The 111,952-nt window shown below is 70.9% G+C and carries 104 protein-coding genes, 2 tRNA genes, 1 pseudogene and 1 riboswitch (2 of these 108 cut by a window edge); of the genes and pseudogenes, 55 read left to right on the forward strand and 52 right to left on the reverse strand.

The genetic code is table 11. The features are described from left to right. From MQN93_RS25235 to MQN93_RS25250, 4 genes are all read left to right on the forward strand, one after another. Positions 1-2,636, forward strand: partial view of a UPF0182 family membrane protein gene (locus MQN93_RS25235; RefSeq protein WP_037783616.1) — the 3' portion only. It extends 307 nt beyond the left edge of the window; the window shows 2,636 of its 2,943 coding nt (coding positions 308-2,943); its start codon lies beyond the left edge, outside the window; the stop codon is at positions 2,634-2,636. A 55-nt stretch (positions 2,637-2,691) separates the two neighbouring features. Next, positions 2,692-2,765 (forward strand) — tRNA-Met (locus MQN93_RS25240). A 204-nt stretch (positions 2,766-2,969) separates the two neighbouring features. Beyond that, a complete protein-coding gene (locus MQN93_RS25245) occupies positions 2,970-4,790 on the forward strand; it encodes a tetratricopeptide repeat protein (protein ID WP_242711377.1) in 1,821 nt (606 codons plus the stop codon). Positions 4,791-4,860: 70 nt separating this feature from the next. Next, a tRNA-Met gene (locus MQN93_RS25250) sits at positions 4,861-4,934 on the forward strand. A 50-nt stretch (positions 4,935-4,984) separates the two neighbouring features. Here MQN93_RS25250 and MQN93_RS25255 read toward each other — a convergent pair. The 6 genes from MQN93_RS25255 to hisN form a co-directional block, all read right to left on the reverse strand. Continuing rightward, complete coding sequence (locus MQN93_RS25255; RefSeq protein WP_242711378.1) at positions 4,985-6,127, reverse strand: ABC transporter substrate-binding protein; 1,143 nt, start codon at positions 6,125-6,127, stop codon at positions 4,985-4,987. After that, entirely contained in the window at positions 6,124-6,984 is an 861-nt protein-coding gene (locus tag MQN93_RS25260) for an ABC transporter permease (protein ID WP_016437891.1), read from the reverse strand. The genes MQN93_RS25255 and MQN93_RS25260 overlap by 4 nt, the downstream gene beginning before the upstream one ends. Then, positions 6,981-7,775 (reverse strand): ABC transporter ATP-binding protein, encoded by a 795-nt coding sequence (locus MQN93_RS25265; RefSeq protein WP_016437892.1) that lies wholly within the window; start codon positions 7,773-7,775, stop codon positions 6,981-6,983. Before MQN93_RS25265 ends, MQN93_RS25260 begins: the two co-directional genes overlap by 4 nt. Before the next feature lie 158 nt (positions 7,776-7,933). Next, on the reverse strand, positions 7,934-8,353 hold the full coding sequence (locus MQN93_RS25270; protein ID WP_037783619.1) for a Fur family transcriptional regulator: 420 nt from the start codon (positions 8,351-8,353) through the stop codon (positions 7,934-7,936). A gap of 127 nt (positions 8,354-8,480) precedes the next feature. Continuing rightward, positions 8,481-8,873 carry a CBS domain-containing protein gene (locus MQN93_RS25275; RefSeq protein WP_242711379.1) on the reverse strand — a complete coding sequence of 131 codons (393 nt, stop codon included), beginning with the start codon at positions 8,871-8,873 and terminating at the stop codon, positions 8,481-8,483. A 188-nt stretch (positions 8,874-9,061) separates the two neighbouring features. Then, positions 9,062-9,862, reverse strand: a complete 801-nt coding sequence (gene hisN / locus MQN93_RS25280; protein ID WP_242711380.1) for a histidinol-phosphatase — start codon at positions 9,860-9,862, stop codon at positions 9,062-9,064. A 186-nt stretch (positions 9,863-10,048) separates the two neighbouring features. Here hisN and MQN93_RS25285 point away from each other — a divergent pair, with 186 nt between their 5' ends. Further along, entirely contained in the window at positions 10,049-10,657 is a 609-nt protein-coding gene (locus MQN93_RS25285; RefSeq protein WP_199786618.1) for a TetR/AcrR family transcriptional regulator, read from the forward strand. Positions 10,658-10,924: 267 nt separating this feature from the next. Here the strand turns inward: MQN93_RS25285 and MQN93_RS25290 are convergent, their stop codons facing one another. The 4 genes from MQN93_RS25290 to MQN93_RS25305 all read right to left on the reverse strand — a co-directional run bounded on the left by MQN93_RS25290 (position 10,925) and on the right by MQN93_RS25305 (position 14,523). Then, entirely contained in the window at positions 10,925-11,248 is a 324-nt protein-coding gene (locus MQN93_RS25290) for a DMT family transporter (RefSeq protein ID WP_242711381.1), read from the reverse strand. Between the two features lie 93 nt (positions 11,249-11,341). Continuing rightward, a complete protein-coding gene (rsgA, locus tag MQN93_RS25295; protein WP_242711382.1) occupies positions 11,342-12,352 on the reverse strand; it encodes a ribosome small subunit-dependent GTPase A in 1,011 nt (336 codons plus the stop codon). A gap of 12 nt (positions 12,353-12,364) precedes the next feature. Then, positions 12,365-13,681 (reverse strand): 3-phosphoshikimate 1-carboxyvinyltransferase, encoded by a 1,317-nt coding sequence (aroA, locus tag MQN93_RS25300; RefSeq protein WP_242711383.1) that lies wholly within the window; start codon positions 13,679-13,681, stop codon positions 12,365-12,367. Between the two features lie 122 nt (positions 13,682-13,803). Then, positions 13,804-14,523 (reverse strand): M50 family metallopeptidase, encoded by a 720-nt coding sequence (locus tag MQN93_RS25305; protein ID WP_242711384.1) that lies wholly within the window; start codon positions 14,521-14,523, stop codon positions 13,804-13,806. A 50-nt stretch (positions 14,524-14,573) separates the two neighbouring features. Between MQN93_RS25305 and MQN93_RS25310 the strand changes: the two genes are divergently transcribed. From MQN93_RS25310 to def, 8 genes are all read left to right on the forward strand, one after another. Next, on the forward strand, positions 14,574-15,389 hold the full coding sequence (locus tag MQN93_RS25310; protein WP_016437901.1) for an SOS response-associated peptidase: 816 nt from the start codon (positions 14,574-14,576) through the stop codon (positions 15,387-15,389). 1 nt (position 15,390) lies between these two features. Next, positions 15,391-16,059: an alpha/beta hydrolase family protein gene (locus MQN93_RS25315; protein WP_242711385.1), complete on the forward strand. Its 669-nt coding sequence runs from the start codon at positions 15,391-15,393 to the stop codon at positions 16,057-16,059. 256 nt (positions 16,060-16,315) lie between these two features. Further along, a complete protein-coding gene (sigR, locus tag MQN93_RS25320) occupies positions 16,316-16,999 on the forward strand; it encodes an RNA polymerase sigma factor SigR (protein WP_037783621.1) in 684 nt (227 codons plus the stop codon). Further along, complete coding sequence (gene rsrA, locus MQN93_RS25325) at positions 16,996-17,307, forward strand: mycothiol system anti-sigma-R factor (protein WP_016437904.1); 312 nt, start codon at positions 16,996-16,998, stop codon at positions 17,305-17,307. The genes sigR and rsrA overlap by 4 nt, the downstream gene beginning before the upstream one ends. Before the next feature lie 131 nt (positions 17,308-17,438). Continuing rightward, complete coding sequence (locus tag MQN93_RS25330; protein ID WP_242711386.1) at positions 17,439-18,749, forward strand: HD-GYP domain-containing protein; 1,311 nt, start codon at positions 17,439-17,441, stop codon at positions 18,747-18,749. Beyond that, positions 18,746-19,984 (forward strand): HD-GYP domain-containing protein, encoded by a 1,239-nt coding sequence (locus tag MQN93_RS25335; protein ID WP_242711387.1) that lies wholly within the window; start codon positions 18,746-18,748, stop codon positions 19,982-19,984. Before MQN93_RS25330 ends, MQN93_RS25335 begins: the two co-directional genes overlap by 4 nt. Before the next feature lie 108 nt (positions 19,985-20,092). Beyond that, positions 20,093-21,073: a tetratricopeptide repeat protein gene (locus MQN93_RS25340; RefSeq protein ID WP_016437907.1), complete on the forward strand. Its 981-nt coding sequence runs from the start codon at positions 20,093-20,095 to the stop codon at positions 21,071-21,073. 122 nt (positions 21,074-21,195) lie between these two features. After that, positions 21,196-21,846, forward strand: a complete 651-nt coding sequence (def, locus tag MQN93_RS25345) for a peptide deformylase (RefSeq protein ID WP_016437908.1) — start codon at positions 21,196-21,198, stop codon at positions 21,844-21,846. Positions 21,847-21,867: 21 nt separating this feature from the next. Here def and MQN93_RS25350 read toward each other — a convergent pair whose 3' ends face one another. Continuing rightward, complete coding sequence (locus MQN93_RS25350) at positions 21,868-22,830, reverse strand: GlxA family transcriptional regulator (protein WP_242711388.1); 963 nt, start codon at positions 22,828-22,830, stop codon at positions 21,868-21,870. A gap of 93 nt (positions 22,831-22,923) precedes the next feature. Between MQN93_RS25350 and MQN93_RS25355 the strand changes: the two genes are divergently transcribed. Continuing rightward, entirely contained in the window at positions 22,924-23,148 is a 225-nt protein-coding gene (locus tag MQN93_RS25355; protein ID WP_242711389.1) for an ATP synthase subunit B family protein, read from the forward strand. On the opposite strand, the gene MQN93_RS25360 is transcribed toward MQN93_RS25355, so the two are convergent. The 8 genes from MQN93_RS25360 to MQN93_RS25395 all read right to left on the reverse strand — a co-directional run bounded on the left by MQN93_RS25360 (position 23,115) and on the right by MQN93_RS25395 (position 33,144). Beyond that, the gene (locus tag MQN93_RS25360; protein WP_242711390.1) at positions 23,115-23,585 is read right to left on the reverse strand and encodes a hypothetical protein; all 471 of its coding nucleotides are present in this window, start codon (positions 23,583-23,585) and stop codon (positions 23,115-23,117) included. The genes MQN93_RS25355 and MQN93_RS25360 overlap by 34 nt on opposite strands. A gap of 100 nt (positions 23,586-23,685) precedes the next feature. Beyond that, entirely contained in the window at positions 23,686-25,728 is a 2,043-nt protein-coding gene (locus MQN93_RS25365) for a putative Ig domain-containing protein (RefSeq protein ID WP_242711391.1), read from the reverse strand. 269 nt (positions 25,729-25,997) lie between these two features. Then, positions 25,998-27,011 (reverse strand): ribonucleotide-diphosphate reductase subunit beta, encoded by a 1,014-nt coding sequence (locus tag MQN93_RS25370; protein WP_242711392.1) that lies wholly within the window; start codon positions 27,009-27,011, stop codon positions 25,998-26,000. Further along, a complete protein-coding gene (locus MQN93_RS25375; RefSeq protein WP_016437914.1) occupies positions 27,011-29,377 on the reverse strand; it encodes a ribonucleoside-diphosphate reductase subunit alpha in 2,367 nt (788 codons plus the stop codon). The genes MQN93_RS25370 and MQN93_RS25375 overlap by 1 nt, the downstream gene beginning before the upstream one ends. Before the next feature lie 124 nt (positions 29,378-29,501). Next, positions 29,502-29,630, reverse strand: a riboswitch (cobalamin riboswitch). Between the two features lie 52 nt (positions 29,631-29,682). After that, entirely contained in the window at positions 29,683-30,186 is a 504-nt protein-coding gene (locus MQN93_RS25380) for a GNAT family N-acetyltransferase (RefSeq protein WP_242711393.1), read from the reverse strand. A gap of 88 nt (positions 30,187-30,274) precedes the next feature. Beyond that, the gene (mctP, locus tag MQN93_RS25385; RefSeq protein ID WP_016437916.1) at positions 30,275-31,900 is read right to left on the reverse strand and encodes a monocarboxylate uptake permease MctP; all 1,626 of its coding nucleotides are present in this window, start codon (positions 31,898-31,900) and stop codon (positions 30,275-30,277) included. Beyond that, on the reverse strand, positions 31,897-32,160 hold the full coding sequence (locus MQN93_RS25390) for a DUF3311 domain-containing protein (protein WP_016437917.1): 264 nt from the start codon (positions 32,158-32,160) through the stop codon (positions 31,897-31,899). The genes mctP and MQN93_RS25390 overlap by 4 nt, the downstream gene beginning before the upstream one ends. A gap of 219 nt (positions 32,161-32,379) precedes the next feature. Continuing rightward, positions 32,380-33,144, reverse strand: coding sequence for a GntR family transcriptional regulator (locus MQN93_RS25395; protein WP_016437918.1), 765 nt, complete (start codon positions 33,142-33,144; stop codon positions 32,380-32,382). Positions 33,145-33,449: 305 nt separating this feature from the next. Between MQN93_RS25395 and MQN93_RS25400 the strand changes: the two genes are divergently transcribed. From MQN93_RS25400 to MQN93_RS25415, 4 genes are all read left to right on the forward strand, one after another. Then, complete coding sequence (locus tag MQN93_RS25400; protein WP_242711394.1) at positions 33,450-34,733, forward strand: extracellular solute-binding protein; 1,284 nt, start codon at positions 33,450-33,452, stop codon at positions 34,731-34,733. A 109-nt stretch (positions 34,734-34,842) separates the two neighbouring features. Next, a complete protein-coding gene (locus tag MQN93_RS25405) occupies positions 34,843-35,832 on the forward strand; it encodes a carbohydrate ABC transporter permease (RefSeq protein ID WP_016437920.1) in 990 nt (329 codons plus the stop codon). Further along, complete coding sequence (locus tag MQN93_RS25410; RefSeq protein WP_016437921.1) at positions 35,829-36,689, forward strand: carbohydrate ABC transporter permease; 861 nt, start codon at positions 35,829-35,831, stop codon at positions 36,687-36,689. The genes MQN93_RS25405 and MQN93_RS25410 overlap by 4 nt, the downstream gene beginning before the upstream one ends. Before the next feature lie 9 nt (positions 36,690-36,698). Beyond that, complete coding sequence (locus MQN93_RS25415) at positions 36,699-38,195, forward strand: glycoside hydrolase family 3 protein (protein ID WP_242711395.1); 1,497 nt, start codon at positions 36,699-36,701, stop codon at positions 38,193-38,195. Positions 38,196-38,753: 558 nt separating this feature from the next. Here the strand turns inward: MQN93_RS25415 and nagB are convergent. Then, a complete protein-coding gene (nagB, locus tag MQN93_RS25420; protein ID WP_242711396.1) occupies positions 38,754-39,539 on the reverse strand; it encodes a glucosamine-6-phosphate deaminase in 786 nt (261 codons plus the stop codon). 51 nt (positions 39,540-39,590) lie between these two features. Here nagB and MQN93_RS25425 point away from each other — a divergent pair. After that, positions 39,591-39,925: pseudogene (locus MQN93_RS25425) on the forward strand (helix-turn-helix domain-containing protein). A gap of 382 nt (positions 39,926-40,307) precedes the next feature. Continuing rightward, positions 40,308-41,774, forward strand: a complete 1,467-nt coding sequence (locus tag MQN93_RS25430; RefSeq protein ID WP_016437924.1) for a sensor histidine kinase — start codon at positions 40,308-40,310, stop codon at positions 41,772-41,774. A 176-nt stretch (positions 41,775-41,950) separates the two neighbouring features. Here MQN93_RS25430 and MQN93_RS25435 read toward each other — a convergent pair whose 3' ends face one another. Further along, on the reverse strand, positions 41,951-42,208 hold the full coding sequence (locus tag MQN93_RS25435) for a WhiB family transcriptional regulator (protein WP_006142322.1): 258 nt from the start codon (positions 42,206-42,208) through the stop codon (positions 41,951-41,953). A gap of 319 nt (positions 42,209-42,527) precedes the next feature. Then, positions 42,528-43,496 (reverse strand): diacylglycerol/lipid kinase family protein, encoded by a 969-nt coding sequence (locus tag MQN93_RS25440; RefSeq protein ID WP_016437925.1) that lies wholly within the window; start codon positions 43,494-43,496, stop codon positions 42,528-42,530. A 140-nt stretch (positions 43,497-43,636) separates the two neighbouring features. On the opposite strand from MQN93_RS25440, the gene MQN93_RS25445 reads away from it, so the two are divergent. Then, positions 43,637-44,089, forward strand: coding sequence for a hypothetical protein (locus tag MQN93_RS25445; RefSeq protein ID WP_016437926.1), 453 nt, complete (start codon positions 43,637-43,639; stop codon positions 44,087-44,089). 84 nt (positions 44,090-44,173) lie between these two features. Here MQN93_RS25445 and MQN93_RS25450 read toward each other — a convergent pair whose 3' ends face one another. The 3 genes from MQN93_RS25450 to MQN93_RS25460 all read right to left on the reverse strand — a co-directional run bounded on the left by MQN93_RS25450 (position 44,174) and on the right by MQN93_RS25460 (position 46,237). Next, on the reverse strand, positions 44,174-45,280 hold the full coding sequence (locus MQN93_RS25450; RefSeq protein WP_078516775.1) for an RNA polymerase sigma factor SigF: 1,107 nt from the start codon (positions 45,278-45,280) through the stop codon (positions 44,174-44,176). A 17-nt stretch (positions 45,281-45,297) separates the two neighbouring features. Continuing rightward, positions 45,298-45,711: an ATP-binding protein gene (locus tag MQN93_RS25455; protein WP_004925829.1), complete on the reverse strand. Its 414-nt coding sequence runs from the start codon at positions 45,709-45,711 to the stop codon at positions 45,298-45,300. A 265-nt stretch (positions 45,712-45,976) separates the two neighbouring features. After that, positions 45,977-46,237: a UBP-type zinc finger domain-containing protein gene (locus MQN93_RS25460; RefSeq protein ID WP_278191165.1), complete on the reverse strand. Its 261-nt coding sequence runs from the start codon at positions 46,235-46,237 to the stop codon at positions 45,977-45,979. Positions 46,238-46,299: 62 nt separating this feature from the next. Here MQN93_RS25460 and MQN93_RS25465 point away from each other — a divergent pair, with 62 nt between their 5' ends. Next, positions 46,300-47,895: a Na+/H+ antiporter gene (locus MQN93_RS25465; RefSeq protein ID WP_242711397.1), complete on the forward strand. Its 1,596-nt coding sequence runs from the start codon at positions 46,300-46,302 to the stop codon at positions 47,893-47,895. A gap of 18 nt (positions 47,896-47,913) precedes the next feature. Here the strand turns inward: MQN93_RS25465 and MQN93_RS25470 are convergent, their stop codons facing one another. Continuing rightward, complete coding sequence (locus MQN93_RS25470) at positions 47,914-48,822, reverse strand: 1-aminocyclopropane-1-carboxylate deaminase/D-cysteine desulfhydrase (RefSeq protein ID WP_242711398.1); 909 nt, start codon at positions 48,820-48,822, stop codon at positions 47,914-47,916. Positions 48,823-48,870: 48 nt separating this feature from the next. Beyond that, on the reverse strand, positions 48,871-49,461 hold the full coding sequence (locus MQN93_RS25475) for an N-acetylmuramoyl-L-alanine amidase (RefSeq protein ID WP_016437931.1): 591 nt from the start codon (positions 49,459-49,461) through the stop codon (positions 48,871-48,873). Positions 49,462-49,757: 296 nt separating this feature from the next. Between MQN93_RS25475 and MQN93_RS25480 the strand changes: the two genes are divergently transcribed. From MQN93_RS25480 to MQN93_RS25510, 7 genes are all read left to right on the forward strand, one after another. Further along, positions 49,758-51,164: a family 2B encapsulin nanocompartment shell protein gene (locus MQN93_RS25480; RefSeq protein WP_242711399.1), complete on the forward strand. Its 1,407-nt coding sequence runs from the start codon at positions 49,758-49,760 to the stop codon at positions 51,162-51,164. A gap of 113 nt (positions 51,165-51,277) precedes the next feature. Continuing rightward, the gene (locus MQN93_RS25485) at positions 51,278-52,372 is read left to right on the forward strand and encodes a family 2 encapsulin nanocompartment cargo protein polyprenyl transferase (RefSeq protein WP_016437933.1); all 1,095 of its coding nucleotides are present in this window, start codon (positions 51,278-51,280) and stop codon (positions 52,370-52,372) included. Between the two features lie 173 nt (positions 52,373-52,545). Further along, the gene (locus tag MQN93_RS25490; protein WP_016437934.1) at positions 52,546-53,163 is read left to right on the forward strand and encodes a GNAT family N-acetyltransferase; all 618 of its coding nucleotides are present in this window, start codon (positions 52,546-52,548) and stop codon (positions 53,161-53,163) included. A 28-nt stretch (positions 53,164-53,191) separates the two neighbouring features. Continuing rightward, on the forward strand, positions 53,192-53,776 hold the full coding sequence (locus MQN93_RS25495; protein ID WP_016437935.1) for a dihydrofolate reductase family protein: 585 nt from the start codon (positions 53,192-53,194) through the stop codon (positions 53,774-53,776). An 18-nt stretch (positions 53,777-53,794) separates the two neighbouring features. Further along, positions 53,795-54,046: a hypothetical protein gene (locus MQN93_RS25500; RefSeq protein WP_242711400.1), complete on the forward strand. Its 252-nt coding sequence runs from the start codon at positions 53,795-53,797 to the stop codon at positions 54,044-54,046. A gap of 141 nt (positions 54,047-54,187) precedes the next feature. Then, positions 54,188-54,601, forward strand: coding sequence for a YciI family protein (locus MQN93_RS25505; RefSeq protein ID WP_016437937.1), 414 nt, complete (start codon positions 54,188-54,190; stop codon positions 54,599-54,601). Between the two features lie 26 nt (positions 54,602-54,627). Then, entirely contained in the window at positions 54,628-55,881 is a 1,254-nt protein-coding gene (locus tag MQN93_RS25510; protein ID WP_242711401.1) for an RNA polymerase sigma factor, read from the forward strand. A gap of 11 nt (positions 55,882-55,892) precedes the next feature. Here the strand turns inward: MQN93_RS25510 and MQN93_RS25515 are convergent, their stop codons facing one another. From MQN93_RS25515 to MQN93_RS25525, 3 genes are read right to left on the reverse strand one after another with little or no spacing between them, the layout of a single operon-like run. Then, positions 55,893-56,630, reverse strand: coding sequence for a VOC family protein (locus MQN93_RS25515; RefSeq protein WP_242711402.1), 738 nt, complete (start codon positions 56,628-56,630; stop codon positions 55,893-55,895). Then, positions 56,627-57,040: a VOC family protein gene (locus MQN93_RS25520; protein ID WP_016437940.1), complete on the reverse strand. Its 414-nt coding sequence runs from the start codon at positions 57,038-57,040 to the stop codon at positions 56,627-56,629. Before MQN93_RS25520 ends, MQN93_RS25515 begins: the two co-directional genes overlap by 4 nt. Positions 57,041-57,067: 27 nt before the next feature. Further along, on the reverse strand, positions 57,068-57,460 hold the full coding sequence (locus MQN93_RS25525) for a helix-turn-helix transcriptional regulator (RefSeq protein ID WP_037783697.1): 393 nt from the start codon (positions 57,458-57,460) through the stop codon (positions 57,068-57,070). 102 nt (positions 57,461-57,562) lie between these two features. Here MQN93_RS25525 and MQN93_RS25530 point away from each other — a divergent pair, with 102 nt between their 5' ends. Genes MQN93_RS25530 through ppk2 form a run of 3 tightly spaced genes read left to right on the forward strand, consistent with a single transcriptional unit; the run spans position 57,563 to position 59,910 of the window. Further along, positions 57,563-58,717 carry an inorganic phosphate transporter gene (locus MQN93_RS25530; RefSeq protein WP_242711403.1) on the forward strand — a complete coding sequence of 385 codons (1,155 nt, stop codon included), beginning with the start codon at positions 57,563-57,565 and terminating at the stop codon, positions 58,715-58,717. Between the two features lie 16 nt (positions 58,718-58,733). Further along, positions 58,734-58,982, forward strand: a complete 249-nt coding sequence (locus MQN93_RS25535; protein ID WP_016437943.1) for a hypothetical protein — start codon at positions 58,734-58,736, stop codon at positions 58,980-58,982. A 25-nt stretch (positions 58,983-59,007) separates the two neighbouring features. Next, complete coding sequence (gene ppk2 / locus MQN93_RS25540; protein WP_242711404.1) at positions 59,008-59,910, forward strand: polyphosphate kinase 2; 903 nt, start codon at positions 59,008-59,010, stop codon at positions 59,908-59,910. Between the two features lie 115 nt (positions 59,911-60,025). Here the strand turns inward: ppk2 and sodN are convergent, their stop codons facing one another. After that, positions 60,026-60,421, reverse strand: a complete 396-nt coding sequence (gene sodN, locus MQN93_RS25545; RefSeq protein ID WP_003992892.1) for a superoxide dismutase, Ni — start codon at positions 60,419-60,421, stop codon at positions 60,026-60,028. Positions 60,422-60,566: 145 nt separating this feature from the next. Here sodN and sodX point away from each other — a divergent pair, with 145 nt between their 5' ends. Further along, the gene (sodX, locus tag MQN93_RS25550; protein ID WP_037783633.1) at positions 60,567-61,001 is read left to right on the forward strand and encodes a nickel-type superoxide dismutase maturation protease; all 435 of its coding nucleotides are present in this window, start codon (positions 60,567-60,569) and stop codon (positions 60,999-61,001) included. Here sodX and MQN93_RS25555 read toward each other — a convergent pair. Continuing rightward, positions 60,905-61,534 carry a CGNR zinc finger domain-containing protein gene (locus MQN93_RS25555; RefSeq protein WP_016437946.1) on the reverse strand — a complete coding sequence of 210 codons (630 nt, stop codon included), beginning with the start codon at positions 61,532-61,534 and terminating at the stop codon, positions 60,905-60,907. The two genes, sodX and MQN93_RS25555, sit on opposite strands and share 97 nt — an antisense overlap. A gap of 100 nt (positions 61,535-61,634) precedes the next feature. Here MQN93_RS25555 and MQN93_RS25560 point away from each other — a divergent pair, with 100 nt between their 5' ends. Further along, the gene (locus MQN93_RS25560; protein ID WP_242711405.1) at positions 61,635-62,408 is read left to right on the forward strand and encodes a class I SAM-dependent methyltransferase; all 774 of its coding nucleotides are present in this window, start codon (positions 61,635-61,637) and stop codon (positions 62,406-62,408) included. An 85-nt stretch (positions 62,409-62,493) separates the two neighbouring features. Here MQN93_RS25560 and MQN93_RS25565 read toward each other — a convergent pair whose 3' ends face one another. From MQN93_RS25565 to MQN93_RS25575, 3 genes are read right to left on the reverse strand one after another with little or no spacing between them, the layout of a single operon-like run. Then, entirely contained in the window at positions 62,494-63,246 is a 753-nt protein-coding gene (locus MQN93_RS25565; protein ID WP_051183709.1) for an amino acid ABC transporter ATP-binding protein, read from the reverse strand. A 44-nt stretch (positions 63,247-63,290) separates the two neighbouring features. Continuing rightward, entirely contained in the window at positions 63,291-64,220 is a 930-nt protein-coding gene (locus tag MQN93_RS25570) for an amino acid ABC transporter permease (protein WP_037783634.1), read from the reverse strand. 32 nt (positions 64,221-64,252) lie between these two features. Then, positions 64,253-65,215, reverse strand: coding sequence for an ABC transporter substrate-binding protein (locus tag MQN93_RS25575; protein ID WP_016437950.1), 963 nt, complete (start codon positions 65,213-65,215; stop codon positions 64,253-64,255). Positions 65,216-65,788: 573 nt separating this feature from the next. Here MQN93_RS25575 and MQN93_RS25580 point away from each other — a divergent pair. The 4 genes from MQN93_RS25580 (at position 65,789) to MQN93_RS25595 (ending at position 69,118) form a co-directional block, all read left to right on the forward strand. Next, the gene (locus tag MQN93_RS25580) at positions 65,789-67,009 is read left to right on the forward strand and encodes an NAD(P)-dependent malic enzyme (protein ID WP_242711406.1); all 1,221 of its coding nucleotides are present in this window, start codon (positions 65,789-65,791) and stop codon (positions 67,007-67,009) included. A 242-nt stretch (positions 67,010-67,251) separates the two neighbouring features. Beyond that, entirely contained in the window at positions 67,252-68,217 is a 966-nt protein-coding gene (locus tag MQN93_RS25585) for a zinc-binding dehydrogenase (RefSeq protein WP_242711407.1), read from the forward strand. Between the two features lie 125 nt (positions 68,218-68,342). Then, positions 68,343-68,552, forward strand: coding sequence for a helix-turn-helix domain-containing protein (locus MQN93_RS25590; protein ID WP_016437953.1), 210 nt, complete (start codon positions 68,343-68,345; stop codon positions 68,550-68,552). Continuing rightward, positions 68,552-69,118, forward strand: coding sequence for a Clp protease N-terminal domain-containing protein (locus MQN93_RS25595; protein WP_242711408.1), 567 nt, complete (start codon positions 68,552-68,554; stop codon positions 69,116-69,118). Before MQN93_RS25590 ends, MQN93_RS25595 begins: the two co-directional genes overlap by 1 nt. Positions 69,119-69,157: 39 nt before the next feature. On the opposite strand, the gene MQN93_RS25600 is transcribed toward MQN93_RS25595, so the two are convergent. Both MQN93_RS25600 and MQN93_RS25605 read right to left on the reverse strand, forming a co-directional pair. Continuing rightward, positions 69,158-70,204 carry a PadR family transcriptional regulator gene (locus MQN93_RS25600; protein WP_242711409.1) on the reverse strand — a complete coding sequence of 349 codons (1,047 nt, stop codon included), beginning with the start codon at positions 70,202-70,204 and terminating at the stop codon, positions 69,158-69,160. A 1-nt stretch (position 70,205) separates the two neighbouring features. After that, positions 70,206-71,231, reverse strand: a complete 1,026-nt coding sequence (locus MQN93_RS25605; RefSeq protein ID WP_242711410.1) for a DUF4097 family beta strand repeat-containing protein — start codon at positions 71,229-71,231, stop codon at positions 70,206-70,208. 145 nt (positions 71,232-71,376) lie between these two features. On the opposite strand from MQN93_RS25605, the gene MQN93_RS25610 reads away from it, so the two are divergent. After that, positions 71,377-72,228, forward strand: a complete 852-nt coding sequence (locus MQN93_RS25610; protein ID WP_242711411.1) for a hypothetical protein — start codon at positions 71,377-71,379, stop codon at positions 72,226-72,228. A 65-nt stretch (positions 72,229-72,293) separates the two neighbouring features. On the opposite strand, the gene MQN93_RS25615 is transcribed toward MQN93_RS25610, so the two are convergent. Then, entirely contained in the window at positions 72,294-72,473 is a 180-nt protein-coding gene (locus MQN93_RS25615) for a DUF6104 family protein (RefSeq protein WP_014674941.1), read from the reverse strand. Between the two features lie 147 nt (positions 72,474-72,620). Between MQN93_RS25615 and MQN93_RS25620 the strand changes: the two genes are divergently transcribed. The 8 genes from MQN93_RS25620 (at position 72,621) to fxsT (ending at position 85,981) form a co-directional block, all read left to right on the forward strand. Further along, the gene (locus MQN93_RS25620; RefSeq protein ID WP_016437958.1) at positions 72,621-73,121 is read left to right on the forward strand and encodes a CU044_2847 family protein; all 501 of its coding nucleotides are present in this window, start codon (positions 72,621-72,623) and stop codon (positions 73,119-73,121) included. Continuing rightward, on the forward strand, positions 73,118-75,322 hold the full coding sequence (locus tag MQN93_RS25625) for a VMAP-C domain-containing protein (RefSeq protein ID WP_242711412.1): 2,205 nt from the start codon (positions 73,118-73,120) through the stop codon (positions 75,320-75,322). Before MQN93_RS25620 ends, MQN93_RS25625 begins: the two co-directional genes overlap by 4 nt. Before the next feature lie 106 nt (positions 75,323-75,428). Next, positions 75,429-76,451 carry an AAA family ATPase gene (locus tag MQN93_RS25630; protein ID WP_242711413.1) on the forward strand — a complete coding sequence of 341 codons (1,023 nt, stop codon included), beginning with the start codon at positions 75,429-75,431 and terminating at the stop codon, positions 76,449-76,451. Positions 76,452-76,458: 7 nt separating this feature from the next. Continuing rightward, positions 76,459-79,914, forward strand: coding sequence for an SAV_2336 N-terminal domain-related protein (locus MQN93_RS25635; RefSeq protein ID WP_242711414.1), 3,456 nt, complete (start codon positions 76,459-76,461; stop codon positions 79,912-79,914). Positions 79,915-79,927: 13 nt separating this feature from the next. Further along, complete coding sequence (gene fxsA / locus MQN93_RS25640; protein ID WP_016437962.1) at positions 79,928-80,107, forward strand: FxSxx-COOH cyclophane-containing RiPP peptide; 180 nt, start codon at positions 79,928-79,930, stop codon at positions 80,105-80,107. A 145-nt stretch (positions 80,108-80,252) separates the two neighbouring features. Beyond that, entirely contained in the window at positions 80,253-81,368 is a 1,116-nt protein-coding gene (locus tag MQN93_RS25645) for an FxsB family cyclophane-forming radical SAM/SPASM peptide maturase (protein ID WP_242711514.1), read from the forward strand. Continuing rightward, on the forward strand, positions 81,368-82,816 hold the full coding sequence (locus tag MQN93_RS25650) for an aKG-HExxH-type peptide beta-hydroxylase (RefSeq protein WP_372504461.1): 1,449 nt from the start codon (positions 81,368-81,370) through the stop codon (positions 82,814-82,816). Before MQN93_RS25645 ends, MQN93_RS25650 begins: the two co-directional genes overlap by 1 nt. Before the next feature lie 156 nt (positions 82,817-82,972). Next, positions 82,973-85,981 carry an FxSxx-COOH system tetratricopeptide repeat protein gene (fxsT, locus tag MQN93_RS25655; RefSeq protein WP_242711416.1) on the forward strand — a complete coding sequence of 1,003 codons (3,009 nt, stop codon included), beginning with the start codon at positions 82,973-82,975 and terminating at the stop codon, positions 85,979-85,981. Between the two features lie 82 nt (positions 85,982-86,063). Here the strand turns inward: fxsT and MQN93_RS25660 are convergent, their stop codons facing one another. The 4 genes from MQN93_RS25660 to MQN93_RS25675 all read right to left on the reverse strand — a co-directional run bounded on the left by MQN93_RS25660 (position 86,064) and on the right by MQN93_RS25675 (position 92,813). Continuing rightward, complete coding sequence (locus MQN93_RS25660; protein WP_242711417.1) at positions 86,064-89,870, reverse strand: multifunctional oxoglutarate decarboxylase/oxoglutarate dehydrogenase thiamine pyrophosphate-binding subunit/dihydrolipoyllysine-residue succinyltransferase subunit; 3,807 nt, start codon at positions 89,868-89,870, stop codon at positions 86,064-86,066. A 291-nt stretch (positions 89,871-90,161) separates the two neighbouring features. Next, a complete protein-coding gene (locus tag MQN93_RS25665; protein ID WP_016437967.1) occupies positions 90,162-91,268 on the reverse strand; it encodes a HAMP domain-containing sensor histidine kinase in 1,107 nt (368 codons plus the stop codon). After that, a complete protein-coding gene (locus MQN93_RS25670) occupies positions 91,265-92,002 on the reverse strand; it encodes a response regulator transcription factor (protein ID WP_016437968.1) in 738 nt (245 codons plus the stop codon). The genes MQN93_RS25665 and MQN93_RS25670 overlap by 4 nt, the downstream gene beginning before the upstream one ends. Positions 92,003-92,135: 133 nt before the next feature. After that, complete coding sequence (locus MQN93_RS25675) at positions 92,136-92,813, reverse strand: spermine/spermidine synthase domain-containing protein (protein WP_242711418.1); 678 nt, start codon at positions 92,811-92,813, stop codon at positions 92,136-92,138. A 181-nt stretch (positions 92,814-92,994) separates the two neighbouring features. Here MQN93_RS25675 and lon point away from each other — a divergent pair, with 181 nt between their 5' ends. Continuing rightward, positions 92,995-95,409: an endopeptidase La gene (lon, locus tag MQN93_RS25680; protein ID WP_242711419.1), complete on the forward strand. Its 2,415-nt coding sequence runs from the start codon at positions 92,995-92,997 to the stop codon at positions 95,407-95,409. A gap of 120 nt (positions 95,410-95,529) precedes the next feature. Here lon and MQN93_RS25685 read toward each other — a convergent pair whose 3' ends face one another. Beyond that, a complete protein-coding gene (locus tag MQN93_RS25685; RefSeq protein WP_016437971.1) occupies positions 95,530-96,348 on the reverse strand; it encodes a lysozyme in 819 nt (272 codons plus the stop codon). Between the two features lie 259 nt (positions 96,349-96,607). On the opposite strand from MQN93_RS25685, the gene MQN93_RS25690 reads away from it, so the two are divergent. Next, entirely contained in the window at positions 96,608-97,099 is a 492-nt protein-coding gene (locus MQN93_RS25690; RefSeq protein ID WP_016437972.1) for a MarR family winged helix-turn-helix transcriptional regulator, read from the forward strand. 38 nt (positions 97,100-97,137) lie between these two features. Here MQN93_RS25690 and MQN93_RS25695 read toward each other — a convergent pair whose 3' ends face one another. After that, positions 97,138-97,923 carry a protein phosphatase 2C domain-containing protein gene (locus MQN93_RS25695; protein ID WP_242711420.1) on the reverse strand — a complete coding sequence of 262 codons (786 nt, stop codon included), beginning with the start codon at positions 97,921-97,923 and terminating at the stop codon, positions 97,138-97,140. Between the two features lie 378 nt (positions 97,924-98,301). Between MQN93_RS25695 and MQN93_RS25700 the strand changes: the two genes are divergently transcribed. The 5 genes from MQN93_RS25700 to MQN93_RS25720 are packed head-to-tail and all read left to right on the forward strand — an operon-like array spanning position 98,302 to position 103,977. Continuing rightward, on the forward strand, positions 98,302-101,166 hold the full coding sequence (locus MQN93_RS25700; RefSeq protein WP_242711421.1) for a sensor histidine kinase: 2,865 nt from the start codon (positions 98,302-98,304) through the stop codon (positions 101,164-101,166). Then, entirely contained in the window at positions 101,163-101,669 is a 507-nt protein-coding gene (locus tag MQN93_RS25705; protein ID WP_016437975.1) for a roadblock/LC7 domain-containing protein, read from the forward strand. Before MQN93_RS25700 ends, MQN93_RS25705 begins: the two co-directional genes overlap by 4 nt. Continuing rightward, on the forward strand, positions 101,666-102,073 hold the full coding sequence (locus MQN93_RS25710) for a DUF742 domain-containing protein (RefSeq protein ID WP_016437976.1): 408 nt from the start codon (positions 101,666-101,668) through the stop codon (positions 102,071-102,073). Before MQN93_RS25705 ends, MQN93_RS25710 begins: the two co-directional genes overlap by 4 nt. Continuing rightward, positions 102,054-102,698: a GTP-binding protein gene (locus tag MQN93_RS25715; RefSeq protein ID WP_242711422.1), complete on the forward strand. Its 645-nt coding sequence runs from the start codon at positions 102,054-102,056 to the stop codon at positions 102,696-102,698. The genes MQN93_RS25710 and MQN93_RS25715 overlap by 20 nt, the downstream gene beginning before the upstream one ends. Positions 102,699-102,723: 25 nt before the next feature. Further along, positions 102,724-103,977, forward strand: coding sequence for a styrene monooxygenase/indole monooxygenase family protein (locus tag MQN93_RS25720; protein ID WP_016437978.1), 1,254 nt, complete (start codon positions 102,724-102,726; stop codon positions 103,975-103,977). Here the strand turns inward: MQN93_RS25720 and MQN93_RS25725 are convergent. From MQN93_RS25725 to MQN93_RS25740, 4 genes are all read right to left on the reverse strand, one after another. Beyond that, a complete protein-coding gene (locus MQN93_RS25725) occupies positions 103,974-105,020 on the reverse strand; it encodes a C40 family peptidase (protein ID WP_242711423.1) in 1,047 nt (348 codons plus the stop codon). The two genes, MQN93_RS25720 and MQN93_RS25725, sit on opposite strands and share 4 nt — an antisense overlap. 103 nt (positions 105,021-105,123) lie before the next feature. Then, entirely contained in the window at positions 105,124-105,435 is a 312-nt protein-coding gene (locus MQN93_RS25730; RefSeq protein WP_242711424.1) for a DUF8847 domain-containing protein, read from the reverse strand. A 30-nt stretch (positions 105,436-105,465) separates the two neighbouring features. Beyond that, positions 105,466-106,119, reverse strand: coding sequence for a TetR/AcrR family transcriptional regulator (locus MQN93_RS25735; RefSeq protein WP_242711425.1), 654 nt, complete (start codon positions 106,117-106,119; stop codon positions 105,466-105,468). A 33-nt stretch (positions 106,120-106,152) separates the two neighbouring features. After that, complete coding sequence (locus MQN93_RS25740; RefSeq protein ID WP_016437982.1) at positions 106,153-107,091, reverse strand: AurF N-oxygenase family protein; 939 nt, start codon at positions 107,089-107,091, stop codon at positions 106,153-106,155. 125 nt (positions 107,092-107,216) lie between these two features. Between MQN93_RS25740 and MQN93_RS25745 the strand changes: the two genes are divergently transcribed. Beyond that, positions 107,217-108,332 (forward strand): ferritin-like domain-containing protein, encoded by a 1,116-nt coding sequence (locus tag MQN93_RS25745; RefSeq protein WP_242711426.1) that lies wholly within the window; start codon positions 107,217-107,219, stop codon positions 108,330-108,332. A gap of 16 nt (positions 108,333-108,348) precedes the next feature. On the opposite strand, the gene MQN93_RS25750 is transcribed toward MQN93_RS25745, so the two are convergent. The 4 genes in view from MQN93_RS25750 to MQN93_RS25765 are tightly spaced (at most 45 nt apart) and all read right to left on the reverse strand, a layout consistent with a single transcriptional unit that may run on beyond the window. Continuing rightward, positions 108,349-108,855 carry a DUF3291 domain-containing protein gene (locus MQN93_RS25750; RefSeq protein ID WP_242711427.1) on the reverse strand — a complete coding sequence of 169 codons (507 nt, stop codon included), beginning with the start codon at positions 108,853-108,855 and terminating at the stop codon, positions 108,349-108,351. Positions 108,856-108,900: 45 nt separating this feature from the next. Then, positions 108,901-110,364, reverse strand: coding sequence for a peptidoglycan D,D-transpeptidase FtsI family protein (locus MQN93_RS25755; protein WP_242711428.1), 1,464 nt, complete (start codon positions 110,362-110,364; stop codon positions 108,901-108,903). Then, a complete protein-coding gene (locus tag MQN93_RS25760) occupies positions 110,361-111,764 on the reverse strand; it encodes an FtsW/RodA/SpoVE family cell cycle protein (RefSeq protein WP_016437986.1) in 1,404 nt (467 codons plus the stop codon). The genes MQN93_RS25755 and MQN93_RS25760 overlap by 4 nt, the downstream gene beginning before the upstream one ends. Continuing rightward, on the reverse strand, positions 111,710-111,952 hold the 3' portion of the coding sequence (locus tag MQN93_RS25765) for an SH3 domain-containing protein (protein WP_242711429.1). It continues 204 nt past the right edge of the window; 243 of the gene's 447 nt are visible here — the last part of the coding sequence; its start codon lies beyond the right edge, outside the window; the stop codon is at positions 111,710-111,712. The genes MQN93_RS25760 and MQN93_RS25765 overlap by 55 nt, the downstream gene beginning before the upstream one ends.

Raw genomic sequence — 111,952 nt, forward strand, 5'->3', positions numbered from 1 at the left:
AGCAGCAGAGCCTCGACCGGTATCGGATGGGCATCGCGCCGTACAAGACCTGGCTGCTGCTCGGGATCACCGCCCTGGTGGGCCTGATCGCCGGCGCCTCCGCGTCGAGCCAGTGGCGCACGTGGCTGATGTGGGTCAATGGCGTGCCCTTCCACCAGAAGGACCCCCAGTTCCACCTCGACGTCTCGTTCTACGCCTTCGACCTGCCCTGGTACCGCTTCCTGCTCGGCTTCGGCTTCGCCGCCGCGATCCTCTCCCTGATCGCCGCCGCGCTCACGCACTACCTGTACGGCGGGCTCAGGATCACCTCCCCGGGCGCGCGTGCCACCGCGTCCGCGACGGGGCATCTGTCGGTGCTGATCGGCATCTTCGTCGCCCTGAAGGCGGTCGCCTACTGGCTCGACCGGTACGGCCTCGCGGTCAAGTCGAGCGACTTCAAGGCGACGGACAACTGGACCGGCCTCAGGTACGTCGACGCGAACGCCTATCTGCCGGCGAAGACGATCCTGTTCTGCATCGCCGTCATCTGCGCACTGCTGTTCTTCGCCACTCTGTGGCGGCGCACCTGGCAGCTGCCCGTCATCGGCTTCGGCCTGATGGTGCTCTCGGCGATCCTGATCGGCGGGCTCTACCCGGCGATCGTGCAGAAGTTCCAGGTCCAGCCCAACGAGCAGGCCAAGGAAGCGCCGTACGTCCAGAAGAACCTCAAGGCGACACGTGAGGCGTACGGCATCGACGGCGCCAAGGTCACCGACTACTCGGGGACGAGCAAGACGAAGGACAAGTCCACGCTGCGCGACGACGTCGACCCGACGGCGAGCATCCGCATCCTGGACCCGAACATCGTCTCGCCCACGTTCCAGCAGCTCCAGCAGATCAGGAACTACTACGCGTTCCCGACCAACCTGGACGTCGACCGCTACAGCAAGGACGGCAAGGACCAGGACACGGTCATCGGCCTGCGCGAGCTGAACCTCAACGGCATTCCGAAGAACAACTGGATCAACGACCACTTCCGCTACACCCACGGCTACGGCGTGGTCGCCGCCAAGGGCACCGCGGCCGACGCCAACGGCCAGCCGGTCTTCACCGAGTACGACCTGCCGTCGACGGGCACCCTGGGGTCGTACGAACAGCAGGTCTACTACGGCGAGAAGACCACCACGTACTCCATCGTCGGCGGTCCCCAGAAGGAGATCGACTACTCCGACGACAGCGGTGAGAAGACCACCAGCTACAAGGGCAAGAGCGGGGTCAACCTCGCCAACCCGATCAACCGGGCCGCGTACGCGGTGGCGTTCAACGAGCCGCAGATCCTGTACTCGGGTGCGATCGGCGAAGGTTCGCGCATCCTGTACAACCGCACTCCGAAGGAGCGCGTCGAGGCGGTGGCGCCCTGGCTGACCATCGACGGGGACGCCTATCCGGCGGTGGTCAACCACCGCATTCAGTGGATCGTCGACGCGTACACGACGACGAACGGATACCCGTACGCCTCCCGTACGACCCTCGGCGACACCACGGCCGACTCACTGACCGCGACCAACAACTCGCGGGCGGTGGTGGCCCAGCAGAACCAGGTCAACTACATCCGCAACTCGGTGAAGGCGACCGTCGACGCGTACACCGGCGAGGTCAAGCTCTACCAGTGGGACACCAAGGACCCGGTGCTGAAGACCTGGATGAAGGCCTTCCCCGACACGGTGAAGCCGCGGTCCGCGATCTCCTCCGACCTGATGGCCCATCTGCGGTATCCGCAGGACCTGTTCAAGGTCCAGCGCGAGCTGCTCACGCGTTACCACGTCACCAACCCGACGACCTTCCTCAGCGGCAGTGAGGTGTGGCAGGTCCCGGACGATCCGACCAACAAGTCGGGCAACGCGGTGCCGCCGTACTACCTGAGCATGAAGATGCCCGACCAGTCGTCCCAGGCGTTCTCGCTGACGACGACGTTCACGCCCAACGGCAGGGACAACCTCAGTGCGTTCATGACGATCGACGCCGAGGCGGGCAGCAGTGACTACGGCAAGATCAGAATCCTGAAACTGCCGACGAGCACGACCGTCGACGGACCCAAACAGGTGCAGAGTCAGTTCAACTCCGAACAGGACATCGCCGAGTCCATCAAGCTGCTCAAGGGCGGCGACTCCGACATCGAGTACGGCAACCTGCTGACCGTGCCGCTCGACGGAGGACTGCTCTACGTGGAGCCGGTCTACGTACGAGGTGGTGGACTGAAATACCCACTGCTGCGCAAGGTGTTGGTCAGCTACGGCGACAAGACCGCCTTCGAGGACACCCTCGACGAGGCCCTCAACAAGGTCTTCGGAGCGGAGACTTCGACCAAGCCACCATCCGACGAGGGGACGACGAAGCCACCGGCGTCCAACAACCCGACGGTCCAGGAGGCGCTGAACGACGCCCAGAAGGCCTTCGACGCCGGCCAGGAGGCTCTGAAGAAGAACGACTGGCAGGCCTACGGTGAGGCGCAGAAGGACCTCGAGGACGCGCTCAAGCGGGCCGAGGAGGCGCAGTCCAAGGCCGATAAGGCGGCGGGCAGCGGCGGCAGCGGCAAGCCGGGCGCCAAGCCGAGCAGCAGTCCCAGTACGAAGCCGAGCGGCAGTCCGAGCGGCTAGCGCATCACTGCTGATCAACGCCTCCCCGCGTCGTGGTACGGTTGCTGCACAACGACGCGGGGTGGAGCAGCTCGGTAGCTCGCTGGGCTCATAACCCAGAGGTCGCAGGTTCAAATCCTGTCCCCGCTACGGAAATCGAAGGCCCGGATCCAGACGGATCCGGGCCTTCGTGATGTGCGAACGCATGTGCCGGTAGAAGCGACGGCCGTGCCGCCTCGGGGAGTTGGGGGAACCGTGTTTGACTTGTCTCTCTGTGGGCATGTCGACAAAACGCTGAAGTGACCTCACTGGCTGCGGTATACCAGGTGTACCCGGGTTGCAGGTGGTGCGACGATGGACGTTATGGGGGACAAGGCAACTCTGTTCGAGACAGGGCGATTTGTGCAGCCTTCCGAACCGGGAGACGCCGGGGAGGTGGCTGAGGAGGCCGTCGAGGAAGTTCGTCAGCGGCTCGCCGCCGAGGCCGGCGACGCCGAGGCGATGAGCGTCCTCGGGGCCATGCTGCTGCGCCGCGGTGATCTCGACGGAGCCGAGCCCCACCTGCGTGCTGCCACCGCCGCGGGCGACCGCGCCGCCGCCAACAACCTGGGAGTCCTGCTGCACCAGCGCGGATACGCCGACGAGGCCGCCGGATGGTGGCGGATCGCCGCCGTCGCCGGGTCCGCGGCGGCCGCGCACGCGCTGGGCCGCCACCACCGTGAGCGCGGGGACGAGCCCGCCGCCGAGTACTGGCTGCGCCAGTCCGCCGAGCAGGGGCACGCCCTGGGGGCGTACGCCCTCGCCGATCTGCTGGAGCACCGCGGGGACGCCGGGGCCGAGGCATGGATGCGCACCGCCGCCGAGCACGGGCACCGGGAGGCGGCGTACCGGCTGGCGCGTGCGATCGACCGCCGTGCGGCGCTCGAGGGCGAGGACGGGTCCGACAACGGTGTCGAACTGCTGGCCGAGGCCGAGCAGTTCTACCGGCAGGCCGCCGCGCGCGGGCATCGGCGCGCGGCGCTGCACCTCGGCGCGATCCTGGAGAAGCGCGGCGAGCTCAAGGAGGCCGGACGCTGGTATCTGACGTCCGCCAAGGACGGGGAGGCGCGGGCCGCCTGTGCGCTCGGCTTCCTGCTGCGGGACGCCGGGGACACCGAGAGCGCCGCCGTGTGGTGGCTCAGAGCCGCCCAGGACGGCGACGGCAACGCCGCCAACGCGCTCGGCGCGCTGCACGCCGAGCGCGGCGAGACGCAGACCGCGGAGCGCTGGTACCGCGCGGCGATGGACGCCGGGGACGACAACGGCGCGTACAACCTCGGGCTGCTCTGCGCCGAGCAGGGACGGACCGCGCAGGCCGAGCGGTGGTACCGGCGGGCCGCGTACGCCGGACACCGCGAGGCGGCGAACGCGCTGGCGATCCTGCTGCTGCAGGGCGGGGACACCACGGGCGCCGAGCCCTGGTTCTCCAAGGCCGCCGAGGCCGGCAGCGTGGACGCCGCGTTCAACCTCGGGATCCTGTACGCCGGCCGCGGCACGGAGGAGGACGCGCGCGCCGCACTGCGGTGCTACGAGCGCGCCGCTGCCGCCGGGCACACGGAGGCCGCGCTGCAGGTCGGCATCGCCCGGCTGCGGGACGGCGACGAGCAGGCGGCGGAGCGGCATCTGCGGTGCGCGGCAGGAGGCGGTAGCGCCGAGGCCGCGTACCGGCTGGCGACGGTGCTGGACGCCCGGCGGCCGCCCGAGCCCGCGCACGAGCTCGGGGAGCCCGCGCACGAGCGGACCGAGTGCGAGGAGTGGTACGAGCGGGCGGCCTCGCAGGGGCACCGCCGTGCCCAGGTGCGCGTCGGCATGCTGGCCGCGGCCCGCGGTGACGTCGTCGAGGCGGCCCGGTGGTACCGCGAGGCGGCCGAGGCGGGGTCCCGCAACGGCGCCTTCAACCTGGGGCTGCTGCTGGCCCGGGAGGGAAGCGAGCCCGAGGCCGCGGTGTGGTGGACCCGGGCCGCCGACGCCGGTCACGGACGGGCGGCGCTGCGGCTGGCCCTCGTCTACGCGCGTCGGGGCGAGCTGGCCGAGGGGCAGCGCTGGGCGGACCGCGCGGTGACGCTGGGCCCGGCCGAGGTGTCGCGGCGTGCCGAGCGGCTGCGGGACGCGCTGCGCCAGGAGCTGTCGGCGTGAGGCCGCGCCGAGCTGGGACAAAACCGATTTGCCTTTGCCGTCACCGCTGACGTAACGTTGCGTTCACCGACGCGGGGTGGAGCAGCTCGGTAGCTCGCTGGGCTCATAACCCAGAGGTCGCAGGTTCAAATCCTGTCCCCGCTACTGAAGGCTCAGGGCCGGAATCCGGAAACGGGTTCCGGCCCTGAGTGCGTTCACGGGACGTGTCCCACCGCCTCCTCGTACAGCGTGCGGTCCACCGTTCTCGACACCGGGACCGCGGAGCCCTGGGTGGCGCCCTGGGCGCGGTAGGCGGCCTGCAGACGGGTCGTGGTGCCCTTGCGGATCTCCCAGTCCATGCGCAGGGACGGGGTGGCCTCCAGGACGGCCTTGTCGATCTTCAGGAGCTTGGAGAGATAGGCGACGAAGGCCGCGTCCTTCTTGTAGTCCGAGACGAAGAACGTGTTCACCGTCCGGATGTACGCCCTGAGCAGGGCGACGCCCGCGTCCACGTCGTCGTGCAGCAGCGTGGGGCCGTAGAGCAGTCCGCCGAGGGGCTCCCCGGCCGGCTGGCCGCCGAGGAAGGCGTATCCGGGCTTGCCGTCGACCTTGCGCCAGACCGGGTCCAGCAGCCACGCGGAGTCGACGCCGCCGTTCTGCAGGGCCGTGAGGACGTCCGCCGAGCCCAGCTGGCGGTACTGGATCTCGTCCAGGCCGCCGTGGTGCCGCGCGAGGGCCTTCTGCATGGGGTAGGCGATCACCGAGCCCTTGCCGATCATCGTGCCCAGCGTGCGGCCGGCCATCTCGACCCGCGCCGCCGTCTCGCCCTCCTTCGTGCGCACCCACAGGCCGCTCTTCGAGCCGGGGCCCGGCGAGAAGTTCCCCGCGACCCACTTGATGTCGAAGCCGCCCTTGATGCCGTTCATGACGGCCGCCTCCGGTGCCGCCCAGAGCGCGTCGATGTCCCCTTTGGCCAGCAGCGGGAGCGCGTCCGGGGTGGGCAGCACCTTGAGGGTGACGTCCAGGCCCTCGGCCTTGAACTCGCCCTTGTCCACAGCGGCTTCGAGCGGCGCCACGTACTCCGCGCTGAGCGTCCCCGTGGCGATCGTGATCTTCCGCTTCCTGGCGAGCGGCTGCGCGGACGGCGCGAGCGGTTCGCAGCGGGCCGGGGCGCGGTCCGGCGCGAGGTCGGCAGGGTCCGTCCAGGACGACTTTCCGCAGCCCTCGACCGGGCCGATCGTGCGGGTTCCCGTCCCCGCCTTCGCCCCGGATGTGTCGGAGTACGGCGACGAACAGGCCGCCGAGGCGAGCAGCGCGGCGACGGCGACGACCGCGACGCCGCAGGTGCGCCTTGTCATGACTGTCCCCTTCCTCGGTCCTTCGGTGCCCAGGGGGTGAGCAACCGGCCTGCCAGGCGCACCAGTTCGGAGAAGAGCACGCCGAGGACGGCCACGCAGACGATGCCGACGAACATCACGTCGTTCTGGAACAGCGCGCGCGAGTCGAAGATCAGATGCCCGAGGCCGTTCGTCGCGGCGATCTGCTCCGAGGCGACGATCACCAGCACCGCCACGCCCGCCGCGATGCGGGCGCCCACCAGGACGGAGGGCAGGGAGGCGGGCAGCAGGACGTGCCGGAACATCTGCCAGGGGGAGGCGCCGAAGACCCGGCCCGCGTCGCGGTGGCCGGACGGGACGGCGATCACCGCCGACATCGTGGAGATCCACACGAAGAAGAAGACGGTGGCCGCCACCAGCGCCACCTGCGGGCCCTCGCCCAGGCCGAACATGTTCAGGAAGACGGGGAGCAGGGCCAGTTTCGGGACGACGTAGAGAGCGTCGAGGAGGGGCTCGAAGGCCGCGCGGACCAGGGGGAGCGAGCCCATCAGAAGGCCCAGCGCATAGCCCGCCGCGGTGCCGAGGGCGTAGCCGGCCAGGACACGTTTCAGCGTCGCCCACACGTCCGGCCACAGGTCGCCCGCCGCGGCCCGGTCCCAGCCGTCGGCGAGGATCGTGGACGGGGCCGGGTAGACGCGGTCGTCGATCCAGCCCTGAGTGGCGGCGAGTTGCCACAGCAGGAGCAGGGCGAGGGGCACGGCCGCCGCCAGCGACAGCTCCAGGGCTCTTCTGCGGCGGTGGGTGCGCACGGGGTCGAGTTCCTCCGGGCCCGGGCGGCGGACCAGGACCGCATCCCTGCGCGGGGTGATCGTCGTCATGCCGGTGCCGCCTCCTTCCGCAGCAAGTCCCACAACTCGCTCCTGAGGGACGTGAATTCGGGGGTGGTGCGGATGTCGCCGGTGCGTGGACGCGGGAACGGCGGGACGCGTTCGGCGATGATCCGGCCCGGCCGTGCGGACATCACCAGCACGCGGTCGCCAAGGACGATCGCCTCCTCCAGGCTGTGGGTGATGAACAGCGTGGTGGTGCGGGTGGACTGGGTGAGCTCCAGCAGCTCGTCCTGGAGGATCGTGCGCAGTTGCGCGTCGAGGGCCGCGAACGGCTCGTCCATCAGCAGCAGTTCGGGTTCCACGGCGAGCGCGCGGGCGATCGCGACCCGCTGGCGCATGCCGCCGGAGAGGGTCGCAGGATAGGCGTCGGCGAAGTCGGCGAGGCCCATGCGGGCCAGCCAGGTGTCGGCGCGCGCGTTCGCCTCGCGACGCGGGACGCGCTGGATGTCCAGCCCGAAGCGGACGTTGGCGCGCACCGACTTCCAGTCGTAGATGCCGTAGTCCTGGAAGATCATGGCGGCCGGGCGGGCCGTGCGGCGGCGTCGCGCGTCGGGTCGCGGCTCGGAGCGGATCTCCAGCAGGCCGGTGCTGGGGCGGAGCAGGCCCGCGGCGATGCGCAGGAGCGTCGACTTGCCGCAGCCCGAGGGGCCGACGAGGCAGACGAACTCGCCGGGGGCGACGGTGAGATCGAGCGGGCCGAGGGCGTCGACGGCGCGGGGCGGACGGCCGAAGGTGCGGGTCAGATCGGTGGCGTGGAGTTTGGGGTGCGGGTCTCCCACGGTTGCTCCTTGCGGAGTTCGGTACGGAGCGGGGGGTGCCGCACGACGATATGACGGCCCGTCAGATTCAGGAAGCCTGTAGGCAGCACAAAGCCGAAGCCCTGAGGCAGCGCAAAGCCCCGGCGCCTCGAGAGGGGCCGGGGCTTCGGTGAAGGCTGCTAGGCGGCGGCCGCGCAGTCCGGGCAGAGGCCGCGGTAGGTCACCTCGACGTCCGAGACCGTGAAGCCGAAGCGCTCCGAGTCGGGGAGGTCGGCGAGCGGGTTGCCGCTCGGGTGGACGTCGCGGATCGCGCCGCAGCGGGCGCAGACCAGGTGGTGGTGCGGCCGGTGCGCGTTCGGGTCGTACCGCTTGGCGCGCTTGTCGGTGGCGACCTCGAGCACCTCGCCGAGGGAGACCAGCTCGCCCAGCGTGTTGTAGACGGTCGCCCGGGAGATCTCGGGCAGCTTGGCGACGGCCCGGGTGTGGACCTCGTCGGCCGTCAGATGGACGTGATCGCCGTCGAGAACCTCGGCCACGACGCGCCGCTGCGCGGTCATCCGCCATCCGCGTCCGCGCAGCCGTTCCAGTAGGTCGCTCATGCGGTCCAGCGTAACAGTCGGTGGACCACTTTCCGAATGGGTGTGACTTTGGATCTCAGCTTGACTTGGACTCGATCTAAGTGAGGGTGGGCCGGGCCTCGGGCCCTCCGGTCCGGCCCACCGGTGGTCAGGCGGGCACGTGCAGTCGCTGCGGCGCCCAGCAGCGGATGATGTCGCGGACGGAGACGATTCCGGCGGGCTCGCCGCGGTCGAGGACGATGAGATGGCGGAATCCGCCGTGGGTCATCGCATTGGCGGCCTCCTCCAGCGTCCAGGTCGGTGCGGCGAAGACGACGTCGGTGGTGGTGTGTGCGTGGGCGCGTTCGGAATTCGGGTCCTGGCCGAGGCCGATGGCGTTGAGGACGTCGCGTTCGGTGAGGATGCCGATGCCGCCGGCGTCGGGATCGAGGACCACGGCCGCGCCCACCCGTCGGGCGGACATCAGGGCGGCGGCCTGGCGGAGTGTGTGGTCGGGGCCGATGGTGAGGACCACCGTGCTCATGGCGTCGCGAACGAGCATGGACTGGAGCCACCTCCTAGGGAACTCCCGGTGACTGACGGACCCCGGTCTTGTTGGTCCCGGAGTCCGTTAGTTCAGGAATTCACAAGTTCACAAGTGGGGGGACTCTCAGAGTCGCAGGTAAAGCGCGGGTCAACAAGAGGGCGCGTGCGGCCATTTCGGGGCGTGCGGGGGACGCCCCGTGCTGCTCAGTACCGCTCGTTGAGGTACCCCAGGAACTCGTCGTGCAGCACGCCGTTCGACGCGGCCGCGTTGCCGCTGTGCGGGCCCGGGCGGCCGTCGAGGCCGGTGAAGGTGCCGCCCGCCTCGGTGACGACGATCGCGTTGGCGGCCATGTCCCACAGGGAGAGTTCCGGTTCGGCGCAGATGTCGACCGAGCCCTCGGCGACCATCATGTAGGGCCAGAAGTCGCCGTACGCGCGCGTGCGCCACACCTCGCGGGACAGGTCCAGGAAGCCGTTCAGCCGGCCCTGCTCCTCCCAGCCGGTCAGGGAGGAGTACGCGAACGAGGCGTCCGACAGCTTCGAGACGCGTGAGACATGCAGCCGGGAGGCCGAGGAGAGGCTGCGGCCGGAGAACGCGCCGTGCCCCTTCGCGGCCCACCAGCGGCGGCCCAGCGCCGGGGCGGAGACGACACCGACGACGGGCTGGTAGCCGCCCTCCGACGCCTCCATCAGGGAGATCAGCGTGGCCCACACCGGGACGCCGCGCACATAGTTCTTGGTGCCGTCGATCGGGTCGACCACCCAGCGGCGCGGACCGGTGCCCTCGAGGCCGAACTCCTCCCCGAGCACCGCATCGCGTGGTCGGGCCCGCTGGAGCTGGCCGCGGATGAGTTCTTCCGCCGCCTTGTCCGCCTCGCTCACCGGGGTCATGTCCGGCTTGGTCTCGACCTTGAGGTCGAGTGCCTTGAAGCGGTCCATGGTGGTCGCGTCGGCGGCGTCCGCGAGGACGTGGGCAAAGCGAAGGTCGTCCAGGTAGTCCGGCATGGAACGAACGCTATCCACCGAGATCGGGACGGGGCCAGCGGGCCCCGCTTACGGTTTGGCGGCACATCCGCCGCGCAGCCGCGGCACACGACGGCGCAAGGGCGCCCCGCAGTGCGCTCGCGAACCCTTGACAGTGCCCCCATGCGCGTCAAATCTGGGCGCAGAGCCGCTCGCCCCAGGGAGGCGATGATGCCTGCAGCGCGGGAATCCCTACTGGACGCCGCGTACACGGCGCTCGCGCGCCGACCGTGGTCGGCCGTGCGGATGGTCGATGTGGCCGCGGTGGCCGGAGTGTCCCGGCAGACCCTCTACAACGAGTTCGGCAGCAAGGAGGGCCTGGCCCGGGCCCTGGTGAGAAGGGAGGCGGACGCGTATCTCGCCGGGGTCGAGCGGGCGCTGACCACCCACAGCGACGCCCGGGAACGGCTGACCGCGACCGCCGAGTGGACCGCGTCCACCGCCCGCGACAACGCACTGGTACGGGCCATGCTGACCGGCTGCTGGAGCGAGCGCCTGCCCTCGCCGACGCTGTCCGCCGTGCCGTCCTCCTCGGCGGTGCCAGCGCAGCGGCGGGCGGACGGCCCGCTGCCCTCGCCGGGCGACTTCGTGGCGATGGTCCGCGACCGGGCCGTGGCCGTGCTGTCGGGCCCCGGGGCGCTCAAGTCGGACACCGCGGACCTGGCCCGCTCCTGCGAACTGGTGGTGCGGATCGCACTGTCCTGCGTGGCGGCCCCGCCGGGGGAGGGCGGCGTGGCGGACCTGGTACGCACGGCATTACCGCGACAGGCGGTGTGACGGGCGTCGGGCCTGCGGCCAGGGTCTGTCTTTCGGATCGGGTCGGCTGAAGGGAACGGCGCGTCCTGGCCGACCCGAGCGGGGTCTGGTGCGTGCGGCTGCAAGGCGGAGGGGGGCGTCGACGCGATGGGGTCCCCCCGGGTCGAGCGGAGTCGTGGGGGAGTCGGCAATCGACGACAACGCCGCTGGGGGCACCCCCACGCCCTTCAGGCAGTGGGGGAGCGCGTGCCAGGGCCCGCGACGCCGAGATGATCCGAAAGACAGGCCCTAGTGGGCCGAGCCCGACAGTTGCAGGCCGATCACGCCCACGATCACCAGGCTGATCGAGACGAGCTTGAGGGCGGAGACCAGGTCGCCGAGGAAGACCATGCCGTAGACCGCGGTGCCCGCGGCGCCGATGCCGGTCCACACCGCGTACGCGGGGCCGACGTCGAGCTTGCGCAGGGACAGGGTCAGCAGGCCGAAGCTGCCGAGCGCGAATATGCAGAACGCGATCGTGGGCCAGAGCCGTGTGAAGCCGTGCGAGAGCTTCAGACACACGGCGAAACCGGTCTCGAGCAACCCGGCCACCACCACCAGCAGCCACGCCATGTGCTGTCCTCCCGTAGGTCCGGCTGGGTGCGATTATGCACTTACCGGACCCGCGTGCACACAAACAACGCGGTGGTCACACGGGTCCTGGGGTCAGTCGCCCTCCGTGCGCTCCCGGGTCGCCAGCAGCCGCCGCAGCGAATACAGCCGGGCCGGGTCGGCATGGCCCTCGGCCACCCACTCGTCCAGCGCGCAGTCCGGCTCGTCGTGGCTGCAGGCGCGCGGGCAGTTCGCCGTGCCCGGTTCGAGGTCCGGGAAGGCGTGGATGACCCGGGACGGGTCGATGTGGGCGAGGCCGAAGGAGCGGATGCCCGGGGTGTCGATCACCCATCCCTCGTCGTCGGACAGGGGCAGGGCGAGCGCCGAGGTCGTGGTGTGCCGGCCGCGGCCCGTCACCGCGTTCACATGCCCCGTCACACGGCGGCGCTCCTGAGGCACCAGCGCGTTGACCAGCGTCGTCTTGCCGACACCGGAGTGGCCGACGAACGCGGTGACCCGGCCGCGCAACTGCTCGCGCACCCGGACCGAGGCGTCGCCGTTCTGCAACTCCTCGCGGCTGGTGACGACATGGGGGATGTCGAGGTCGCCGTAGAGCTCCAAAAGCTTGTCCGGCGGGGCGAGATCCGACTTGGTCATGACCAGCAGGGGGGTCAGGCCGCCGTCGTAGGCCGCGACCAGGGCGCGGTCGATCAGCCGCGGGCGCGGCTCCGGGTCGGCGAGGGCGGTGACGATGGCGAGCTGGTCGGCGTTGGCGACGACCACGCGCTCGTAGGGATCGTCGTCGTCGGCCGTGCGGCGCAGCACCGAGGTGCGCGGCTCGATGCGGACGATGCGCGCGAGGGTGTCCTTCTTGCCGGACAGGTCGCCGACGAGGGCCACCCGGTCGCCGACCACCGCCGCCTTGCGGCCGAGCTCCCGGGCCTTCATCGCCATCACGATCCGGCCGTCGACCAGACAGGTCAGCCGGCCCCGGTCGACGGTGAGGACCATGCCCTCGGCAGCGTCCTCGTGGGCGGGACGGATGTGCGTACGGGGCCGGGTGCCCTTGCGGTTGGGACGGCTGCGGATGTCGTCCTCGTCGGTGTGCTTGCCGTAGCGGCGCATGTCCCTACGTCCCTACGCCCCGAGCATCCCGGTCCACATGTCGGGGAAGTCCGGCAGGGTCTTCGCCGTCGTCGCCACGTTCTCGATCTGCACGCCCTCGACCGCGAGGCCGATGATCGCGCCGGCCGTCGCCATGCGGTGGTCCTCGTAGGTGTGGAAGATCCCGCCGTGCAGCCGGCGCGGGCGGATGTGCAGGCCGTCGGCGGTCTCGGTGACATCGCCGCCGAGTTCGTTGATCTCCTTGGTGAGCGCGGCCAGCCGGTCCGTCTCGTGCAGCCGCAGATGGGCCACGCCCCGCAGGGTGGAGGGGGAGTCCGCGAGGGCCGCGACCGCCGCGATGCCCGGGGTCAGCTCGCCCACCTCGCCCAGGTCCACGTCGATCCCGTGCACGGCACCCGAACCGGTGAACTCCAGCCCGTACTCGGTGAGTTCGCAGGAACCGCCCATTTCGGTGAAGATCTCCCGCAGTTTGTCGCCGGGCTGCGTGGTGCGGGCCGGCCAGTCGGGGATCACGACCTTGCCGCCGGTCACCAGTGCGGCGGCCAGGAAGGGCTGGGCGTTGGACAGGTCGGGCTCGATGACCAGGTCCCGGCCGAGCAGCGCGCCCGGCGTCACCCGCCACACGTTCGGCTCGCCGCCCGCCTCCGGGGTGTCCACCTGGGCGCCGACCGCGCGCAGCATGTCGACGGTCATGCGGATGTGCGGGAGGGAGGGCAGCGAGGAGCCGGTGTGCCGGACCTCCACACCCTGGTTGAAGCGCGGGCCGGAGAGGAGGAGAGCGGACACGAACTGCGACGAGGACGAGGCGTCGATCTCCACCGGACCACCGTCCAGGGCGCCCCCGCCGTGCACGGTGAGCGGCAGCGCGTCACGGCCGTCGTCGTCGATCCGGGCGCCGAGCACGCGCAGGGCGTCGATGACTCCGTGCAAGGGGCGCTCGTACGACCTCGGATCGCCGTCGAAGCGGACCGGGCCGTCGGCGAGCGCGGCGACCGGCGGCAGGAAGCGCATCACCGTGCCGGCGTTGCCGACGTCGACCGTGGCCGGGCCGTGCAGGCCGGTGGGCAGCACACGCCAGGTCTCTCCCGTGCCGTCCGGGCCCACGCCCTCGACGATGTCGACGCCCATCGCGCGCAGGGCGCCGGCCATCAGCAGGGTGTCGCGGGAGCGCAGCGGGCGGCGCAGCCAGCCGGGTTCGCTGGCCAGGGCGGCGAGGACGAGGGCGCGGTTGGTGACGGACTTGGACCCCGGTACGTGGACCGTCGCGTCGACGGCTCCGCTCGCTACGGGGGCGGGCCAGAGGGCGGTGGGTGCGTCTTGTGGGGCCATGGGCCCCACTTTATAAGGAGGGGGTCGTTTGGCTGCGGCGCCGTCGTGGCTGGTCGCGCCCCGCGGCGGAGCCGCTGATGTCACAGCCCCGCGCCCCTGTGATGCGCCCCTTCGGGGCTGCATCACACCTCCAGCAGCCAGCGTCCCCCACCGATCAGCGAGCACAGACTCACCGCGTGAAACAGGAACAACCACAAGCCCGCCGGTACATGCGTCAGACGTGACAGTTGGTCCGCGTCCGAATCACCCGCGCCCCCGCGGCGGCGCTTCCCCTGGAGTTCGAAGGCCGGGCGTACGCCCCCCACCAGCAGGAACCACACCACCGCGTACGCGAACGCCGCCTGTACCTGCGGTCCCGCCAGCCAGGACACGAGAAGGAACGTGCCGCCGGTCAGGACCACCGTCACGGCGCCGTACGCGTTGCGGATCATCACGAGCATCGCTATGAGCAGGGCCGTCGCCACCCACAGCAGGAGGGTGATGTGGCCGGCGGCGAGCAGGGCGGCGCCGCCGAGGCCGAGCAGTGGGGGAGCGGTGTAGCCGGCAGCCGCGGTGAGGATCATGCCGAGGCCGTGCGGCTTGCCGCGGCTGACGGTGAGGCCGCTGGTGTCCGAGTGCAGGCGTATGCCCGTGAGCTGGCGGCCGGTGAGCAGCGCCGTCAGACCGTGGCCGCCCTCGTGCGCGATGGTGATGGCGTTGCGCGAGAGGCGCCACACGCCGTGCGGGACGGTCACGGCGACCGCGGCGACCAGGGTCGCGATCACCACCCACAGGTCGGGGTCGGGCTGGGTGCCGAAGACCCGGTCCCAGAGGGAGGTGAGTGAGGAGGCGGTGCTGTCCATCGGTGGCTTTGGCTCCCGTAAGGCTCGGCGGATCTGGCAGTGTGGCACGTATGTGCGGACGGTATGCAGCGAGTCGTGGGCCAGAGGATCTCGCAGGAATCTTTGAGATCGAGAAGTGGGAGCCGGAGGAGACTCTGGCGCCCGACTACAACGTGGCCCCCACCAAGGAGGTCTACGCCGTTCTCGACCGCCCTCTTAAGGACGTGGAGGACCCGCGGCCGGTTCGCCAGCTCCGCACGCTCAAGTGGGGACTCGTGCCGAGCTGGTCGAAGACGCCCGAGGGCGCCGCCCGGATGATCAACGCCCGTGCGGAGACGCTCCACGAGAAGCCGTCGTACAAGCGGGCCTTCTCCTCCCGCCGCTGCATCATCCCGGCCGACGGCTACTACGAGTGGGTCACCGGCAAGCAGGAGCGCGAACTGGAGGTCGACGGCAAGAAGAAGCGGCCGCGCAAGCAGCCCTACTTCGTGCTGCCCGCCGACGGCTCGGTCTTCGCGATGGCCGGTCTGTACGAGTTCTGGCGGGACAAGACGCTGCCCGACGACCACCCGCAGGCCTGGTGGGTGACCTGCTCCGTGATCACCACGGAGGCCGAGACCGGCCCGCTGGCCGTGTCCCCCGCCGAGGGACCGCACTCCCTGTCCGAGATCCATCCGCGGATGCCGCTGATGCTCACCCCGGACCGCTGGGACGCCTGGCTCGACCCCTCCCGCACCGACCTCGACGACCTGCGCGCACTGCTCGCGCCGCCGCCCGAGGGCCTGATGCGCGCCTACCCGGTCTCCACCGCCGTCAGCAACGTCCGCAACAACGGCCCGGAGCTGCTCAAGGAGCTGGAAGGGCCCGAAGAGGGCACACTTTTCTGACGTGACGACTTCTGACGCAGCCACTTCTGACGCGACGACCGGGACCGTCGAAACGATCGCGACGGACGCCGGCGAGGCGCGCATCACCTGGCACCCGGCCGAGCGGGCACGGCTCGTGCTGGCCCTGAGCCACGGCGCGGGCGGCGGCATCGAGGCCCGGGACCTGCAGGCGCTGGCCGCCGTCCTGCCCGGGCATGGTGTGACCGTCGCCCTGGTGGAGCAGCCCTGGCGGGTGGCCGGCAAGAAGGTGGCCTCGCCGCCCAGGACCCTGGACACCGGCTGGCGCGGCATCTGGCCCGCGCTGACCGGGCCGGGACTGCCGGTGGTCTCCGGCGGCCGCAGCGCCGGCGCCCGCGTCGCCTGCCGTACGGCGTCCGAACTCGGCGCACACGCCGTCCTCGCCCTGAGCTTCCCGCTCCACCCGCCGGGCCGGCCGGAGAAGTCCCGGGCCGGGGAACTGCTCGGATCGGGGGTGCCCACCCTGGTCGTACAGGGCGGCAACGACCCCTTCGGCAGGCCGGAGGAGTTTCCCGACGGAACGTACGAGCTGGTCGAGGTGGCGTACGGCGATCACGGCTTCGCCGTGCCGAAGAAGGCGGACATCTCCCAGGAGCAGGCCGTGGCGATCATCACGGACGCGGTGGTGAAGTGGACCGGGTCGCTGGGGTGAGGCCCGGGAATGTTGCGGCGGCGCCCTCTGTTGAAGGAGCCAGAAGTGCTGGTCGACCAGCACCGATGTCGTAGGAGAGGAAGTCCGCCGCATGGGTTCGACCATCTGCCCGAGCCGTGAGCGCAGCGCTGACCTGGACTGGACGGTGCTGACTGCGGCCAAGACCACCCCAATTCGAGGGGCGGCGGGGACGGGTCGTCGTCTATCCTCCGATTCTGGTGGGACCGGTTTCGGCTCCGCCCGGAATCTTGAGGAGGTGGGTCCGGTCACTGGGACCGACGCAGGGACCGACAACGGCCAGGCGGAGCAGCCCGAGGGCCAGGGCATCAGCGCGGAGTCGACCACGGAGCGCAGCGCGCGCTTCGAGCGGGACGCGCTCGAATTCCTCGACCAGATGTACTCGGCCGCGCTGCGTATGACGCGCAACCCGGCCGACGCGGAGGACCTGGTGCAGGAGACGTACGCGAAGGCGTACGCGTCCTTCCACCAGTTCCGTGAAGGCACCAACCTCAAGGCGTGGCTGTACCGCATCCTGACCAACACCTTCATCAACTCGTACCGCAAGAAGCAGCGCGAACCCCAGCGCTCGGCGGCCGAGGAGATCGAGGACTGGCAGCTCGCGCGCGCCGAGTCGCACATGTCGACCGGTCTGCGCTCCGCCGAGTCGCAGGCGCTCGACCACCTTCCGGACTCGGACGTGAAGGCCGCGCTCCAGGCGATCCCCGAGGAATTCCGCATCGCCGTCTACCTCGCTGACGTAGAGGGCTTTGCCTACAAGGAGATCGCGGACATCATGGGGACACCCATCGGTACGGTGATGTCCCGGCTGCACCGGGGCCGCCGTCAACTGCGCGGCATGCTCGAGGACTACGCCCGTGAGCGCGGGCTGGTCCCGGCCGGCGCCGGAGAGTCGAACGAAGCGAAAGGCTCGGGCTCATGAGCTGCGGAGAGCCGCACGAGACGGACTGCAGCGAGGTTCTCGATCATCTCTACGAGTTCCTCGACAGCGAGATGCCGGAAGTCGATCGCGACAAGTTCAAGCAGCACTTCCAGGAGTGCTCGCCGTGTCTGGAGAAGTACGGCCTGGAGCAGGCCGTGAAGAAGCTCGTCAAGCGGTGCTGCGGACATGACGACGTGCCGACGGACCTGCGGTCCAAGGTCATGGGGCGGATCGAGCTGATCCGCTCCGGCCAGAGCGTCCCCGAGCACGACGTCACCGCCTCCCCGGCGAGCCCGCAGGAGTCCTGACCCCTTCAGGCCCTCGCTCGGGACGGGCCGGCGTCACTCGAACGTGCTAATCCACGGCTCATACGCCGACGCGGCCCCCTCGAGCCCCCCTACGCTCCTCAGCCTGAGCAGCATCGGCCGGGAGGGGCGTGATGGAGGCGGTTCCGCGACGGGCACGTGCGTACGTCGCCTGTACGGTCCTCGGCGCTCTGTTCTGTCTGCTTCCGCTGCCGGCCACGCGTGTCTCCTGGTCGGCCGTCGCCCTGCTGGCCCTGGTGTACGCCGCCTGTGAGCAGGCGGCCGCCCGATGGCGCGTTGCCGGAACGTTCTACCCGGTCCTGCTCGCCGGTGCCTTTCTCCTTCCGCCGTCCGCCGCCGCCCTGGTCGCACTGCCGGGCGCGCTGCTCTCCCGCGCCGACCAGCGGCCGCGGCTGCCGCGCCGGGGCCGGCGGGCCGCCCAGCTGGTCCTCGGCGTGTGGGCCGCGAGCGCGGTGCACGGGGCGCTCGGCGGGCGGGACGCGGTGGTGGCCTCCGACTTCCCGTACGCGCTGGCGCCCGCGGGCGCCGCCGTACTGGCCTTCTGCCTGGTGCTGACCGCCCTGGACGGCGGACTGCGAGTGCTGACCGAGCATGTGCCGCTGCGCCGCGCCTGGCGCGGCCTGTTCGTACGCTCCCTGGCGCCGGTGGCCGTGCACGGTCTCGCCGGGCTGATGATGGCCGTCCTGTGGCGCAGCCCCTACGGCCCCGTCGCCGCGCTGCTCGTGCTGCTGCCGATGTGCGTGTCCTGGTGGGCCTTCGCGCAGTACCACCGCGAGCGCGCCGCCCACCAGGCGACGATCCGCGCACTGGTGCAGGCCGTCGACATCAAGGACGGCTACACCCGCGGCCACAGCGAACGGGTCGGCCAGGCCTCGATGATGATCGCGCGTGAACTCGGCATGGACGACGAGCGCGTCGAGGTGCTGCGGTTCGCCGGCATCCTGCACGACGTGGGCAAACTCGGCGTCCCCACACGGCTGTTGCGCAAGGACGGCCCGCTCACCCCCGAGGAGCGGCGGGTCATCGAGCTGCATCCCGAGTACGGCCACGAGATGGTGCGGGGCATCGGTTTCCTGGGCGAGGCCCGGGCCGCCGTACTGCACCATCACGAGCGGCTGGACGGCAGCGGCTATCCGTACGGGCTGGTGGGGACCCAGATCCCGGAGTCGGCGCGGGTGGTGGCCGTGGCCGACGCCTTCGACGCGATGACGTCCACGCGCTCCTACCGCCGGGCCCGGCCCGTCCCCGTCGCCCTGCAGGAGCTGGAGCGGTGCGCGGGCTCGCAGTTCGACCCGCGGATGGTCACGGCACTGGTGCGGGCGCTCGTCCGCGACGGCTGGCATCCGGCGGTCACCGCCCAGGAGGAGCCCCGCGTCCCGGCACCGCCCGCGCCCGTCGCCGCCCCCGCGCGAGCCCACCCATGAGCGCCCGTCCGCTCACGGTCCTCATCCACACCTGTGCCGCCCTCCTGGCCGCGAGCTGCCTCGCCGCCACCTGCCGTACCGGCCTGGAGGAGCGCTCCACCGCGCTCGCCTTCGGCGTGCTCGTCACCGTCGGCGAGCTCTCCCGGTGGACCGGCGCCCGGGTCCGCGAGGCCGCACCCCTCGCGGCCGCCGGGGCGCTGTCGTACGCGCTGCTCGGGGAGGACGCCGGACAGGCCACGCACCACGGCGCCCCCCAGGCCGTCGCCGTCGTCCTCGCCGCGGCCCTGCTCGGCAGCGTGCCGCACCTCGCGCGCGGACATGGACCCGAACTCGACCACCTCGCACGGCGCGTGCTCACCGTCGGATTCGCCGCCGTCTGCTTCCAACCGCTGTACAGCCGGGGGGTGTTCGACGCCTGGCACGGGGCCGCCTACGCGCTCCTGCTGCTGGCGCTGCTCGCCCTCACCGCACTGTGCGACGCCGTGCTCGCCGCGGCCCTCGCGCACTCCCGGACCCGCTGGCCCTTCGGCCCGCTGCTGCGGGACGAGTTGCACGCCCTGCTCGGCATCGGCTCGGCCGTGTGCGCCACCGGCGCCGTGATGGCGCTCGCGGTCGCCGTCGTGGGGTTGTGGGCGCTGCCCGTCTTCTCGCTGCCGCTGCTGCTCACCCAGCTGTCCTTCCGCCGCTACGCCGCCGTGCGCACCACCTACCGGCAGACCATCGCCTCCCTCGCCCGCGCCACCGAGATCGCCGGGTACACCCCCGCCGGACACGCCCTGCGCGTGGCCTCCCTGTGCCGGGCCGTGGGGCGCGACCTCGGGCTGACCCGGCCCGAGCTGAGCGTGCTGGAGCACGCGGCCCTGATGCACGACATCGGCCAGCTCAGCCTGGTCGACCCGGTGCCCGCCGGTGCCACCGCGGTGCTGCCCACGGCCGAGCAGCGCCGGATCGCCCTGCTCGGCGGGGCCGTCGTGCGGCAGACCGGCGTCGACTCCGCGGTCGCCGTGGTCGTCGAGCGGCAGGCCGACCCCTACCGGGAGCAGCCGGTCGCCGCGCGGATCGTACGGGCCGTCAACGCCTACGTGGAGAAGGCCCGCGACGCCGGTCCGGGCGGCCCCCTCACGGCACTGGAGGAGCTGCGGCTGGCGACGGCCGAGCAGTACGCGCCCGACGTGGTGGAATCGCTGGCCCGGGTCCTGGCACGAGACAGTCTGACCTTGCCCGCGGCTGGGTAACCCATGGGTAATGAGCGGCCTTCCAGCCGTACGTGGTTGGATGCGAATGAGAGGGTGTCCGGGGGCAGCACTAGCCAGCCCACTCCAAGGAACTGGCAGGCGGGAATCGTGAGGATCTTCGGCAAGGGACGGCACCGGCCCTCCGCCTCCTGGCGGCAGGCCACAGACCGCGCGTTCACCCTGATCGGCGATGGCCGGTACGAGGACGCGGGCGCGCTGCTGACACGTGCCGCCGACCTGGAGCCCTGGCTGTCCGAGTCCTGGTTCAACCTCGCCCTGCTGCACAAGTTCCGGCACGACTGGGAACAGGCGCGGGCGGCCGGCCTCAGGGCCGTGGCGCTGCTGGACCGGGCGGCCGGGGCGCCCGACTGGTGGAACGTCGGCATCGCGGCCACCGCGCTGCAGGACTGGCCGCTGGCCCGGCGGGCCTGGCAGGCCTACGGGCTGCAGCTGCCGAGCGGGGGCACCACCTCCGGTGAGCCCGTGGGCATGGACCTGGGCAGCGCGGCCGTACGGCTGTCCCCCGAGGGGGAGGCCGAGGTGGTGTGGGGCCGGCGCCTCGACCCGGCCCGGATCGAGGTGCTGTCGATCCCGCTGCCGTCCTCCGGGCGGCGCTGGGGCGAGGTCGTGCTGCACGACGGGGTGCCGCACGGCGAGCGGACCACGGCGGCCGGGCACTCGTATCCCGTCTTCGACGAGATCGAGCTGTGGGCGCCGTCGCCCGTGCCGACCTGGGTGGTGCTGCTGGAGGCCGCCACCGAGGCGGACCGGGACGCCCTGGAGCAACTGGCCGCGGATGCCGGGTTCGCCGCCGAGGACTGGTCGTCCTCGGTGCGGCTGCTGTGCCGGATGTGCTCGGAGTCGCAGATGCCTTCCGACGAGGGGGACGGGGAGCATCTCGATCCTCATGATCACAGTGAGCCCGGGCATCCGGGGCCGCTGGGGCATCGGACGGACGGGCAGTTGTGGGTGCCTGAGCGGGAGTGCGGGGTGGCTGCGCCGGCTTCGTTGGTGCGGGGGTTGCTGGACGGGTGGGTTGCCGATAGCCCGGATTCTCGGGATTGGCGGGATCTGGAAGAGGTTTGTTAGCGCCGTTGCCGGGTGCTGGTTCGTTGTGGCTGGTCGCGCAGTTCCCCGCGCCCCTTACAGGGGCGCTGCCCCTTACCCTGTATCAGCAGTGAACCCGGTTTTTTGAGGAAGGCATCGTCGGCATGGCGCAGCAGGACACCGATCAGCAGCACGTGGGCGTGCTTCCCGTGGATGACGAGGGTTTCGTCGACGACACGCAGGAGACCGAGGAGCGGGAGGCGGCCTGGCGGGAGCGGGGGACGTCGCGGCCGATCACGGTGGTCGGGAATCCGGTGCTGCACAAGGAGTGCAAGGACGTCACGGAGTTCGGGCCCGAGCTGGAGCAGCTGGTCGCGGACATGTTCGCCTCGCAGCGCACCGCCGAGGGCGTGGGCCTGGCCGCCAACCAGATCGGCGTCGACCTGAAGGTCTTCGTCTACGACTGCGGCGACGACGAGGGTGTGCGGCACGTGGGCGTGGTCTGCAACCCCAAGCTGGTGGACCTGCCCGCGGACCGGCGCCGGCTGGACGACAGCAACGAGGGCTGCCTGTCCGTGCCCACCGCGTACGCGCCGCTGGCCCGCCCGGACTACGCCGAGGTCACCGGGCAGGACGAGAAGGGCAACCCGATCAAGGTCCGCGGCACCGGCTACTTCGCCCGGTGCCTGCAGCACGAGACCGACCACCTCTACGGCTACCTCTACATCGACCGCCTCTCCAAGCGTGAACGCAAGGAAGCGCTGCGGCAGATGGCCGAGAACGAGCCCCGCTACCCCGTGGTCGCGAACGACTGAGGCGCCGCGGGTCGCCGCGGCTCAGGCCGCCTGCGGCCCCCTGAACGTGCGCCGGTAGGCGTGCGGCGTCGTCCCGATCGTCTGGACGAACTGGTGGCGCAGCGCGGCCGCGTTGCCGAACCCCGTCCGCCCGGCGATGGCGTCCACCGTCTCGTCCGTCCCCTCCAGCAACCGCTGGGCCAGCAGCACCCGTTGCCGCAGGATCCAGCGGTAGGGAGTGGTGCCCGTCTCCTGCTGGAAGCGGCGGGCGAAGGTGCGCGGCGACATATGGGCACGCTCGGCGAGCTGCTCGACCGTGACCTCCTCGTCGAGGTGGCGCTCCATCCACACCAGCACCTCGGCGACCGTGTCGCCGTGCGAGCGGGGCAGCGGGCGCTCGATGAACTGGGCCTGTCCGCCGTCCCGGTGCGGCGGCACCACCATGCGCCGGGCGATCTTGTTGGCGACCTCCGGGCCCTGCTCCTTGCGCACGATGTGCAGACAGGCGTCGATGCCGGCGGCGGTGCCCGCCGAGGTGATCACCGGGTCCTCGTCGACGTACAGGACGTCGGGCTCGACGGTCAGCCGCGGGTAGCTCCGGGCCAGTTGGTCCGCGTCGTGCCAGTGCACGGCGCAGCGGCGGTCGTCCAGCAGTCCCGCCTCGGCGAGCACGAAGACGCCGGAGCAGACGCTGAGCACCCGGGCGCCGCGCTCGATCCCGCGGCGCAGTGCCTTGAGCAGCTCGGGCGGGTACTCCCGGCTGCCGTAGCGCGCGCCGGCCGGCACGGCGATCAGGTCGGCCTCCTCCAGCCGCTCCAGACCGTGCTCGACGTTCATGGAGAAGCCCGCACGCGTGCTCACCACCGGCCCCTCGGCCGAGGCGACCGCGAAGTCGTAGACGGGCAGGCCGTCGTCGCTGCGGTCGATGCCGAACACCTCGCAGACGACGGCCAGTTCGAAGGGGTTCACGCCGTCGAGGACGACGGCGGCGACGTTCTTCAGCATGCCTCCAGTGTGCCTCGCGATTGGCAGTAAATCGAGGGTCTACGGCAGTCCTGCCACTGTTTGTAAGGAGTCAACGGCGCGACAGTGGTGTCCATGGATACGGCACACATCGAAGGACTGATCGCAATGCTGACCGTTCTCGGAATCCTCGTCCTGATGGTTCTCCCATCGGTGATCGGCATCGTGCACGACCGTCGCATCGACCGGCAGATCCGTGAGGCCGAGCGAGGGCGCCGCGAGCCGGAGGTGCTCGGGCCGACCGGGCACTCCGAGCGGGTGCACCGCTACCTCACCACCACCGTGACCCACCACTCCTGAAGACCCAGGCAGGAGACCCGGCCGGTCTGCGCGGCACACAGGGGCCGCGTGGACTGCAGCCGGGTCTTTCCTTTTTCTACGGCCTTGTAGGCGGCGCTCGCGTCGCCGGGCTGCAGGACGATGCCGCTGTTGGCGGCCTCCAGGACGGAGCCCTTCGGGCTGAGGGGCTTCCAGGGGCGCTTGGCCGTGCCGTCCAGGCTGATGCGGATCGTGTCGCCCACCGCCATGCACACCGTGCGTCCGCTGTCGCGAACGCCGAGCGTGGACGCCGGCGCACAGCCCGTGGGGGTGGTGGACGGACGTGTCGTGGGGGTGGGGGAGGACGACACGCTGTCGCTGTCGCCGCCCTTTCCGCTGTCGGCCTGGCCGCCGCAGCCGGCGAGGGCGAGAGCGAGTGCGGTGAGGGCGACGGCCGTGTGGGGGATCGTTCGACGCATGGGAGCCTCCTTACCCCTGTGACGTGTCACCGCCCCGTACGGATCCACGCGCGGGCCCCGGCCGCGATGAGGCGGCCGGGGCCCAGTGGTGCGGGGATGGTCAGCTCGTCGTGACGGCGGTGTCGTCGACGACGAAGCTGGTCTGCAGCGAGGAGTCCTCCGTTCCGCTGAACTTCAGGGTGACGGTGGAGCCGGCGTACGAGGACAGGTCGAAGGACTTCTGGGCGTAGCCCGAGGCGGCGTTGACGTTCGAGTACGTCGCCAGGGTCCTGGATCCGGCGGTGACCGTCAGCTTGTCGTAGGCGGTGCTGCCGGTCTCGGCCGAGTCGATGTGCAGGTAGAAGGTGAAGGTGGCCTTGCAGCCGGCCGGGACGGTCACCGACTGGGAGAGCGTGTCGGTGTGGGTGGTGCCGTAGCCGTCCAGCCAGGCGTAGTACGAACCGCCGTGCGGCGCCTGACCGTTGTCGTCGGTGATGACGCCGCTGGTCGCGGTCCAGGCGGTGTTGCCGGACTCGAAGCCCTGGTTGCCCAGGAGCTGGGACGAGGTGCAGCCGCCGCCCGAGGTGCCGACGGTCCAGGTGAAGGAGGCCGAGCCTGAGGCGCCCGTGCCGTCCTTCGCGGTGACGGTGACCTGGTAGGTGCCCGCGGTGGACGCCGTACCGGAGATCACGCCGGTCGAGGCGTTGATGGACAGCCCGGTCGGCAGGCCCGAGGCGCTGTAGGTGAGCGCGGCGCCCGCGCTGTCCGTGGCGTGGATCTGCAGGCTGACCGAGCCGCCCGTCGTGGTGGACTGGCTGCCCGGGTCGGTGACGCTCACCGTGTTGGCGGAGTCGCTGCCGGCGGTGAAGGCGGTCGTGCCGTTCGGGGTGCCCCAGCCCGTCGGGCCGTCGTAGCCGGTGCGGGCGGTGCAGAAGTACGAGGTGGAGCAGGAGCCGTTGTTGCCGCTGGTGACGTCGTACAGGTTGCTCGTGTGGCTGTAGGGGTACTTCGCCGGGTAGTCGCCGGAGCCCGGGGTGCCGGCCAGCGCGTACACGCCGGCGATGATCGGCGCCGAGGCGCTGGTGCCGCCGTAGACCGCCCAGCCGGAGCCGCCGTAGGTGTCGTAGACCGCCACACCGGTGGCCGGGTCGGCGACCGCGGAGACGTCGGACTCCATGCGCCTGCTGCAGCCGGTGTCCGTCTGCCAGCTGGGCTTCGGGTCGTAGGCGGAGCAGCCCGAACCGGTGCCCTCGCTTCCGCTGGTCTTCCACACGGACTCGGTCCAGCCGCGGGAGTTGGAGGACGTCGACAGCGCCGTGCCGCCCACCGCGGTCACGTACTGCGAGGTCGCCGGGTACTCGGCGCCGTAGTCCTCGTCACCCGCGGAGACCGTGATGGCGACGCCCGGGTGCTTGAAGTAGGCGGTGTCCTCGCTGGTCTGGGAGGAGGCCTCGTCGCCGCCCCAGCTGTTGGAGACGACCTTGGCGCCGAGCGCGACGGCCTCGTTCTCGGCGGTGCCGAGGTCGGAGTCGTTGGCGGACTTCGCCTCGACGAGGATGATGCTGCAGTTCGGGCAGACCGCGCTGACCATGTCGATGTCCAGCGCCTCCTCGCCCGCCCAGCCGGTGTCGTTCGACGGCAGCGAGGTGGTGGAGCCGGTCTGGCTGACCTGCTTGAAGCAGCCGTTGGCCTTGGTGCAGGCGGACAGGCCGAACTGCGAGCGGTACGTGGCCAGGTCCGCCTCGGCGTTCGGGTCGTTGTAGGCGTCGACCACGGCAACGGTCAGACCGGAGCCGCCCGTTGACGGCAGGTTGTAGGCGCTGTGCAGATTGGCCGGGCTGAGCCCGGAGGGGGCGGCCGCGGCGAGTGCGGAGGCCAGCCGCTGCTTGATGTCGGTGCGGCGCTGGGCGAAGCAGGACGCCTGCCCGGGGGCGGCGGTGGCGCACAGGTGCTTCGTGGGCACCTTCTGGCCTGCCGTGCCGGTCGAGTGGAAGATCTGCCGGTCGGGAGAGGTCAGGGCCTTGGCGTTCTGGGTGACGCGGGAGTCGGGGTGGACCTGCGCCTGTGCCGTGGGTGCGGCGGCGAGTCCGGCGAGGCCGAGGGCGAGGGCGGGTATGACGGCGGTCAGGAGTCTTCGCAGACTCCGTCGTGGCTTTTCACGCATGGGGGTGCTGCCTCCGTCGGGGGAGTGGGGTTCTCGACGCTGGTGGCAGGCCTGTGACGCGCGTAGCGGCGGCGGTGTCGTCGCGGGCATGACACGTTGACGGCGAGAACGTAGCCCCGTCCCGGGAGGGTGATCCAGAGCGGTTCCGATAACTTTGCCGCTCCATAGAGGGCCCATAGATCCCCGATGGGCGACCCATGGGCGGTCCATGGCAGCTCCGTGGATCTAGGTCACTGAACCACCGGCCATGGACCGCCCCGGCCGTGGGACTAGAAGTCCTCGTCGAGGTCGACCGTGCCCTCGACGGCCACCTGGTACGCCGACGGGCGGCGCTCGAAGAAGTTGGTCAGCTCCTGCACACCCTGCAACTCCATGAAGGAGAACGGGTTTTCGGAGCCGTAGACCGGGGTGAAGCCGAGGCGGGTCAGGCGCTGGTCGGCGACGCACTCCAGGTACTGGCGCATGGAGTCGGTGTTCATGCCGGGCAGGCCGTCGCCGCACAGGTCACGGGCGAACTGCAGCTCGGCCTCGACCGCCTCGCGCAGCATGTCCGTCACCTCCTGCCGGAGCCGGTCGTCGAAGAGCTCCGGCTCCTCCTTGCGGACGGTGTCGACCACGTCGAAGGCGAACGACATGTGCATCGTCTCGTCGCGGAACACCCAGTTGGTGCCGGTGGCGAGGCCGTGCAGCAGGCCCCGGCTGCGGAACCAGTAGACGTAGGCGAAGGCGCCGTAGAAGAACAGGCCCTCGATGCACGCTGCGAAGCAGATCAGGTTGAGCAGGAAGCGGCGGCGGTCGGCCTGGGACTCCAGGCGGTCCAAATTGTCGACCGAGTCCATCCACTTGAAGCAGAACCCGGCCTTCTCGCGGATGGAGGGGATGTTCTCCACGGCGGCGAAGGCGGCCGCGCGGTCCTCCGGATCGGGGAGGTAGGTGTCCAGCAGCGTCAGATAGAACTGGACGTGCACGGCCTCCTCGAAGAGCTGCCGGCTCAAGTAGAGCCGCGCCTCGGGGGAGTTGATGTGCTTGTAGAGCGTCAGCACCAGGTTGTTCGCGACGATCGAGTCACCCGTCGCGAAGAAGGCCACCAGCCGGCCGATGAGGTGCTGCTCCTCGGGGGTCAGCTTCGCGAGGTCGGCGACGTCCGAGTGGAGGTCGACCTCCTCCACGGTCCAGGTGTTCTTGATGGCGTCGCGGTAGCGCTCGTAGAAGTCCGGGTAGCGCATGGGGCGCAGGGTCAGTTCGAAGCCCGGGTCGAGCAGGTTCTGGGTACGGGTGGTCATCACTGGCAGGCCTCGCAGGACTCGGGGTTTTCCAGGGAGCAGGCGACGGCGTCCTCGGGAGCCGGCTGCTGGACGGGGACAGTGGCCCGGGCGGCGCGGGCGATGCGGGTCGCCGGGCGCGAGCGCAGGTAGTACGTCGTCTTCAGGCCCGACTTCCAGGCGTACGCGTACATCGAGGAGAGCTTGCCGATGGTCGGCGTCTCCAGGAACAGGTTCAGGGACTGGGACTGGTCCAGGTACGGCGTGCGGGCCGCGGCCATGTCGATCAGGCCGCGCTGCGGGATCTCCCACGCCGTGCGGTACAGGCGGCGTACGTCCTCGGGGATCCAGGCGAAGTCCTGCACCGAGCCGTTCGCCTCGCGCAGCGCCTCGCGGGTACGGGCGTCCCAGACGCCGAGGTCCTTCAGCTCCCGCACCAGATACGAGTTCACCTGCAGGAACTCGCCCGAGAGCGTCTCGCGCTTGAAGAGGTTCGACACCTGCGGCTCGATGCACTCGTAGACGCCGGCGATCGAGGCGATGGTGGCGGTCGGCGCGATCGCGAGGAGGAGCGAGTTGCGCAGGCCGACGGCCGCGACACGGTCCCGCAGCGCGGCCCAGCGCTCGGGCCAGGTGTGCTCGACGCCGTAGTGGTCGGGGTGCAGGACGCCTCTCGCCGTACGGGTCTTCTCCCAGGCCGGCAGCGGGCCGTTGCGCTCGGCGAGGTCGGCGGAGGCCTCGTACGCGGCGAGCATGATGCGCTCGGCGATCCGGGTGGACAGCGCCATCGCCTCGGGGGAGTCGAACGGCAGACGGAGCTGGAAGAAGACGTCCTGCAGGCCCATGGCGCCGAGGCCGACGGGGCGCCAGCGCGCGTTGGAGCGGCCCGCCTGCTCGGTCGGGTAGAAGTTGATGTCGACGACGCGGTCGAGGAAGGTGACGGCCGTGCGGACCGTCTCGTCCAGCCGCTCCCAGTCGATGTCGCGGGTCTCCATGTCGACAAAGGCACCCAGGTTGACCGAGCCCAGATTGCAGACCGCGGTCTCGCCGTCGTCGGTGACCTCCAGGATCTCCGTGCAGAGGTTGGAGGAGTGGACGACATGGCCCGGCTCGGCCGTCTGGTTGGCCGTGCGGTTCGCGGCGTCCTTGAAGGTCATCCAGCCGTTGCCGGTCTGCGCGAGGGTGCGCATCATGCGGCCGTAGAGCTCACGGGCCGGGACGGTCCTGCGGGCGAGCCCCGCGGCCTCCGCCCTGCGGTAGGCGGCGTCGAACTCCTCGCCCCACAGGTCGACCAGCTCCGGCACGTCCGCCGGGGAGAACAGCGACCACTCGGCGTCGGCGTTCACCCGGCGCATGAACTCGTCCGGGATCCAGTGCGCGAGGTTGAGGTTGTGTGTACGGCGGGCGTCCTCGCCGGTGTTGTCGCGCAGCTCCAGGAACTCCTCGATGTCGGAGTGCCAGGTCTCCAGGTAGACCGCGGCCGCGCCCTTGCGCCGGCCGCCCTGGTTCACGGCGGCGACCGAGGCGTCGAGGGTCTTCAGGAACGGGACGATGCCGTTGGAGTGGCCGTTCGTGCCGCGGATCAGTGAACCCCGGGCGCGGATGCGGGAGTACGCGATGCCGATGCCCCCGGCGTGCTTGGAGAGGCGGGCGACCTGGTGGTAGCGGTCGTAGATGGAGTCCAGCTCGTCCTTGGGGGAGTCCAGGAGGTAGCAGGAGGACATCTGCGGGTGGCGCGTACCGGAGTTGAAGAGCGTCGGGGAGGAGGGCAGGTAGTCCAGGCGGCTCATCAGGCCGTAGAGCGCGGCGACTTCGTCGACGGAACGCGCGGTGTCGTCCTCGGCGAGACCGGCCGCCACCCGCAGCATGAAGTGCTGCGGCGTCTCGATCACCTTGCGGGTGAGGGGGTGCCGCAGGAGGTAGCGGCTGTGCAGGGTGCGCAGGCCGAAGTAGCCGAAGCGGTCGTCCCCTTGGGGATCCACCAGCGCGTCCAGGCGGGCGCCGTGGATGCGGACGAACTCCGCGGTGCGGTCGGCGATGAGCCCTTCGCGGTGCCCGACGGCGACCGACTCGGTGAAGGACGTGACGCCCTGCGAGGCGGCCTCCGCGGCGATGGAGATCGTCAGCAGACGCGCGGCGAGGCGCGAGTAGGCGGGGTCCTCCGAGATGAGGCCGGCGGCCGCCTCCGTGGCCAGCTCGCGCAGTTCCGTCTCGTCCGCCCGCGCCGACCGCCCGCGCAACGCGGCGGCGGCGACCCGGCCGGGGTCGGCGTCGGGAAGGTCGGAGGTCAGCTCGGTCAGGGTCCGCAGCAACGCGGCACCGGGACCGTCGTCCGCAGTCGTGGCGGACGGTGTCGCTGAAGCCGGTTCGGCTGGCGCGATGGTCACGTGGGGCTCTCCCTCGCTCGGCACGGGGGCCTTGCGGAGGGCAGGGGCAGCCACGAGCGCACGACGGCGCCGCGTCCACCGGCCCATTCCACGAGGCCCGGACGTCGAAGCACCCGGGCCACGGTGGCCGGGCGCACTGTCGGCAGGTCCTCGGACTGACGCCCATACGTGTGCGAACACGCATGAGTACACCGTTGCGGGACAGTTCCGGATTCGCACCGGATTCCCCTGCGGCGACAGCGAGCATGAGCATACATCTTGTGCCGGGCTGTCGAGACACCCCTAGATGTTGTGTCGCGGTGACTTCAGAGCGTCAACTCATAGGCGAGAAGCGTGAAGTCGTGACCGGGGAGCGGCTGCCAGTCGCGGTCGGGGCGGCGGATGAAGCCCTGGCGCTCGTAGAGGCGGTGGGCCGCCGTCATCGTGGGCTGTGTGCACAGGACGACGCCGGTGCGGCCCGCCTGTCTCGCCCGGTCCATACAGGCCCGCACGAGGGCCTCACCCGCACCCTGGCCGCGGGCGGCGTGGTCCACCGCGAGCATCCGGATCTCGGCCTCCCCCGGGCCCGCCAGGTCGGACATGGGGCCGGGCGCGGGGACGTACGTGACGCCGCCGAGGATCCGGTCCTCGTGCACGGCCACGAGCACCTCGCCGTCGGCCGCCCGCTTGGCCACGTCCTTCAACTCGCGGAAATACCAGTCGTCCTCGCCCCCGAAGGCCAGGAAGCCGCCCTGGAGGTAGGCCCGCGCCGTGATCTCACCGATCACCTCGTACTCACCGGGCTCCGCCCGCCTGATCACGATGTCCATGCCCCCGAGTGTGCCGGACGGGTACGACAACGGGCCGCCGGGTTTCCCCGGCGGCCCGTTCAGGTGGCGCTGTTGTTCCGGTGCCCCCCTAGTGGGACCCGGCCGTCGCCGGTGGCAGGTCCACCTGGACGCCCTTGTCGCCGGCGTCCGCGGTGTAGTCGTCCGCCGTGGTCTCGTCGACGCCGTCGGGGGCCTTGAGGGCCTTGAGGACGAAGGTGAGGACCACCGTGACCACCACGTTCATGACGAACGCCGTCAGGCCGATGTAGCCGATCTCGCCGATCCCGGGGATCTCCTTCGCCGAGCCGCCGAAGTGCTTCTGCGTCGGCGAGGCGACACCGTATGCGGCGATGGTGCCGTAGACCATGCCGACCGCCCAGCCGGCGAGCAGTGCCCAGCGGTGGAACCAGCGGGTGAACAGGCCGCCGACCAGGGCCGGGAAGGTCTGCAGGATCCAGATGCCGCCCAGCAGCTGGAAGTTGATGGCGACCGTCTTGTCCATGCTGAGGACGAAGACCAGCGCGCCCACCTTCACCAGCAGCGACACGAACTTGGAGACCTGGGCCTCCTGCTTCGGCGTGGCGTCCGGCTTGATGAAGTCCCGGTAGATGTTGCGGGTGAAGAGATTCGCGGCCGCGATCGACATGATCGCCGCCGGCACCAGCGCGCCGATGCCGATCGCCGCGAAGGCCACGCCCGCGAACCAGTCCGGGAACATGTTCTCGAACAGCTGCGGGATCGCCAGCTGTCCGTTGCTGACCTTGACCCCGGCCGCGATCGCCATGAAGCCCAGCAGCGCCAGCAGGCCGAGCATCAGGGAGTACAGCGGCAGGATCGTGGTGTTGCGGCGGATCACCTCACGGCTGCGGGACGAGAGGGTCGCAGTGATCGAGTGCGGGTACATGAACAGCGCGAGCGCGGAGCCGAGCGCCAGTGTGGCGTACGTCCACTGGCCCGCCTCCGGCGTGACGACGGCACCGCGTGGCTTGCCGGTGGCCGGGTTGGTCTGCGCGAAGGCGTCGCCCGCCTTGGCGAAGATGTCGTCGAAGCCGCCGAGCTTGATCGGGATGTAGATGATCGCCACCGCGATGACGATGTAGATCAGCGTGTCCTTCACGAACGCGATCAGCGCGGGGGCCCTGAGGCCCGAGGAGTAGGTGTAGGCGGCCAGCACGGCGAACGCGATCAGCAGCGGCAGGTCCTTGACGAACCAGTTGGTGTTCTCGCCGCCGCCCACGCCCATCACGTCGAGCACGGCCTGGATGCCGACCAGCTGGAGCGCGATGTACGGCATCGTGGCGAGGATGCCGGTGATCGCGACGGCCAGCGACAGGCTCTTGGAGCCGAAGCGGCCGCGCACGAAGTCCGAGGTCGTCACGTATCCGTGCCGGTGGGAGACCGACCACAGGCGGGGCAGGAACGTGAAGATCAGCGGGTAGACCAGGATCGTGTACGGCACCGCGAAGAAGCCGGCCGCGCCCGCCGCGTAGATCGCCGCGGGTACGGCGACGAAGGTGTACGCCGTGTAGAGGTCGCCGCCGAGCAGGAACCAGGTGATCCAGGTGCCGAACGACCGGCCGCCCAGACCCCACTCGTCGAGCGAGTGCTCGTTCTCGGCCCTGCGCCAGCGTGCCGCAAGGAAGCCCATGGCCGTCACGGCCACGAAGAAGAAGATGAAGACGCCGAGTGCGACGCCGTTCACGCCGTCGTTCACTTCGACGCACCGTCCTTCCGCGCCGCACGGGCGCGCTGGTCACGCTGCCACAGCTGGTACGCGGTCATCGTCAGTGCCGTGGAGATCAGCACCCAGGCCATCTGGTACCAGTAGAAGAACGGGATGCCGATGAACTCCGGGCCGGTCCTGGCGTAGGAGCCGACCCAGAGCATCGCGACGAACGGCGCGATCAGGCAGAGGGCGATGACCACGCGGACGGGTGTCACCGTCGGCGGTCTCACTTCGGGTACTTCGGACATACGGCGGCTCCGTCCCCTCACGATCACCTGTGATCACGCGTGTAATGCGCAGGCAATCTAGGTCACCCTGTGACGAAAACGGAAGACCTCGTCCGCATATCGGTATGTCGATTGAGTGAAGGCCGCATCTCGGCGGGACAACGGTGTCGGCGGCGACGTAAGACGGGTGCGCCGGATGCGTGGGAGAGGGCCGGTGATGGGGCGTACCGGCCGCCGGTCTCAGTCCTGCGGGCGCTTGAGCCGTGCCACGAACTTGTAGCGGTCCCCGCGGTACACCGATCGCACCCACTCCACCGGCTGACCGTCCCGGTCCAGCGAGTGGCGGGAGAGCATCAGCATCGGCAGGCCCACGTCGGTGCTGAGCAGTCCGGCCTCGCGCGGGGTGGCCAGCGAGGTCTCGATGGTCTCCTCGGCCTCGGCGAGATGGACGTCGTAGACCTCGGCGAGCGCGGTGTACAGCGAGGTGTACTTGGCCAGGGAGCGGCGCAGGGCGGGGAAGCGCTTGGCGCTGAGGTGCGTCGTCTCGATGGCCATCGGCTCGGCGTTGGCCATGCGCAGCCGCTCGATGCGCAGCACCCGGCCGCCGGCCGTGATGTCGAGGAGCTCGGCGAGGCGGTCGTCCGCGGTGATGTAGCCGATGTCCAGCAGCTGCGAGGTCGGCTCCAGGCCCTGGGCGCGCATGTCCTCCGTATACGAAGTGAGTTGGAGGGCCTGCGAGACCTTGGGCTTGGCGACGAAGGTGCCCTTGCCCTGGATCCGCTCCAGCCGGCCCTCGACGACCAGTTCCTGCAGGGCCTGGCGCACCGTCGTGCGGGAGGTGTCGAACTCGGCGGCGAGGGTGCGCTCGGGCGGTACCGGAGTGCCGGGGGACTGGGTCTCCGTCATGTCGAGCAGATGCTTCTTCAGGCGGTAGTACTTGGGCACGCGCGCGGTACGGACACTCGCCCCACCCTCGTTCTCCGCACTGCTGACCTCGGTGCTCATGCTCTGCCTTCCCGGCTCCGGATGCGGGTCACATCGTGATCCCTTCTATATACCGGCGCTGTCTCTTTTGGTCTAGTCCACAGGCCAAATGGTCTAGCGGAAGAGAGTACTCCGGCGTCGCGGTTTTCGCTGGCTTGTTACTTAAAGGTCCTTGCATATGTAGGTCGCATAACGGCTGGTCAGGGCCGTTTCGAGCACCCTTGACAGGCCCTCTGGTCTGGTCCAAGCTCCCCCTACTGGTCTACACCATTGGTTCAGGTCCCGGCCTGGGGGCGGGAGGTGTGGGCATCCCTGAGGAGGGTGGCGTGAAGCGCAAGCTCATAGCCGCGATCGGTATCGCGGGCATGATGGTCTCCATCGCGGCGTGCGGGGACAACGACGACAAGGGCTCTTCCAACAGCGGCGCGGACGCCAAGGAACTGACCGTCTGGCTCACCGTGGACGCCCAGAACAACTGGCCGGACCTGGTGAAGGCCGCGGACGCCGCGGTGAAGAAGAAGCACCCCGGCATCAAGATCAACCACGAGTACTACGGCTGGCCGGACAAGAACGCCAAGCTCGACGCGGTCCTCGCCACCGACAAGGCCCCCGACGTGGTCGAGATGGGCAACACCGAGATGCTGAGCTACATGGTCAAGGGCGCTTTCGCCCCCGTCGACCCGGCGAAGTTCAGCAACTCCTCCGCCTGGCTGGACGGCCTCAAGGCCTCGGTCACCTACGACGGCAAGACCTACGGCGTCCCCTACTACGCCGGCGGCCGCGTCGCCAACTGGCGCAAGGACGTCTTCGCCTCGGTCGGCGTGAAGACCCCGCCGAAGACGTACGCCGAGCTGACCTCCGCCCTCGACAAGGTGCAGAAGAAGGAGGGCGACAAGTTCTCCGCCTGGTACCAGCCCACCCGTGACTGGTACGCGGCCATGTCCTTCGTCTACGACGCCGGCGGCTCCATCGCCAAGGAGGACGGCGGCCAGTGGAAGGCCAACCTCTCCTCGCCGGAGTCCATCAAGGGTCTGACCGCGTTCAAGAGCGTCGTCGACAAGTACATGCACGGCGACAAGACCAAGGACGAGTCCGACCGTTACATCGTCTACGGCCAGGGCAAGTCCGGCATGATCTTCGGCGCCGCATGGGAGGGCGCGACCTCCGCGGACCCGAAGAACGACAAGACCGGCAAGCTCAAGAACAACCTCGAGAACTTCGTCATGCCGGGTCCGTCCGGCAAGAACATGCCCGTCTTCCTGGGCGGTTCGGACCTCGCGGTGCCGGTGAAGTCCAAGGCGCAGGCCGTGGCCACCGAGTGGATCAACGCCTTCACCGGTCCCTCCGGCCAGAAGGGCCTGATGGCCAAGGGCAACCTGCCCAACAACAAGACGGACCTCGAGACCCTGAAGAACGACCCGGCCACCGCGGTCCCGGCCACCGCCGCCGAGTCCAACTGGTTCGTCCCGATGGCCCCCGGCTGGGGTCAGGTCGAAAAGGCCCAGGTCCTGCAGACGATGCTGCAGAACATCGGCACCGGAAAGAAGTCGGTGGAGGCAGCCGCCAAGGAGGCGGACGCCGCGATCGACAAGGTCATCAACACCAAGTGACCTCGCAGCAGGGCCCGTTCGGCCGCACCTGGCCGGGGGGCCCTGCTTCCCGTACGGACCGTACGGGCTTCGCTTTCGTACGACCTGAGGTACCGCTGAGGAGCGCGCGATGAGTGCCGCAGACACGACCACCCCTGCCAAGGTGCCGCCACCGCGGCAGGCGCCGCCGACCCCACCGGTGGCCAAGGGCCCACGCAGAGGCGGGACTTCCGGCGGTGCGGCCACCCCGTGGCTGCTGCTCGCCCCCTGCCTGCTGGTCCTCGCCCTGGTGATGGCCTATCCGCTGTACCGGCTGGTCACGCTGTCCTTCCAGTCCTTCGGCCAGTCCCAGCTGTGGGGCTTCAAGCCCGCCGAGTGGGTGGGCTTCGACAACTTCTCCAAGGTCCTCGGCGACAGCGAGTTCTGGACCGTGGTCCTGCGGACCATCGTCTTCGCGGCCGGCTGCGTGATCCTCACCATGGTCCTCGGCATGCTCGTGGCCCTGCTGCTGCAGCGGGTCTCCGGCTGGGTGAAGACGATGATCAACATCGTCCTCGTGGCCAGCTGGGGCATGCCGGTCATCGTGGCCACGACCGTCTTCAAGTGGCTCTTCGACTCGGACTACGGCGTCCTCAACGCGCTGATGAGCAAGCTCCCCGGCGTCGACATGGTCGGCCACAACTGGTTCGCTAGCGGGCCCCAGGGCCTGGCCGTGATCATGCTGCTCGTGGTGTGGGGCGCCGTGCCCTTCGTCGTCATCACACTCAGCGCGGGTCTCACCCAGGTCCCCAAGGAACTGGAGGAGGCGGCCCGGCTCGACGGCGCGGGCGCGCTCGGCGTCTTCCGCTATGTCACCCTGCCGATCCTCAAGCCGATCATCGTGATGCTCACGACCCTGTCGGTGATCTGGGACATGGGTGTCTTCCCGCAGGTCTTCGTGATGCGCGGCGGCCACCCCGAGGCCGAGTTCCAGATCCTCAACACCTATTCCTACGACCGCGCGTTCGTGGTCAACGACTATGCACAGGGCTCGGCGATCGCCCTGCTGACCGTACTGCTGCTGCTCGGTGTCGTCGCCGTCTACATGCGTCAGATGCTGAAGATCGGAGAGGTCGAATGACCAGCACGAGCGTCGCCCCCACGGGCGGCCGGGCCCGTCGCGGGAAGTCGAAGCTCGGCTGGAACCTGCTCGGTCTCCTCGTCTTCCTCGTCGCGGGCTTCCCGCTCTACTGGATGCTCAACACGGCCTTCAAGCCGGCCAAGGACGCCATCGACCCGGACCCGAGCCTGTTCCCCACCGGATTCACGCTCGACAACTTCCGCCGGGCACTGGACATCGCGGACTTCTGGGGCCCGGTCGGCCGCAGCCTCATCGTGTCGCTGGCGGTCGTCGTGATCGGCATGGTCGTCGGTGTGCTGGCCGCCCTCGCCATCTCCCGGTTCGCCTTCCGCGGCCGCAAGGTGGTCATCGTCGGCATCCTGGCGGTCCAGATGATCCCGCTGGTCGCCATGATCATCCCGATCTTCCTGCTGCTGAACGACCTTGAGCAGTACGACAAGCTCACCGGCCTGATCATCACGTATCTGACCTTCATCCTCCCCTTCACGGTGTGGACACTGCGCGGCTTCATCGTCAACATCCCCCGGGAGCTGGAGGAGGCGGCGATGGTCGACGGCTGCAGCCGCACGGGCGCCTTCGTCCGCGTGGTCTTCCCACTGCTCGCCCCGGGCATGGTCGCCACCTCGGTCTACGGCTTCATCCAGGCCTGGAACGAGTACATCTACGCCCTGATGCTGCTGAGCCAGAAGAACCAGACCGCGACGGTCTGGCTCGGCAACTTCACCACCAAGCACGGCACCGAATACGCGCCGATGATGGCGGGAGCCACGATGATGGCCGTGCCCATCGTCGTGCTCTTCCTCCTCGTCCAGCGCAAGATGGCCGCGGGCCTGACCGCCGGCGCAGTGAAGGGATGACGCGACCTGATGACACGGCCGACATTCGCCAGCAGCACCGACACCCTCACACGGGACGCGCTGACCATCCTCCAGCCCGGGTTCACCGGGACCACCGCCCCCGACTGGGTGCTGCGCCGGCTCGGCGAGGGGCTCGCCTCCGTCGGCCTGTTCGGCCGCAACATCCACACCCCTGAGCAGGTCGCCGCCCTGACCGCGCAGCTGCGGGCCGAGCGCGACGACGTCCTGGTCGCCATCGACGAGGAGGGCGGGGACGTGACCCGCCTGGAGGTGCGCACCGGGTCCTCCTTCCCCGGCAACCACGCCCTCGGCGCCGTGGACGACGTGGAGCTGACCCGGGACGTGGCCGCGGAGCTCGGCCGCCGCCTGGCCGCCTGCGGAGTGAACCTCAACTGGGCCCCCTCCGCCGACGTGAACTCCAACCCGGAGAACCCTGTGATCGGCGTGCGCTCCTTCGGCGCCGACACCGACCTGGTCGCCCGGCACACGGCCGCCTACGTCACCGGCCTGCAGTCCGCCGGCGTGGCCGCCTGCACCAAGCACTTCCCGGGCCACGGCGACACGGCCGTCGACTCCCACGACGCCATGCCGCGCATCGACGTGGACACCTCGGTGCTCGCCTCCCGCGACCTCGCGCCGTTCCGCGCGGCCATCGCCGCGGGCAGCCGCGCCGTGATGAGCGCGCACATCCTGGTCCCGGCCCTCGACCCGGACCGCCCTGCGACCCTCTCGCCCCGCGCGCTCACCGAACTGCTGCGCGGCGAACTCGGCTACGACGGCCTCATCGTCACCGACGGCATCGAGATGAAGGCCATCGCGAGCGCCTACGGCATCGAGCGGGGCAGCGTCCTCGCCGTGGCCGCCGGCGCCGACGCGATCTGCGTGGGCGGCGGACTGTCCGACGAGGGGACCGTCGAGCGCCTGCGTGACGCCCTGGTCTCGGCGGTGCGCACCGGCGAACTGGCCGAGGAACGCCTCGCGGACGCCGCCGCACGGGTACGGGCCCTGGCCCGCTGGACCGCCGAGGCGGCGAAGACCGACCCGGACCGCGCCCCCGACGACGAGGTGGGCCTGCGCGCGGCCCGCCGTGCCGTGCGGCTGACCCCGGCGGAGCCCTTCACCCCGCTCACCGAGCCGCCCTACGTCGCGGCCCTCACCCCCGTCGCCAACTTCGCCGTCGGCGACAAGACCCCCTGGGGCGTCGCGGCGGAGCTCTTCCGCCTCCTTCCGGGCACGGAGACGGGCAGCTTCAGCGGCGAGGACGCGGGGCGCGAGGCGCTGGCCGCGGCCGGCTCCCGCCGCATCGTGGCCGTGGTCCGCGACGAACACCGCCACCCCTGGATGGCGACCGCCCTCGACACCCTGCTCGCAGCCCGCCCCGACACCGTCGTAGTCGAAATGGGCCTCCCACAGGCCGCCCCCCGCGGCGCCCTCCACATCGCCACCCACGGCGCCGCCCGCGTCTGCGGCCGGGCGGCGGCGGAGGCCATCGCGGGCACCGGCTGACCCGCAACGCCGCCGCGCGAGGCTTTGGCGGGCGCAGACGGAAGGCGCCGGGCCCCACGAGGACCCGGCGCCTTCTCGCGTGCGGAGAGCGGCCACCCCTGGATGGCTGCGGAGGGCGGCCGGCCCTGGATGCCGACCGCCCTCGACACCCTGCTCGCGGCCCGCCCGGGCACCGTCGTGGTCGAGATAGGCCTCCCGCAGGCGGGAACAGGCTGACCCGCAACGCCGCCGCGCGAAACCCCTGCGGGCGCAGACCGAAGGCGCCGGGCCCCACGAGGACCCGGCGCCTTCTCGCGTGCGGAGGGCGGCCGGCCCTGGATGGCTGCGGAGGGCGGCCGGCCCTGGATGGCGACCGCCCTCGACACCCTGTTCGCGGCCCGCCCGGGCACCGTCGTGGTCGAGATGGGCCTCCCGCGGGCGGGAACCGGCTGAGCCGCCCGGCTTACGGGCGGAGCCCTCGCGAGAAACCTTTGCGGGCGCAGACGGAAGGCGCCGGGCCCCACGAGGACCCGGCGCCTTCTCGTTCTCGGGGAGTGGCTCGGACTGTTGAGGGGCGGCTCAGATCCCCTGCCACTCGGGCTTGTTGGCGTAGGTGTGCCGGAAGTAGTCCGCCAGCTTCAGCTTGGACGCGGCGGCGTCGTCGACCACGACCGTCGCATGCGGGTGGAGCTGCAGCGCGGATGCGGGGCAGACCGCGGCGACCGGCCCCTCCACGGTCGCGGCGACCGCGTCCGCCTTGCCCTCGCCTGTCGCGAGCAGCACCAGGTGCCGGGCCTCCAGGATCGTCCCGATGCCCTGGGTGATGACGTGATGCGGCACCTGTTCGATGTCGCCGTCGAAGAAGCGCGCGTTGTCGATCCGGGTCTGCTCGGTCAGCGTCTTGATCCGGGTGCGCGAGGCCAGCGACGAGCAGGGCTCGTTGAACCCGATGTGCCCGTCGGTCCCGATCCCGAGCAGCTGCAGATCCACCCCGCCGGCCTCCGCCAGCGCCCGGTCGTACGCCTCGCACGCCCCCTGTACGTCCTCGGCCGTCCCGTCCGGCCCCATGAACGCGTCCATCCCGATGCCGAGCGGCTCCAGCACCTCGCGCCTGAGCACCGAGCGGTAGGACTCCGGATGCTCGGCCGGCAGCCCCACGTACTCGTCGAGCTGCGCGATCCGCGCCTGCGAGGTGTCCACGGCACCCGAGCGCACCTTCGCCGCCAGCGCCTCGTAGATGGGCAGCGGGGTCGAGCCGGTGGCCACGCCGAGCAGGGCGGCGGGCCTGCGCCTCAGCAGCTGCGCCATGGCCTCGGCGATGAGCTCGCCGCCCGACCTGGCATCCGGAACGATGACAACTTCCACGCTGGGCCTGCCGATCTGAAGGGCTCTGTGGTTTAGACCAATCTAGCAGAATTGGGTGCCGCGCCCCAGAGGGCGGATTTTCTGGCATCCGCTATACAGGCCTTCTGGGAACACGGCTACGAGGCGACCACCGTCTCCGACCTCACCCGCGTCATGGGCATCGGAGCGCCGAGTCTGTACGCGGCCTTCGGCGACAAGCGCGCCCTGTTCGAGGAGGTCGTGGCCCCAGCCCCGATGTCGAGGCCCTGCTGCGCGACCGGCGCACGGCCGACATCGCCGCGTACGAACGTCGTACCGAGGAGGGCGTCGCGGCGGGCGAGCTGCCGGAGGGCACCGACACCGCCGCGCTCGCGCACCTCGCCATGGCCGTCTGGCCCCGCACATGAACCCCCGCGGGCTAGGCTGCGTGCTGGATACCAGGGCATGTGATCCGTTGGGGACCGCCGGAAGAAAAGACAACAACGAACAGGCTCCAACGCATGGACACACCTAGTGGTCTAGTCCACAATTGAAGTAGCGTTCAGCAGAACGACGCAGTACGAAGAGACTTCCGTCTTCCCCGCACAGGAGGACGGACGGAGGAACCGGAGCTCTCTGCCCTGACTGCCCCGGCTCCTCACCCTTCGGCCGACCGGGACCGCACACCCCACGGCCGATGCTGCTCCGGGCTGCGGTGCCGGGAGGGTTGAGGGTCCCTCCCAGGCGCCGCGGCCCGCGGGTGTTTCTGGGGCGCACATACCGCCAGGTACGCTCACGGATGTGCCCTCCATGAACGAACTGGTCCGCCAGCACACCGCACTCGACGACTCCGACCTCGAGTGGCTCCATCTGCTGGTGTCGGAGTGGCAGCTGCTGTCCGACCTCTCCTTCGCCGACCTCGTCCTGTGGGTCCCGACCCGCGACGGCACCCGCTATGTGTCCGTCGCCCAGATGCGGCCCAACACCGGCCCCACCTCGTACCAGGACGACATGGTCGGCCACCTCGTCCCGCGCGGCCGCCGCCCCATGCTGGACGCGGCACTCGACGAGGGCCGGATCGTGCGCGAGGGCGATCCCGAATGGCGCGAGGAGGTCCCCGTCCGGGTCGAGTCGATTCCGGTACGACGGGAGGGACGCGTCCTCGGCGTCATCGCGCGCAACACCAACCTGCTGACCGTGCGCACCCCGAGCCGGCTGGAACTGACGTACCTCCAGAGCGCCTCGGACCTGGCGCAGATGATCGCGGCCGGCTCCTTCCCGTTCGCGAACCAGCAGATGGACATGGACGCCGCCCCGCGCGTCGGCGACGGCCTGATCCGCCTCGACGCGGACGGCACCGTCCAGTACGCCTCCCCGAACGCCCTCTCCGCGTACCACCGCATGGGCCTCGCCTCCGACCTCGTCGGCCAGAACCTCGGCCTGACCACCGCCGAACTCGCCCCGACCCGCGGGCCGGTGGACGAGGCGCTGGCCAAGGTGGCCAGCGGATGGGCGCCGCGCGAGTTCGAGATCGAGGCGCACGACGGGGTCATCCAGTTCCGCGCGATCCCGCTCAAACCCAAGGGCACCCGCATCGGTTCGCTCGTACTGCTCCGCGACGTCACCGAACTGCGGCGCCGCGAGCGCGAGTTGATCACCAAGGACGCGACCATCCGGGAGATCCACCACCGGGTGAAGAACAACCTGCAGACGGTCGCCGCCCTGCTGCGGCTGCAGGCCCGGCGCATCGAGTCCGAGCGCGGCCGCGACGCCCTCGAAGAGGCGGTCCGCCGGGTCGGATCGATCGCGATCGTGCACGAGACGCTCTCTCAGAACCTGGACGAGCGCGTGGAGTTCGACGAGATCGCCGACCGGGTGCTGGCGATGGTCGCCGAGATCTCCCCGGGCAAGGTCACCGGCCGGCGCAGCGGCCGCTTCGGCATCCTGGACGCCGAGGTGGCCACCCCGCTGTCGATGGTCCTGACGGAGGTTCTGCAGAACGCCCTCGAACACGGCTTCCGCGAGGGCGAGACCGGCACGGTCGAGGTCTCCGCGGTCCGCGGCGGCACCGCGAAGGAGTCCCGCCTGCTGGTGACCGTCCAGGACGACGGCGTCGGACTGCCCGAGGGCTTCGACCCGCACACCTCCGGCAATCTGGGACTGCAGATCGTACGGACGCTGGTGGTGGGGGAGTTGGGCGGCACCTTCGACATGGTCCCGGCGCCGGAGCGGGGCACGCGGGTGATCCTGGACGTGCCGGTGCCGGCGCACAAGTAGCGCAGCAAGGCGCACAAGTAGCGCAGCAAGAAGCCCCGGACCCTCAAGGTCCGGGGCTGAAATGCTCGTTGCCAGCTTGTGCTGCGCATCGGGGGTACTGCGCGCTGCGGCTCGGGGGCGGGAGATGCGTACTCGCTGTACGCGCCGCCAAGCTCAGGCTGTGCGGGGCGGGTGTGTCAGGCGGAGGCCTGACGGGCCCGGTTGCGAGCGGCGCGGCGCTTCATCGCGCGGCGCTCGTCCTCGCTGAGACCACCCCAGACGCCGGAGTCCTGACCGGACTCGAGCGCCCACTGCAGACACTGATCCATAACGGGGCAGCGGCGGCAGACGGCCTTGGCTTCCTCGATCTGCAGCAGCGCAGGACCGGTGTTGCCGATGGGGAAGAAGAGCTCGGGGTCTTCCTCGCGGCAAACGGCGTTGTGACGCCAGTCCATGGCTGCTACCTCTCCTTGGTATTACATGCAGGTGCTTGTGAATGTGAACGCTTTCACGAATCCCTCAACAAGTGAAGGGCCGCCCGACAGGTAGCCCTGTCGTGGTCCTTGGGGTTGAAGAGGGGTTCCGGTGGTCTGTGGACGCCGGTCTTGCGGGCTGTCCCGACCGCCACGTAGAGACTCGCAAACCTCAGCGGCGGATACAACCCCTTCCGGAAAGTTTTTTTTGATTCCTCGGTGTCGACTAGGTCACAGCCGTACTTCCATGGGGTGGATCCTGGCCTAAACGTTCGAGTGAAAGGACTTCCGCCCTTTCTGCTCACACAATCACACGCAGTGCACGGCGTACGCCTGTGAACGTCACGCTCGTACGCAGCCCCAGGTGGTCGCCGTCCATCTGAAGGGGCAGAGGGACCTTCGAATGCAAGGTGAACCGGTCCAGGTCGTGCATCGTCACCGCGTGCTTGCCATGGGGTCCGCGCTCGGGGGACGAAGTGAGCAACTGGGTCGCATACCGGGCAACCGCGACCGTCGACATACGGCTGAGACCCAGCACATCGAGCCCGGTGTCGAACGAGGCCTTAGGCGCCGCGTACACCGGACGATTGCCCAGATACGTCCACGGCGAGGTGTTGCAGACTATGGACAGCACCAGATCGGTCACCGGGTCCTGGCCCGGCCGCTCCAGCGTGATGGTGCCGTGCCGGCGGTTCGGTTCCTGGAGGAACTGGCGTGCGACCTGGCGCAGATAGAGGGCGTGCGTGGACTTCTTGCCCCGCTCGCGCTGCTGCTCGACCCGCCCGACCACGCCCGCGTCGAAACCGAGCCCCGCGCAGAAGGTGAACCAGCGGTCCGGCACCGCCTCGTCCTCGGTGCCCGGGGTGCCCCCGGCGATGCCCATGCCGACGGTGCGTTCGCTGCCCTCGCGCAGGGCGTCCAGCAGGGCGCCGGTCGCGTCCACGGCGTCGTTGGGCAGACCCAGGGCACGGGCGAAGACATTGGTGGAGCCGCCGGGGACCACGGCGAGACGGGGGAGGTTGTCCGGGTCGGGACCGGCGTGCAGCAGGCCGTTGACCACCTCGTTGACCGTGCCGTCGCCGCCGAGGGCCACGACCAGGTCGATGTCCCGGCTCTCCGCCGCCTGCCGGCCCAGGTCGCGCGCATGGCCGCGGTACTCGGTGGTGACCGCCTCGAGTTTCATCTCGCTCGCGAGCGCGTGGATCAGGACGTCGCGCCTACGTGCGCTTGTGGTGGTGGCTGCCGGGTTGACCACGAGAAGTGCACGCATGAATGGCAGCGTACCTACTGGGAAGTACCGGGCACAGGGCGAGGTAGGGATCAGGTAAGAGGTGAGGGCGTGAGCCTCACCACGGGCGCCCGCCTCAACCTCGCCGCGGTGGCTCGCGTCCCCGGGGCTACCCTTCAGAGGTGACCAGTGAGAAGACCCCCGCCACCGCCGAGGAAGAGGCCGGCCCCCGCCCGCGCCGCCTGACGTATGCCGCGGCCCTCGCCGCTCTGGAGGGGCTCGCGCTGGTCGTCGGGGGCGTGTGGATGCTCGTCGAAGGGCTCACCGGCAATCCGGACGACCGCCGCTCCGCCGTCACCGGCGGCATCACGCTCGTCGTCCTCGCGCTGCTGCCGCTGCTGGCCGCCCGCGGACTGCTCGCCCGGCGCAGCTGGAGCCGTGGTCCCGCCGTCATCACCCAGATCATGGCGCTGCCGGTGGCCTACAACCTGCTCCAGGCCGACAGCGTGGCCATCCCGGCGGGCATCGTGATCGCGGTCGTCGCCGTGGCGGCGCTGGTTCTGCTGATCAATCCGGCGACGACCCAGGCCCTCGGGATCCGGGGCCCGGGTCGCGCACAGGACGGCGAACGGTAGGAGCGCCTCCGCAGGCCGCTCTCGCTTTCTGCGTGCTTCTTCGTTCGTCTTTGCGCCTTCTTCGTGCCTTCTTCGTGCGGCGTTCTACTCCTCCACCAGGAGCTTCTCGCGCAGCTGCGCCAACGTGCGGGCCAGCAGTCGGGAGACGTGCATCTGGGAGATGCCGACCTCCTGCGCGATCTGCGACTGGGTCATGTTGCCGAAGAAGCGCAGCAGCAGGATGCGCTTCTCCCGCGGCGGCAGGTCCTCCAGCAGCGGCTTGAGCGACTCGCGGTACTCGACACCCTCCAGGGCCTCGTCCTCCGCGCCCAGGGTGTCCGCCACCGCCGGGGACTCGTCGTCGGTGTCGGGGACGTCCAGGGACAGCGTGGAATAGGCGTTCGCCGACTCCAGGCCCTCCAGGACCTCCTCCTCCGAGATCGCCAGCTTCTCGGCGAGCTCGTGGACCGTGGGGGAGCGGCCGTGCTGCTGGGAGAGCTCGGCGGTCGCCGTGGTGAGCGCGAGGCGCAGCTCCTGCAGCCGCCGCGGCACCCGCACCGCCCAGCCCTTGTCACGGAAGTGCCGCTTGATCTCGCCGACGACCGTCGGGGTCGCGTACGTCGAGAACTCGACGCCGCGCTCCGGGTCGAAGCGGTCGACGGACTTGATCAGGCCGATGGTGGCGACCTGGGTGAGGTCGTCCAGCGGCTCGCCGCGGTTGCGGAAGCGGCGTGCGAGGTGCTCGACGAGCGGCAGGTGCATACGGACCAGCTTGTTGCGCAGCTCCGCGTACTCCGGGCTGCCGTCCTTCAGCGTGCGCAGCTCGACGAACATGGCGCGGGCTCCGCTGCGGTCCTGCGCGTCGTGCTGTGTGGCCTGCTGCACGCCCTGCTGTTCCTGGCCGTCGCCCTCGGCGTTTCGCTCGTGCTCGCTCATCGTTCCGCCCGTCGCCCTTCTCCGAGCCCTCGCCTCCGCTCGGACCGGGGTGACCCCGTACGGCCCGTCCAGGGGCGTGCTCTGCACGGCACCTTCCCGATCCCGCTGCCCGTCGTCCGGGGCGGCGAACTCCGTGGAGTCGTCCTCCGGATGCGGCCGGGCCTGCTCGGGGATGCCGTCCATCCCGTCGGTGCCGCCGGCGGCGTCCCGCATGCGTCGGGACCCGCCTGTGCCCTCGGCCGGCAGCTCACGTGTGCCGCGCTCTTCGTCACGCACCGGCCCGTCCCCTGTCCTCACGCCGGCCCGGGTCCCGCGCCGCGCTGTTTGTAGAGGCTGATCGAAACGGTTTTGTCCTCGTCGACCGCGGAGGAGACCTTGCCCGCGAGAGCGGACAGGACGGTCCAGGCGAAGGTGTCCCGCGAGGGGGCATGGCCGTCCGTGGTCGGGGCCGAGACAGTGACCTCGAGCGAGTCGTCGACGAGTCGGAAGACACAGCTGAGGACCGAGCCGGGCACGGCCTGCTGCAGCAGGATCGCGCAGGCCTCGTCGACCGCGATGCGCAGGTCCTCGATCTCGTCCAGGGTGAAGTCCAAGCGGGCGGCGAGGCCGGCAGTCGCCGTACGCAGCACCGACAGGTAGGCACCCGCAGCCGGCAGCCGGACTTCCACGAAGTCCTGGGTCGCGGGCTCGCCTGCGATCTGGGACACCCTCACCTCCAAGTGGTACAAGCTAATCGGGGCCGAGGGTCGCCCCCCGGGATAACGCGATGTGTGGTTCAGCGGTGACGCTATCGCGCTCTCAAGTTTCTGTCCCCGGGACCCAACCCCTTGCCGTCACTCACAGTAAAACTGTGGATACGCTCCGTGTCTAGGGGTCTGCGGCTCCAATTGGGAAGAACGCGCGCCGGGTTGACGTACCCAGACGTCAGACGGTCGAACCGTCGGCCCGTGGGTCGTCTCCGGTCGTCCAGGGTCACACGAGAACGTGGTCCAGGAAGCACCAACGCCATTCCTCGCCGGGCTCGAAGGTCCGCATGATCGGATGCCCGGAGTCCTTGTGGTGCTCCGTCGCGTGCCGGTTCGGCGAGGAGTCGCAGCAGCCGATGTGGCCGCAGGTGAGGCACTGCCGCAGCTGAACGGGGTGGGTGCCGTCCTTCAGACACTCCAGGCACGTCTCGCTCAGTGGACCGGGTGTCGGTTCTGGCAGCGCGTCGGCGTGCGTGCACTCTTTCATGATTGCCAGATTACGACGGCTGTGCGGATGACCGCGCGGAAAAACGAGGGCGGGCGAGGACGATGGACGTGATGCCGCTGCTGTTGCTGGTGGCGGGGAGCGCGGCGGTCGCCGCTGCCGCCCGGCGCACCCCTGTCCCGGCCCCGCTGCTGCTCGTCGCGGTGGGTCTGGCCGTCTCGTATCTGCCCGGGGTGCCGGACTACACGCTCGATCCCGAGATCGTGCTGCCCCTGGTGCTGCCGCCGTTGCTGCACAAGGAGGCGGTCGAGAGCTCGTACCTCGATCTGCGGGCCACGGTGCGGCCGGTGGCGCTGCTGTCGGTGGGGTACGTGCTCTTCGCGACCTTCGTCGTGGGCTGGATCGTCTATCTCGTCGTGCCGGAACTGCCGTTGCCCGCCGCGCTGGTGCTCGGTGCGGTCGTGGCGCCGACGGACGCGGTCGCGGCGGCGGCGGTCGCCCGCCGGGTGGGGCTGCCGTCCCGGATCACCACGATCCTGCAGGGCGAGTCGCTGCTGAACGACGCCACCGCGATCACCGCGTACCGGGTGGCCGTCGCGGCGGCCGTCGGCGAGGGCGCCTCCTGGATCGGCGGCATCGGCGAGTTCCTGCTGGCGGCCGTCGGCGGCGTGGTGGTGGGGCTGGTGCTGATGGCGCCGATCCACTGGCTGCGCACGCACGTGAAGGAGGCGCTGCTGCAGAACACGATGTCCCTGCTGATCCCCTTCGTGGCGTACGCCGTTGCCGAGCAGGTGCACGCCTCCGGTGTCCTCGCGGTCGTGGTCGTCGCGCTCTACATCGGACACCGCAACTGGGAGGTCGACTTCGCCACCCGCCTCCAGGAGGAGGCCGTGTGGAAGATGGTCGCATTCGTCCTGGAATCGGCCGTGTTCGCGCTCATCGGTCTGCAACTGCCCGTCGTCCTGCGGGGTCTTGGCGAGTACGAGGGCGTCGACGCGGCCTGGTACGCGGTGGTCGTCTTCCTGGTGGTCGTGGTGAGCCGCTTCGTGTGGGTCTATCCGGGCACGTTCGTGCCCCGGATGCTCTCGCGGCGGATCAGGGAACGCGAGGACAACCCCACCTGGAGAGGGCCGATCGTCACCTCCTGGGCCGCGATGCGGGGCGTGGTCTCGTTGGCCATCGCCTTCTCGATCCCGCTCACCGTGCACGGCGGCGACCCCTTCCCGCAGCGCAACCTGATCCTCTTCCTGACCTTCACGACGGTCATCGGAACCCTGGTGGTGCAGGGCCTCACCCTGGCCCCGGTGATCCGCTGGCTGAGGTTCCCCGGCCGGGACGCCCAGGCCGAGACCCTCGCGGAGGCCAACGCGCAGGCGCAGGCCTCCCGGGTCGCCGAACAGCGCCTGGACGAGCTGCTCGACGACGAGCGCAACGCCCTGCCGCCGCCGCTCGCCGAGCGCCTCCGCCAGGTCCTGGAGCGCCGCCGCAACGCCGTCTGGGAGCGCCTCGGGCAGGTCAACCCGGTCACCGGTGAGTCCGTCGACGACACCTACCGCCGGCTCTCCCGGGAGATGATCGGCGCCGAACGCGCGATGTTCGTACGGCTGCGGGACGGCCGCTACATCGACGACGAGATGCTGCGGACCCTGCTGCGCAGGCTGGACCTGGAGGAGGCGGCGGCCTACCGGGAGACGGAGTAGATCCGCGGTGTCCAGGGCCTACGGGAAGGGCCGTCCGGTGATCACGGCGGCGACCGTCGTGCCGCGCGCGAAGGCGCCCTCGTCGGCGAGGGCGACAAGTCCGTAGAGCAACTTGGCGACATAGAGACGTTCCACCGGGACTCCGTGACGCTCCTCGAAGTCCTCGGCGAAGGCGTCGAGTTCGGCGGGCACGCGCGCGTAGCCGCCGAAATGGAAGCGGTCGTCGAGAGACCAGTCGCCGCACCGGCCGCCGAAGGCACGCTTCTGGAGTGCCTCCGTGTCGGCGGTCAGGAAGCCGCCCTTGAGGACGGGCACGCCGAGCGCCCGCTGACCGGGGGCCAGGCCCGCCGCCAGTCCGGCGAGCGTGCCGCCGGTGCCGCAGGCGAGGGCGACGACATCGGCATGGCCGCGCAGCTCCTGGCCCAGGGCCCGGCAGCCGCGCACGGCCTCGGAGTTGCTGCCGCCCTCCGGGACGACGTACGCCTCCTCGGCGCCCGCCGCGCGCAGCACGCGCGCGAGGGTGGCCGGTTCGGTCTTGCGGCGGTACGTCGCCCTGTCCACGAAGTGCAGCCGCATGCCGTTCGCCGCGCACCGGGCCAGGGAGGGGTTGAAGGGGCGGTCGGCCAGCTCGTGGCCGCGGACCACACCCACCGTGGGCAGCCCCAGCAGGCGGCCCGCGGCGGCCGTGGCGCGCAGGTGGTTGGAGTGGGCGCCGCCGAAGGTGAGGACCGTACGGCCGTGCGCGGCGGCCAGATTGGGCGCGAGCTTGCGCCACTTGTTGCCGATCAGCTCCGGGTGGATCAGGTCGTCGCGCTTGAGGACGAGACGCAGACCGCGCCGGGCGAAGCGGTCGTCCTCGACGTGCTGCAGGGGTGAGGGCAGCCGGGGGCGCAGGGCGGCGAGGTCGAAGGGGTCCGGGCTGCTCATGCCGGCATTGTCACGCGCGCACCGGCGCCGTCGCATGCCGGGCGGCGGCTACTTCAGACGCTCGCGCACCCGCTCCCTCAGCCAGGCCATCGTGAAGCCCCGGGGATCCACCTTTCCCGGCTGCCACTCCAGGTGTCCGATCACCGACCGCTCCGTCCACCCGTGGTGGCGGCACACCGCGGCGGCCGCCTTCTCGATCGCCGTCAGCTGCGCCTCGGGCCACGGGTCCTTCCCGTCGCCGAGGTTCTCGCACTCGAAGCCGTAGAAGTGACGATTGCCGTCGGTGTTCGCCTCGTTGTCGTGCGGAAGCGCCTTCTCGGCGATCACCGCGCGCAGTACGTCGTCGTCGCCGAGGCCGGCGTGGTTGGCGCGGCCGTAGCCGACGAGGTGGACTCTGCCGTCCTTGGTGATGACGCCGTGGCACAGCGGGCCGGGCAGCCCGGCGTAGCCGTCCCTGCAGATGTCGACCGTTGCCTCGCTGCCTCTCGTCACCGTGTGGTGGATCATCACGCCGTGCACCGGGCCCCAGGGGCCCTTGTGGTTGCGATTGTGATGTTCCCAGTCGCCGACCTCGACGACCGTGAGGCCCTGGGCCCGCAGATCCTTCAGGAAACTGCCCGCGGACATGGGTGTGGCCATGACCGGCTCCTTCGTGCCGTGCCGACGGTCGCCCGACGCGACCTGTCCATGCCGGGTGTTGTACCGAAAGTGAGCATGCGGTCACACATGGTTCGCAGGGCGAGGGTGCGATTCCGGCCAACTCCGCTGCCGCTCGCCGCTGTACGGGAGCCCCGTATGTGCCCAGTCACGCGAAGATCCAACCCCGCTCATTCGTGTAATAGCACCGGCACGCTCCGTGATGAAAGGCTGGTCAGTGCAAGTCGCGATGCACGGCGCCGTGCGCGTCGCCGCATGACCGGGAGGGCAATTCTCATATGTCGGTAGGCGAAGAGGTCCGTTCGGAGCAGGGCAAGCCGCAGCAGAGTCTCGGCACCGCTGCCGCACGGAACCTGGCCACCACCACCAAGTCCGCGCCCCAGATGCAGGAGATCAGCTCCCGCTGGCTGCTGCGCAATCTGCCATGGGTCGACGTCCAGGGCGGCACGTACCGGGTGAACCGGCGACTGACCTACGCCGTCGGGGACGGCCGCATCACGTTCGTGAAGACCGGCGACCGGGTCGAGGTCATCCCCGCCGAGCTCGGCGAGCTGCCGGCGCTGCGCTCCTTCGAGGACGAGGAGGTGCTCGCCGAACTCGCTCAGCGCTGCCGCCAGCAGGAGTTCGCGCCGGGTTCCGTGATCGCCTCGTTCGGCAGCCGGACCGACGAGGTCCATCTGCTGGCCCACGGCAGGATCGAGAAGATCGGCACGGGCCCCTACGGCGACGACGCGGTGCTCGGTGTCCTCGCCGACGGCGCCTACCTGGGCGAGGCCGCCCTGCTCGACCCGGACGCCATCTGGGAGTACACGGCCCGCGCGGACACCGCCTGCACCGTGCTGTCCCTCTCCCGCCAGGACGTCGACCAGATCGCCGAGCGCGCCGACTCCCTGCGCGAGCACCTCCGGCAGCTGCGCGCGATCCCCGAGCAGCGCACCAACAAGTACGGCGAGAAGGCCGTCGAACTCGCCGCGGGCCACAGCGGCGAGCCGGACATCCCGCACACCTTCGTCGACTACGAGGCCCGGCCGCGCGAGTACGAACTGAGCATCGCCCAGACCGTGCTGCGCATCCACTCGCGCGTGGCGGACCTCTACAACCAGCCCATGAACCAGACCGAGCAGCAACTCAGGCTCACCGTCGAGGCGTTGAAGGAGCGCCAGGAGCACGAGCTGGTCAACAACCGCGAGTTCGGCCTGCTGCACAACTGCGAGTACGACCAGCGGCTGCAGCCGCACGACGGTGTGCCGAGCCCCGACGACCTGGACGAACTGCTCAGCCGGCGCCGCGGCACCAAGATGCTCCTCGCCCACCCGCGCGCGATCTCCGCCATCGGCCGCGAGCTCAACAAGCGCGGACTCGTCCCCGAGACCGTCGACGTGGCCGGAAACCGCATCCCGACCTGGCGCGGTGTGCCGATCTACCCGTGCAACAAGATCCCGGTCACCGAGGCGCGCACGTCCTCGATCATCGCCATGCGTACCGGCGAGGACGAGCAGGGCGTCATCGGGCTGCGGCAGTCCGGCATCCCGGACGAGATCGAGCCGAGCCTGTCCGTGCGCTTCATGGGCATCAACGAACAGGCGATCATCAGCTATCTGGTGACGGCGTACTACTCGGCAGCAGTCCTGGTGCCGGACGCGCTCGGAGTGCTGGAGAACGTCGAGATCGGCCGCTGGAGGTGACGTTTCGGCACCCGGAAACCGTGTCTCCGCCCGCCGGGTTGGGTACTACCCGGTCGTATGCGCCCAGCCGCAGCGGAAGCGCCACCGTCCGCGAACTGACCGAGGGAGATCCCATGGCCGAGTTCCTCACGGAGGCGAAGCACCGCACGGGCGCACAGTCGCCCGACCGGCACGAGGCGGCCGTGATCCTGGAGCGCACCAGGGCGTCGGTCGACCCGGAACTGCGCCTGGCCATCGACGCGCTGCCCGGCTCCATGCGCCGGATCGCGCTCTACCACTTCGGCTGGGAGCACGCGGACGGCACACCGGCGGCGGGCAACCCGGGCAAGGCGATCCGTCCGGCGCTCGTCCTGACCGCGGCCGCCGCGCTCGGCGGTCCGGCGGCGCGCGAGGCGGCCCTGCGGGCGGCCGCGGCGGTGGAGCTGGTGCACAACTTCACGCTGCTGCACGACGACGTGATGGACCGGGACACCACCCGCAGGCACCGGCCCACCGCCTGGACCGTGTTCGGCGACACCGACGCGATCCTCGCCGGGGACGCCCTGCAGGCCCTGGCCCTCGGGCTGCTCGCCGAGGACCCGCACCCGGCGGCCGCCCCGGCCTCCGCCCGGCTCGCGGCCTGCGTCGTGGAGCTCTGCGCGGGCCAGCACGCGGACACGGCGATGGAGCGGCGCGGCCCCGGCGACGTCACCCTCGACGAGGTGCTGACCATGGCCGAGGCCAAGACGGGCGCACTGATCGGCTGCGCCTGCGCCGTGGGCGCGCTGTATGCCGGAGCGCCCGGCGAGGACGTGGCGGCGCTGGACGCGTTCGGCCGTGAGGCCGGGCTCGCCTTCCAGCTCATCGACGACGTCATCGGCATATGGGGCGATCCACGGCGCACCGGAAAGCCCGCCGGCTCCGACCTGGCGGCCCGCAAGAAGTCCCTGCCCGTGGTCGCCGCCCTCACCTCGGGCACCCCGGCCGCCTCGGAGCTCGCCGAGCTGTACGCGATGCCGTACGGCAAGGAGGGCGAGGCGCAGGACGGGGAGGAGATCGCGCGTACGGCGCTCGCCGTCGAGCGGGCCGGTGGACGGGACTGGGCGCAGGTCCAGGCCGCCGACCGGATGGCCCGCGCGATGCACGAGCTGTCCCGGGCGGTCGCCGACCCGGCGGAGGCCGGCGGACTGCTCGCCCTGCTGGAGTACGTGACGCGGCGCAGCACCTGACCGCCGTCACCCGGACCCCGGAGCCCGCCGGGGCCGTGCGGCTCCTGACCCCGCACGGTCACCGTGGCTCCGGCCCGGCGGGTCCCGCACATCCCCACGGTGTGCGGGGCCCGCCACCCCTATAGGCTCAACAGCCGTACGGCCGACATCGGTTGAGGCTGAAGGGACGGGGCATGGGCGTGGCGATCCGCACCGCGGACGAGGGGGACCGGGAGCTGGTCGTACGGCTGCTGGACGCGGCCTTTCAGAGCGATCCGGTCAGCAGCTGGATCTTTCCCGGGACCGAGTACCGCCGTAGGACCCATCCCGAGCTGATGGCCGCGTTCACCGAGATCGTGCTGGACGAGGGCCGGATCGACATCACCGAGGACGACAGTGCCTGCGCGCTGTGGCTGTCGGTGCCCGCCGGGCAGCACGACGGCGGGGACGGGGGCGAGGGCCCGAAGGACGACGGGGGGTTCGCGCAGCTTCGGGAAGCCATCGACCCCGGCAACGAACGCATCGAGCTGATCGGCCGTCTCACGGCCGAGGTGCATCCCGCCGGGCGGGCGCACGAGTACCTGTGGATGATCGGCGTGACGCCGGAGCGGCAGGGCGAGGGGCTGGGCACGGCGCTCGTCCGGCACGTCCTGGACCGCTGCGACCGCGAGGGCCTGGCCGCCTATCTGGAGGCCAGCAACGCCCGCAGCCGCGACCTGTACCAGCGCCTGGGCTTCGAGGTCGCGGGCGGCCCCCTCGACCTCCCCGACGGCCCGCAGATGTGGCCGATGTGGCGCGACCCGCGCGCCTGACCCGAGGAACCCGAGGAAGGAGAACGGCATGCGCAAGCTCACCTACTTCATCGCCTGCTCCATCGACGGGTTCATCGGGGATCCGGACGGCGACGCCTCGTCCATGTACGCCTTCGTGGACGAGGAGTTCTTCGCGTTCCTCACGACGGAGTACCCCGAGACCCTGCCCACCCACGGCCGCCGCCCGCTCGGCCTGGACGACCTGCCGAACAAGCGCTTCGACACGATCGTCCAGGGCCGGGCCAGCTACGACGTCGCGCTGCGCGAGGGCATCACCAGCCCCTACGCCCATATGCGCCAGTACGTGGCCTCGCGCACCCTCAAGACGTCACCGGACCCGGACGTCGAGATCATCGCGGAGGACGTGGTGGGCCGGGTCCGCGCGCTGAAGGCGGAGGACGGCGATCTCGGCGTGTACCTGTGCGGCGGCTCCCAGCTCGCCGGTGAACTGCTCGACGAGATCGACGAGTTGGTCATCAAGACATATCCGCAGGTGTACGGCTCCGGCATGCCGATGTTCGGCAGCGGCTTCGCGATCACCGACTTCACGCTGGAGTCGGTGCGCACGTTCAAGAACGGCGCTCTCGTCCGCACCTACGCACGCAAGCGCTGACCGGCCTACGCTGAAGGCATGGACAGCTCTGAGCACGTCTGTCCGGTGTGCGGACAGCCCGTGGAGACCGTCATCAGGCGTTACAAGACGCTGGGTGCGTGGGTCCCGCGCTGGGTGGCGGGTCCCTGCCGCAATCGCTCGTGCGAGGCCTACGTCCCCAAGGACCAGGACGAGGACCCGGACCAGGACCCGGGGGTCCGGCAGCGCCCCGCCGGCTCCGGCGCCGGGGCCGGTGAGGAGCCCGAGGAGACGGCCCCGCAGACATCCTGAACGGCACGTCGCGGCACGTCGCAAAGATCGTGAACTTCGCGTCGAGAATTTCCCGAACCCGGTGTCGAGAATCCCGGCCCGGCTCCGACGTCCCCCGTGAGAGCCGCCCCTGACGGGCGGCGAGAGCGAAGGAGTCAAGCGATGAAGTACCTGGTCATGGTGCAGGGCACGCAGGCGGACTACGAGGCCATGCAGGGGAAGGCCAACGAGCACTCCCCGGCCTGGAGCCAGGAGGACATCCAGGCCATGTACGCCTTCATGGGCGCCCTCAACAACGACCTCGCCGAGAGCGGCGAGATGGTCGACGGACAGGGCCTGACCGAGCCGGCCAGGACCCGTCTGGTGGGCCCCGGCGACGGCGGCAAGAGCGTGATCACGGACGGGCCGTACAGTGAGACCAAGGAACTGCTGGCCGGCTACTGGGTCCTGGACTGCGCGAGCCTGGAGCGCGTCACGGAGATCGCCGAGCGCATCCTGCAGTGCCCCCAGCCCGCCGGGGCGCCCACCTACCCCGTGGTGATCCGGCCCATCGCCGACGGTTCCGCGGACGTGTGAGCGGTCGCCGGCGTCCGGGCGCACCCATGGACGAGCACGCCGATGTCGAGGACCTGCTGCGCCTGCACGCGCCGCAGGTCCTCGGCGCGCTGGTGCGGCGGTACGGGCACTTCGACGCCGCCGAGGACGCCGTACAGGAGGCGCTGCTGGCGGCGGCCGGGCAGTGGCCGTCGGCTGGTGTGCCGGACAACCCGCGGGGCTGGCTGATCAAGGTGGCCTCGCGGCGGCTGACCGACGCGCTGCGCTCGGAGGAGGCGCGGCGGGCGCGGGAGGAGCGGGCGGCGGCGCTGACTCCGCGGTGGGGGCACCTGCCGGGTCCGTGGGGGGCCGGGGGAGCGCTGACGGCACCGCCGCCGGACGTGGACCGGGCGCCGCGCGAGGACGACACCCTCAGCCTGCTGTTCCTGTGCTGCCATCCCGACCTCACCCCGCCCGCCCAGATCGCGCTCACCCTGCGCGCGGTCGGCGGACTGACGACGGCGGAGATCGCCCGCGCGTATCTGGTCCCCGAGGCGACGATGGCGCAGCGCATCAGCCGGGCCAAGCAGAAGGTGCGCGGGGTGCGCTTCGGGCGGCCGGACAGCTGGGAGACGCGGCTGCCCGCGGTGCTGCACACGCTGTACCTGATCTTCAACGAGGGCTATACGGCGACGTCGGGGGCGAGTCTGCAGCGCCGTGAACTGGCCGGTGAGGCGGTCCGGTTGGCCCGTACCGTCCAGCGGCTGCTGCCCCACGACGGCGAGGTGGCCGGGCTGCTGGCCCTGATGCTGCTCACCGACGCCCGCCGCGACGCGCGCACCGGTCCGCGCGGCGAACTCGTGCCCCTCGACGAACAGGACCGCGATCGCTGGGACAAGGCCGCGATCGAGGAGGGCGTCGCACTGGTCACCTCGGCCCTGTCCCGCGGCCGCGCGGGCCCCTACCAGGTGCGCGCGGCCATCGCCGCCGTGCACGACGAGGCGCCGTCGGCGGACGCGACCGACTGGGAGGAGATCCTGGGTCTCTACGACGTGCTGGTCCGCCTCGTCCCGGGCCCCGTCGAACGCCTCAACCGCGCCGTGGCCGTCGCGATGGTCCACGGCCCCCACGCCGGCCTCGCCGAACTGACCCATCTGCAACCGGAGTTGGGCCACCGCCTCGACGCCACCCGCGCCCACCTCCTGGAACGCGCCGGCGCCCACAAAGAGGCCCGCGCCGCCTACGAGTCGGCAGCCGAGAAAACCCTGAGCCTGCCCGAGAAGAGGTATCTGCGGGGGCGGGCGGCGCGGTTGGGGGCGTAGGGCCCCCGGACCTAGTGCGGCAACCTGCCCGTCTGTGGGTCGCGGCCCGTCAAGCAGTATGTGCTGCCCGTCGGGTCCTGCATCACCGTCCAGTGGGGGCCGTTGGTGATGTGCTTCGCGCCGAGGTGTTCGTGGGTGGTGCGGGTTGTCGTGATGTCGGTGCAGGCGAGGTCGAGGTGGGCGGTGGTGGGGCGTTCCTCGCCGACGCGTTGGAGGAGGACGCGGACGGGCAGGCCGGGTGGGGGTGCGAGGACGTGGAACTCGGGGAGCGCGCCGGGGAGGGACCGCCAGTCGGGCAACAGGGCGCTCCAGAAGGCGATTTCGGCGTCGTAGCGGGAAGGGGCGATGTCGATGCAGATCTGGTCGAGGCGGCTGCCGTGCACGACGGGCGGCCGGACCGACTCCCCCTGCCAGGGCACGGCGCAGAACAACTGGCCTGCGGGGGAACGCAGGACGACCAGGTCCGCTTGATCGGCGACCGCCTCGGCCCCGAGACGCAGGGCCGCCTCGGCGAACCCCGCAACGTCGTCCATGCACAGGTCCAGATGCGCACCCCCCGGACCCGAAGCGACCCCCTGCAGCTTGAGACAGGCGTCCGCCCCCTCGGGCACGAGCCTCGCGAACTCCTTGTGTTCACCCCGCACTTCGGACAGCCGCGTGCCCGTGACGGCGGTCCAGAACTCACCGGCCGCACCGAACACGTCGGCCGGACGGTCGATGAAGGCGCAGACCCAGCGAACCTGCCTCATCCCGCGCGTTCCATGAACCGCAGCATGTTCCCCGCCGGATCGCGGAACGCGCAGTCCCGGACGCCGTACGGCATGTCCGTGGGCTCCTGGAGCACCTCGGCGCCCGAGGCCCGCACGCGCGCGAAGAGGGCGTCGCAGTCCTCGGTGGTGAAGTTGACCGCGCGCAGCACGCCCTTGGCCAGCAACTGCTCCATGGCCTCACGGTCGGCGGGCGAGAGGTCGGGGTTCGCCGCGGGCGGCTCGAGCACGATCGACACGTCAGGCTGCAGCGGCGACCCGACGGTCGTCCACCGCATGCCCTCGTACTTGACGTCGTTGCGGATCTCCAGACCCAGGACGTCGCAGTAGAAGGCGATCGCCTTGTCGTGGTCGTCGACGGCGATGAAACAGTTGTTCAGTTTCAGGTCCATGGGTCCAACCTAAGGTCGATACCGGCGTCACGCCCGCCTCGGACGCGTGTACGCGCGCACCACGCACGGCGGGATCTCGGCGCTCTCCTCGTGCGACCGCGCCCGGTAGGAACTCGGCGTCTCCCCGACCAGTTCGGTGAAGCGCGCGCTGAACGACCCGAGCGAGGTGCAGCCCACCGCCATGCAGACCTCCGTCACCGTCATGTCGCCGCGGCGCAGCAGGGTCTTGGCCCGTTCGACCCGGCGTGTCATGAGATAGCTGTACGGCGTCTCGCCGTAGGCGTCCCGGAAGCTGCGCTGGAAGTGGCCCGCCGACATCAGCGCGGTGCGCGCGAGGGCGGAGACGTCCAGGGGCTCGGCGTACTCGCGGTCCATGCGGTCGCGCGCCCTGCGCAGCCGTACCAGATCCTCACGGTTCACCACATCAGCATCGCACGGTCCTCACCCGCCGGGTGCCCGGACCTGGCAGGCCCTTTGCCTCCGGTTCGCCCGCCGTACAAAAGCGCTTGCTCCCATGAGGGAATGGACCACATCACGTTCCTCGTGGCGGTCGTGATCGTCACCGCTCTCGCTTTCGACTTCACCAACGGTTTCCACGACACCGCGAACGCGATGGCCACGTCCATCGCCACCGGAGCCCTCAAGCCGAAGGTCGCCGTCCTCATCAGCGGGGTCCTCAACATCGTCGGTGCGTTCCTGTCCACCGAGGTCGCCAAGACGATCTCCGGCGGCATCGTCGACGACACACTCGTCACCCCGGGGATGATCTTCGCGGGGCTGATCGGGGCGATCCTGTGGAACCTGCTGACCTGGCTGGTCGGGCTGCCGTCCAGCTCCTCGCACGCCCTGTTCGGCGGGCTGATCGGCGCCGTGTGGGTCGGCGCGGGCGCCGACGCCGTGCACTTCGACAAGGTGGTCGACAAGGTGCTGATCCCCGCCCTCGCCTCGCCGCTCGTGGCGGGCGTGGCGGCGCTGATCGCCACCTACTTCGCGTACCGGCTCACCACGCGGGCCCGCAGGAAGTCGGTCACCAAGGGCTTCAGGATCGGCCAGATCGGCTCCGCCTCGCTGGTCTCCCTCGCGCACGGCACGAACGATGCGCAGAAGACCATGGGCATCATCACGCTGACCCTGATCTCCGCGGGCGCGCTCGACCACGACGCGGGCCCGCCGGTGTGGGTGATCGCCACCGCCGGTCTCGCCATCGGCCTGGGCACCTACCTCGGCGGCTGGCGGATCATCCGCACGATGGGCAAGGGCCTCACCGAGATCGAGTCCCCGCAGGGCTTCGCCGCCGAGACGGCCTCCACGGCCGTCATCCTGACCTCCGCCCACCTCGGCTTCGCCCTGTCCACCACGCAGGTCGCCTCCGGCTCCATCCTCGGCGCGGGTCTCGGCCGGCGGCTGGCGGAGGTCCGCTGGGGCGTCGCGGGACGCATGGTGGCCGCCTGGCTGATCACGCTGCCCTGCGCCGCTCTGGTCGGCGGCGTCTCGGCGAGCGTCGTCAAGCACGGCGGCACGTTCGGCACCGTCGTGGTCGCGCTGGTGGGCGCCGCGCTCGCCGCGGGCATCGTCCTGCTCTCGCGCCGCAACCCGGTGCACGCCGACAACGTCAACGACCACCACGAGGTCGCCATCCGCACCGCACCGCCGGCCGGCGTCGGCACGGCGGCCTGAGGCAGGGAGGGTTTTGATGGATCTGGACTGGAGCGCGCTGGGCCAGGTGACCGCCGTGAGCATCGCGGTCACCGTCGCGGTGGTGGTCGTCTTCGCCCTCGGCGTCCTCGGCCTCGCCCGCTACGAGGGCGCACGCGAGGAGGGCGCGCACGAGGACGGGGGCGGCACGTCGTCCCTCGGCGCGGCCCAGGCGGGCCTGTGCTTCCTGGCGTGCGCGGCCGTGGTGGCGTACGGCATCTACCTGATCGTGCCTCAGTTCCACTGAGCCGCCGAGCTGCTGAGGAGAACGGATGACGACGCCGGACCTGCTGTCCGACCTGGCCGACCTGAAGGTCGACTACAGCGACCCCGACGACCCCGTGCTCATCCGCCCCGACGGGTCCCCGATCGACACCTGGCGGGAGAACTACCCGTACCCGCAGCGCATGGAGCGCAAAGAGTACGAGTGGCACAAGCGGCTGCAGCAGATCGAACTGCTGAAGCTGCAGAGCTGGATCAAGGAGACGGGACGCCGGATCGTCATCGTCTTCGAGGGGCGGGACGCGGCCGGCAAGGGCGGCACCATCAAGCGCTTCACCGAGCACCTCAATCCGCGGGGCGCCCGGGTGGTGGCGCTGGAGAAGCCGACCGAGCGCGAGAGCGGTCAGTGGTACTTCCAGCGGTACGTGCAGCATCTGCCGACCGCGGGCGAGATCGTGATGTTCGACCGGTCCTGGTACAACCGGGCCGGCGTCGAGCGGGTCATGGGCTTCTGCTCGGACGACGAGTACCGGCGCTTCATGCGCCAGGCACCGGCGTTCGAGCGGATGCTCGTGGACGACGGCATCGATCTGGTGAAGTTCTGGTTCTCGGTCTCGCAGGGCGAGCAGCGCACCCGCTTCACCATCCGTCAGGTCGACCCTGTACGGCAGTGGAAGCTCAGCCCCATGGACCTGGCGTCCCTGGACCGCTGGGACGACTACACCACCGCGAAGGTCGCCATGTTCCGCGAGACGGACACGGAGCACGCGCCGTGGACGGTGGTGAAGAGCAACGACAAGAAGCGGGCCCGGGTCGAGGCCATGCGCAGCGTGCTGGCCCGCTTCGCCTACTCCGACAAGGACGAGGAGGTCGTCGGCAGCCCGGACCCACGGATCGTGGGCGCGGCGGCTGGGCTTCTGGAGGCGGGGGAGGACGACCACGCGAGCGGGTAGGAACCCCGAAGGGGCCCGGCCGGCTTCCCGGCCGGGCCCCTTCGGGGTGCCCGTGGACCTGCGATGGTGCACCGATCGCGGGTCCTGGCGAACAGGCCGCGGTTCAGGCCGTCGTTCAGGCCTTCTTGGTCTCCCAGAAGATCTTGTCGATCTGGGCGATGTAGTCCAGAGCCTTCTGGCCGGTCGCCGGGTCGGTCGAGCCCTTGGCGGCCGACAGGGCCTTCAGGGTGTCGTTGACCAGCTGGTGCAGCTCCGGGTACTTCTCGAAGTGCGGGGGCTTGAAGTAGTCGCTCCAGAGCACGGAAACGTGGTGCTTCGCGAGCTCGGCGCGCTGCTCCTTGATGACGGTGGCACGCGCCTGGAAGTGCGGGTCGTCGTTGCCGGCCATCTTTTCCTGGACGGCCTTCACGGACTCCGCCTCGATGCGGGCCTGGGCCGGGTCATACACGCCGCAGGGCAGGTCGCAGTGCGCGCTGACCTTGACCTTGGGGGCAAACAGGCGGGAAAGCATGAAGCATTCCTTCCTCGTGATCGTCTTCTCAGGTGCGACATTACTCCCTGCAGGAGCCGAATTCTCGAGTGCCCCCATGGGCTTAGGACAAAAGTCCGGGGTGAAACTGAGACTGGTGGAGGAACGTACCGGGGAGGTGCCGGGAATGCCGGAGCTGTCGCAGGACACCGAGCGTGGGAGGGCGCTGCTGCCCTTCGGGACGGCCGAGGTGACCGGCCCGTCCATGGTGCCCACGCTCCACCACGGGGACCGTCTCGTGGTGCATTACGGGGCCAGGATCAGGCCCGGGGACGTCGTGGTCCTGCGCCATCCCTTCCAGCAGGACCTGCTCGTCGTCAAGCGCGCGGTGGAGCGCCGTGAGGGCGGCTGGTGGGTGCTCGGCGACAACGCCTACGCGGGCGGCGACAGCACCGACTACGGGACGGTCCCGGAGGACCTGGTCCTGGGCAAGGTGCGCTTTCGCTACCGTCCGCTCGGGGACGATCAGCGCTCGCCGTTCGCGCTCGCCCGCTGGGCGCTGTCGGCGGCCAGGCCCGTGCTGCCCGACCGGTCGGCCTCCAGGCGCTTGCGGGCGCGGTAGGCCGCGACGTTGGCGCGGGTCGCGCAGCGGTCGGAGCAGTAGCGGCGGGAGCGGTTGGTGGAGGTGTCCAGGTAGGCGTTGCGGCAGGGCGAGGCCTCGCACAGGCCCAGGCGGTCGACGCCGTACTCGGTGAGGTGGAAGGCCAGGCCCATCGCCGCGATGGCCGCGAAGCCGGCGGTGGCGTTCGACGGGTGGTCCGCCAGGTGCATGTGCCACAGCGGGCGGCCGTCGTCGTCCCGGTAGTCGTGGCCCGAGATCTGCGGGCTCACCGGGAACTCCAGGAGCAGGGAGTTGAGCAGGTCGACGGCCAGCGTCTCGTCGCCCTTGTCGGCGGCCTCGAACACGGACCTCAGCCGCGCCCGCACCGAGCGGAAGCGCGTCACGTCGGCGTCGGTGGCGCGGCGGGCCGCCGACTGGTTGGCGCCGAACATCTCGCGGACGGCCTCGACCGAGGTCAGGGAGTCCTTGCCCCGGGCCGGCTCCTCGCTGTTGACGAGGCGTACGGCATAGTCCGAGTAATAGGCCAGTTCCACTTGTAGTCCTTACCGAGGCGCTCTATGGTCATGGGCGGGAGGAAGTAACGGCTGCCTACGCTCCCAGGGTATTACGCGGGGGCGGAGAAGAGGGGACTCCATGACCATCACGACCGGAACCGGTACGACGGGAACCGACTGGCAGGCCTGGCAGGAGAGCTGGGACCGGCAGCAGGAGTGGTACATGCCGGACCGCGAGGAGCGGTTCCGGATCATGCTCGACATGGTCGAGGCCTGCGTCGGCACCGAACCCCGCGTCCTCGACCTCGCCTGCGGCACCGGCAGCATCACGGCCCGGCTGCTGCGGCGCCTCCCCGGCGCCACCAGCACCGGAATCGACCTCGACCCCGCGCTGCTCGCCATCGCGCGCGGCACCTTCGACGGCGACGACCGGGTCACCTTCGTCGAGGCCGACCTCAAGGACCCCGACTGGCCGTCCCGGCTGCCGTACGACACCTACGACGCCGTCCTGACCGCCACGGCCCTGCACTGGCTGCACAGCGACCCGCTGGCCGCCCTCTACGGCCGGGTCGCGGGACTCGTCCGCCCCGGCGGCGTCTTCATGAACGCCGACCACATGATCGACGAGACCACACCCCGGATCAACGCCGCCGAGGCGGCCCAGCGCCACGCCCGCATGGACCGGGCCCTGCGCAACGGCGCCCTCGACTGGGCCGAGTGGTGGCAGCTCGCCGCCAAGGACCCCGTCCTCGCCGGCCCGACCGCCCGCCGCTTCGAGATCTACGGCGACCACGCGGACGGCGACATGCCCTCGGCCCAGTGGCACGCACGGGTGCTCCTGGAACACGGCTTCGCCGAGGCACGACCAGTTTGGTGCTCGCCTTCGGACACCTTGCTGCTGGCGCTGAAGTAGGGGGCGCGACGAAGGGGCGGTACGGAAGATCCGTACCGCCCCTTCGTCGTGAAGCCTGCCCACCGTGCCGTCTACGGCACCTTGGCTAGAGCACCTTGGACAGGAACGACCTCGTGCGCTCGTGCTGAGGGTTCGCCAGGACCTCGCGCGGGTGGCCCGACTCGACCACCACGCCGTCGTCCATGAAGACCAGGCTGTCGCCGACCTCGCGGGCGAAGCCCATCTCGTGCGTGACCACGATCATCGTCATGCCCGACTCCGCCAGGTCCCGCATGACGTCCAGGACCTCGCCCACCAGTTCCGGGTCGAGGGCCGACGTCGGCTCGTCGAAGAGCATCAGCTTCGGCTCCATCGCCAGCGCGCGGGCGATGGCGACGCGCTGCTGCTGGCCACCGGAGAGCTGGGCGGGGTAGTGGCCCTTGCGGTCGCCGAGGCCGACCCGGTCCAGCAGCCGCTCGGCGCGTTCCCGGGCGACGGACTTGGACTCGCGCTTGACCTGCACGGGCGCTTCCATGACGTTTTCCACGGCCGTCATGTGCGGAAAGAGGTTGAAGCGCTGGAACACCATGCCGATGTCCCGCCGCTGCGCCGCGACCTCCTTCTCCTTGAGCTCGTAGAGCTTGTCGCCCTTCTGCCGGTAGCCGACCAGGTCGCCGTCGACGTACAGCCGGCCCGCGCTGATCTTCTCCAGGTGGTTGATGCAGCGCAGGAAGGTGGACTTGCCGGAGCCGGACGGGCCGATCAGGCAGAACACCTCGCGCGGGTTCACCTCCAGGTCGATGCCCTTGAGGATGTGCGCGAGCCCGAAGGACTTGTGCACGCCCTCGGCCTTGACCATGGGACGACCGCTCGACGGCACGGCCATGTCCTTGACGAGATCGGTCACCGGGCCACCTCCGGTCGACGGAACGAGCCGAACATGCGCAGATACCGGCGAAGCCGCTGCAGAGGAGTCGGCGGGAGGTTGCGCGACGAGCCGCGGGCGTAGCGGCGCTCCAGGTAGTACTGGCCGACGCTGAAGACACTGGTGAGGATGAGGTACCAGATGGACGCCACGAAGTACATCTCGACGACCGCGAGCGAGGTGCTGGAGATGTCCTGTGCCCTCTTGATGAGTTCGTTGAACTGCACCGCGTAGGCGAGCGACGAGGTCTTCAGCATGTTGATGAACTCGTTGCCCGTCGGCGGAACGATCACGCGCATCGCCTGCGGCAGGACGATACGGCGCAGCGTCCGGGACTGTGTCATGCCCAGCGCGTGCGACGCCTCGGTCTGCCCCAGGTCCACCGACTGGATGCCGGCCCGCACGATCTCGGCCATGTACGCGGCCTCGTTGAGGCCGAGGCCGAGCAGTGCCGCCAGGAACGGCGTCATCACCTGGTTCATCTCGTTCTTGTAGAACCCCAGATTGAGGATGGGGAACACGAGCGAGATGTTGTACCAGAGCAGGAGCTGCACCAGGACCGGGGTGCCGCGGAAGAACCAGATGTAGAGCCAGGACACCGTGCTGGTGACCGGGTTCGACGACATCCGCATGACGGCGAGGATCACGCCCAGGACGAGACCGAGCACCATGGCGAGCACGGAGATGTACAGCGTGTGCCAGGCGCCGGAGAGGATCGTCCCGTCGGTGAGGTAGTCCGGGATGATCTGGTAGTTGATCTTTGCGTTCGAGAAGGCGATCCCGATCAGAACCAGGATGGCGATCACGACCGCGGCGGCGACATAGCGGCCGTAGTGGCGAACCGGGATCGCCTTGATCTGCTCCGGCGGCACCATCGGCGCCGGAGCCTTGTCGACAGTGTCAGTCACAGTGACTGCCTTTCAGTGCTGCATCAGGCAGGTCAGGAGCCGCCGTTGATCTTGGCCTCGGTCACCGCGCCGTCCACGACGTTCCACTTCTCCATGATCTTCTGGTACTCGCCGTTCTTGATGATCGCGTTCACGGCGGCCTGGAGAGCGTCGCGCAGCTGGGTGTTCTCCTTGCTGACGCCGATGCCGTAGGGGCCGGCCTCGATCTGCTCGCCGACGACCTCGAAGTCCTTGCCTCCGCCCGAGGTCTTGGCGTTGTACGCGGCGACCGGGAAGTCGTTGAGGTCGGCGACCGAGGCGCCCTGCTTCAGGCGGAGCAGCGCCTCGGGGTCGGTGTCGAAGGTCTGCAGGTTGATGGCCTTCTTGCCGTCCTTGGTGCACTTCTTGCTCTGCGCCTTGGCGATGCCCTCGGAGGTGGTGCCCTGCTGCAGCGCCACGACCTTGCCGCACAGGTCGTCCAGGGTCTTGATGCCCTTGGGGTTGCCCTTCTGGACCAGGATCGAGGTGCCGGCGGTGAAGTAGTCGACGAAGTCGATGCCGTTGCCGATCTTCTTGCCGGTGTCCGAGTCGATGCCGTTCTGGCGGTCCTTGGTGTCGTTCATCGCCGACATGATGACGTTGAACCGCTTGGACTGCAGGCCCACGATGAGCTGAGCGAACTTGCCGTTCTGGAACTCGAACTTCACGCCCAGCTGCTTGCCGAGGGCGTCCGCGATGTCCGGGTCGATGCCGATGGCCTTGCCGCTCTGCATGTACTCGACCGGCGGGTACGCGATGTCGGAGCCCACCTTGATGACGCCGGCCTTCTTGATGTCGGCCGGGAGCTTGGAGGCGAGCGGGGCCGAGGCCGAGGACGTCTCCGAGCCGCTGTCGCTGCCCTTGTCGGTCTGGTCACCGCAGCCGGTGAGGATCAGGGTGCCTGCGACCGCGATCGCACCGACCGCTGCCAGACGGGTACGTGCGGCGGTCGTACGACGGGTGGAGCTTGCGGTCATTTTGGGTTCCTCCGGCGGATGGGTGGAGTTGCCGATGGGTCGACGAGAACACACACCTTCGGGTGTCGCGACCTCGTGTGTTTACGGCATCTTGCCATTCGGACTCATCCGTTCAGGGGGGCAGCCATGTCAAAATCGGATAACGGGTGACCCCCGAACCGCCTCAGGTCGGTACAACATGACCGGACCTTCTGCGGGAATCCGGCGTTCCGGCCGGAAGATCTTCAGCGCATCCCAGGATGCGGGACGGCGCACCGAGGTGTTGATCACTGTTCGACCATCGGTCGAGGGATCTTCGTGAACATGTCGCTACATTTCGTGACGATTCTTGTCATCGAGACGTGACCTTCCACCCCCGGGGATGTGACCTTGCGCTTAATGGACTCGTCCTCGGCGCGGTCCGTCCGGTAAGAAGGTTCTTTACACCCCTCATCCGGGGCTCGTGGCGCGTGTGCGGCGCGCCCGTCGCGTATGACCCCTACGCAATCAACAGATCGGGGCATGCGCGGTCCCGCCCACTCCTCACCCGGAGTGGCCACCCTCAACCAATGAACATCTAAGGGGTAGAACAAAGTGGCAGCGGAGATCGTCAATCCTCGCAGCGACAGCAAAATGGATCAGGACGGGGCGGAGCCCCTCGATTCCTTCGATCCCGTGTTCGCGCTGCACCGCGGCGGCAAGATGGCCGTGCAGGCCACCGTGCCGGTCCGTGACAAGGACGACCTGTCCCTCGCGTACACGCCCGGCGTCGCGCGGGTGTGCACCGCCATCGCCGAGCAGCCTGCGCTCGTCCACGATTACACGTGGAAGTCGTCCGTGGTGGCCGTCGTCACCGACGGCACGGCGGTGCTCGGCCTCGGGGACATCGGTCCCGAGGCCTCCCTCCCGGTGATGGAGGGCAAAGCGATTCTGTTCAAGCAGTTCGGCGGCGTCGACGCGGTGCCGATCGCGCTCGACTGCACGGACGTCGACGAGATCGTCGACACCGTCGTGCGCATGGCCCCGTCCTTCGGCGGCGTCAATCTGGAGGACATCTCCGCGCCGCGGTGCTTCGAGATCGAGCGCCGGCTCCAGGAGCGGCTCGACATCCCGGTCTTCCACGACGACCAGCACGGCACGGCGGTCGTCACGCTCGCCGCGCTGCGCAACGCCGCCCGGCTGAGCGGGCGCGCCATCGGGGACCTGCGGGCCGTGATCTCGGGTGCCGGTGCCGCCGGTGTCGCCATCGCCAAGATGCTGATCGAGGCCGGCATCGGCGACGTGGCCGTCGCGGACCGCAAGGGTGTCGTCTCGGCGGAGCGCACGGACCTGACGCCGGTCAAGCAGGACCTCGCCTCCTTCACCAACAAGGCCGGTCTCACCGGGTCGCTGGAGTCGGCCCTCGAGGGCGCGGACGTCTTCATCGGCGTCTCCGGCGGTACGGTCGCGGAGGAGGCCGTCGCCTCGATGGCGAAGGGCGCGTTCGTCTTCGCCATGGCCAACCCGAACCCCGAGGTGCACCCCGAGGTCGCGCACAAGTACGCGGCGGTCGTGGCGACCGGCCGTTCGGACTTCCCGAACCAGATCAACAACGTGCTGGCGTTCCCGGGCATCTTCGCGGGCGCGCTGCAGGTGCGGGCCTCGCGGATCACCGAGGGCATGAAGATCGCGGCGGCGGAGGCGCTGGCCGGTGTCGTCGGTGACGACCTCGCCGCCGACTACGTCATCCCCTCGCCCTTCGACGAGCGGGTCGCCCCGGCCGTCACGGCCGCCGTCGCCGCCGCGGCGCGCGCCGAGGGCGTCGCACGACGCTGACGCGTACGTCTGCCGATCGGCCCCGTTCTTTGGACGGGGCCGATTTTTTTACGGAGCGTCGGCCTGTTCGGGTGAGCGCGCGGCGGACGGTGCCTGGGCAGGAAGGCGGCCCTGGCGAGAGGGCGCTCGGCAGGCGGGCGCTCGGTGAGAGGGGCGCTCGGTCGGCGGGCGCTTGGCAAGAGGGCGTGTGTCACAGTGCGCTCGAGTTCCGTCGGCTGCAAACGCCACCTATCGTCAACGTCATGTTCGCCGTCTACGCCGCCCGAATCGACCGCGACCAGCCGCTGAGCGGCCTCGAGTTGGGGGAGCGCCCCGCTCCCGAGGCCCGGCCCGGCTGGAGCACCGTCGACGTCAGGGCCGCTTCCCTCAACCACCATGACCTCTGGTCGCTCCGCGGCGTGGGCCTCCCGGAGGACCGGCTGCCGATGATCCTCGGCTGCGACGCCGCCGGGATCGACGAGGACGGCAACGAGGTCGTCCTGCACTCCGTGATCGGACAGAGCGGTCACGGCGTGGGCCCCAGGGAGCCCCGGTCCATCCTCACCGAGCGCTACCAGGGCACCTTCGCCGAGCAGGTCGCCGTCCCGACCTGGAACATCCTGCCCAAGCCCAAGGAGCTCTCCTTCGAGGAGGCGGCCTGTCTGCCGACCGCCTGGCTGACGGCGTACCGCATGCTCTTCACCAATGCCGGTGTACGTCCCGGCGACTCGGTCCTCGTCCAGGGCGCCGGCGGCGGTGTCGCCACGGCCGCGATCGTGCTCGGAAAGGCCGCGGGGCTGCGGGTGTTCGCGACCAGCCGTGACGAGGCCAAGCGCAAGCGGGCCATCGAGCTGGGTGCCGTCGAGGCCGTCGAGACGGGGGCCCGGCTGCCGCAGCGCGTGGACGCCGTCATCGAGACCGTCGGCGCGGCGACCTGGTCGCACTCGGTGAAGTCGCTGAAGCCCGGCGGCACGGTCGTCATCTCGGGCGCGACGAGCGGGGACCGGCCCTCGCACGCCGAACTGACCCGTGTCTTCTTCCTCGAACTCAAGATCGTCGGGTCCACGATGGGCACCAAGGACGAACTGGAGGACCTGCTCTCCTTCTGCGCCGCCACGGGCGTGCGTCCCGTCATCGACGAGGTGCTGCCGATGGAGCGGGCGCGCGAGGGGTTCGAACGGATGGAGTCGGGTGGGCAGTTCGGCAAGATCGTGCTCACCAACAGCTGATCCTCTCTTCGCGTGCGGCGGGTTCGGGTGACCGGGCCCGCCGTTCGCGTTCTCGCCGTGCGTGTTCTCGTGGGCTTATGTCAACCGGGGTTGACGGATGGTGGGTGTCAACGTAGGTTGACACCATGACCGAAGCAACAGATCTCGCCGAGCGTGCGGGCGACCGCGACCCGCGGGTCGGGCTGCGCGCCGTCGCCGCGCTGCGCAGGCTGCTGGAGCAGCTGGAGGCGGTGCAGGTGCGCAGTGCGCGCAACCAGGGCTGGTCGTGGCAGGAGATCGCCGCGGAACTCGGTGTGAGCAGGCAGGCCGTGCACAAGAAGTACGGGAGGCATTGATGTTCGAACGGTTCACGAAAGACGCCCGCGAGGTGGTTCAGGGGGCGGTCGAGCAGGCCGAGCGGGCGCGGTCGTCGTCGGTCGACGCCGAGCATGTGCTGCTCGCGCTGCTCGACCGGGAGGGCAGCCGTGCGTCGTTCGCGCTGGCGTCGCTCGGGCTGTCCGGCGAGCGCAAGCAGTCCGTACGGGACGCCGTCGCCGCGGCTCGACGGCGGGCCGGGCTGTCGCAGGCCGAGACCGACGCCCTCGCGGGGCTCGGCATCGACGTCTCGGAGATCGTCGCCCGGGTCGAGGAGGTGCACGGCATCGGTGCGATGTCCGGCGACCGCAAGGACAAGGGCTGGTGGTCGGGGCGCCGTACCTTCAGCCGGGACGCCAAGGGCATCCTGGAGAGGTCACTGCGCACCGCCGTCGCCCGGGGCGACCGCCACATCGGCGACGAACACCTCCTCCTCGCCCTGACCGCCGGCCCGGGCGTCCCCGCCGAAACCCTCGCTGCGCACGGGGTGACCCATGAGTCGCTGCTCCGTGTGCTGTACGGAGGCGGCGAGGCGAAGGCGGGGTGAGTGCCCGGGCGGCGGGTCGGCGGGGCCGGCCCTGGCGCTTCAGACCCTCGGGCGGCGCAGTATCGCGCCGATGTGTGCCGCCGCCGTCGACAGATGGCGGCGGGCGTCGCGCAGTTGTTCGTCCGTGACGCCGTGGTCGCGGGCGGCGTCGCGGATGTCGTCGCGGAAGCGGTCGAGGAGACGGTCGAGATCGCGGGCCGCGTCGCCGCTGGACTCCTCGTGCGCCCAGGCCGGTTCGTACTCGGCGGGGAAGTCCTCCGGGGTGTGTGAGTAGTCGGGCCGTGGCGCCGAAGTACCGGAGCCGCCGCCCCGGCCGAACCCGAAGTCCTTGCCGAACTCCTTGCCGAAGTCGCCGAACTCCTTGGCCAGTTCGGTCAGCCCCTCGCGCACGCCCGTCGGCCAGTCGCCCCGCGCGAAGTGGTCCTGCACCTGCTCCTGCACCCGCCGTCCGATGCGCTGCAGCTCCTCCTGCGCCTGGGTGCGGGCCCGCTCCTGCGCCTCCTTGGCCTGGCGCCGGGCCCGCTGGGCCTCCTCGCGGGCCCTACGGCTCTCGTCCTTGGCGCGCCGGGCCTGCTCCTTCCACTCCTGCTTGACGCGGCGCATCTCGTCCTTGGCGGCGCGCCACGCCTCCCTGTCGGCATAGTCCGCGAAGTCCCCCAGGGGGCTGTCCTTCTCGCCGCGGCCCTTGGTGCCACCGCGGCGCGCCTCGGAGGCCGCGGCCCGCATCTCGCGGCGCAGATCACCCGCGGCGCCGCGCACATCGGCCTGGATCTCGGCGGCGAGCTCGGCGACGGACTCCCGGATCTCCAGTTCCAGGTCGGCCAGCTCACCGCTGCGGTCGGCCAGTTCGGCCCGGCCGGCGTCCGTGATGGCGTACACCTTGCGGCCGCCCTCCGTGGTGTGCGTGACCAGGCCCTCGGCCTCCAGCTTGGCCAGCCGGGGGTAGACGGTGCCCGCCGACGGTGCGTACAGCCCCTGGAAACGCTCTTCCAGGAGGCGGATCACCTCGTAGCCATGGCGCGGGGCCTCGTCCAGCAGCTTGAGCAGGTAGAGGCGGAGGCGGCCGTGGGCGAAGACGGGGGGCATGTCAGAGCACCTTCTTGTCGGTCGTGCCGTCGGCCGCGGCGTCGGAGGGGCCGTCGCCGTGGCCGGAACCGGAATTGTCCCCCGAGCCACCGGGCGGTTCGTCCGCCGGGGCGCTCGCCGGGCCGGCCTCGGTGGCCGTCCCCTCGGACGCCGGGCGGATGTTCTCGGTGCGGATGTCCTGCGGGCCGAAGTCCTCGGGGTCCACGTCCCAGGGCTCGTCCTCGGCCGGTGGCCTGCGCAGCAGGGCGATCGAGCCGGAGACCGTCGTCGCCTTCAGGCTGCCGTTGCCCGAGCCGAGTCGTCCGGTGATCCGCTTGGCGCCCCACTGGCCGCTGACCCGCAGGTCCTCGAAGGCGTTGGAGACCGTGCCGCTCGCGGTGTTCGCCTCCACCTCCGCGTCCACCGGGTGGGGCAGCCGGATGGCGATCTCGCCCGAGACGCTGGTGAGGTTGACGTCCGTCCGGCGGCCGGTCGGGTCGATGTCGACGATCATCGAGCCGCTCACCGAGTCCGCCTTGACGGACGAACCCGCCTCGACCACGGTCAGGTCCCCGGAGACGGAGTTGAACCTGAGGTCCCCGCTGAGGGCCTGTGCCTCCACGCTTCCCGAGACGGTGTCGGCGCGGACCGGACCGGTCAGTCCCACCAGGGTGGTGTCGCCGGTGACGCCCTTGACCTCCGCGCGGGCCTCCAGCCCGGAGAGCACGGCGGTGGCGCCGACGACGCCCACCTCGACCCGGGTGCCGGTCGGAACGGCGAGGGAGACGACGGCGCTGCGCCGCCAACCCTTGCGGTCGAGCCACTTGAGGAAGCCCTTCCAGGGCAGGTCGTCGTAGGCGACCGTGAGGGTGCTGCCCTGCTGGGTCACGGCGAGGGGCGGGCCCTCGATCTGGGTGACCTCGAGGCGGGCGGAACCTTCGTCGGTCCCCACCACGTTGACCGTGCCGTTGACGATGCGTACGTGGAGCTCTCGCACGCGCTCGTCGAACGTCAGCTTCCTCGGCTCCGTGACGGACCACTCGGACATCGTGCAGACCTCCCCGTCGCAACGCGCCATATCGCGTCTTCTTCAATTCACGATATATCGCGGCGAGGGAAAGTCAAGGCACCCGTTCTGGTGACCTGTGACTCCCCAAAATGACCGATGATGCGAATCGCCCTAGTTTGTGACCATGTCGTCGGAAGCCCCACGCACCGGCCCGGCCGGTCCCGCCGCTCCCGGGCCCGGCGGCCTGTTGCTGTGCCGGGCGGAGCCCGGGTCCGTCGCCCCCGTCGCCCACCTGCTGCGCGAGCGGCTGATGCTCGGCGGTGCCGGCGAGGGCTGGAGCGTGCTCGTGCCCGAGGGCCGGCCGTGGCTGCACGACGGCGAACCCGTGGACCGTGTCATGACCGGCTGGGCCACCGCCCTCGCGGTCGGCGCGCCCTGGCCGGTGCTCGCCCTGTGGTGGGACGCCGATCGCGCCGGCTTCACGCTCGCGTCGGGCTTCCGCCGACCCGTCGGCTACGTCTGGCTCGCCAACGGCACCCCGGCCGGTGAGGACGAGGCGATGCGTACGTTCGCGGCCCGTCTGGGCCTGGACCCGGTGCTCGACGTACAGGCCCTGGACCAGCTGGCGAAGCCCGGCTCCGGGGGCGATGCCCCCGCACGTCTGCGTGCCCTGCTCGCGTTCCTCACGCGCGCGGGGGTCTCGTTGCCCGCCGGACTCACCCCCGGCGAGCCAGCCGACCGGCTCCGTGCGGCCGCGGCCGCCCTGCCGGACACCCGCGCCGTCGAGCGCCCCCCTTGGCGCGAGGCGGTGCGCACCGAACTCGACGCCGTGGACAGCAGTCGCCTGGGCCCCTGGATGCCCTGGTCCGGAACCCCACGCTCCCGCGCCCTGGCCCTCGCCCAGGTGACAGCCGGCCTCCCCCTCACCGTCCTCGCCGCACGACGCCGCAACGCCGGCTGGGCCGCGGCGGGGGCGCTCCTACTGGCGCACGGGGCGCTGTCACTGGCGTACGAGGCGCTGCGACCACGCGACTGAGGCCGGGGTGGGAACCGGCGACCGCGCTCGCGAAAGCTGCACCTGGCGACGGTTGCTACCCCGACCTACTCGTCCTCCTCGTCATCCAGCCGCGCCAGCCACGTCGCCAGGCGCTCCACCGGAACCTCGAAGTCCGGGTTGAGGTCGACGAAGGTCCGCAGCTGTTCGGCGAGCCACTCGAAGGTGACCTCCTCCTCGCCGCGCCGCTTCTCCAGTTCCTCGATGCCGCGGTCGGTGAAGTACATGGATCGTGCTCCGTGATGGGTTACGGGGGTTGGCGCGCTCCCTGGGGGGAAGGACCATTTCTCCTGGGATGGGTGGGACGGAGAGAGGGCAGTCCTCCCGTTCGTCGGGGGAGACGCAAAAAGCATATGCGGCGATGGGGGAACGCCATGAGCCAGGACGTGACGCGGGTGGCGCGCATCGCGCTGCCGGACGGGACACCGGTGTGGGCCCGGATCACCGGCACCGAGGAGCTGAGCGCACCGCCGGGACAGCTGTCCTTCAGCGACGTGGGCTTCGCCGAGCGGGTCGAGGCGAGCGTGGACAGCCTGCACGCGCTCATCAGCGGGGTGGCCCGCTCGCTCGCCGAGCCGCTGCGCGCGGTGCGCCCCGACGAGGTCAGCGTCGAGTTCGGCATCGAGCTGACCGCGAAGGCCGGCAAGGTCGTCGGCCTGCTCGCCGACGGGGAGGCGAAGGCCGGCATCACGGTCACCCTGACCTGGAACGGCGGCCCGCCCCCGCTGGACACGCTGCCCGCCGCGCACGCGGACGACCGCACCCCGCCGCCCCCGCCCGCCCCGCCGTCCGGCGAGCCCACGCGCGCGGGAGCGTCTCCCGGCGCTCCGGTGCACGGCGGCACCTCGGCGGGCGCCGACGGAGCCGGGGCGTGACGCCGCAGCACGAGGGGGGCGCAACCGGCGGTTTCGACGAGGCCCACCGTGCGCTGCGTGACCTCGTCATGGCGGCGACCGTGCGCATCCATCGCACACGTGTCGGGTATGCACCTGACGGCCCGGACACCTTTCTCGGCAGCGGCTTCTTCGTCGCCCCGAACTGGGTCCTGACCTGCGCACACGTCGTGTCCGGCGGAGAGGGGGAGGAGATCGCGGTGATCCACCAGAGCGGACCACAGCAGGCCTCCTCCGTCGTCCTGGGCGAGGTGGCCACCACGCTGCCCCACCAGGCCGGGCAGCCCCCGGCCGGCAGCTGGCCGGCCCCCGACCTGGCCCTGATCCGGCTGCGGGAGCCGGTGGGCCACGACTGCATGTACGTGTCCGAACGGCCGACGACGTACCTCAGCGAGGGCAAGGTGCTCTACGCCGGCTGGACGGTCGTCTCGGGACAGCTGCAGATCCTGGACGGGCCGATCGAGGTCCAGGGCACCATCGGCGGCTGGTCCACGGGTGTGCAGATGCGCCTCGGCCACAACGACCTGCCGTACGGCGTCTCCGGCGGTCCCGTCGTCGACCCGCTGCGCGGCGAGGTCGTCGGCGTCCTGAAGTCGCGCTCCGACCACGGCCAGGGCGGCACCTGCACCGGCATCGAGCGGTTGCGCACCCTGCCCGTGCCGCAGGACGCCGTGACCGCGGAGCACGAGGACGTCTACCAGGCGGTCTTCCACGCCCACGACCGCTACCACCGCGACCGCCAGCAGCCCTCCGACTCGCGCCGCCCCACCTGGGCCGACGCACAGCAGCGGCTCGGTGCCCGGCCCGGCCGCACCCTGGCCCCGGGCGAGCGCACCGAACTGCTGGGCCGGCTCGCCGAACTCCCGCCGCCCACCGGCACCCGGGCCCTGCTGGACATCGTCGACTCCCTGCCCAACTTCGAGGCCCCGCACCTGCTGCCCGCCCCGCGCGCGTGGCGCGACGGACTCGGCATGCTCTACGAGAACGCCCGGGACGACGGCCTCCTCAAGCTCGTCATCGACTACACGATGCGGGTGATGCGCGCCGACCGGCCGCTCACCCCCAGCTCCCTGGACGCCGAACACGCGCTGTGGGACTGGGTGCGCCAGGCGGCGGCGGGTCTCGACAGCGGGTACCGCAGCAGCCTCGCGCGCCGCCGTGAGGAGTGGTCCGCGCTGCGCCGGCGGCAGCGGACACGGGGGCCGGACGGCGAGGGCGCGACGGGGGAGGGCCGGGACCGCTCCGGCATCGCACCGCCCTGGCCCGGTGCCGCGCCGTCCACCGCGGCGACGGTGACGCCGGAGTCCGGCCGCGCGGCGGCCGCGGGCACCGGCGGCCACGCGCGCGTGACGCCCCGGCTGACGGTTCTGCTGGAGGTGCTGCGGCGCGGGTGGGAGCCGGACCGGTGCGACTGGTCCGTCTCCCTGGCCCGACCCGACGGAGACGTACTGCGGCTGCACGAGGCCGAGCGCACCCCGGTGGACCGGCTGAGCGCCGAGGCCGCCGAACCGCTCGCCGAGGCCTTCCGCCGCTGCGACGCCCCCGGCCGCCCCGCAGCGCTCCAGGCCGCCCTGCCCCACCTGCTGCTCGGACTGCCGGTCGACACCTGGCAACTGCGCGCAGGGGAGCCGCCGTTGGGGGCGCAGCGCCCGGTCGTGGTCCGCTGCTCGGACCGCGACCAACTGCCCGACGACGGCGAGTACGACATCCAGGACGCCGGCGACCACCACGAGCGGCACGATCGCTGGCGCTGGCTGCACCTGCACGACGCCCGCGCGGAGGTCCTGGACTGCGACGACGGCGTACGGCAGCCCGTACCGGCCCTGGCGGACCTGCGCGGCCTGGCCCACCGCACCGTCCCGGTGCTGTGCCGCTACGGCGACCACCGCTACGAGGACGACGCGGCGGCGCTGGCCCGCATCGTGCACGCCGGCTTCGGCGTGGCCCTGTGGCGGCGCCGCCCCGGCCGCCCGGACGACGTCTGCGGGGAGTTCCACCGCGGCGCGCGCAAGGCCGTGGACGACGGCGGCAGCACGGTGCTGCTGCCGGACCTCGTGCACGACGTCCGCGCGCGGCTGCGCGCCGGACTGACCGACGCCTTCTGGGCCGAGGGGATAGCGCTCTACTACGACGACCCGCACCAGCCCCTGCCCGGCACCGGAGACCTGCTGGAGGCGCCTTGAGGAGGCCGTCGCGCGTCTTCCGGCCCCCTTACCACGTCCCCTGAGCATCGATACGGTGATGCACGTTCGACGGCTGCCATGGACGAGTGACGACGAGGACCGGACCATGACCGATTCCAATGAGTGGCTCATCTACCGAGGTGCCGGCGAACCCCACGACGGGATGGACCGGTTGCCCGCGCCGCCGCCCTGGCGCGACTTCTCCGGCCGCGACTCCGGTGCGCCCGGCGACGGTTCGCAGGACCGCAGGCTCGGCGCCAACCGGCACCTGGCGGAACTGCACCGGCCGGGCGCCGAGGAACTGGAGATGATCAACGCGGCGCTGTATCTGCGCCGCCCGCTGCTGGTCACCGGCAGCCCCGGCGCGGGCAAGAGCACCCTGGCGCACTCGGTGGCCTACGAGTTGGGGCTGGGCGAGGTGCTGCGCTGGTCCATCGTCAGCCGCTCCACGCTCCACGACGGGCTGTACGAGTACGACGCCATCGCCCGGCTGCAGGACGTGCAGATCGCCGCCCAGGGCGGGTTCGGCGGCGCCGCCGGCAGCCCGGGGGCCGTGGAGAGCATCGGCAGCTACATCCGCCTCGGTCCGCTCGGGACCGCCCTGCTGCCCTCCGACACCCCGCGCGTGCTGCTCATCGACGAACTCGACAAGAGCGACATCGATCTGCCCAACGACCTGTTGAACGTGCTGGAGGAGGGCGAGTTCGACATACCCGAACTCCAGCGCATAGCCGACCGGTTGGCGAACGGCGAGGCCGAGGTGCTCACCGCCGACGGGGTGAAGGTGCGGGTGCGTGACGGCCGGGTGCGCTGCCACGCGTTCCCGTTCGTCGTCCTCACCAGCAACGGCGAACGCGACTTCCCGGCCCCGCTGATGCGCCGCTGCATCCACCTGGAGCTGGACCGTCCGGACCACAACCGGCTCGCCACCTTCGTCCGGGCCCACCTCGGCGCCGAGGCGGCCCGCGCCGGCGACGACCTCATCAACCGCTTCCTGGAGCGCTCGCGCAGTGAACTCCTCGCCGCGGACCAGTTGTTGAACGCCATCTATCTCACCGACGCGGCCGCACCGCCCAGTCGCGACCGCTTGGCCGACCAGCTCATCCAGCGACTCGACCGCCCGAGGTGAGCCGCTGATGCCCGACGCAACCGCCCGCCACGGCCCGACCGACCCCGACCCGAACCCTCAGAACAGCCGGGACACCACCGACCCCGACTCGCCGCCCCAGGACGCCCAAGCCCCCACCGACTCCGACCCGACCCCCCAGAACGACCACGCCCCCACCACCCCCGACCCAACCCCCCAAGCCGCCCCCGACCCCATCGCCGAACTGGTCGCCAGGCTGCGGCAGGCCGGGCTTGATCCCGATGCTGAGGGGCTCAGTGACGCGCTGTGGCTGGCTCGTTGGTCTCGGCCCGTGGGTGGGCGGGGGGAGGAGTCGGCCGCGGTCGGGCCGGAGCGGGTGGGGCGGGGTGACGAGGGCGTGTCCGGGCAGGGGCCGGCGCCGGTCGGGCAGGACACCTCGGCGCCGCGGCAGGCGGAGCCGGCGCCGTCGTACGACACCGGGCCGAGCGGGCGCGTCGCGCTCTACCCGCCCTCGCGCGGCGACGCGGCACGCGCGCGTGCGTCCCGGCACACCTCGGCGCTGCCCATCGGCGTGCCCGCCGCCTCCGTGCTGCCCGCGCCGCTCGAACTCCAGCGCGCCTTACGCCCGTTGCAGGGCTACCGCAGCGCCGCCCCGCCGCTGCGCCGCACCCTGGACGAGACCGCGACGGCCGAACTCAGCGCCCGCGCGGGCGGCCTGGTCATGCCGGTGTACCGGGCCGTGACCCGGGGCGACACCCGGCTGCAGCTCGTCCTGGACGCGTCACCGTCGATGCGCGTGTGGGACCGCATGTTCAGCGAACTGGAGCAGGTCTTCGCCCAGTTGGGCGCCTTCGGCGACGTCCAGGTCTGCCATCTGCACGAGAGCCCGGACGGCGAACCGGTGGTCTCCCGCAGCCTCGACGTGCACGCGGCCCCGCTGCACGGCGCGGACCGGCTCAGCGACCCGACCGGGCGCCGGATCACCCTCCTGGTCAGCGACTGCGCGGGTCCGCTGTGGCGCAGCGGCGCCGCGCACCGGCTGCTGCACCACCTGGCCCGGCAGGCCCCGGCGGCGGTCCTGCAGCCCCTCCCGCAGCGCCTGTGGACCCGGACGCGGCTGCCCGTGACGTACGGCGAACTCACCCGCGGCGAGACGCTCGGCGGTGCCGCCGTGCTGCGGGTGCGCACCCCGGTCGGCGCGCCCGCCGAACTGCGCCGCGGAGGGCTGCCCGTACCGGTGCTGCCGCCCGAGCCGGTGGCGCTCGGCTCCTGGGCCCGGCTGCTGTCCGGCGCCGGTTCGGGTCCGGTCGCCGGGGCCGTCGGATGGGTGCGCGCCGACCAGCCGCCCGCTCCCGAAAGCGGCGCCGCCCGGTCGCGTTCCTGGGGGGAGCGCGTCGGCCGCTTCCGCGCCACCGCCTCCCCGGCCGCCGGCCGGCTCGCGGTCTACCTGGCGGCTGCCCCGCTGTGCCTGCCGGTCATGCAGCTAGTGCAGCGCACCATGCTGCCCGACTCGGGCCCCTCGGAACTGGCCGAGGTGCTGCTCAGCGGCCTGGTCAGCCGGGCCGGCGACGGCTACGGCGACGACGGCGCCCAGTGGTACCGGATGCAGCCGGACGTGCAGGAGGCGCTGCTGTCGACCCTGGGCCGGGACGAGGCGGTGCTCGTCCTCAAGCACTGCTCGGAGTACATCGAGCAGCGCTACGGCAAGGGCGGCCCCAACTTCCCGGCCCTCGCCCTCGCCCAGCTCGGCAACGGCGGCTCGGGACGGCCGTACGCGCCCGGTGGCGGCTACCCGGGCGACAACGGCGACGTGACGCTCGCACCACAGCCCTTCGCGGAGGTCGCCGCGCGCGTGCTGGAACGCTTCATGCCGCTGCCCGAGCAGTTCGCGGTCTACGGCGGCGGGGTCACGCCCGATCCGGCCGGACCCCGCGAGCCCCACCAGGCGATCGGGCAGGCCCGCGACCTGCTCGAACGGTTCGACGCCGAGGGCATGGTGCAGGACCTCATCGACGCCGTGCAGCTGCTGCGCGGCGCCGCCGAGCACGAGCGGCCCGTGGGCCGGGATCCCGAGCTGTGGGCGCAGTACGCGCGCTGCACGCTGCGGCTGTGGGAGGTGCAGGGCGGCCCCGAGCTGCTGCGCGAGGCCGAGCAGGCCGCCGAACGGGCCGTCGCCCACCCGCATGCCCTGCGGGAGAGGGCCGTCCTCGCGCGCGTGCTGCACGCCGCCGCCACCGACCGCAGGCGCCACGGCGATGCGCACGCCGCGCTGGAACTGCTCAGCCGCGCCGACCGCGAGTACGCGGGCGCGTTCGCCGCCCCCGACCTCACCCAGGACGAGGCACTCGAACTCACCCTGGAGCGGGTCCGCGCGCTGGAGGCGCAGTGGGGGCTCGGCGGCGACAGCGCGCTGCTGCAGGGCGCCGTCGGCATGCTGGAGGCGTTCGCGGACGCCTGGCCCGACCGCAGCCGGCGCCCCCGTGAACTCCCGCTGGCCCACGGCCGGATCCTGCTGCGGCTGGCCGATGCGACCGCCGACCCGCAGCTGGCCCGCGACCACGCCGAACAGGCCGCACGGTCGCTGCGGGACGCGCTGGAGCCCGTAGGAGCCGAGGAGCGGGCCCCGGACGGCGTACGGGTGCGACGCGACCTGGTGGACGCGCTGCTGGCCTCGGGCGGCTCGCTCGACGAGGCGCAGGAGCGGATCGACGAGGCGCTGGAGCTGGTCCGGGAACGGTCGTTGCGCTCCACGCTGCTGGTGCGCGCCGGCCGCATCGCCGTGGCGCGGCACCGCGAGACCGGTGAGACGGCGGAACTCCGCGCCGCCGCCGACCGGTTCGAGCAGGCCGCCCACGGCATGCCCAGGGACGCCCCGGCGCACGCGGACGTCCTCGCCGAATGGGGCGAGACGCTGCTGCGGCTGGCCTCGCTGGAGAGCGGCTCCCGGGCGCCGGTCTCGCTGTCGCGCGCGATCCGCGTGCTGCGCGAGTGCCGTACCGAGACGGTGTCCGGGGATGCCCGCCTGGCCCACCGCCTGCTGCTGCTCGGCCAGGCGCTGATGGCCCGCTACGGCACCCTGGGCGACCCGGTGGACCTGCGGGAGGCGGAGTACCTGTTCGGGCTGGCGGCGGCGGGCGCCACGAAGGCGCTGCCGGCCGCCCGCGCCCTGCTCGCCCTCGGGCAGGCGCAGTTCGAGGCGTACCGGGGCCTGGGCCGGCCCACGCGTCTGGACGCGGCGGCCGACGCCTTCCGGGACGCGTCGGAGTCCGCCCGGGAGGCCGAGGAACAGGCCGAGACCGAGCGGCGGTGCCACGAGGCCGTGGAGTTGGGCGCTCAGGCCCACCACTGGCGGGGTATGACCTATGAGGCGGCCGCGCGCCCGCGCGCCGCCCGCGACGCCTACCGTGCGGCGCGCGCGGAATGGCAGCGGCTGCCGGACGACTGGGTCGGCACCGGCGGGCCCACCGCGGACGAGACCGCGCGCAAGCTCGCCGAGCTGGAATGACGAGGGGGAGACGATGCAAGCGGAGGCAGCCGGGAAGCCGGCACCGGACGAGCCGGTCGAGGACGTACTCGCCCTGAACCTCGCCGAGTTGCGGACCGTCGGGCACCCGGTGCTGCGCGAGGTCCTCGACGACCTGCGGGAGCGGGCGGCCCGGCCCGGCGAGATGCTCTGGGGGTACGGCAGCGCGTTCTGACCCGGTCCGGCACGGTCGATTTTCGGTCAAATACCGTTCACAGCCCATGAGTTCAGGTCATGGCGCCGGTCGGGCAGGGGGTGGCCAAGTGTCGCACGGCGTCGTCAGCGTCGCGCCTTTCCCCTTCCGGCAGTTCATCGTCAAGATGCACGGCCGCTGCAACCTCGCCTGCCGCTACTGCTACCTCTACGAGGGCCCCGACCGCACCTGGCGCGACCGCCCCGCCAAGGCCTCCCGGGCCGTGCTCGACCGCACCGCCGACCGCATCGCCGAGCACGCGCTCGCGCACGCCAGCGCCGACCTGTCCCTCGTCCTGCACGGCGGCGAACCCCTCCTGGCCGGAGCCGGCACCCTCGCCCGCTTCACCGAGCGCGTGCGCGCCCGCGTCCCGCACGGCACCCGCGTCCACGCGTCCGTGCAGACCAACGCCACGCTCCTCACCGAAACCCGGCTGGCCACCCTGGCCGCCGCCGGCATCCGGGTGGGCATCAGCCTCGACGGCGGCCTGCCCGGCCACAACGCGCGCCGCGTCGACCACGCCGGACGCCCCTCCTGGCCCGCCGCCGCACGCGGCGCGCGCCTGGTCGCCGACCGCTTCCCGGACTCGTACGCGGGCATCCTCACCGTCGTCGACCCCACGCTGGACCCGGTCGAGACCTACGACTCGCTCCTCGCGCTGCGCCCGCCGGCCCTGGACCTGCTGCTGCCGCACGGCAACTGGTCCGCCCCGCCGCCGCACCTGGCCGGGGACCGGTACGGGCAGTGGCTGTGCGCCGTCTTCGACCGCTGGTGGCGGGCGGGACGGCGGCAGACGAGGGTCCGCCTGTTCGAGGCCTGCATCGCCCTGCTGCTGGGCCGGCCCGCCGCCACCGAAGCGCTCGGGCTGGCCCCCTTCGAGACCGTCGTCGTCGAGACCGACGGATCCATCGAGCAGGTCGACTCCCTGAAGTCGGCCTACGACGGCGCGGCCGAGACCGGCCTCGACGTCTTCCGGCACCCCTTCGACGAGGCGCTGCGCCACCCGGCGGTGGCGGCCCGGCAGGCGGGCGCGGACGCCCTGCACGCCACCTGCCGCGCCTGCCCCCTGCTGCACGTGTGCGGCGGCGGCCAGTACGCCCACCGCTACCGGGCCGGGCACGGCTTCACCAACCCCTCCGTCTACTGCGGCGACCTGCAGCGCTTCATCCGGCACGTGGCGCGACGGCTCACCGAGGAGACGGCCACGGCGGCCGCCGTCCCGGCCCAAGGAGGCACTTCGTGATACTTCCTCCGCTGACCGACCGCGCCCTCGCCGAACTCGGCGGCATCGGCGGCGGTCCCGACACCCTCGCGCTGCTCGTCCGCGACCAGGACACCCGGCGGATGCTGCTCCTGCGGGCCATCCTGGAGGCGGCCGACGCCGCCGGGGCGGACGTGTGCCCACCCGCCGCCAGCGAGCGGTTACGGGTGGACTGGGCCCTGCTGGAGGCGGCCGAAGCGGCGTACGGCCCGGCCGACGCCTCAGCCGTGCGCACCGCCCTGTGCCGCCCGCTCCTCGGCCCCTGGGCCAGGAGGTGCCTCCAGGCGCTCACCGCCCCGCCCGGCCGGGCCTCCGGGGCCGACCGCGAGCAGCGCGGGCGTGAACTCGCCGCCGATCTGGCGCACTTCAGCGCCGTCGCCGCGGCCGTCGCCGCACGCGCCGGCGTCCCCTTCGCCGTACGCCTCGACGCCCACGGCGGGGCCCTCGCCCTGCCGTCCCTCGGGGCCCTGTCCGTCGACGGTTCCGGCCCGGTGGCCCTCGACGTCGTGCACCGACACGGGCGGCTGACCCTGAGCCGGCCGGGAGCCGCGGACGTCCACGTGTTCCTGGAGGACGGCTTCGGCGCCTGGTCCGACTCCCGCGCCTGGCACCCGGCCTACGCGCTGCCCGCCCTGCTCCCGGACGGCCCGCCGCTGCCCCTGGAGGACTTCGACCCCTACCGTGCCGCGCCCGGCGACCCGCAGTGCTACGGCCTGACCGGCCCCGCCACCCTCGACGACGGCGAGCGCAAGAACTGGCTCCAGGCGTGGTCCGGCACACCGGCGGCACTGCTGCCCGCGGGGGAGCAGCGGCCGGCCGAGGCGGCCACCCTGCTGCGCTGCCTGGTGCCGCTCGCCACGCCCGACCGGGCCACGGCCGAGGCCCGCCGCGGATCGTGCAGCGCCACCCGCAGCGAGGCGTTCGGCGCCGTGCTCAGCAGCACCCCGCCCGACGCCACCCGTCTGGCCGCCACCCTCGTGCACGAACTCCACCACGCCAAACTGGCCGTCGTCAGCGAGATGGTGACCCTCCATCACGCCGACGACCGGGCACGGTACTTCGCGCCCTGGCGGCCCGATCCGCGGCCCTACGACGGCCTGCTGCAGGGTGCCTACGCCCATCTGGCGCTCGCCGACTTCCACCAGCGCAGGGCGCTCGACGGCTCGGACCGGGCGCACCTCGACACCGACTGGAGCCAGTTCGCCCGCTACCACGCCCAGGTGGGCGCGGCCCTGCCCGCCCTCGTCGGCTCCGGCGAACTCACGCCGCCGGGACGGAGGTTGGTGGAGTGCATGGTCGACGCGCACGCTCGTATGGCCGACCATCCCGCGCCCCGCGCACACGCCGTGCGCGCCCTGGAGTACGTGCGCACCGCACGTCGACTGTGGGCACGACGGGTTCCCCAGGAACTGCGTGCGCCACTCGCGTGACCCGGCCCGGGGCATTCGGCGGAAAACGTGCCCCCCGATGGTGGTGATCGTTGCGCTTGCGGGAAAGGATGCGAACCACGAGCGTCGGCGGCGGTGCGTCGTGCGCCTTCCCGGAGCCGTGTCCAGCTCTTAAGATTTCATGCGGGAGGCCGCGGCATGTCTGGAACTCGTAGGCCGGTCGGGTCAGCCGAGAGGAGGGCCGCGCGGCAGACCGTCACGATCAGCTTCGCCGGATTCAACCGGGCCTGGGCGGCCTGGATCGGCGACCGCCTGGAGCGGCGCGGTCTACGCGTGGTGTACCTGCGCTGGGACGCCCCGCCGGAGGTCCCGCTCGTCGACCTGCTGCGCGGTCTGAGCCTGGCCGAGGGCCGGGTCCTCATCCTCGTCAGCGACTGGTACTTCAAACTCGGCCCGCGCACCCACGAGGAGTGGAACGCCGCGCTCGGCGAGGTCGTGGCGCCCGACCCGTCGCGTTTCGCGGCCGTCTCGGTGACCACCGCCGCCATCCCGGCCGCCGCCGCGGTGCTCGCCCCCGCCGACCTCGTCAACATCGGCCCCGACGAGGCCGAACGCCGTCTCGCCGAACGCCTCGACCTGCCCGACGCACCCCCGCAGGACCCCGCCGACGGCCGCCGCGCCCCGCGCTTCCCGTCCGCCATGCCCGAGGTGTGGGGCAACGTACCGCGCCGCAACACCCGCTTCACCGGCCGCGAGCCGCTGCTGAACGACGCCTACCACCTGCTGCACGGCAGCGAGCCGGGAGCCGGTGTCCTCGCGCTCTACGGCATGTCCGGCGTGGGCAAGACCCAGCTCGCCGCCGAGTACGTCTACCGGTTCAGCTCCGAGTACGACGTGGTGTGGTGGATCAACGCCGAGAAACGCGTCTCCTACCGCCGCCAGCTCGCCGAACTCGCCCCGAAACTGGGCCTGTCGACGGGCGCCGAGTACGGCGAGCGGCTGCGCGCCGTGCGCGACGCGCTGCGCCGCGGCGAGCCGTTCTCGCGCTGGCTGCTGATCCTCGACGGCGCCGACGACCCCGACCAGATCTGGGACCTCGTGCCCACCGGCCCCGGCCATGTGCTCATCACCTCCCGGAACCCCCAATGGGGCGAGCACAACAGCCAGTTGATGCAGGTTCCGGTGTACGCCCGCGACGAGTCGGTCGCCTTCATCCGGCGCCGCGCGCCGCGGCTGTCGGAGCCGGACGCCGACCAGCTCGCCGAGGCCCTGGAGGACCTGCCGCTGCTGCTGGACCAGACGGCCGGCTGGCTCAACGACTCCGACCTGTCCGTCGAGGACTACATCGCCCTGCTGGAGGGCGGCATCGACCAGGACGTCGTCAAGGTGTCCGCCGACTTCCCGGTCGCCTTCCAGACCGCCTGGTCGATACTGCTGAACAAACTCCGCGAGACGGTCCCGGAATCCGTCGACCTGCTGCGCCTGTGCACGTTCTTCGCGCCCGGCTTCGTCCCCGTACGCCTGCTGAAGGACATGCCGCACGACGACCTGCCCGAGCAGCTCACCGGGCTGCTGGAGGACCCGCTGCTGTGGAACCGGGCGATCAACCAGCTGCGCCAGTACTCCGTGGTGCGCCTGGAGTCGCACGAGGCGACCGGCGAGCCGGGCTCGGCCTCGGGCGAGTCGCTGTACCTGCACCGCATGGTCCACCAGATCGTCCGCAACGACATGCCCGAGCCGGAGCGCCGCGAGTTCATAGAGGTCGTCCGGCGCGCCCTGGCCTCCGCCGACCCGGGCCGCGCCACCGACACCCGGCTGTGGGACACCTACGCCGAGCTCGTGCCGCACCTCAAGCACGCGGACGTCCTCAAGAGCCAGGACACCAAGGTGCAGCGGCTGGTCCTCAACTGCCTGCGCTACATGTACTTCGCCGGTGAGTTCAGCTCCGGCGTCAAGCTCGGCGAGCGCGCCCTGCGCGCCTGGCGGACCACCCTCGGCGAGCACCACCCGCGGATCTGGGAGCTCACCTACCACTACGCCAACCTGCTGCGCTCCTCCGGGGACTACGAACGCACCGAGGCCCTCGAACGGCAGGCGGCCGACCATCTGCGCGACGAGCGCGGCGACCGCGACCTGGACTATCTGCGGGCGGTCAACGGCCTCGGCGCCGACCTGTGGGGGCTCGGCCGCTACGACGAGGCACTGGAGATCTACCAGTGGCTCTACCCGACCTACCGGGACCTGCTGGGCGAGGAGGACTCCCGCACCCTCAACGCCCTGAACAACCTGGGCTTCGGCCACCGCCTCCTCGGCCACTACCAGCAGGCCCTGGAGATCGACGAGAAGACGCTGGAGTCCCGCCGCCGGCTGCTGAAGGCGCGCCACCCCTGGGCGCTGATGTCGGAGATCTCCTACGCCATCGGACTGCGGCTGCTGGGCCGCTACACCGAGGCCGAGTCGATCCAGTCGAAGAACGTCCGCGAGTGCCGGCTCGTCCTCGGCTCCGACAACCCGCAGACCCTGCGCTCCGAGCACAACCTCGCGCTGTGCCGGCTGCGCGTCGGGGACCGCGCGGCGGCCGGGGCGCTGCTGACCCGCGTACTGGAGCGCTACGAACGCAAGCTGGGCGACCGGCACGCGGAGACGCTGGCCGCCGCCGTCAGCCAGAGCTGCTTCGCCCGCGAGCACGGCGACATCGACCAGGCCCGCGAGACCAGCGAGTCCATCATCGCCCGCTACGAGTCGCTGCTGATCGCCGGTCACCCGTTCATCGCCGGGGCCCGCGCCAACCACGCGCTGATCCTGCGCAGCGTCGGCGAACGGGAACACGCCCATGTGCTCGTCGAGCAGGCGCTGGCGGAGATGACCGCGGCCGTGGGGGAGAACCACCCCTACACGCTGGGGTGTGCCATCAACGCCTCCGCGCTGCGCAACCTGGTCGGCGACACCGAGGCGGCGGCCGAGCTGAGCAGGCAGACCATCACCCGCGCCACCGAGACGCTGGGCGCCACGCACCCGCTCACCCTGTCCGCCCGGGTCGCCCACGCGGCCGACCTGCGCGGGCTGCGGGACATCCAGCAGGCCGAGAAGGTCGAGCAGGGCGCCCTGGCGGACCTGGAGTCCACGCTCGGCAAGCAGCACGTCCACACCATCTCGGCCCGCTCCCGCAACCGGCCGTACTGGGACTTCGAACCCCAGGCGACATGACGCCGTAGCCCCGCACGCCGAAGGGCCCGCCCCCCGGAACGACTCCGGGGGCGGGCCCTTGGTGCTGCTCCGAGCCGGTGGCTCAGGCCTCGAACACCTCACGCACCAGCTGCTCCTGCTCGGCCTGGTGCCGCTTCGCGGAACCGACCGCCGGGGACGAGCTGTGCGGGCGGGAGATACGGCGCAGGCGCTCGCCGTGCGGGACGTCCGCGCCGACCGCCAGGTCCAGGTGGTCGATCAGGTTGAGCGCGATGAACGGCCAGGCACCCTGGTTCGCCGGCTCCTCCTGGGCCCACAGGTACTTCTCGACGTTCGGGTACTTGGCGATCTCCGCCTGGAGCTCGGCACCCGGCAGCGGGTACAGCCGCTCGACCCGGACGATCGCCACGTCCTTGACGCCGCGCTTGGTGCGCTCGGCCTCCAGGTCGTAGTACAGCTTGCCCGCCACGAAGACGACCTTCCTGACCGCGGCCGGGTCGACCGAGGAGTCGCCGATGACCGGACGGAACTGACCCGAGGTGAACTCCTCCGTCTTCGACGCGGCGGCCTTCAGGCGCAGCATCGACTTCGGGGTGAAGACCACCAGCGGCTTGTGGTGCGGGTTGTGCACCTGCCACCGCAGGAGGTGGAAGTAGTTCGACGGCAGGGTCGGCATCGCGACCGTCATGTTGTTCTGCGCGCACAGCTGCAGGAAGCGCTCGACGCGGGCCGAGGAGTGGTCCGGGCCCTGGCCCTCGTAGCCGTGCGGGAGCAGCAGCGTGACGCCGGAGGTCTGGCCCCACTTCTGCTCGGCCGCGGAGATGTACTCGTCGACCACCGACTGGGCGCCGTTGACGAAGTCGCCGAACTGCGCCTCCCACATCACGAGCGCGTCCGGGCGGGCCAGCGAGTAGCCGTACTCGAAGCCCATGACCGCGTACTCGGAGAGCAGGGAGTCGTAGACGTTGTAGCGCGCCTGGTCGTCGGAGAGGTACTGCAGCGGGGTCAGGTCCTCGCCGGTCTCACGGTCGATGAGGACCGCGTGACGCTGGCCGAAGGTGCCGCGGCGGGAGTCCTGGCCGGACAGCCGGACCGGGGTGTTCTCCAGCAGCAGCGAGCCGATGGCGAGGGTCTCGCCCATGCCCCAGTCGATCGTGCCGTCCTCGACCATCGCCGCCCGGCGCTGCAGCTGCGGCAGCAGACGCGGGTGGACGTGGAAGTGGTCGGGGATGTTGACCTGGGACTCGGCGATCCGCTTGACGACCTCCGCGGAGATCGCGGTGGTCACCGGGACCGGGAACTCGGCCTGCGGGTCCGACACCGGGGCGGCGCTCGGCTGCGAGGTCGCCTCGCGGACCTCGGTGAAGACCTTCTCCAGCTGGCCCTGGTAGTCCTGCAGCGCCTGCTCGGCCTCTTCCAGGGTGATGTCGCCGCGACCGATGAGGGACTCGGTGTAGAGCTTGCGCACCGAGCGCTTCTTGTCGATCAGGTCGTACATCAGCGGCTGGGTGAAGGCCGGGTTGTCCGACTCGTTGTGACCGCGGCGGCGGTAGCAGATGAGGTCGATCACCACGTCCTTGTTGAACGCCTGGCGGAACTCGAAGGCGAGCCGCGCGACGCGGACCACGGCCTCCGGGTCGTCGCCGTTCACGTGGAAGATCGGGGCCTCGATCATGCGGGCCACGTCGGTCGCGTACATCGACGAACGCGAGGACTCCGGGGCGGCGGTGAAGCCGACCTGGTTGTTGATGACGATGTGGACCGTGCCGCCCGTGCGGTAGCCGCGCAGCTGCGACATGTTCAGGGTCTCGGCCACCACGCCCTGGCCCGCGAAGGCCGCGTCACCGTGCAGGGCGACCGGCAGGACCGTGAAGTCGGTGCCGCCCTTGTTGATGATGTCCTGCTTGGCGCGGACGATGCCCTCGATGACCGGGTCGACCGTCTCGAGGTGGGACGGGTTGGCGGCCAGCGAGACCTTGATCTGCTCGCCGTCCAGGCCGGTGAAGGTGCCCTCGGCGCCCAGGTGGTACTTCACGTCGCCGGAGCCGTGCATCGACTTCGGGTCGAGGTTGCCCTCGAACTCGCGGAAGATCTGTGCGTACGACTTGCCGACGATGTTGGCCAGCACGTTCAGCCGGCCGCGGTGGGCCATGCCGATGACGACCTCGTCGAGGCGGGACTCCGCAGCGCTGTCGAGGACCGCGTCGAGCAGCGGGATGACGGACTCGCCGCCCTCCAGGGAGAAGCGCTTCTGGCCGACGTACTTCGTCTGCAGGAAGGTCTCGAAGGCCTCCGCGGCGTTGAGTCGGCGCAGGATGCGCAGCTGCTCCTCGCGCTCCGGCTTGGAGTGCGGGCGCTCCACCCGGTCCTGGATCCACTTGCGCTGCTTGGGGTCCTGGATGTGCATGAACTCGATGCCGATGGTGCGGCAGTACGAGTCGCGCAGCACGCCGAGGATGTCGCGCAGCTTCATCAGGGACTTGCCGGAGAAGCCGCCGACGGCGAACTCGCGCTCCAGGTCCCACAGGGTCAGGCCGTGCTCGGTGATGTCCAGGTCGGGGTGCTTGCGCTGGCGGTACTCCAGCGGATCGGTGTCGGCCATGACATGGCCGCGGACCCGGTAGGAGTGGATCAGCTCGAAGACCCGGGCGGCCTTGGTGACGTCGTCGTCGTGGCTGGCGTCGATGTCCCTGAGCCAGCGGACCGGCTCGTAGGGGATGCGCAGGGCCTCGAAGATCTCGTCGTAGAAGCCGTTCTCGCCCAGCAGCAGGTTCGAGATCTGGCGCAGGAACTCGCCGGAGGCGGCGCCCTGGATGACCCGGTGGTCGTAGGTCGACGTGAGCGTCATGACCTTCGAGATGCCGAGCTTGTTGAGGGTGTCCTGGCTGGTGCCCTGGAACTCCGCCGGGTAGTCCATGGAGCCGACGCCCAGGATGACCGACTGGCCGGGCATCAGACGCGGCACCGAGTGGACGGTGCCCAGGCCGCCGGGGTTGGTCAGGGAGACCGTCACGCCGGAGAAGTCGTCCATCGTCAGCTTGCCGTCGCGGGCGCGGCGGACGATGTCCTCGTAGGCCTGCCAGAACTCGAAGAAGTTCAGCGTCTCGGCCTTCTTGATGGCCGCGACGACCAGCTGGCGGTCGCCGTTGGGCTTCACCAGGTCGATGGCCAGACCGAGGTTGACGTGGTCCGGCTTGACCAGGGTCGGCTTGCCGTCCTTCTCCGTGAAGGAGTGGTTCATCGACGGCATGGCCTTGATGGCCTGCACCATCGCGTAGCCGATCAGGTGCGTGAAGGAGATCTTCCCGCCCCGGGCGCGCTTGAGGTGGTTGTTGATGACGATGCGGTTGTCGAACAGCAGCTTCACCGGGACCGCGCGCACGGACGTGGCCGTGGGCAGCTCCAGCGAGGCGTTCATGTTCTTGGCCACGGCGGCGGACGGACCGCGCAGGGTCACCAGCTCGGGGCCCTCGGCGGACGCGGCGGCGGGCTCGGCCTTGGCCGCGGGCTTCGCGGCGGCGGGCTTGGCCGGAGCGGGCGCCGGGGCCTTCGCGGCGGGAGCCGGCTGCGCGGGTGCCGGAGCGGCGGCCGCGGGCTTGGCAGCCGCGGGGGCGGGCGCCGCCGGAGCCGGAGCCGGAGCGGCCTGCGCGGGCGCGGCCGGTGCCGGGGAGGTGGTGCCTGCGGCCCCCGCGGCCGCAGTACCCGCCGGAGCCGGAGCGGCGGCCGCTCCGGGCTTGTAGTCGGCGAAGAAGTCCCACCAGGCTCGGTCTACCGAATTCGGGTCCTGGAGGTACTGCTGATAGATCTCGTCGACGAGCCACTCGTTGGGGCCGAACGCGGCCGCGGGGTTCTTGCCCGCTTGGTCGGTGTCGGTCGAGATGGTCGAGTTACTGGGGGACTGTGGCGACACGGCGGCAACCGCCCTCTTCCGCTTCACAAGGTGATGGACAGCGGGAATAAAGGCTACGCCCCCCGGACCCCGAAGGTCAGGCCGGGCAGGTTCATCGTCGTGTAAGTCACATCGGAAACCGCGTTTCGGGCCTGGAAATGGCGGGAAACAAGCGGGGTTCCGCTTCGAATCCAGGGGGCCGGGAAATGCCGGAATGGGCCCGTCGCGCCCGGCCCGCGGGCGTGTGCCTGATCACACGTGTCCGTCAGCGCGGACGCTGGTGGATCTTGGGGCTCCGATGCGGACCCTACGTCAACTCTGATCGGTTGTCTCTCCCGGAAGAGTGACGCGAATCCGGCAACCCCGTTCCGATTCGGCCACCCCGATCCCGCCTCCGTGCAGGTCGACCGCCCAGCGGGCGATCGCGAGGCCGAGCCCGGTGCCGCCGTCGCTGCCCGGTCCGTTGGACGCGCCCGCGCCGCCGCGGTTGAAGCGCTCGAAGACCCGGTGCCACTCGGAGCGCGGAATGCCCGGGCCCTCGTCCAGCACCTCCATCTCCAGCGACTCCGGCAGCGGGCCGCGCCGCGCCTTCACGGTCACGCGGCCGTGCGGCGGGCTGTGCTTGACCGCGTTGTCGATGAGATTTGCCACTACCTGGTGGATGCGCTCGGGGTCCGCGTGCGCGGTCAGCTCCGGCGGGGAGACGTCGAGGTGCAGATGGACGTCCGTACGCGTGTGACTGCCGGAGCCCGACGCGATGCCCGCGCGCGCGGGCACGGCCATGTTGGCCTCCTTCAGCACGCCCGACAGGTACGGCCACACCTCGAAGCGGCGCCGCTTCAGCGGTACGACGCCGTTGTCGAGGCGGGACAGGTCCAGCAGGGTCTCCACCAGGCGGCCGAGGCGCTCCGTCTGCTTCAGGGCCGTGCGCATGGTCTCCGGGTCGGCCGGCGAGACTCCGTCCACGATGTTCTCCAGGACCGCCCTCAGGCCCGCGATGGGGGTGCGCAGCTCGTGCGAGACGTTCGCCACCAGCTCCTTGCGCTGCCGCTCCTGGGCCTCCAGGTCGTCGGCCATGCGGTTGATCGTCTGCGCCAGGTCGCCCAGCTCGTCCCGGCGGTTCTCACGCACCCTGCGGGTGTAGTCGCCGTGCGAGATGGCGTGGGCGACGGCGTTCATGTCGTCCAGCGGCGCGGTGAGCGAATGGGCCACGAACTGCGTGATGAGCAGCGTGGCGATCATCGAGAAGACCGTGATGAAGCGCAGCTCCGTCGCCGTGCGCATGGCGATCATCATCAGCCCGGTGGTGATGAGGACCGCGATGACGACCAGGACGCCCAGCTTGGTCTTGATCGAGAACGGGCGTACACCGCCCCAGGGCTCCCCGGGGCCTCTCCGTGCGGCCGGACCGCCGCTCATGGCGTCGGGGTCTCCAGTGCGTAGCCCACACCGTGCACGGTGCGGATCCGCTCGGCGCCGATCTTCCGGCGCAGCGCCTTGATGTGGCTGTCGACGGTACGGGTGCCGGAGGCGTCCGCCCAGTCCCACACCTCCGCCAGCAGCTGCTCACGGGAGAGCACCGCGCGCGGGGTGTTCGCCAGGCACACCAGCAGGTCGAACTCGGTGGGCGTCAGGTGCACGTCCTCCGAGTGCACCCGCACCCGGCGCTGGGCGTGGTCGATCTCCAGCTCGCCGAGGCGCAGGATGCCGCTCCTCGGGGTCGCCGCCGCGAGCGCGGCCCGCTCCACCCGGCGCAGCAGCACATGCACGCGTGCCGCCAGTTCCCGCATGGAGAACGGCTTGGTCATGTAGTCGTCGGCGCCGACGCCGAGTCCGACCAGCATGTCGGTCTCGTCGTCGCGCGCGGTGAGCATCAGCACCGGCACCGGACGGGCGGCCTGCACACGGCGGCAGACCTCCAGACCGTCGAAGCCGGGCAGCATGATGTCGAGGATCAGCAGGTCGGGCTGCCAGGCCTCGGCGGTGTCGACGGCGGCCGGGCCGTCGCCCGCGGTCTGCACGAGGAATCCCTCGGCGCGCAGGCGGGTCGCGATGGCGTCGACGATGGTCGGGTCGTCCTCGACCACCAGGACCCGTCGCTGTGCGCCCGGGGTCGCCGTCGTGCCGTTGTGGGATGTGTGGGTCTGCTCCATCGCCCGCCCCTGAGTTGCTTTCCGGAATGCGTGGGGTCATTCCTTCTGACTGGCTGTGCCTGCGCATGCTTGCGATTGACGCTTGAATGATCTGCGTCAGAGAAGCAGAGTACGGGGAGTTACGGCCCCGAGGCTATCCAGGCCGGACGGCGATGTGTACGACGTCCGGAACGCCCCGGGCAACGGGGATCTCTTCGGTACGCACCTGTTTGAACCCGGCATTCCGCAAGGTTTCTTCGAAATTCGGAGAGGGCTGTGCGGACCAGACCGCGAGCACGCCGCCCGGCTTCAACACCCTTGCGCAGCTTGTCAGTCCGGCCGGTGAGTAGAGATTGTCGTTGCCCTCGGTGACGGTCCAGTCGGGGCCGTTGTCGATGTCCAGGCAGAGGGCGTCGTACGTGGCGGAAGTCTCACGGATGTGGGTGATCAGATCCGCTTCGACGATCTCCGTGCGCGGATCGGCGACGGCCTGCTCCGAAATGGTGGCGAGGGGCCCCGTGCGGTGCCAGTCGACAATGGCGGGCTCGCGCTCGACGACCGTGATCGCGCCCCAGTGGGGGTCGGCCGCCGCATGTGCGAGCGAGAACCCCACGCCGAGCCCTCCGATCAGAACGTGCGGCTGCGGGCGTGGGTCCAGGGCGTCGCGCGCGGCGTCCACGAGCAGGCGCTCCGAGCGGCCGTCCGAGGTGTCCATCAGGAAGCACCCGTTGGCGATGATCTGCAGCAGCTCGCCGTGCCGGCGCAGCACGACCTCGCCGTACGGGCCCTCGCGACGGTCCAGAACCACAGGGGTGTCGTAGGTGGCGGTCATGGCCCCATCCTGCACGAGCCGTGCGCGCCGGGAATGTTCCGGAGGCGGTGTGCGTCCAGCTCTGTGACCTCTCCTGCCCCGAACCCCTCTGATCGCTGACAGCGAACGGGGCTTGGGGAACATTCGGGCAGTGGCAAGCATTGAGTCGATGTAACTCAACTTGACTGCCGAAGGGGAGATCATGGCTTCGACGTCCACTTCGCTCACCCTGCCCGTGCTGCCGCTCGACGACGAGGTAGTGCTCCCCGGGATGGTCGTACCGCTGGATCTGAACGACGCCGATGTACGCGCCGCGGTGGAGGCCGCCCAGGCCGCCGCCCGGTCCGAGCCCGGAAAGCCCAGGGTCCTGCTGGTCCCCCGCGTCGACGGGAGCTACCCGAGCACCGGTGTCCTCGGCACCGTGGAGCAGGTGGGCCGGCTCGCCGACGGCGACCCGGGCGCGCTGATCCGCGGTCGCGGCCGCGTGCAGATCGGGGCCGGTACGACCGGGCCGGGTGCGGCGCTGTGGGTCGAGGGGACGAGGATCGACGAGCGGGTGCCCGAGCCGCTGCCCGGTCACGTCACCGAACTGGTCAAGGAGTACAAGGCCCTGGCCACCGCCTGGCTGCGCAAGCGCGGCGCCTGGCAGGTCGTGGACCGGGTCCAGGCCATCGACGACGTGTCGCAGCTCGCGGACAACTCCGGTTACTCGCCCTTCCTGACCACCGAGCAGAAGATCGAACTGCTGGAGACCGCCGACCCGGTCGCCCGCCTGAAGCTCGCCACCCAGCAGCTGCGCGACCACCTGGCCGAGCAGGACGTGGCCGAGACCATTGCCAAGGACGTCCAGGAGGGCGTCGACAAGCAGCAGCGCGAGTTCCTGCTGCGCCGTCAGCTGGAGGCCGTCCGCAAGGAGCTGCGCGAGCTCAACGGCGAGCAGGAGGGCGAGGAGTCCGACGACTACCGCGCCCGCGTGGAGGCCGCCGACCTGCCGGAGAAGGTGCGCGAGGCCGCCCTCAAGGAGGTCGACAAGCTGGAGCGGTCCAGCGACCAGTCGCCCGAGGGCTCCTGGATCCGCACCTGGCTGGACACCGTCCTCGAACTGCCGTGGAACGAACGGACCCAGGACGCCTACGACATCCAGGGCGCCAAGGCGATTCTGGACGCCGAGCACGCGGGCCTGGAGGACGTCAAGGAGCGGATCACCGAGTACCTGGCGGTGCGCAAGCGCCGTACCGACCGCGGCCTCGGCGTCATCGGCGGCCGGCGTGGTGGTGCCGTGCTGGCCCTAGTCGGCCCGCCCGGCGTCGGAAAGACCTCGCTCGGCGAGTCCGTCGCGCACGCCATGGGCCGCAAGTTCGTCCGCGTCGCCCTCGGCGGCGTCCGCGACGAGGCGGAGATCCGCGGTCACCGCCGTACGTACGTCGGTGCCCTGCCCGGCCGGATCGTCCGGGCGATCAAGGAGGCCGGTTCGATGAACCCGGTCGTCCTGCTCGACGAGATCGACAAGGTCGGCTCCGACTTCCGCGGCGACCCGGCGGCCGCCCTCCTGGAGGTCCTCGACCCCGCGCAGAACCACACCTTCCGCGACCACTACCTGGAGGTCGAGCTCGACCTGTCGGACGTGGTCTTCCTCGCCACGGCGAACGTCCTGGAGGCAATCCCCGAAGCCCTCCTGGACCGTATGGAACTCGTGCGCCTGGACGGATACACCGAGGACGAGAAGGTCGTCATCGCCCGCGACCACCTGCTCCCGCGCCAGCTGGAGCGGGCCGGTCTCGACAAGGACGAGGTGACCCTGGAGGAGAGCGCCCTGCGCAAGCTCGCCGGGGAGTACACCCGCGAGGCGGGCGTGCGCACCCTGGAGCGCTCGATCGCCCGGCTGCTGCGCAAGGTCGCGGCCCAGCACGAACTGGGCGACCGGGAGCTGCCGTTCACGATCACGGACGCCGACCTGCGCGGCCTGATCGGCCGGCCGCACCACGTCCCGGAGTCCGCGCAGGACCCGGCGGAGCGCCGCACGGCGGTCCCGGGTGTGGCGACGGGCCTCGCGGTGACCGGCGCCGGAGGCGACGTCCTGTTCGTGGAGGCCTCGCTCGCCGACCCGGAGACAGGCGCGGCGGGTCTGACCCTGACCGGACAGCTGGGTGACGTGATGAAGGAGTCGGCGCAGATCGCGCTGAGCTTCCTGCGCAGCCACGGGGCCGAGCTGGAGCTGCCGGTCGCGGACCTCAAGGACCGCGGCGTGCACATCCACTTCCCCGCGGGCGCGGTGCCGAAGGACGGTCCGAGCGCGGGCGTCACGATGACGACGGCGCTGGCCTCGCTGCTGTCCGGCCGTCAGGTCCGTACGGACGTGGCGATGACCGGAGAGGTCTCGCTGACCGGCCGGGTGCTCCCCATCGGCGGCGTGAAGCAGAAGCTGCTGGCCGCGCAGCGGGCGGGCGTCACGACGGTCGTCATCCCCAAGCGCAACGAACCCGACCTGGACGACGTCCCCGCGGAGGTGCTGGACAAGCTCGACGTCCACACCGTGACGGACGTCCGCCAGGTCCTGGAGCTGGCGCTCGCGCCCGCGTCGAGCGACGCGGCGCCGGAGGTTCCGGTGGCGGCGTGACGGACGCCATCGGATGAGGGAAGGCCCAAGTCCCGTGAGGGAGGCTTGGGCCTTCTTCTCGTACGTCAGGCTTCTCGTACGTCAGGCTTCTCGTACGTCAGGCGAGTCGCTCGTGGGTCGTCAGCCGTTGGCGAGGGCGACGACCCGGTCGAGGGCGCCGTTGAACCGGTTGTGATCGCCCACGGTCGGGCCGGACGAGGTGTACTGCCACATCGTGTAGTAGCCCCAGCCCGCCGGGAGCGTCCCCACGCTGGAGGCGTAGCGGGCGATCCACAGGGGGTTGTTGGCGGCGAAGCCGCCGTAGTTGCCGGTGCAGTCGGTCCACCAGCTGGTGGCCGTGTAGATCACCGCGTCCCGGCCGGTGCGGGCCTTGTAGGTGTTCAGGAAGTCGGCGATCCAGCTGACCATCGCGCTCGCCGACTTGCCGTAGCAGGCGGCGCCGTAGGGGTTCCACTCGATGTCGAGGGCGCCGGGCAGCGTCTTGCCGTCCCTGGACCAGCCGCCGCCGTGGTCGACGAAGTAGTTGGCCTGGGTCGCGCCGCTGGTGGTGTCGGGCGTGGCGAAGTGGTACGCGCCGCGGATCATGCCGACGTTGTAGGAGCCGTTGTACTGCTGGGCGAAGTAGGGGTTGGTGTAGTAAGTCCCCTCGGTCGCCTTGGTGTACGCCCATTTGACCCCGCTGCTCCACAGCGTCGACCAGGCCACATTGCCCTGGTGACTGGAGACGTCGACGCCCTCGGTCTGGGTGGCGTCGGCGGAGGAGGGCAGGGCGCCGGTGCCGTCGTGGGCGGCGACGCCCATGCCCATGTGGGCGGAGCCGCGGGCCGGGGTGTCGGCGGCGGTGGCGGGGACGGCGAGGACGAGCGAGAGGGCGGCGAGCAGGAGTCCGGCGAGGAAGAGGTGCCGGGGGCGTACCGATCCGGATCTGTGCACGGGCATGGCGTGCCTCCGAAGGCTCGGTGATGCTCGGTGGGGGGCCAGTGCGGGTTGCTGCTCTGGGATGGTGCTCTGGGATGGGGCTCTGTGGCGTGGGCATGTCATTCGTTACCCGATAAAGAAGCTACGCACGTAGAAGATCGGGTGGAAGGGGGGTCGGAGGCTGCCGTTGGTCTAGCCCTGCGAAATACTTGGAGAGCTGCGGCAACGGCGGGGTCTGGCGGAAACTTTCAGGATCGGGAAAACCGAGGCAGGGACTGACGTGCACGAAGGCGGAAACGGGGACGAGCGCCGGCTGCCGGCGGAGATGTCACCGAGTGGTGCAGACCAGGAGTACCTGTCCCTGGAGCGCGAACTGACGATCCTCTTCCGGCGCGCCCGCGCCAACCAGGGGGAGATGGCCCGCGAGGTCCACCCCGACCTGGAGTCGGCGGCGTACGGACTGCTGATCCGTCTCGACGAGTGCGGCCGGCAGCGCGCCACGGAACTGGCCGCCTACATCGGCGTCGGCAAGGCCACCATGTCCCGTCAACTGCGCGCCCTGGAGGACCTGGGCCTGGTCGCCCGCGAACCCGACCCGGCCGACGGGCGGGCCTGGTTGGTGGGTCTCACGGATGAAGGCCACGACCGGGTACGCAAGGTCCGCGATGCTCGAAGGGCGCGCTACGTCAGCCAGCTCTCCCATTGGGACCGCCTGGAGGTGGCCGAACTGGCCCGCTTGCTCGGCCAGTTGAACCGCGGTATGGAGCGGTAGTCCGCGGGCGTCCCGAAGACCCCGCCCCCGGGGGGCCCTCAGAGTTCGGCGTACACGATCGTCGCGTCGTCGTGCGTCTTGCTGCGCCGCAGGAACTTGCGTTCCGTGTCCCCGTTCTCCAGCGAGCGCACGCGCTCCACCAGGGCCCGTGCGCCCTCCTTGCGCACCAGCCTGAAGCAGTCCTCCCAGGTGCCCTCGTGGAACTTCTCGACCCAGCGCGTGGCGCCGTCCGTGAGGGCTGCCAGGGCGCGTACCTCGTGGCGGGGGAGCACCCCGGTCACCGCGCGCTCCGCCACCATCGGATCCGCCGCCGCCGTGAAGAAGCCGCCCTCCCTGTTGCGGACCGTGGCGTCCACGAGGGTGTCCGTCGCCAGGGCCGAACGCGGCAGCCGGGACAGACGGTCGTCCAGTACGGCCGTCACCGCTCCGTCCGGCGACTCCACGAGCAGCGCGGAGTCCGAAAGGACCAGGTATTCGACCGTCTCCGCGCCCCAACGCGCCATCACCACCGTGGCCTGCGGGGTGCGCGGGTGAGAAAGGTCACAGGTGGCGGAGTGTGATTGAGCTGTGCGCGCGATGGCGCGCGAGAGGGCCTCGGCCAGCGGAACATCCGTGAGGGAAACGGTCAGTTCGGTCAGGGCACCGCCCAGGTGTGCCACGTACCAGGGCACCGAATGCAGACAGCCCGTCCCGTCGCGCGGAGGTGTCACCCCGTCCAGGACGACGACCACACCGCCCTGGCCGGAGGCGGGGAGGGCGGCTGCCGCGAAGTCCTCGTTGGGGCGGGCGGGATCACCGGGCTCCGAGACAAGTTCCGTATGCATTCGGCCAGTCTGCACGACGTCTTCACAAGGTTTGCGAAAGGCCGACGGTGGTTTCCGAATCGGCGCACTCGCGCAGGTCAGGCGTCTGTTTTGAGGTGGAATCCGTTGTTCCGAGAACGCGTGGCGGCGAATAGTGCCATCGTCGGGCGCGGACGTCCAACCGGCCCGCCGCGCGCGGTCGCTGCACGCGCCCGCGAAACTTGCTCGCCAACTCTCCTCCGATGTTCACTCCTTCGGGTGGCGGGTCAGGTGATGCTCGGCCACTGCCCACCGGCACTGGGAGGGTCGGGGACCGTACCGAGGGTGTGCGCGGTCGGCGCCAGTTGACGGAGCGTCACCCGGGCCCATGAGTATCACGAGTCAGGAATGCGAGCACCGGTGCAGAAGACGCGGCCTCGTCGCACAGGCAAGCAGACGGATCCCGCAGCGGACGCCGAGCGCGCGCCCGGCAGCACCGCCCCCACCGGCAAGGGCCGTCCCACTCACGTCCGCAACCGCCTCGTCGTCGCCGTGGCCGTCGTGGCCGCCGCCATCGCCGGGGCCGGACTCCCCTCCGTCCTCGCCGCCTCCGGGCAACTCTCGGACTCCCAGGACCTGGTGACGCTCGCCGAGCAGACCCAGGACGCCCTCGTCCTCGCCCACTCGCTCGCCGACGAGCGCGACGAGGTGACCTCGTACATCGCCGCGGGCCGGCCCAAGTCCAAGGCCCCCGGCGAGCAGGCGAGCGCCCGCGTCGACCGGCAGGTCGAGGAGCTGCGCGAGAACCCCGACATCTCCGCCACCCTGCGCGGCGACCTCGACGGCATAGCCGCGGTCCGCCGCTCCGCGCTGACCGGCAAGAACAGCGCCCTGGAAGCACACGGCGCCTACTCCGCCGCCATCACCGAACTGCACCGGCTCGCCGAGCAGCTGGCGGAGAAGATGCCGCCCCGCGCCGGCGCCGGTGCGTACTCCCTGGCCGAGCTGGACTCCGCCGTACAGCAGTCCGCCGCCGCCCGCGGCCTCCTCGTCGCGGCCCTCAACGTCCCGTCGTCCACCCAGACGGTCATCAGCCCCACCACCGGGCTGCCGGTCAGGTCCACCACCTCCTCGGCGGCCGACACCAAACAGCGCAACGCGCTGACCGCCGCCGCCCAGCAGGCCCGGCTGCGCTCCGACGCGGCCCTCGCCGACTTCCGCGACACCGCGCCCAAGGCGGCCCGGACGTCCTACGACTCCACGGTCACCGGTCCCGAGGTCGACTCCGCCGAGAAGTACCTGGCCTCCCTCACCGACCAGCCGACGCTCTCCACGTCCGAACTGTCCACCAGCGCCTCGAAGACCAACGCCGCGCTCTCCGCCCGGATCGACGCCATGCGGGGCGCGGAGTCCGCCCTCTACGACCGCCGCACCAAGGACCTCGCCCAGCTGCGGGACGACGACGTCACCGCGCTGGAGCTGCGCATCGCCGTCCTCGGCGTCCTCATGCTGGTCGCCGTCGGCATCGCCACGGCCATGGCCCGCACCCTCACGCGTCCGCTCTCCGTCCTGCGCCGCGGCTCGGCCCGCCTCGCCGGTGCCGAGAACCCCGCCGCCGAGGAACCGGTCACCTTCACCGGCCGCAATGACGAGTTCGCGCAGGTCGTCCGCTCCGTCAACGCCCTGCACGCCCACGCCGCGGCCCTGCACGAGCGCATCCACACCCTGGAGGCCGACCGCAAGCACCTGGTCGGCCAGCGCCAGAAGATGGCCGACGCCCGTGAGGGACTGCGCTCCGAACTCGCCGATTCGGCCGCCCAGCTGGAGCGGCTGCGCGACAGCATCGGCGGCACCTTCGTGAACCTCGCCCTGCGCACCCTGGGCCTGGTCGAGCGGCAACTCGGCGTCATCGAGGGCCTGGAGGAGCGCGAGCACGACCCGGACCGGCTCGCCACGCTCTTCAAGCTGGACCACTTCGCCACGGTGATGCGCCGGCACAGCGAGAACCTCCTGGTCCTGGCCGGAACCGAGCACGTCCAGCAGAGCGCGCACCCGGTCCCGCTCGTGGACGTCGTCCGCGCCGCGGTCAGCGAGATCGAGCGCTACGAGCGCGTCCGCATCGCCGTGCTGCCGCCGCACGCGCATGTCGCGGGCTTCGCCGCCGACGACCTCTCCCATCTGCTGGCCGAACTGATGGAGAACGCCACCGCGTTCTCGCCGCCCGACCGGCCCGTCGAGATCTCCGGCTGGCTCCTGGAGAACGGCGAGGCCATGCTCTCCGTCCAGGACGAGGGCATCGGCATGACCGGCGAGCGCATGACCCGTCTCAACACCCGGCTCGCCGAGTTCGACCCGGAGTCGCCCTACGACCAGGAGGGCGAGGACGGCCTCGGCCTCGGTCTCTACGTCGTCGCCCGCCTCGCCCAGCGCCACGGCGTCCGCGTCCAGCTGCGCGAGCAGAAGCAGGGCGGCGTCGCGGCGGTCGTGGTCCTGCCGGGCACCCTGCTGGCGGCGGCCCCGTCGGCCGCAGTCCCGTCCGCCTCCTCCCCGGTCTCCGGCTCCGCCCACTCCTTCTCCCTGCCGGGCGCCGACGCGGAGGCCAACTCCAACGAACTGCACCACCGCACGAAGTCGCAGGACCCGCTGGTGGCCTTGGCGGAGAAGGCCGAGAAGGCCGCGCAGCGGGCCGGCGAGACCAACCTGGCCACCGAGGCCAAGCCGACCACGGAGGCCGAGCCGACCACGGAGGTTAAGCCGACCACCGGGGCCGAAGCCACGGCTGACTCCGACGAGCACGCGCCGACCCCGGCCGAGACCACGATGGAACTCCTGATCCCGCTCCAGCCGACGGACCGGGACCCCCTGCCGCAGGAGGCCCACCCCGAACCCGAGGCCGCCGACGGCGAGGAGCCCCCACAGGGGCCACCCGCACCCGACGACGAAAGTGGCACAGGTGGTGCGGGTGGGAGCACATCCGCCGAAGGCGAAGCCGAGGCGGAACACGAACGCGTCCCGGACGAAGAAGAACCAGTAACAGCAAAGGGCCTCCCCAAGCGCACCCCAAAGATCACCGCACCGACCGAGACCCAGCCGACACGCCCCCGTACCGTTGACGCGGAAGCGCTCCGCAGGAGACTCGGCGGATTCCGCCAGGGCGCCCAGGCCGGCTACCGCGACGTGGAGGTGGAGATCGCCGAGAGGACGGCCCAGAACGAGGTGCCGGCCACCGGAACAGCTGGATCCGAAGAAGCCACGGGGGGCACTGTCGAGGAGGAACGCAGTTGACCGCGCCCAGTACCTTCGGACTGAGCAGTGAAGCCCGCAATCTGCACTGGCTGCTGACGAACCTGGTCGAGGAGGTGCCGGGCATCCAGTCAGTGGCGGTGGTCTCCTCCGACGGCCTGCTGCTGCTCTCCTCCGACCCCGGCCGCAACGCCGAGGCGAAGGCGGAGGCCAAGCGGCAGCGGACCGGCGGTCCGCGCGGCTCCGCCGCCGACCTCGCCACCATCGTCTCCGGCATCGGCAGCCTCACCATCGGCGCGGCCAAGCTGATGGACTCCGGCAAGGTGAAGCACACGATGGTCGCGATGGAGGAGGGCAGTCTGTTCGTGATGTCGATCAGCGACGGCTCACTGCTCGGTGTGCACGGCTCCGCGGACTGCGACATGAGCGTGGTGGCATATCACATGGCACTCTTCGTGGGCCGCGCCGGCCATGTGCTCACCCCCGAACTCCGCAGCGAGCTACGCCAGTCCCTCGAGCAGGAGTCCGCCGGGAGCGCCCGATGAGTACCTCGCCGAAGAAACTCCCCGTCCGCGGCGCCGAGCGCAAGCCGGCCCGCGTGCGCCCCTATTCGCTCACCGGCGGCCGTACGCGCTTCGGTCACGTCCTCCTCGTGGAGACGTTCGTGGCGGCGCTGGAGGCACCCGAGGAGCGCAAGGAACTGACGAACGGGTCCGGCAGCAGGGTGATGCCGGAGATGCTCGCCATCGTCGAACTCTGCCGCCGTATGCGCACGGTGGCCGAGATCGCCGCGCTGCTGAAGATGCCGCTCGGCGTGGTCCGCGTGCTGCTCAGCGACCTCGCGGACCAGGGAAAGATCCGTGTGTACGGCACCGGGACCGGTCACGGCACTGGCCGTCCGGACCGCGCTCTGCTGGAAAGGGTGCTGAATGGACTCCGCCGTCTCTGACGCCGCCACCGCTGCCGGCGTCACCCCGCTCGTCGACGAGGACGAGAATCTGCAGTCGTGGCAGACGGACCGCACCCGCGCCCCCATCGCCACGAAGATAGTCGTGGCGGGAGGCTTCGGCGTCGGCAAGACCACGCTGGTCACCGCCGTCTCGGAGATCACGCCGCTGCAGACCGAGGCGCTGATGACCGAGGCGAGCGAGGAGACCGACGACCTCACCTCCACGCCCGGCAAGCTCACCACCACCGTGGCGATGGACTTCGGCCGCCTCACGCTCGACGACGACCTGGTGCTGTATCTGTTCGGCACACCGGGCCAGCAGCGGTTCTGGTTCATGTGGGACGACCTGGTGCGCGGTGCGATCGGCGCCGTCGTCATGGCCGACACCCGCCGCCTGAAGGACTGCTTCCCCGCGCTCGACTACTTCGAGAGCTGCGGACTGCCGTACGTCGTCGCCGTCAACCACTTCGACGGCAGTGAGATGTACGAGCCGGAGGACGTGCGGGAGGCATTGACGATCCCCGCGCACATACCTGTAATGATCATGGATGCGCGCCGCCGGATCTCGGTGATCGAGACCCTCCTGTCCCTCGTGGGCCACGCGCTCGACGAAACACCCGAGTGAACCCCCGTTAGGAGCCCTCACCCGCATGCGGAAGATACTCGTCGTAGGAGCCGGTCAGTCCGGTCTGCAGCTCGCCCTCGGCCTTCAGTCGCACGGGTACGAGGTCACCCTGATGTCGAACCGGACGGCGGACGAGATCCGTTCCGGCCGGGTCATGTCGACGCAGTGCATGTTCCACACGGCACTGCAGCACGAGCGCGATCTCCAGCTGAACTTCTGGGAGTCCCAGGCCCCGAAGATCGAAGGACTCGGCGTCTCGGTCGCGGCCCCGGGCTCCTGGGGCGAGGGCCCCGCGGCGCGCGCCATCGACTGGGTGGGCAGGCTCGACGGGTTCGCGCAGTCGGTCGACCAGCGGGTGAAGATGGCCGGCTGGATGGAGACGTTCGCGCAGCGCGGGGGCCAGCTGGTCATCCACGGCGCGGCGGTCTCCGACCTCGACTACTTCTCCCGTACGTACGACCTGGTGCTGGTGTCGGCGGGCAAGGGCGAGCTGGTGTCCATGTTCGGCCGGGACGCGTCCCGTTCGCCCTACAGCGAGCCGCAGCGTGCCCTCGCGGTGGCCTACGTGCACGGTCTGGGCCCGCGTCCCGAGCACCCGGAGTTCGACGCGGTCCGCTGCAATCTGGTGCCGGGCGTCGGCGAGCTGTTCATCATGCCGACGTTCACCACCTCCGGCCGCGCCGACATCCTGTTCTGGGAGGGCATACCCGGCGGCCCGCTGGACGTCTTCAACGGCGTCAAGGACCCGGCGGAGCACCTCTCCCTGACCCTGGAACTCATGGAGAAGTTCACGCCCTGGGAGTACGCGCGGGCCACCAAGGTCGAACTGACCGACGCCGGCGGCACCTTGTCCGGCCGTTACGCGCCCACGGTCCGCAACCCCATCGGCCGGCTGCCCGGCGGCGGTCTGGTGCTCGGCGTCGCGGATGTCGTCGTCGCCAACGACCCCATCACCGGCCAGGGTTCGAACTCCGCGTCCAAGTGCGCGGCCGCGTATCTCGCCTCGATCCTGGAGCACGGCGACAAGGAGTTCGACGAGGCCTGGATGCAGGCGACGTTCGACCGCTACTGGGGCACCGCGCAGCACGTCACCAAGTGGACGAACGCGATGCTGGCGCCGCCGCCGGAGCACATCCTCAACCTCATCGGCGCGGCAGGGCAGTTGCAGCCGGTCGCCGACCGCTTCGCCAACGCCTTCAACGACCCGGCCGACTTCGAGAACTTCTTCTATGAGCCGGAGAAGACGGAGGCGTACCTCGCCTCGGTCGCCGGTTCCTAAGCGCCGCGCGCGTCGGGTCGTACGGCTCCCAGGATCGGGTAGGACGCGATCGGCGAGACCTTGATCTTCTCGCCGGTGCGCGGGGCCTGGATCATCACGCCGTGGCCCAGGTACATCGCGACGTGCGTGGCCTCGGGGAAGTAGATCACCAGATCGCCGGGGCGCAGCTGATCGAGGGGCACCCTCGGCAGCTGCGCCCACTGCTGCTGGCTGGTCCGCGGGATCGGCGTCCCCGCGCGGTCCCAGGCCTGCGAGGTCAGGCCCGAGCAGTCGTAGGACGTCGGGCCCTCGGCGCCCCACCGGTACGGCTTGCCGAGCTGCCGCACGGCGTAGCGCACCGCTCGGTCGCCCTCCGGTGACGGCGGGCGGTCGTCGTCCAGGGCGCCGGACGCCAGGAGTTTGCGCTGCGCGGTCTCGACCCCGTTCTTCTCCAGCTCGGCGAGCGCGGAGAGCTGTTCGGGGGTGAGCGAGGCCAGCAGCTCCTCGACCTTCTTCAGCCGTCCGCGCACCTCGTCCCGGTCCTTCTTCTGCCGTGCGGCGAGGGAGAGTTGGCGGTCGAGGGCCTTGCGGGCGCTGCGGGCCAGCGCGTCGGCCCTCTGCTCGGTGCCGGTCAGCCGGCCCACCGTCTCGGCCCGCTCCCGCGCCAGCCGGCCGATCACATGCCCCTGGTCGAGCGCCTGCTGGGGGTCGCGGGCGAGCAGCAGGCGTACGTACGGCGAGATGTCGGTGCTGCCCTGGTACTGCTGTCGGGCGAGCCGGCCCGCGGCGCCCCGGCTGTCCTGCAGGGACAGACGGGCCCGGGCGAGCGCGCGGTCGAGGCGGTCCACCTCGGCGCGCTGCTTCTTCAGCTTCTCCGCGGTGGCGTCGTAGGTCTCGGTGGCCTTCTCCGCCTCGCGATACAGCCGCTGAAGGTCCGTCAGCTGTTCGGCGACGGTGCGGCCGCCGGGGTCGGGTGCGGGCACGGCCGTGGCGGGCAGCGGCGCGAGGACGCTGCCGGCGGCCACTGCCGCCGTGCACACCAGACGCAGAAGCCTTCCTGACACGTCATCACCTCCGATGCGGTGCGGGCCTTCCGCTCCGCACAGTGAGGTGTTGACGGCCGCGCCACCGACGCGCGCCGGATGTGCGCGGTTCGGCGCAACCGCGTCACTCGTCGGTGTCGTCCGGCGTGCGGCCCGGCGTGGCGCGGGGCGCGGTGTCCGGCTTGGACCACGGCCACTTCAGCCCGTCCGCCCTGCCGGTGGGGTCGTACTCGTACTTCCACCCCTGCAGCAGGCCGAGGCGCCTGGTGTGACCGCGCGGGACGCGCCGGTAGACGTGCACGACGGGCGGGCCGCCGGCGGCGTCCGGGACCGGGATGCGGTAGATCTTGGGCGGCTGTCCGGTGGGGCCCACCAGGACCGGCAGCACCCGGCCGTCCATCGGACCGCCCTCGAACGGTGTGTCTTCGCTCTTCACGGCACCAGTCTCGGACATCCGGCGCCGGTGTCAGACATCATCCGCCAGCCTCTGCACCAGCTCCGCGGTCTGGGCGTCCCGGGCGGCGGTCACCGAGAGCACGGCCACGAACTGGTCGACCAGCCAGTCCCGCAGTTCGTCCAGGGGCGGCTGCTTGTCCTCGTCCAGCCAGATCAGGGAGGCCGCCTCGACCGCGGTGATCCACATCCGCACGGTCATGCGCAGCCGCAGGCCGGGACCGGTGACGCCCAGGTGGCTGAGGATGTGCTCGGCGGCGGCCCGGCGCACGCCGTCCACGATGGCGGTCGTACGGGAGGTCTCGACGACGCTGCCGCCCTGCAGCAGGGCGCTGAACCCGGCGTCGTGCTGGTCGACGAAGGCCAGATAGCGGTCCAGGGCCCGCGCGAGCCGGGGCAGCAGCGGACCCACGCGCGGCTCGTCGAAGCACTGCTCGAGCTCCTCGGCGGCCGACCGCAGCGCGGCCTCGTACAGCTGCTGCTTGCCGCCCGGGAAGTACCGGTACACCAGGGGCCGCGAGACCCCGGCCGCCTCCGCCACGTCGTCGAGGGAGACGTCCTCGGGGGCGCGGTGGGCGAAGAGGCCGAGGGCGGAGTCGAGGAGCTGGCTGCGCCGCTCCTCGACACTGAGGCGGCGGTAGGCGGGGGTGGCGGCCGACGGGGTCATGCCTCGCAGCGTAACCGGCCGCCTGCACGCCTCCTACGCCAGCAGTCCGGACGACCTCCACAACCGGCGCCCGGCACCCCGCAGCACCCCGATGTCGTCCAGGAAGTCGGTCAGCCGCTTCGCCCCGGTCTGCATGACCTCCCGCCGGTGCCCGCTCGCCTTCACCTGCGCCATGGCCTCACGCTTGTCGAGTCCGACGTTCGTGTAGACCTCGGGGTTCACGAAGGCCACGGAGAACACCCGCGCGAACTCGCCCGACGTCAGGCGCGTGAACTCCTGCGACCACCGCGGAGCGGTCACCATCTGCCGGCGCAGCTCCTCGCGGGCGTAGCGCACATGGCGGGCCTCCTCGACGACGTGGATGCGCGTGACGCCGCGGATCAGGGGCTGCACCCGCTCGTCCGGGAAGGTCAGGCGCTGCATCCAGTCCAGGACCTCCTCGCCGAGCAGGGTGGCCGTGAAGGAACCGGGCGTCGTGGAGATCGTCTTGAACAGGCGGCCCAGGTTCTGGTGCACCCGGCTCACCGGGTACCAGGGGGTGCCGCCGTGCGAGATCAGCCGGGCGAACATCTTGGAGTGCCGGCACTCGTCCTCGATCTCGGTGAGGGCGTAGCGCACATGGGCGCTCGTGGCCGCCTTGTCGTAGATGTGCCGCACCAGCAGCTGCATCAGGATGAGTTCGAACCAGATGCCGAGCGAGGCGAGCGCGGCGGCCTCATGCTGCGAGAGCAGGATCTGCTGCTCCTCGCTCATCCGCTTCCACATCGGGGTGTCGTAGAGCGAGACCAGCTCCGGCGGCCAGAACCACTTGCCCTCCTCGAAGGGCGCGTCCCAGTCCAGCTCCTTGTCCGGGTCGAAGGAGTGCTTGGCGGAGGAGGCGAGGAGTCGCTCGGCCACCTGTTCGCGGTCCTTGAGCTGGCCGAGCGCGTCGCGCAGCCCCTCCAGCGCGTCCGCTTCCGTCAGGATCGTCATGGTTCTTCCACTTCGTTACCGGGGGTTACATCCTCCATCGCTTATAAGACTGCCTGTCAGCAAGCCCGTCAATCCCCTGTGCGCGATTTGTTGACCCGGCGTCTACCACGTGTGAGCCTGCGAACATGCCGACTTACGACCTGTACGCCATGGACCCGGGCGACCCCCACTGGCAGGTACCGGCCAATGGAGCAGCCCGTTTCAGCTGGGAGTACGACGACGGACGCGACCGGCTCCTCGCCCTCTACCAGAAGGGCAAGGACAAGCAGTGGGACGGGCAGAAGCGGATCGACTGGGATCTGGAGGTCGATCCCCACGACCCGCTCGGCACCCCCGACGAGTCGATGTCGCTCTACGGCACCAAGTACTGGGCGAAGATGACCGACCAGGACAAGGGGGAACTGCGCAAGCACTACGCCACCTGGCAGTTCAGCCAGTTCCTGCACGGCGAGCAGGGCGCGATGGTCTGCGCCGCCCGGATCGTGGAGTCCGTCCCCGACCTGGACGCCAAGTTCTACTCGGCGACCCAGACGATGGACGAGGCGCGGCACGCGGAGATCTACGGCCGCTTCCTGCACGAGAAGATCGGGATGCTGTACCCGATCAACGACAACCTCCAGGCGCTGCTGGGGGACACCCTGCGCGACAGTCGCTGGGACATGCCCTACCTCGGCATGCAGGTCCTGATCGAAGGCCTGGCGCTGGCCGCCTTCGGCATGATCCGCGACACCACCGACAAGCCCCTGCCCAAGCAGATCCTCGCCTACGTCATGCAGGACGAGGCCCGGCACGTGGCCTTCGGGCGGATGGCCCTGCGCGACTACTACAAGCAGCTCAGCGACGCCGAACTGCGCGAGCGCGAGGAGTTCGTCATCGAGGGCTGCTATCTGATGCGCGACCGGCTGCGCGGCGTCGAGGTCCTGGAGAACTTCGGCATCCCGAAGGCCGAGGCGGAGGAGTACAGCGAGCAGTCCGAATTCCTCGCGCTGTTCCGCAAGTTGCTGTTCTCCCGCATCGTGCCGTGCGTCAAGGACATCGGCCTGTGGGGCAAGCGCCTGCAGCAGGCGTACGTCGACATGGGCGTGTTCGACCTCGGCGACTCCAACCTTGACCTGCTGATGGCCCAGGACGAGGAGATCGCGGAACAGCTGGACGCGGAACGCTTCGCCGAGGAGGAACGCGAACGCGTGGCGGAGGTGACGGAGGCGATCGAGGCGGGCGCCGGGCCGGCCGGCGGCTAGAGCGGGCGGCCGGCGGTCAGACCGAGCAGCCGAGCCCGTCCGGCACCTCCAGCGGCACCGGTTCGGCGCCCTGCGCCGGGAACGACGTGCGCAGCGTGAAGGCGTAGGGCGTGGGGCCGTTGGCGCGCAGATGCAGCAGCCGTGCCTCGGCCTCCGCGACGGTCGGGCGGTGCCCGGCCGGCACCCACCACATCGCCACCATCGCCTGCTCGATCCGCTCGAACCACTCGCGCCGGCGGGCCAGCATCTCGCGGTGGCGGCCCTGGTACATGAACGCGGTCAGCGCGTTCGCGTCCCGCCACACGGACATGTTGATGATCAGCCAGTCGTCCCCGAAGACGGCCACGTCGGTGGCGTCACCGCCGTCGCCCTGCAGGCGCCAGACGAAACCGTCGGCGGCGTCGGCGTCGGCGTTCACCGGATCGAGGGCGGCGACGAAGTCCCTCAACTGCGGCGAGTCCAAGGGGGCCTTGAGGCGGGCGATATTGACCTGGGCGAGTTCGTACGCGTGGGCAGACGTCATGGACCGAACGTTAGGTCGGGAGCATTGCCCGCCTCAACCCCCGTCTCAGTCCTTGGAGTTGAGGACCGTCTCCATCACCGACCGGGCGATCGGCGCGGCCACCCCGCCCCCCGTGATGTCGCCCCGCTCGGCCGAGCCGTCCTCCACCACCACGGCGACCGCGACCTTCGGCTGCCGTTCGTCCTCGTTCTGCGCCCACGACACGAACCAGGCATAGGGGACCCCGGCGTTGCCCAGGCCGTGCTGGGCGGTGCCGGTCTTGCCGCCGACGATCGCGCCGGGGATGGCGGCGTTCGTGCCGGTGCCCTCCGTCACGACGTCCTCCATCAGCTCCTTCATCCGCTCCGCGGTCTCCGGGCGCATCGCCGCGCGCACCGGACGCGACCCCGCCGTGGCCACCGTGGCGCCCTCGTTCGTGGTCGTCCGCTCCACCAGGTACGGCGAGCGCACCTGCCCGCGATTGGCGACGGCGGCGGCGACCATCGCCATCTGCAGCGGGGTGGCCCGCGTGTTGTACTGCCCGATCGACGAAAGGGCGAGCTGCGCCCGGTCCATCGAGGTGTCGAAGGTGCTCGGCGCCACCGCGAAGGGGATGCGCTGGCGGGTGTCGTTGAAGCCGAACGCCCGCGCCGTGGCGGCCATGCGCCTGACGCCCACGTCCACGCCGAGCTTCGCGAACACGGTGTTGCACGACCACTCGAAGGCCTCCCGCAGCGGGGCGTCCCCGCACCCCTCGCCCTCGTTCATCAGCGTGGTGCGCGTGCCCGGCAGCGGATAGGGGTCGGGCGAGTGGGTCGGCCTGTCGAGGTCCGTGACGACCCCCGCGTCCAGCGCCGCCGCCGCGGTGACCACCTTGAACGTCGAACCGGGCGGATAGGTCTGCCGCACCGCACGGTTGAGCATCGGCTTGTCCGGATCGGCGTTGAGCCGGGCCCAGGAGCGCGCCGTCGCCGCCGCGTTCCCCGACAGCGCACCGGGGTCGTAGGAGGGACTCGACACCAGCGCCAGCACCCGCCCGGTGGCCGGTTCGATCGCCGCCACCGCACCCTTGCGCCCGTCGAGCCCCTCGTACGCCGCCCGCTGCGCGGCCGCGTCGATGGTGGTCACGACGTCGCCGCCGCGGCTGCGGGCCCGCGTGAAGCCGTTCATCACGGGGAACGGCTTCAGCGCCGGGTCGGTGCCCGACAGGACGGCGTCCTTGACGTGCTCCAGCAGCGTCGTGCCGTACACCTGCGAGGCGAAGCCGGTGACGGGCGCGTACAACGGCCCGTCGGTGTACGTCCGTTCGTACCGCAGCTGCTCGCCGGAGTCCCGCGAGCCGGTGACGGGCGCGCCGTCGACCACGATGTCGCCGCGCGGCTGGTGGTAACGGGCGATCTGGGAGCGGCGGTTGGCGCGATTGTCGTCGTAGGAACCGGCGTCGAGGAACTGGATGCGGACGGCGTTGGCGAGCAGCGCGACCAGCAGCATGAGGCAGAAGTAGGCGGAGTGGCGGATGTGCTGTGTCATGACGGCACCGCCTCCTCGCCGTACCGGCCGCGCGCCGCGTCGCTCAACCGGATCAGCAGCGCCACGATCGCCCAGTTGGTGACCACCGACGAACCGCCCTGGGCGAGGAACGGCATCGCCATGCCGGTGAGCGGGATCAGCCCGGTCACCCCGCCCGCGATCACGAACACCTGGAGCGCCACGATCGAGGCGAGCCCGACCGCGAGCAGCCGGCCGAACGGGTCGCGCAGCGCGAGGGCCGCGCGGTAGCCGCGGTCCACGAGGAGGCCGTAGAGGAGGAAGATCGCGGTCAGGCCCGCCAGGCCCAGCTCCTCGCCCGCCGTGGCGAGGATGAAGTCGGACTTGGTCGCGAAGCCGATGAGGATCGCGTGGCCGAGGCCGAGGCCCGTGCCGAGGAGCCCGCCCGCGGCGAAGGCGAACAGCGACTGGGCGATCTGGTTGGGGCCCTGGCCGGCCTCGATCGACGCGAAGGGGTGCAGCCAGTCCTGGACCCGGCCGTGCACATGCGGCTCCAGCCAGCCGACCGCCACCGCGCCCACCGCCGCCAGCAGCAGGCCGACGGCGATCCAGCCGGTGCGGCCGGTGGCGACGTAGAGCAGCACCACGAAGAGGCCGAAGAACAGCAGCGAGGTGCCGAGGTCGCGCTCCAGCACCAGGACGCCCACGCTCAGCAGCCAGATGGCGAGGATCGGGCCGAGCACCCGGCCGGTGGGCAGCTGGAAGCGCCTGAAGCGCCAGATGTGCCGGCCGGTGTACGCCAGCGCGTTGCGGTTGGCCGCCAGATACGCGGCGAAGAAGACCGCCAGCAGCACCTTCGCGAACTCGCCCGGCTGGATGGAGAATCCGGCGATCCGGATCCAGATGCGGGCGCCGTTCACGGCCGGGAAGAGGATCGGCAGGAGCAGCAGGGCGAGCGCGGCGACGACACACACGTAGGCGTAGCGCTGGAGCACACGATGGTCGCGCAGCAGCAGGACGATCACGGTGAACAGGGTCACGCCCACGGTGGACCACACGAGTTGGGTGGGGGCCGCGAGGTCGTGCGGGGTCTCCAGGTCGAGCCGGTAGATCAGCACCAGACCGAGGCCGTTGAGCAGGACGCCGATGGGCAGCAGCAGCGGGTCGGCGTACGGGGCGCGCAACCGCACCGCGCAGTGGGCGAGCAAGGCGAGCGCACCGAGCCCGGCGCCGTAACCGGCGGCGCCGGGCGGGACGGTGCCGTGCCTGGCGAGGCCGACATTGCAGTAGCCGTAGACCGAGAGCAGTACGGCGATGGCGAGGAGGGCGAGTTCGACACCGCGGCCCCGCGGCGGACGGACCGCCCGGGCGGGGGCGTCCGTCTGGGTCAGCACCAGCGCGGCGGCGTCCCGATCGTGTCGATGTAGCGGGCCGAACCCCATGCCCAAGTCCCGTCCGTGAGGAGGTACCAGAGGTGGTTGCCCTGCACGCTCTGGCCCGGTGTCTTGCAGAAGATGGAGACGCGGTCGCCCTTGTGGACCACGCGGATCACCTGACTGCCGCGGGTCGGCGCGCTGCGCAGCAGCAGCGTGCTCGCGGTGACGACGCCGCGGGCGTACTGCTGGCCGCC

The organism is Streptomyces spinosisporus (assembly GCF_022698145.1).
Classification (GTDB): domain Bacteria; phylum Actinomycetota; class Actinomycetes; order Streptomycetales; family Streptomycetaceae; genus Streptomyces; species Streptomyces spinosisporus.

What these genes read in the sequence shown, in the direction of transcription:
- MQN93_RS25460 (WP_278191165.1), bottom strand. Translation starts at nt 46,237, where the DNA reads ATGAAAGAGTGCACGCACGCCGACGCGCTGCCAGAACCGACACCCGGT.
- MQN93_RS25305 (WP_242711384.1), bottom strand. Translation starts at nt 14,523, where the DNA reads ATGGACAGCACCGCCTCCTCACTCACCTCCCTCTGGGACCGGGTCTTC.
- aroA (WP_242711383.1), bottom strand. Translation starts at nt 13,681, where the DNA reads ATGGCCCCACAAGACGCACCCACCGCCCTCTGGCCCGCCCCCGTAGCG.
- MQN93_RS25245 (WP_242711377.1), top strand. Translation starts at nt 2,970, where the DNA reads ATGGACGTTATGGGGGACAAGGCAACTCTGTTCGAGACAGGGCGATTT.
- MQN93_RS25260 (WP_016437891.1), bottom strand. Translation starts at nt 6,984, where the DNA reads ATGACGACGATCACCCCGCGCAGGGATGCGGTCCTGGTCCGCCGCCCG.
- MQN93_RS25665 (WP_016437967.1), bottom strand. Translation starts at nt 91,268, where the DNA reads ATGAGCGGCGGTCCGGCCGCACGGAGAGGCCCCGGGGAGCCCTGGGGC.
- MQN93_RS25710 (WP_016437976.1), top strand. Translation starts at nt 101,666, where the DNA reads ATGAGTACCTCGCCGAAGAAACTCCCCGTCCGCGGCGCCGAGCGCAAG.
- MQN93_RS25600 (WP_242711409.1), bottom strand. Translation starts at nt 70,204, where the DNA reads ATGCCCCCCGTCTTCGCCCACGGCCGCCTCCGCCTCTACCTGCTCAAG.
- MQN93_RS25365 (WP_242711391.1), bottom strand. Translation starts at nt 25,728, where the DNA reads ATGCGTGAAAAGCCACGACGGAGTCTGCGAAGACTCCTGACCGCCGTC.
- fxsA (WP_016437962.1), top strand. Translation starts at nt 79,928, where the DNA reads ATGCAAGCGGAGGCAGCCGGGAAGCCGGCACCGGACGAGCCGGTCGAG.
- MQN93_RS25480 (WP_242711399.1), top strand. Translation starts at nt 49,758, where the DNA reads ATGTCGGTAGGCGAAGAGGTCCGTTCGGAGCAGGGCAAGCCGCAGCAG.
- MQN93_RS25720 (WP_016437978.1), top strand. Translation starts at nt 102,724, where the DNA reads ATGCGGAAGATACTCGTCGTAGGAGCCGGTCAGTCCGGTCTGCAGCTC.
- ppk2 (WP_242711404.1), top strand. Translation starts at nt 59,008, where the DNA reads ATGACGACGCCGGACCTGCTGTCCGACCTGGCCGACCTGAAGGTCGAC.
- MQN93_RS25535 (WP_016437943.1), top strand. Translation starts at nt 58,734, where the DNA reads ATGGATCTGGACTGGAGCGCGCTGGGCCAGGTGACCGCCGTGAGCATC.
- MQN93_RS25395 (WP_016437918.1), bottom strand. Translation starts at nt 33,144, where the DNA reads ATGAGCACCGAGGTCAGCAGTGCGGAGAACGAGGGTGGGGCGAGTGTC.
- MQN93_RS25470 (WP_242711398.1), bottom strand. Translation starts at nt 48,822, where the DNA reads ATGAGCAGCCCGGACCCCTTCGACCTCGCCGCCCTGCGCCCCCGGCTG.
- MQN93_RS25745 (WP_242711426.1), top strand. Translation starts at nt 107,217, where the DNA reads ATGCCGACTTACGACCTGTACGCCATGGACCCGGGCGACCCCCACTGG.
- MQN93_RS25440 (WP_016437925.1), bottom strand. Translation starts at nt 43,496, where the DNA reads ATGCGTGCACTTCTCGTGGTCAACCCGGCAGCCACCACCACAAGCGCA.
- MQN93_RS25695 (WP_242711420.1), bottom strand. Translation starts at nt 97,923, where the DNA reads ATGCATACGGAACTTGTCTCGGAGCCCGGTGATCCCGCCCGCCCCAAC.
- lon (WP_242711419.1), top strand. Translation starts at nt 92,995, where the DNA reads ATGGCTTCGACGTCCACTTCGCTCACCCTGCCCGTGCTGCCGCTCGAC.
- MQN93_RS25510 (WP_242711401.1), top strand. Translation starts at nt 54,628, where the DNA reads ATGGACGAGCACGCCGATGTCGAGGACCTGCTGCGCCTGCACGCGCCG.
- MQN93_RS25740 (WP_016437982.1), bottom strand. Translation starts at nt 107,091, where the DNA reads ATGACGATCCTGACGGAAGCGGACGCGCTGGAGGGGCTGCGCGACGCG.
- MQN93_RS25575 (WP_016437950.1), bottom strand. Translation starts at nt 65,215, where the DNA reads ATGACCGCAAGCTCCACCCGTCGTACGACCGCCGCACGTACCCGTCTG.
- MQN93_RS25430 (WP_016437924.1), top strand. Translation starts at nt 40,308, where the DNA reads ATGAACGAACTGGTCCGCCAGCACACCGCACTCGACGACTCCGACCTC.
- def (WP_016437908.1), top strand. Translation starts at nt 21,196, where the DNA reads ATGGCGCAGCAGGACACCGATCAGCAGCACGTGGGCGTGCTTCCCGTG.
- MQN93_RS25495 (WP_016437935.1), top strand. Translation starts at nt 53,192, where the DNA reads ATGCGCAAGCTCACCTACTTCATCGCCTGCTCCATCGACGGGTTCATC.
- MQN93_RS25485 (WP_016437933.1), top strand. Translation starts at nt 51,278, where the DNA reads ATGGCCGAGTTCCTCACGGAGGCGAAGCACCGCACGGGCGCACAGTCG.
- MQN93_RS25715 (WP_242711422.1), top strand. Translation starts at nt 102,054, where the DNA reads ATGGACTCCGCCGTCTCTGACGCCGCCACCGCTGCCGGCGTCACCCCG.
- MQN93_RS25500 (WP_242711400.1), top strand. Translation starts at nt 53,795, where the DNA reads ATGGACAGCTCTGAGCACGTCTGTCCGGTGTGCGGACAGCCCGTGGAG.
- sodN (WP_003992892.1), bottom strand. Translation starts at nt 60,421, where the DNA reads ATGCTTTCCCGCCTGTTTGCCCCCAAGGTCAAGGTCAGCGCGCACTGC.
- MQN93_RS25355 (WP_242711389.1), top strand. Translation starts at nt 22,924, where the DNA reads ATGGATACGGCACACATCGAAGGACTGATCGCAATGCTGACCGTTCTC.
- MQN93_RS25390 (WP_016437917.1), bottom strand. Translation starts at nt 32,160, where the DNA reads ATGTCCGAAGTACCCGAAGTGAGACCGCCGACGGTGACACCCGTCCGC.
- MQN93_RS25410 (WP_016437921.1), top strand. Translation starts at nt 35,829, where the DNA reads ATGACCAGCACGAGCGTCGCCCCCACGGGCGGCCGGGCCCGTCGCGGG.
- MQN93_RS25335 (WP_242711387.1), top strand. Translation starts at nt 18,746, where the DNA reads ATGAGCGCCCGTCCGCTCACGGTCCTCATCCACACCTGTGCCGCCCTC.
- MQN93_RS25530 (WP_242711403.1), top strand. Translation starts at nt 57,563, where the DNA reads ATGGACCACATCACGTTCCTCGTGGCGGTCGTGATCGTCACCGCTCTC.
- MQN93_RS25675 (WP_242711418.1), bottom strand. Translation starts at nt 92,813, where the DNA reads ATGACCGCCACCTACGACACCCCTGTGGTTCTGGACCGTCGCGAGGGC.
- MQN93_RS25350 (WP_242711388.1), bottom strand. Translation starts at nt 22,830, where the DNA reads ATGCTGAAGAACGTCGCCGCCGTCGTCCTCGACGGCGTGAACCCCTTC.
- MQN93_RS25380 (WP_242711393.1), bottom strand. Translation starts at nt 30,186, where the DNA reads ATGGACATCGTGATCAGGCGGGCGGAGCCCGGTGAGTACGAGGTGATC.
- MQN93_RS25405 (WP_016437920.1), top strand. Translation starts at nt 34,843, where the DNA reads ATGAGTGCCGCAGACACGACCACCCCTGCCAAGGTGCCGCCACCGCGG.
- sodX (WP_037783633.1), top strand. Translation starts at nt 60,567, where the DNA reads ATGCCGGAGCTGTCGCAGGACACCGAGCGTGGGAGGGCGCTGCTGCCC.
- fxsT (WP_242711416.1), top strand. Translation starts at nt 82,973, where the DNA reads ATGTCTGGAACTCGTAGGCCGGTCGGGTCAGCCGAGAGGAGGGCCGCG.
- MQN93_RS25290 (WP_242711381.1), bottom strand. Translation starts at nt 11,248, where the DNA reads ATGGCGTGGCTGCTGGTGGTGGTGGCCGGGTTGCTCGAGACCGGTTTC.
- MQN93_RS25415 (WP_242711395.1), top strand. Translation starts at nt 36,699, where the DNA reads ATGACACGGCCGACATTCGCCAGCAGCACCGACACCCTCACACGGGAC.
- MQN93_RS25255 (WP_242711378.1), bottom strand. Translation starts at nt 6,127, where the DNA reads ATGACAAGGCGCACCTGCGGCGTCGCGGTCGTCGCCGTCGCCGCGCTG.
- MQN93_RS25490 (WP_016437934.1), top strand. Translation starts at nt 52,546, where the DNA reads ATGGGCGTGGCGATCCGCACCGCGGACGAGGGGGACCGGGAGCTGGTC.
- MQN93_RS25275 (WP_242711379.1), bottom strand. Translation starts at nt 8,873, where the DNA reads ATGCTCGTTCGCGACGCCATGAGCACGGTGGTCCTCACCATCGGCCCC.
- MQN93_RS25560 (WP_242711405.1), top strand. Translation starts at nt 61,635, where the DNA reads ATGACCATCACGACCGGAACCGGTACGACGGGAACCGACTGGCAGGCC.
- MQN93_RS25270 (WP_037783619.1), bottom strand. Translation starts at nt 8,353, where the DNA reads ATGAGCGACCTACTGGAACGGCTGCGCGGACGCGGATGGCGGATGACC.
- MQN93_RS25755 (WP_242711428.1), bottom strand. Translation starts at nt 110,364, where the DNA reads ATGACACAGCACATCCGCCACTCCGCCTACTTCTGCCTCATGCTGCTG.
- MQN93_RS25520 (WP_016437940.1), bottom strand. Translation starts at nt 57,040, where the DNA reads ATGGACCTGAAACTGAACAACTGTTTCATCGCCGTCGACGACCACGAC.
- MQN93_RS25760 (WP_016437986.1), bottom strand. Translation starts at nt 111,764, where the DNA reads ATGGGGTTCGGCCCGCTACATCGACACGATCGGGACGCCGCCGCGCTG.
- MQN93_RS25330 (WP_242711386.1), top strand. Translation starts at nt 17,439, where the DNA reads ATGGAGGCGGTTCCGCGACGGGCACGTGCGTACGTCGCCTGTACGGTC.
- MQN93_RS25285 (WP_199786618.1), top strand. Translation starts at nt 10,049, where the DNA reads ATGATGCCTGCAGCGCGGGAATCCCTACTGGACGCCGCGTACACGGCG.
- MQN93_RS25620 (WP_016437958.1), top strand. Translation starts at nt 72,621, where the DNA reads ATGAGCCAGGACGTGACGCGGGTGGCGCGCATCGCGCTGCCGGACGGG.
- MQN93_RS25475 (WP_016437931.1), bottom strand. Translation starts at nt 49,461, where the DNA reads ATGGCCACACCCATGTCCGCGGGCAGTTTCCTGAAGGATCTGCGGGCC.
- MQN93_RS25585 (WP_242711407.1), top strand. Translation starts at nt 67,252, where the DNA reads ATGTTCGCCGTCTACGCCGCCCGAATCGACCGCGACCAGCCGCTGAGC.
- MQN93_RS25605 (WP_242711410.1), bottom strand. Translation starts at nt 71,231, where the DNA reads ATGTCCGAGTGGTCCGTCACGGAGCCGAGGAAGCTGACGTTCGACGAG.
- MQN93_RS25360 (WP_242711390.1), bottom strand. Translation starts at nt 23,585, where the DNA reads ATGCGTCGAACGATCCCCCACACGGCCGTCGCCCTCACCGCACTCGCT.
- MQN93_RS25370 (WP_242711392.1), bottom strand. Translation starts at nt 27,011, where the DNA reads ATGACCACCCGTACCCAGAACCTGCTCGACCCGGGCTTCGAACTGACC.
- MQN93_RS25590 (WP_016437953.1), top strand. Translation starts at nt 68,343, where the DNA reads ATGACCGAAGCAACAGATCTCGCCGAGCGTGCGGGCGACCGCGACCCG.
- MQN93_RS25310 (WP_016437901.1), top strand. Translation starts at nt 14,574, where the DNA reads ATGTGCGGACGGTATGCAGCGAGTCGTGGGCCAGAGGATCTCGCAGGA.
- MQN93_RS25630 (WP_242711413.1), top strand. Translation starts at nt 75,429, where the DNA reads ATGACCGATTCCAATGAGTGGCTCATCTACCGAGGTGCCGGCGAACCC.
- MQN93_RS25645 (WP_242711514.1), top strand. Translation starts at nt 80,253, where the DNA reads ATGCACGGCCGCTGCAACCTCGCCTGCCGCTACTGCTACCTCTACGAG.
- MQN93_RS25465 (WP_242711397.1), top strand. Translation starts at nt 46,300, where the DNA reads ATGGACGTGATGCCGCTGCTGTTGCTGGTGGCGGGGAGCGCGGCGGTC.
- MQN93_RS25505 (WP_016437937.1), top strand. Translation starts at nt 54,188, where the DNA reads ATGAAGTACCTGGTCATGGTGCAGGGCACGCAGGCGGACTACGAGGCC.
- MQN93_RS25565 (WP_051183709.1), bottom strand. Translation starts at nt 63,246, where the DNA reads ATGGTCAAGGCCGAGGGCGTGCACAAGTCCTTCGGGCTCGCGCACATC.
- MQN93_RS25750 (WP_242711427.1), bottom strand. Translation starts at nt 108,855, where the DNA reads ATGACGTCTGCCCACGCGTACGAACTCGCCCAGGTCAATATCGCCCGC.
- rsgA (WP_242711382.1), bottom strand. Translation starts at nt 12,352, where the DNA reads ATGCGCCGCTACGGCAAGCACACCGACGAGGACGACATCCGCAGCCGT.
- MQN93_RS25615 (WP_014674941.1), bottom strand. Translation starts at nt 72,473, where the DNA reads ATGTACTTCACCGACCGCGGCATCGAGGAACTGGAGAAGCGGCGCGGC.
- MQN93_RS25515 (WP_242711402.1), bottom strand. Translation starts at nt 56,630, where the DNA reads ATGAGGCAGGTTCGCTGGGTCTGCGCCTTCATCGACCGTCCGGCCGAC.
- MQN93_RS25685 (WP_016437971.1), bottom strand. Translation starts at nt 96,348, where the DNA reads ATGCCCGTGCACAGATCCGGATCGGTACGCCCCCGGCACCTCTTCCTC.
- MQN93_RS25435 (WP_006142322.1), bottom strand. Translation starts at nt 42,208, where the DNA reads ATGGACTGGCGTCACAACGCCGTTTGCCGCGAGGAAGACCCCGAGCTC.
- MQN93_RS25735 (WP_242711425.1), bottom strand. Translation starts at nt 106,119, where the DNA reads ATGACCCCGTCGGCCGCCACCCCCGCCTACCGCCGCCTCAGTGTCGAG.
- hisN (WP_242711380.1), bottom strand. Translation starts at nt 9,862, where the DNA reads ATGCCGGACTACCTGGACGACCTTCGCTTTGCCCACGTCCTCGCGGAC.
- MQN93_RS25595 (WP_242711408.1), top strand. Translation starts at nt 68,552, where the DNA reads ATGTTCGAACGGTTCACGAAAGACGCCCGCGAGGTGGTTCAGGGGGCG.
- MQN93_RS25610 (WP_242711411.1), top strand. Translation starts at nt 71,377, where the DNA reads ATGTCGTCGGAAGCCCCACGCACCGGCCCGGCCGGTCCCGCCGCTCCC.
- rsrA (WP_016437904.1), top strand. Translation starts at nt 16,996, where the DNA reads ATGAGCTGCGGAGAGCCGCACGAGACGGACTGCAGCGAGGTTCTCGAT.
- MQN93_RS25670 (WP_016437968.1), bottom strand. Translation starts at nt 92,002, where the DNA reads ATGGAGCAGACCCACACATCCCACAACGGCACGACGGCGACCCCGGGC.
- MQN93_RS25635 (WP_242711414.1), top strand. Translation starts at nt 76,459, where the DNA reads ATGCCCGACGCAACCGCCCGCCACGGCCCGACCGACCCCGACCCGAAC.